Raw genomic sequence first — 114,693 nt, 5'->3', positions numbered from 1 at the left:
GACAGCACGGTCACCGTCGGCTGGGCCGGTCCGGTGACATCCCTGAACGCCCGGGTCGATCCGACGCCGGGCAACCACGACATCGCGGCGGTGACCCGATCGTCCTTCGGTCGCGTCGTGGACGGTGAGGTCGTCCCGGACGAGTCGTTCGGCACGGTCCGCATCCTCCAAGAAGACCCGTTCACGGTCCGCTACGACCTGGCGGAGCCGTCGTGGTCTGACGGCATCCCGCTCGACGCCGCCGACCTCGTCCTCGGATGGGCGGCATTCGTGGGTCTGCTGTCCGAGGACGGCCCGTCGGATGCCGCGCTGGAGGCGCCCCGTCCGAGGATCGACGAGTTCGCGCGGTCGATCGTCGTCATGTTCGCAGCCCCGACCATCGCGTGGCAGACCGCGGTGTCGGCGGACGCCCCGGCGCACACGGTCGGCATGCGTGCCTTCGACCTCGACGACCCGATGGAGGCGAAGCAGGCGGTCATCCGGGCCGTCCTCGAGCGGGATGCCGGTGCCCTCGCCGCGATCGCGGAGGTCTGGAACACCGACTTCACCGTCTCGGGCGACACCGTCGACGCCGATCTCGCGCTCTCGAGCGGCCCCTACGTCGTCGCCGACATCGCGGACGAGGGTGCGAGCGTCACGCTGGCGCCCAACCCGGCCTACACCGGTGCGGCCGCGCCCAAGTTCGCCGACATCGAGCTCGTCCCGCGCGGCGACGATCCCGTCGCGGCGGTGGGGGAGTCGCTCGACATCGTCTCCCTGAGCCCGACCCCCGACGACCGGGAAGCCGTCCGTCAACGCGAGCGACGGGACTTCGTCGTGCAGACGACGCACGACGGCACCATCTGGACGCTGCTCCTCAGCCCCGACGGGATCTTCACGGAGCGCGCCGCGCGCGCGGCCTTCCTGCGTGTCGTCCCCGCCGACGAGATGGTCGCCGCCGGTGCGGGCGAGTGGGCGCAGGTGTACCCGAAGACCACGTCGATGGTCACGGCGCCGGGGTCCCGCGCCTTCGACGTCGTCACGGAGGATTCCGGATTCGCCGAGGCGCTCGGCACGCCGGCCGACGACGCCGCCCTGGACCGGACGGCGGCGGGTGTCCGCGACGACGCGCGCGTGTGCGTCCTCTACGACTCCCGCAACGGCTTCGCCAAGGGGGCGTTCGGCGCTCTGAAGACGGCGGCCGCCGAGGCTGGATGGGACGTCGTCGACTGCGCCACGGACGACCTCGACGCCGCCGTGAAGGCGCCCGGGTGGGATGCCGTCATCCGGCGCGTCCGCGTGCCGCAGACTCCTCGGGCCATCGCCCAGCAGTGGGGCACCGACGGATCGTCGAGCCTCGTCGGCCAGGCCGACCCCGCACGCGACGAGCTGATCTCGACGCTCCAGCAGACCGTCGACGTCTACGCCGCGCGGGATCTGCTCGCCCGGATCGAGTCGACGATCGTGCAGGCCGCCGTCGCACGGCCGCTCGCCGCCGTCCCGCGCGTGACGATCGTCGCCCCCGACGTCACCGGGGTCGCGGTGCGCGACGGTGACGACGCTCCGCTGCTCTCCGACGTCGCAGGGTGGACGCCCGCCGGCTGAACCGCGGCATCCGCTGTCGTGTCCGATTTCCGCGAGTCGGTGTCGGTGGCGCGTGTCAGGCTGGAGCCATGACGATCGCGCCGATGACCTTCGACGAGCGGTACCGCGCGATCGACGCGCGAGACGCGCGGTTCGACGGACAGTTCGTCACCGCCGTCCACTCGACCGGCATCTACTGCCGACCGAGCTGCCCGGCCCGCACGCCGAAAGCGGCGAACGTCACCTTCTACCCGACGAGCGCCGCCGCGCACGAGGCCGGTTTCCGCGCGTGCAAACGCTGCCTCCCCGAGGCGACCCCGGGCTCGCCGCAGTGGAACCTCCGCGGCGACGTCGCCGGTCGCGCGATGCGCCTGATCGCCGACGGTGTCATCGACCGGGAAGGGGTGCCGGGGCTCGCACGGCGTCTCGGCTACTCGGAACGCCACCTCACGCGTCTGCTCGCCGCCGAGCTCGGGGCGGGCCCGCTCGCCCTCGCGCGGGCCCACCGGGCGCACACGGCCCGGACCCTGCTCGTCGACACCGAGCTGCCGATGGCCGACGTCGCGTTCGCGGCGGGCTTCGGCAGCATCCGTCAGTTCAACGACACCATGACCGAGGTCTTCGCGCTGTCGCCGACCGAGCTGCGCGCGAGGCGGCGGGGCGGGACCACGGCCGCCGGCGGCATCGACCTCGTCCTGCCCGTGCGCGAGCCCTTCGACTCCGTCGGCCTGTTCGGGTGGATGCGCGCCCATGCGATTCCGGGTGTCGAGGTGGGTGAGACGGCCTCGTTCGCGCGCACGATCCGGCTGGACGGCGGACCGGCGTGGTTCGAGGTGCGGCAGGATGCCGCGGGACGGATGCGGCTGCGCGCCGACCTCGCCTCGTTGCGCGACCTCGCCCCGCTCCTGTCCCGCGTCCGTCGCCTGTTCGACCTCGACGCCGACCCCGCCGCCGTCGACGCGGCGCTCGCCGCGCACCCCGAGCTGCGGCCCCTCGTCGCGCGGGTGCCCGGCGTGCGTCTGCCCGCAGCGATCGACGCGGACGAGATGCTCATCCGCGCGATGATCGGCCAGCAGATCAGCGTCGCGTCGGCGCGGACGGTGATGGGCCGCCTCGCCGCCGCCCTCGGCGAGCCCGTCGAGACCCCGCACGGACCCGCCGTCCTGTTCCCGACGCCGCAGGCCGTCGCCGAGCACGGTGCCGAGGTGCTGCGGGGACCGGGCGCGCGCATCCGCGCCATCGTCCACGCGGCGACGGCCCTCGCCGACGGCTCGCTCCGGCTCGGACCCGGCGACGACACCCACGAACAGCGCGCCGCCCTGCTCGCCCTCCCGGGGATCGGGCCGTGGACCGCCGACTACGTGCGCATGCGGGTGCTCGGCGACCCCGACGTCCTGCTACCCGGAGACGTGGCGGCCCGGGCGGGAGCGGCGGCCGCCGGCATCCCGTCGGACGCGAAAGGCCTGACCGCCTGGTCGGCGCGGGTCGCGCCCTGGCGCAGCTACCTCATGGCGCACCTCTGGTACGCCGCGCCCGTCACGCAGGCCTGGCGTGCCGTGGACCTCGATCCCTCTTCCCGGAAGGCCGCCTCATGACCGCGATCCTGCAGACCATCGACACCCCCGACGGCCCGTTCACGATCCTCGAGGACGACGGCCGGGTGCTGTCGTCCGGGTGGACGGACGACCCCGAGCGCATCCTCGGGCGCCTCCGCGCAGACCGCGTGCCGCCGCACGTCGCGCCGGGGCGGACGCAGGCGGCGGCGCGGACGCTCGCGTACTACGACGGCGACCTCACTGCGATCGACGACGTGCCCGTGATGCAGTACGGCACCGCCCTGCAGACCGCCGGGTGGGCGGCCCTGCGTCGCATCCCGGCCGGGGGGCCGCTCACGTACCGCGAGTTCGCGGCCCACCTCGGATCGCCGAACGCGGTCCGGGCCGCGGCATCCATCTGCGCGCGCAACGCGCCGGCGCTGTTCGTCCCGTGCCACCGGGTCCTCCGTACCGGGGGAGCGCTCGGCGGGTTCGCGTGGGGGCTGCACGTGAAGCAGAGCCTGCTGCAGCGCGAAGCGGCGAAGTGATCGATCCATCTGAGTAAGCGCTTGCTTACAGCGAATCCTCAGGGATATCCTGGAGGGCTCCCGCACGCCGCGGGGGCCCTGTCCGGCCCCATCGAGGAGGAAGCCATGTCCCCGGAGATCGTCTACACGAAGTCCGCGGCCTTCCTCGTCGCCGGACGCCCCGTCCGTCGGGGATGACGACCGAGGTCTGACCTCGCGCGGAAGCTTCCCGCGCCTTTCATCGTTCTCCCTCGACGGGTCCCCGAGACCCCGATCGTCCGCGCCCCCGTGCGCTCCTCGCCGCTTCGGCATCCGCTCCTCACCTGTGCAGGATCATGACCTCCTCGACGCATCCCCGTCTGTCCACCGCCCGTTCCCTCGCCCGCCTGATCCCCTTCGCGAAGCCCGTGCTCCCGCGCCTGGGGCTCGGCGCCCTCAGCGCGCTCATCGCGAGTCTGCTGGGTCTCACCATCCCCCTCGTGCTCGAGCAGATCGTCGGCACGAACGGCCCCATCGCCTCGGGTGACCCGTGGCTGATCGCCCTCGGCGCCGGCGCCGTGCTGCTGCTCGGCCTCCTCGAGGCGCTCATGGTGTGGGCGCGCCGCTGGTTCGTGCTCGCCCCGGCCACCGCCGTCGAGTACGAGCTGCGCACCGACTTCTACGCGCGCCTGCAGCGGCTGCCGGTCGCTTTCCATGACCGCTGGCAGTCCGGCCAGCTGCTCAGCCGCATGATGCAGGACATCGGCCTCATCCGTCGATGGATGGCCTTCGGTGTCGTGCTGCTGGTCGTGAACATGATCACGATCGTCGTCGGCTCCGCCATCCTGTTCAGCTGGCACTGGCTGCTGGGCACGATCTTCGTCGTCGTCTCCGCACCGCTGTGGATCGCCGGCTACGTCTTCGAGAACCGCTACGGCATGCTCTCGCGGCAGAGCCAGGACCAGGCCGGCGACCTGGCGACCGCCGTCGAGGAGTCGGTCCACGGCATCCGTGTCCTCAAGGCCTTCGGCCGCGGCAGCCACGCCCTGCGCAAGTTCACGCGTCAGGCGGAGACGCTCCGTGAGACCGAGATCAGCAAGGCCAAGGCCGTCGGCTGGATCTGGTTCTGGCTGGTGCTGCTCCCCGACATCGCGTTCGCGCTGTGCCTGGGCGCGGGCATCTACCTCGTGTCGGTGGAGCAGATCGACACCGCGGCGCTCATCGCCTTCTTCGCGATGGCGACCATTCTGCGGTGGCCCGTCGAGTCGATTGGGTTCCTGTTCTCGTTCCTCGTCGATGCGCGCACCGCGACGGACCGCATCTTCGAGGTCTTCGACGAGCAGAACACGATCGTCGACCCCGAACACCCCGTCTCGATCGCCGAACCCCGCGGCGAGCTGGTCTTCGAGGGGGCGCGGTTCCGCTATCAGGATGCCGCGGCCACCGAGCGAGACCTGCTCGACGGCATCGACCTGTCGCTGCGGCCGGGCGAGACCATGGCGCTCGTCGGTCTCACCGGCTCGGGCAAGACGACGCTCACGACGCTGCCCGGACGCCTGTACGACGTCACCGGCGGACGCGTGCTGCTCGACGGCGTCGACGTGCGCGCGCTGCCGCTGACCGAGCTGCGCCGTCACGTCGGCATGGCCTTCGAGGACGCCACGCTGTTCTCGCAGACCGTGCGCGAGAACGTCCTCCTCGGTCGTGAGGACCTCGACCCGCACAGCCCCGAGGGCGAGCGCGTCCTGCGCGAAGCCCTGCAGGTCGCGCAGGCGGCGTTCGTCGACGACCTGCCCGACGGCGTCGACACCGTCATCGGCGAAGAGGGGCTGAGCCTCTCGGGCGGTCAGCGTCAGCGTCTCGCACTGGCCCGCGCCGTCGCCGCCCGCCCGGCCGTCCTCGTCCTCGACGACCCGCTGTCGGCTCTCGACGTCGACACCGAGGCGCTCGTCGAGGACGCCCTCCGCGTGGTGCTCGCCGAGACGACGGCCCTCGTGGTCGCCCACCGGCCGTCCACCGTCACGCTCGCCGACCGCGTCGCCCTCCTCGAAGAGGGGCGTATCACCGCCGTCGGCACGCACTCCGAGCTCCTGCGCACCAGCGAGCACTACCGGCACGTCATCTCGAGCCTCGAGGACGAGCAGGAACGTCAGCAGAAGAGGGAGGTGTCCCTGTGAGCACCGTCACGGGCACCAGCGGCGAAGACCGCTCCGATTACACCCGCGAGGAGAGCCGGCAGATCCGGCGCCGCTCGCTGCGACTGCTCGGGTCGCTCGTCATGCCGCTGAAGATGCAGCTCGTCCTCGCGGGCATCGTGCTGGTCATCTCGACGATCCTCCGCGTCGCCGGCCCCGCCCTCGTCGGCTGGGGCATCGCGAACGCGCTGCCGGCCGTCCAGAAGGAAGCCGACTGGATGCCGACGATCGCCGTCGTCGCGGTGTTCCTGGTCACTGCGATCGGCGGTGCGGCCCTCATCGGCTGGTACGCCGTCGTGGTGGCCCGGCTGACGCAGGCCGTGATGCTGGACCTCCGCAAGCGGATCTTCCTGCACACGCAGAAGCTCAGCCTCGAGTTCCACGAGTCGTACACGTCCGGCCGCATCATCTCGCGTCAGACGAGCGACCTCGACACGATCCGCGAGCTGCTCGACGGCGGACTCAACGAGCTGGTCTCGGGCCTGCTGTACGGCGGGTTCACGCTCGTCGCGCTGATCCTGCTCGACTGGCAGTCCGGTCTCGTGCTCGCCTTCATGGGCATCCCGCTGTTCTTCCTCATGCGCTGGTTCTACCTGCGCTCGCAGGTCGTCTACCGGGAGTCCCGCGTCGTCAGTGCGAAGGTGATCGTCAAGTTCGTCGAGACGATGACCGGCATCCGCGCCGTCAAGGCCTTCCGCAAGGAGCCGGCCAACGACGGCGAGTTCGGTGGGCTCGCGAGCGACTATCGCGACATCAACATGCGCTCGATCCGCCTGTTCGGCACGTTCGAGCCCGCGATGATGGCGCTCGCCTCGTTCGCCCTGGCCGCGGTCGTGCTGTGGGGTGGTCTCCGCGTCGTCAGCGGCGCGCTGGAGCTCGGCTTCCTGCTGTCGGCCGTCCTGTACGTGCGAAACTTCTTCGCGCCCATGCAGGAGGTCGCGTTCTTCCTGAACTCGTACCAGTCCGCCACGGCCGCGCTCGAGAAGGTGTCGGGTGTGCTCGAGGAGGACCCGACGGTCCCCGACCCCACGAAGCCGGTCGACCTGCGCCAGGCGACCGGCCACCTGCGCTTCGACGACGTGACGTTCGGGTACTCCGAGTCGAAGACGATCCTGCCGCACTTCCAGCTCGACATCCCGGCCGGGCAGACGATCGCCCTCGTCGGCACGACGGGCGCCGGCAAGTCGACGCTCGCCAAGCTCGTCGCGCGGTTCTACGACCCGACGAAGGGGGCCGTGACCCTCGACGGCGTCGACCTGCGGGAGCTGCACCCGAAGGACCTGCGCCGCGCGATCGTCATGGTCACGCAGGAGGCGTACCTGTTCAGCGGGACGGTCGCCGACAACATCGCCCTCGGCAAGCCCGACGCGACGATGGACGAGATCCGTGCGGCGGCCCGCGCGGTCGGTGCGGACGCCTTCATCGAGAAGCTGCCCGACGGGTACGACACCGACGTGAACAAGCGCGGTGGCCGCGTCTCGGCCGGTCAGCGTCAGCTGATCTCGTTCGCGCGCGCGTTCCTTGCCGACCCCGCGGTGCTGATCCTCGACGAGGCGACGGCGTCGCTCGACATCCCGAGCGAACGGCAGATCCAGGAGGCCCTCGGCACCCTGCTCGCCGACCGCACGGCGATCATCATCGCGCACCGTCTGTCGACGGTCGCGATCGCCGACCGCGTGCTCGTCATGGAGCACGGCCGGATCATCGAGGACGACACCCCCGACGCCCTCATCGCCGGCACGGGCAAGTTCGCGCAGCTGCACCGCGCCTGGCGCGAATCGCTCGTCTGAGCCGGCGCTGAGCCGCTGACGGATGCCGGGGCCCGAAGTCGGGGCCCCGGCATCCGTCGTTCGTGGTGCGGTGTGTCCCGGATTCGGATCGCGGCCTCGGATTCGGACGCGCAGGCGCAGTCCCGTCCGAATCCGAGGCGGATGTCCGAATCCGAGGCGTGCGGTGTCGGCGACGAGCGGCGCGGGGAGGGGTCTTCAGGTGGAGAGGTGCGCGCCCTGGGCGATGGCGCGAGAGATCGCCCGCTCGACGCTGTCCCAGCGGTGCAGGACTTCTGCGTAGGTGAACCGCAGCACGGTGAAGCCGCGGGCGATGAGTTCGCGATCATGCGCGACGTCGCGGGTGCGGTCGGCGGAGGTCGAGTGGAAAGCGAAGCCGTCGAGTTGAACGACCAGTCGCTCGCCGATGAGCGCGTCCACGGGGTGGCCGGCCACGAACTGCTGGAAACGCACGGCGATTCCAGCGCTCCTCATCCTCACCGCGAAGATCGTCTCCAGGCCTGAATCGTGCAGTCCGGTGATCTGGTCGCAGAGCTCCCGAGCGGATGCCGACCGCCACCGCACCCGCCGTAGATCGGCAGGCGTCAGTCTCTCGACACGGCAGGCCGACTCCCAGAGGACGGTCGCGGTTTCGCGGTCAACGCACGCGGAGATGTGGTCGAGAGCGTCGTGGACGGACTCCACGAGCGATGCGCGTCCCACGGGGACGAGCGGCCGCGTCCAGTGCGCGACACGGTTGCCGCGCGGAGGCTCCGCGTGGGGGAGGACGTGGAGGTGCAGCCTCGCATCGACTTCGGGCGGCATCCACCACCCGCGGTGACGTGCGGCGGAGACGCAGGCGACGCGCGCAGTCGAGAGTGCTGCGGCGCGCAGATCCGCCGGCGCGGAGGGCGTGGCGAGCCAGTATCGGCGCACACGCTCGATCTCGCCACGCGCTGCCGCGCGTTGCAGCGCCCGCGGGGATGCGCAGGCAGCGAGGAGCACCGAGCGGTGCACGATGCCACCGCGACTGTCGACGAACGCGCGAAGTTCCATACGGTGAGCGTGGCGCGCTGGGGACCGTGCTCACCCGCAGGAGCCGGTTCTTGTGCGCGCGTGCAGCGCCGGCCTGTTCGTGGAGGAGACGAGGGCGTGCGTCGGATTCGGATCCCGGCCCTGGATTCGGACGTGTTCGCGCGATCACGTCCGAATCCAGGGCACATCTCCGAATCCGCGACAGGGGGTTGGATGCCGCTGAACCTGCACTCGGCACGCCGGACGCCGGCCGCGGATCAGATCGCGCCGGCGCGGTGGACGGCCGCACCCAGGGGGTGGGCCGTCGTGATCTCGGCCAGGGCGAGGGCGCCGTCGATCCCGACGCCCTGCGGGGCGACGAGCCGCAGCCCCGCGCCCTCGCCGAGCGCGGCCTCGAAGGCGTCGTGCAGCGTCCGCGAGGCGAACACCCCGCCGATCGCGCAGACGTCGAACACCGGCTCGTCGGTGCGCACGCGGCGGACGGCGGTCCGAGCGGACCACGCGAGCTGCTGCGCGGCACGGTGCGAGATCTCCCGCGCGACGGCGTCGCCCGCATCCGCCGCCCGCGCGACGTTCCGCGCGAGCGACGCGACCACCCGCACGCGATCGTGATCGGCCTGCAGGGCCATGTACGCCTGCGAGAGGTCGGGCCACCGGGCGAGGGCGTCGTCGGTCAGCAGCGTCGCCGGTCCGCGGCCGTCGTATGCGCGCATGACGGCGTCGAGCGCCTCTCGACCGATCCAGTAGCCGCTGCCGGCGTCGCCCATGATCCAGCCCCACCCGTCGACACGGGCCGTGTCCGTCGCACCGACGGCCAGGGTGACCACTCCCGTTCCGGCCGCGACGACGGCGCCGTGCCGGTCGCCGAGCGCACCGAGGAACGACGTCGTCGAGTCGTGCGCGAGCATCGTGGCCCGCACGCCGTCGGCGTGGACGAGCGAGAGCAGCGCGTCGGCATCCGCGTCGCGGTCGGTGAGTCCCGAGATCCCCGCCGCGACGACGTCGGGTTCGGTGCCCGTGCGCTGGAGGGTCTCGTGGACGACGCGCGCCAGCTGGGGCAGGAGCGGTCCGCCGGTGTGGATGCCGCGGAACGCGAGGTCCTCCCGACGGGAGCCGTCGTCGACCCGCACCTTGATGTCGCTCTGGCCGGCGTCGATGGCCAGCACGCGGCGCGCGCTCATCGTCCTCCTCCTGTGGCAGCCGTCGTCAGCGCACGATAGCGCGAGCGCAGGAACTCGCCCGCCGGCTTCCCGTATGGACAGTAGTCGTCGTTGTCCTCCGCCGCGTCGGGCGCGTAGAGCTCCGCCGGCCAGTCCCAGAGGAAGAAGCCCGACACCCACTCCCGCTCGCCGCACGCGTCGAACATCGCGCGGTAGTAGTCGAGCTGCGCCTGGCCCGACGGAGCGCCCTCGAGAGCCCAGTCGTTCGGCCTCATCGGGGAGTTCTCCCGCGACGGGCAGCCCGCCTCGAGGAAAACGAAGGGCGTGCCGGATGCCGCGACCACCGCCTCGATCCGGTCGAGGTTCTCCTGCCACGCGTCGATCGGGTAGTAGCCGCTGGACGAGATCACGTCGACCGCGTCCCACCAGCCGATCCGGTCCTCCTGATACTTGTCGCAGTTGTACGTGATCAGTCCGGAGTACACCTCCCGCACCGCCCGGATGAGCTCGCGCCAGTGGGCCTCCTGCCCGTCGGCGCGCACCATCTCGCAGCCGACGCAGAGCATCGCGCAGCCCTCGGCCTGCGCGATGCGGGCGGCGTCGAGGATGAACGCCCGGTAGGACGCGAACCACTCGGTCCAGCTCGGTTCGCCGGGGACGTCCCAGTCGAAGAAGCCGATGAAGGCGCGCCAGGTCCCGTCGGCGACGTTGACGACCGGCTTCAGGCACACCTTCATGCCACGCTCGTGCGCGGCGCGGATCGCGTGCACGATCTCGTCCTCGGTCACCGTCGGCTCGTCGCGGAACGGGATGTCGGTCGAGAACGCGGTCGCCTGCTCGGCGGCGTACGCGAGCGCCGTCCAGGTGACGCCGTGGTCGGCCATCGCGTCGAGGGATGCCGCTGCGGCGGGCGTCGTCCACGTTCCGCGGACGCCCGTCCACCCCCACGTCATGCCGCAGACGGGCCCCTCGAGGGCGGTCATCCGGTCACCAGCTGGTTGGCGGAGCGGAGCACGCGCGGATCGGCGAGGGCGGCGGCATCGAGTGCGATGCCGGCGTCGTGGTGCACGACGATGCGCCCGGTCTCGCCGGGGAGCAGCGTGAGCAGGCCGTCGGCCGGCTGCGCGGAGGTGTGCACCTTGTCGGCGAGCAGCGAGACGTCGCGGGCGAACCGCTCCGCCGTGATGCTCACCTCCGTGCCGCCCTCGACCGGGCGCGTCGCGACGGTCAGGCCCGGGTCGCCGAGCGTCGAGTCGCGCGGCTCGGCGAAGTACCAGACCCCGCGCGCGGAGTCGGCGTCGACGACGAGCGCTTCGGCGGCGGCATCCGTCGGCGTGGTCAGGTCGGTGTCGATCGTCACGGCGAGCGTCCCCCGGGCCTCGACGGTGACGTCCACCGCGCCGTCGGCGAGCACGTCGCCGCCGAACGAGACGCGTCGGGTCCGCAGCGGAACGCTCCACGTCTCATCGGTGTCGTTGCCGAGGACGGCGACGAGCCGGCCGTCCCGCGGCTGCACCGTCACGACGCGCGGGGCGAAGGCGTTCTTCAGCGCGTGGAACAGCGGCTTGACCCGCTCGGCTCCGTCGATCGCCGCCCACGAGGTGACCGGCCAGCAGTCGTTGAACTGCCACACGACGGCACCCATCGTGTGCGGCGCCCACGAGCGGAAGTGGTCGAGCGCGGCGCCGACGGCGAGGGCCTGGTTCAGCTGCATGGCCCAGTGCCACGTCTCCATATCGGCCGGCATCCGGAAGTGGGGGAGCAGCCCGTTCGTGAGCTTCGTGTTCCCCTCCATCGCCTTCTGGTGCACGATCATGCCCGGCGATTCCGGGGTGAGCGGACTGTCGTCGACCGAGTCGACGAGCGTCGTCCACGCCGGCGGTGCCTGCCAGCCGAACTCGGCCACGAAGCGCGGCGTGTGCTCGCGGTAGGTCGACCAGTCGCGGCGGTTCCACTGCTCCCACAGGTGCATGCTGCCGTGCTTCTCGTCGTTGGGGTGCGGTCCGGTCTGACGGCCGGATGCAGCATCCCACCCCGTCTCCGGACTGAACGGGCTGCCGGGGGCGTACGGCACGTGAGGGGCGAGTTCGGCGATGATCGCCGGGAACAGCTCGTAGTAGTACGTCGCGCCCCAGCTCTTGCCGTCGAGGCTCAGCTTCCAGCCCCAGTCCTCGAAGCCCCACAGGTTCTCGTTGTTGCCGACGAGTTGGGCGAGCGAGGCGTGCGACGCCAGACGCACGACGTTCTCGCGCGCCTCGGCCTCGATCTCGGAGCGCAGGGGCTCCTCCTCGGGATAGGCGGCGCAGGCGAACAGGAAGTCCTGCCAGACGAGCAGTCCGAGTTCGTCGGCGAGGTCGTAGAAGTCGTCGGACTCGTAGAGGCCGCCGCCCCACACGCGGATGAGGTTCACGTTCGCGTCGATCGCCTGGCGCAGTCGGCGCTCGTAGCGGTCCCGATCGACGCGCACGGGGAGTGCGTCGTCGGGGATCCAGTTGACGCCTTTCACGAAGATCGGCCGGTCGTTGACGACGAGCGTGTAGGGGGTGCCCGCGGCATCCGGCTCGGTGTCCCAGTGGACCGTACGGAACCCGACCCGTCGGGTGGTCGCGTCCAGTGTCCGCCCCGCCGCGTGGAGGACGACCTCGACCGTGTAGAGCGGCTGCTCGCCGTGACCGACCGGCCACCAGCGTCGGACGGCCGAGAGGTTCACCTCGACGCGGCCCGTCTCGCCGACGACCGCGCTGCTCGCGGTCGCCTCGCCGTCCAGGCCGGGACCGCGGACGATCGCGTGCACCTCCAGGTTCGAGCCGGCGGCATCCGTCCGTTCGACGTCGACGTCGACGGTGACCCGTCCGCCGTCGCCCACCGGTGTCGCGACGACGCGCGTCCGCGACAGGCGCGCGGTGGACCACGACTCGAGGTGCACCGGCTTCCAGATGCCGCTCGTGTAGGTGGCGATGCCCCAGTCCCAGCCGAAGCTGCAGGCGGACTTGCGGATCGCCTCATAGGGCAGCGGGTAGGGGCGCGGGCGGGCACCGAGGTCGAGGCTGGCCTGGTTCGCGTAGGGCACGGGCGCGCGGAAGGCGACCTCGAGTTCGTTGTCGCCGTCCTGCAGGTGCGCGGCGACGTCGTAGCGGTACGACCGGTGCTGGTTGGCGACCTCGCCGACGGCGCGGCCGTTCAGGCGGATCGTCGCGACCGTGTCGAGGCCGTCGAAGACGAGGTCGTGGCGTTCGCTGCCGTCGGGGGTCCAGGCGAACGTGGTGCGGTAAGTCCAGTCCACGAGACCGATCCAGGCCAGCAGCGACTCGTTGTCCCCGTGGAACGGGTCGGGGATGCGCCCCTCGGCGAGCAGGTCGACGTGGATGCTGCCGGGCACGACCGCGTCGACGTCGACACCTGCGAGGGCGTCGGGGACGGGCCCTGCGGCGGCGCGGACGGTCCACCCGGCGTGGAGGGGGCGGCAGGAGAGGTGGGTCACTTGACGGCTCCTGAGGTGAGGCCCTGGTAGATCCAACGCTGCAGGAGCAGGAAGGCGATGAGCGTCGGGATGATCACGACGAGCGTCCCGGCGGCGATCACCTCCCACTGCGCGCCGAAGGGCCCTTTGAATCGGAAGAGGGACGTGGAGATCATGCCCTCGGAGGGCAGGTAGAGGAAGGGGGCGTAGAACTCGTTGTACACGGCGATGCCCTTGATGATGACGACCGTCGCGATCGCGGGACGCAGCAACGGCAGCACCACACGCCAGTAGATGGTCCATCGGTTCGCCCCGTCGATCATGGCGGCTTCGTCGAGCGAGATCGGGATGGACTGCATGAACTGGATGAACAGGTAGATCGCGATGATGTCCGTGCCCATGAACAGCAGGATGAGCGCGGCCTTCGTGTCGTAGAGCCCGAGTCCGTTGACGAGCTGGAAGGTCGCGACCTGGCTCGTGACCCCCGGGATGAGGGTCGCGAGCAGGAAGAGTCCCATGACGACCTTCTTGCCGCGGAACTGGAAGCGGTCGAGGGCGTAGGCGGCCATTGTGCCGAGCGCGATCGTGCCGACGAGCGACACGGCGAGCACGATCGTCGTGTTGACGAAGCCCTCGAGCATCTTGCCGCTCGTGAACGCGGTCACGAAGTTGTCGACGTTGAACCAGTTCGAGGGCGGGTCGAAGGGGCCCGTGCTCGCATACTCGCTCGAGCTCTTCATCGCCGCGAACAGCAGCACCGACAGCGGCAGCAGCGTCACGATCGCCGCGATCACGAGGCTCGTGTACTTCGCCGCCGTCGCGCTCAGGCTGCCGAGGCGCTGCAGCGGCGTCCGCGCGGACCGGCGCCGGGGGAGCGCCGTCGGCTTCGTCGGCGGCATCAGGGTGGCGGTCACGTCAGGTCCACCTTCTCGTCGGGGAACACGCGTCGTTGGATCACCGTGACGACCAGGACGATCACCAGCAGGACGACGGCCATCGCCGAGGCGAGGCCCACCTGCCGGAACGAGAACGCGGTCTGCAGGGTCTGGATGACGAACGTCGCGGATCCGTTGGCGCCGCCGGTCATGATGAAGGGCACCTCGAACACCGACAGGCTGCCGGCGATGGCGAGGATGAACGACAGGCCGATGATGCGACGGATACCGGGGGCGATGATCGACCAGAACTGCTGCCACTTGTTGGCACCGTCGAGCTCCGCGGCTTCGTACAGTTCGCGCGGGATCGACTGGATCGCGCCGAGGAACAGGACGAAGTTGAGGCCGGTGTAGCGCCAGACCGAGGTGCCCGCCAGCGACCAGTTGACGACGTCCGGGTCGCCGAGCCACTGCGGCGGGTCGGCGAGGCCGAACCAGCCGAGGACGGTGTCGAGGGTGCCGCCGGGCTGGAAGAGGTAGAGGAAGACGAACCCGATGGCGACGCCGTTGATCAGGTACGGGAAGAACAGGATGCCGCGGAAGAGGTTCGAGAACCGCGTCGAGAAGCTGAGGATCGTCGCGAAGTAGAGGGCGATCCCCATCTGCAGGAACGACGCCGCGAAGTAGTACAGACTCACCCAGAAGACGCTGAAGATGCGAGGGTCGGTGAACACCTGGATGTAGTTGTCGAGCCCGACGAGGTTCTTCTCGAGGTCGATGCCGTCCCAGTCGGTGACGGAGTAGTAGAAGAGGTTCAGCGCGGGCCAGTACGTGAACAGGAGGAGGAGGCCGACGGCCCCCGAGAGGAAGAGCCAGGGCGTCAGTCGCTGGACGATCCCGCGTCCCGCCCCGCGCGACCCGGCGCCGGGTGCGCCGGTCCCGCGGCGCGAGCCGCGAAGCCGGCGCACCCGGGCGGGTGCGGACAGGACCGCAGGGGCGTCCGCGGGAGCGGAGCCGGGAGTTGCGATCGCCATCGTGGATGCCTCTCTCAGCCGAGCTTCTCGACCGATGCGCCCCAGCGCTCGTTGAGTTCGGCGAAGTAGCTCTCCTTGTCGCCGTCGGCGGCGCCGCGCGCGATGTCGACCAGCTTCTGGCGGTAGAGCGGGCCGTAGAGGTCGATCTGCGAGTCATCGGCGATCGAGTTGATGAGACCCTCCTTGCCGGCGGGGGCGGGGTTGATCTCCATGAGCTCCACGCCGGAGTCCTCGAACCCGGCGAGGTTCTCGGGGAGCGGCTTGTCGAGCACGGGCGAGATCATGCCCTGCGCCTCGGTGTAGCCCGAGTCGGCCGCGACCCACTGGATCCACGCCCACGCGGCGGCCTTCGCCTTGGAGTGCTTGCTCACGGCGAGGTTGTAGTCGCCGCCGATGACGGCGTACTGGGTGCCGTCCACGTTGGCGGGGAAGGCCATGTAGCCGATGTCGTCGGCGGAGCCGCCGTTCGCCTCGGCGGCTGCCTGCATCTGCGAGATGGCCCACGAGCCGAGCGGCATCGTCGCGATCTTGCCCGTGCCGAGGTCGACCTTCGACTGCTCCCAGTTGGTGGTGAGCGGGTCCTCCTCGGTGAGCCCCGCCTCGACGGTGTCGTAGAGGAAGGAGTCGACCGCGTAGGCGTCGGTGCCCTCGGTCCAGGGCGCCGGGTCCTCGGCCATCGTGATGGGCGCGTCCGGGTCGTGCGTGATCGCGCCGAGGTTGCCGAACGCCTGCGTCAGCGGCCAGCCGTCCTTGTAGTTGGTGTACATCGGGATCGCATCGGTCCCGTCCTTCACCTTCTGCAGGGTCTCGAGCCAGCTCGCCTGGTCGGTGGGCAGCTCGGTGATGCCCGCCTCTTCGAAGACCTTCTTGTTGTAGACGATGCCGTTGGCGTTGCCGCCGAAGGCGATGCCGTACTGCGTGCCGTCGTAGCTGGCGGCCGGAAGGAAGCGGTAGGTGTCTTCGAACGACGACGTGTCGCCGAGCGGTTCGAGGAACTGCTCGTACTGGTCGGGTTTGATCGCCGGGATGCCGATGACGTCGCCGTAGTTGGTGGTCGACATGCGGGTGAGCATCTCGCCGGCGTAGTCCGTGATCCCTTCGAAGGTCACATTCACGTCGGGGTAGGTCTTCTGGAACTCCTTCGCGTATTTGTCGAAGGTGCCGTCCTCGACCAGGTCGGTGCGCCAGGTGACGACCTTGATGTCGCCGGCCACCTCGCCGTCGATCGTGTTGTCGCCAGCGGATTGCGCTCCGCCGCCGGCGCAGCCGGCGAGGGCGATGCCGGCGACGGTGAACGTCGCGATCGCGACGCCGATCCGTGTACGTGCCATGTGTGCGTCTCCTGTCAGGTTCGTCTTCGAAACCACTCGGGTGCGGGTCGGCAACGGCGCCGACGCGGCTCACGTTAGCTCTCGGAGCTACGGCTCACAAGACATGAATGTCAGCGCTGTCTGAAGCTGTCCTGCTACCGGAATGCAATGTCGATTTGGCTCTGATCCGGTATTTATCAACCCGCATGACGACCCATTCGCGGGTTGATGTCGCAGAAATGTCTATCGTCGTCATTTCGGTCGGACTGGTAGTCTGGCGCGGAGGAGGCACGATGACGGTGCAGCAACGGGCCACGCTGGACGATGTCGCACGTCTGGCCGGCGTCAGTTCGAAGACGGTCTCGCGCGTGTTCGCCCAACGCGAGCTCGTCGCCCCCCAGACGGTCGAACGCGTGCTCGCCTCGGCGAAACGGCTGCGGTTCCGGCCCAACAGCCTCGCGCAGGGGCTCCGTCGAGGCGGGAGCCGTACGGTCGGCTTCATCATCGGCGAGCTGAGCAACCCGTTCTACTACAAGGTCGCCGCGGGCATCGAGAAGGAGCTCTCCGCCCACGGGTTCAGCCTCGTCGTCGCCACCACGGACGACACCGAGGAAGGGGAGGGCCGCGTGGCCGACGCGTTGCTGGCGCAGCGGGTCGGAGCGCTCCTGCTCATCCCGGTCGGCGAGGACCAGTCCTACCTCGAGGGCGAACGCCAACTGGGAACCCCGGTGATCGCGATCGACCGCCCGGCGCGCAACCTCGCGGCCGACTCGATCGTCCTCGACAACCGCGTCGCCGTCCTCGAGGCGACCCGGCGGCTGACGGCGCGCGGTCACCGTCGCATCGCCTACGTCTGCAACCCGGCGTCCGTCTGGACGCAGTCCGAGCGGCTCGCGGGCTACCGGCAGGCGATGTCGGAGATCGGCGTCGACTCGGCCCGATGGGAGATGCTGGGCGACGACCTCACGATCCCGCCGCTCGATCTCGTCCAGCGTCTCTGGCGGGAGGATGCGGCCCCCACCGCGATCATCGCCGGGAACAACCGGGTGACGGTCGGCGCACTCCGCGCCCTGCGAGCGCGCGGCGACGAGCAGACGGCACTGATCGGCTTCGACGACTTCGACACGGCCGACGTCCTCGGTGTCTCGGTGATCTCCTACGACCCGCTCGAACTCGGCAGACGCGCGGCGACGCTCGCGATGGAGCGGATCGGGGACCCCTCTGGCTTCGTGCGCCAGATCACGCTGCCCACGTGGATCATCGAGCGAGGAACGGGCGAGCGCCCGCCCGCGGACGACTGATCAGATCCGCGCCGCGAGGAACTCGGCCTGCCGCAGCCACTGGTGCGCCTGACCGCCCTCGTGCTCGTTGAAGGGGAACACCTCGATCTCCTTGTCCGCCCCCGCCCATGCGTTGAACGCGGCGAACACCGTCGACGGCGGGCAGATCGGATCGAGGAGCGCGACGGAGAAGAGGGATGCCGCATCCGCCCGGGCGGCGAAGCTCACCCCGTCGAAGTACGCCAGGGTCTCGAAGACGCGTTCCTCGGCGCCGCGGTGCACGGCGAGGTACCGCGCGACCTCCTCGTACGGGTCGCGCCCGGTCATGCCCACGGCGCGCTCGAAGTGGCAGAGGAACGGCACGTCGGGCATGGCGGCGACGAGCCCGTCGCTCAGCGCGGCCGCGGCGATCGCGATGCCGCCGCCCTGGCTGCCCCCGGTCACGGCGACGCGGGCGGCATCCACCTCGGGAAGGGTGCGCACCGCGTCGATCGCCCGCACGGCGTCGGTGAACACGCGCCGGTAGTAGTAGGTCTCGGGGTCGTCGATGCCCCGCGTCATGAAGCCGGGGAAGGCGGGGCCCGAGCCGTGCGGATCGGGCGTCGCGCCGCCCGCCCCCCACGCGCTGCCCTGGCCGCGCGTGTCCATGAAGAAGTGCGCGTACCCGGATGCCGCCCACCCGAGCCGCTCGACGGGGAGCCCGCGTCCGCCGCCGTAGCCGTTGAACTCGACGACGGCGGGCAGCGCCCCGTCACGGTGCGCGGGCAGGAGCAGCCAGCCCTTGACCGGGTCGCCCGCGAACCCGGGGAACGTGACGTCGAACGCCTCGATGCCGCGCAGCGGCGTCGTCACGGGAGTGACGACGGGCGCCCCGCCCGCCTCGCGAGCACCCGCGATCGTGGTCGACCAGAAGGCGTCGAAATCCGCGGGGACGCGGACGTCGGGACGGTAGTCGCGGAGGTCGGACAGAGGCAGATCGAAGCGCGGCACGCGCTCACCCTAGCGGTCATCCGGCCGCGCACGCAGGTGTCTTCCGCGCCCGCCGAGATATCTCGACATCGAGAGAAACGGGGGCGGTGCGATACGCTGAGACCGATCCGCGACGCCCTTTTCTTGGAGACGACACGTGCCCGATTCCACCATCATCTACACCTACACCGACGAGGCTCCCGCGCTGGCGACGGCGTCCTTCCTGCCGATCGTCGAAGCGTTCGCCGGAAAGGCGGGCGTCGGCATCGAGACGCGCGACATCTCGCTCGCGGGCCGCATCCTCGCCGCCTTCCCCCAGAAGCTCACCCCCGAGCAGCAGGTCGGCGACGCGCTCGCCGAGCTCGGCGGTCTCGCGACGCTCCCCGAGGCCAACATCATCAAGCTGCCGAACATCTCGGCATCCATCCCGCAGTTGAAGGCGGCCATCGCCGAGCTCCAGTCCCAGGGCTACGACATCCCGGACTACCCGGACGAGCCCAAGGACGTCGCCGAGAAGGACGTCCGCGCCCGCTACGACCGCATCAAGGGCTCCGCGGTGAACCCGGTCCTGCGCGAGGGCAACAGCGACCGCCGCGCGCCGCTGTCGGTCAAGAACTACGCGCGCAAGCACCCGCACCGCAACAAGGCGTTCGCGGAGGGGTCGAAGACGCGCGTCGCGACGCTCGGCCACGACGACTTCAAGTCCAACGAGACCTCGACGGTCATCGAGAACGACGACGTCCTCACGATCCGTTTCACGGGGGAGGACGGCTCCGTCACCGAGCTGAAGTCGGGTCTGAAGGTCCTGCCCGGTGAGGTCGTCGACGCGACGTTCCTCTCGGCGAAGGCCCTCGACGCCTTCCTCGCCGACACGATCGCCCAGGCGGCGGCCGACGACGTGCTGTACTCCGTGCACCTGAAGGCCACGATGATGAAGGTCAGCGACCCGATCATCTTCGGCCACGTCGTGCGCGCGTTCTTCGCCGACGTCTTCTCGCGCTTCGGTGACACGCTCGCGGCTGCCGGACTCACCCCGAACGACGGCCTCGGCGCGATCCTCGCCGGTCTCGGTGGCGTCGAGGGCGGCGACGAGATCCGCGCGGCATTCGAGGCGGCCATCGCCGACGGCCCGCGCCTGTCGTACGTCAACTCCGACAAGGGCATCACGAACCTGCACGTCCCCTCCGACGTGATCGTGGATGCCTCGATGCCGGCGCTCATCCGCAACGGCGGCAAGCTGTGGGGCGCCGACGGCGGCGAGGATGACACCATCGCCGTCATCCCCGACTCCTCGTACGCCGGCGTCTACCAGGCGACGATCGACGACGTCATCGCCAACGGTCCGCTCGACCCGGCCACGATCGGCTCCGTGCCGAACGTCGGCCTCATGGCGCAGGCCGCCGAAGAGTACGGCTCGCACGACAAGACGTTCGAGATCGCCGCGGCCGGCACCGTCGAGGTCGTCAACGCAGCGGGCGAGGTCCTCCTCTCCCACGCCGTCCAGCCCGGTGACATCTGGCGCGCGACGCAGACCAAGGACGTCGCCATCCGCGACTGGGTGAAGCTCGCCGTCACCCGTGCGCGTGCGACGGGTGCGCCCGCCGTCTTCTGGCTCGACGAGAACCGCGCCCACGACGCGAACCTCATCGCGAAGGTGAAGACCTACCTCGCCGAGCACGACACCGACGGTCTCACGATCGAGATCCTCGCTCCGGCCGACGCGACCCGCTACTCGCTCGAGCGTATCCGCCGCGGCGAGGACACCATCTCGGTCACCGGCAACGTCCTGCGCGACTACCTCACCGACCTCTTCCCGATCCTCGAGGTCGGCACGAGCGCCAAGATGCTCTCGATCGTCCCGCTGCTGGCCGGCGGCGGACTGTTCGAGACCGGCGCGGGCGGCTCCGCCCCCAAGCACGTGCAGCAGCTCGTCGCGGAGAACTACCTGCGGTGGGACTCGCTCGGCGAGTTCTTCGCGCTGGCGGCATCCTTCGAGCACCTCGCCGACTACACCGGCAATCCGCACGCGAAGGTCCTCGCCGACACGCTCGACGCCGCGACCGGGACCTTCCTCGAAGAGGACAAGTCGCCGGGCCGTGCCCTCGGCACGATCGACAACCGCGGCAGCCACTACTACCTCGCGACCTACTGGGCGCAGGAGCTGGCGCGTCAGACCGTCGACGCCGAGCTCGCGGCGGCGTTCGCCCCGGTCGCCGAGGCGCTGACCGCCGGCGAGGAGACCATCGTCGCCGAGCTGGTCGCCGTGCAGGGCTCGCCCGCCGAGATCGGCGGCTACTACCGTCCCGACCCGGCGCTGGTGGAGAAGGTCATGCGGCCCTCCGCGACGCTGAACGGCATCATCGACGGACTCTGATCCGCACAAACGGATGCCCCGGCCGCGAGTGCGGGCCGGGGCATCCGTGCGTTCGGGGGAGCGTCAGAGCCGGATCTGCGCGACGACCTCGCCGTACTCGGTCTCGTCGACGGGGGTGAAGCCGACGCGGCGGAAGAACGCGTCGGGCCCGCCCTCTCCGGCCTCGTAGATGACGTTCACGTGATCGAACCCGCGCGCGCGGGCCTCGTTCATGAGCTGCTCGACGGCGTAGCGCCCGACGCCGCGACCCTGGTCGTCGGCATCCACGTTGATCCGCCACAGCACCGAGCGGAAGTGCTCGTGCGGGGCGTCGGCGTCGAAGCCGGCGCTCACGAAGCCGACCACCTCGTCACCGTCGAGGATCACACGCTGCCACGAAGTGGCGGGGTCGACCACCGTTGCGGCGATCGCGTAGCTCTCGGGCGCGATGAAGCGTTCCTGGCCCGGCTTGAGCGAGAGGGTGTTCACGGCGACGATCGTCGACGCCGACAGTTCTTCCACGCGGAGGTCAGCCATGAGCACAGGCTAACCGTGATCGCAGCCCGTCGCACGGGGACGACGGATGCGGGTCGTCAGATGACGCTCAGGAGTGGATCCAGACGTCGCCGCCGTCGGGCATCCAGTCGTAGAGCTTCTTCGCGAGGGCGGGCGGCATGTTCACGCAGCCGGCGCTCATCTGGTTGCCGAAGTTGTTGTGCCAGTCCGCACCGTGGAAGGCCTGATTGCCGTTGAAGTACATCACCCATGGGACACCTTCTCGGGTGTACGGCTCACCGGTGTCGCGAGCCGTTCCAGACATGTCCTGGCTCTTTAGCCGCCAGCCGATCGAGTATCGACCGGTGTGAGTCTCTGCCCCCACGCGACCGCTCGAGATGAGCCAGGTGTCGACGACCTTGCCGTTCTCCTTCAGGTACAGGCGCTGCTCGCCCAGGTCGACCTCGGCCAGACGCACCGTGCTCACGGTCTCCCGCGGCGTGACGTCGACCGGCAGCGCGTACGACGCATCACCCGTCGCGAGCTGGTCGGCGAAATCACGCGCGACGCCGGACGTGTCGCCCAGCACGCGCCCGTCCTGGCCTTCGACGATCGCGGTCAGGACCTCACCGGCCTCGTTCGCGAGCACCTGAGCCGTGATCGGGTCCTGGTTGACGACCTCGGGGAGCTTGTCGACGGCGAGCTGGATCGCGGCGGCGTCGGCGGTGATCGTGAAGGGCGGATCACCGATCATCCGCTGCACAGATCGTGATACTCGGCGAGGCCGGTGCGGATGCGATCGGTGGCGTCGGCGAGACCCGTCGCGCCGGCGATGTCGCCCTTCGAGGCCGCGGCAGTCGCCTCGGCGAGGACGTCGAACCCCGCCCGCAGATCGGCCGCGACGGCCTCGACGCGTGCGTTGCCGATCGACGTCACCGCGGCGGCGAGGTCGTCGCGCACCTCGGCGGTCGCCTGCGCCGCGGCGGCCGGGTCGGCGGCATCCGCCTCGGTGAACGCCCTCATCGCCTGCTCGACCGAGTCGGCGAGGGCCGCGCACGCGGCGGCGACGCTCTGGCCGTCCGCCTCGGGATGCGACGACGACGTGCACGCGGCGCCGCCCAGCGCGACGAGGCCGGCCACGACCAGCGCACCGGTCGTGCGGACGGAGCGGGATGCGGGCACAGCGGACCTCCTCGAGGACGGGACCGTTCGAGACTGCCACGATCGCCCTGAGGGAACGGTGGACCGGGGGCGGGCGGACCCGTCGGGGTGCTGCCCGCGACCATCCCGGGTGTCGTCGGCATCGTCTCCATGGTGCTGGCGGTGACGACGAGTCCCGCCGCGCCGCGCGAGACGACCGCGGCGGTCGGCGCGACCGCGCGTCACGGCTGAGCGGCGAACACCTTGCCCGGATTGAGGATGCCGGCCGGATCGAACACGGCCTTGATGCCGCGCTGCAACGCCCACTGATCGTCGCCGATCTCGTCGGCGAGCCACCGGCTCTTGAGGACGCCGATCCCGTGCTCCCCGGTGAGGGTGCCCCCGAGGGTGAGCGCGGCGCGGAAGAGCGCGTCGGCGGCTTGCCAGACGCGCTCGGGGACCTCGTCGCCGTCGAAGATGAAGTTGGGGTGCAGATTGCCGTCGCCGGCGTGGCAGACGGTCGGGATCGTGAGGCCGAACTCCGCCTCGATGCGCACGATCTCGTCGAACATCGCCGGAAGGGCGCTGCGCGGCACCGACACGTCTTCGATGAGCGCCGTCCCGAGGCTCTCCATCGCGGGGTGCATCGCCCGGCGCACGGCCCACAGCTGCGCCGCTTCGGCGTCGTCGGTGGCCAGGCGCACCGCGCCGCCCGCGGCGGTGAGGATCTCGGCGATCTCCGCCTGTTCCGCGGCGGCGGCGGCGCCGTCGGTCTGGACCGTGAGCTGCGTCGCACCCGGTGTGGGGCTCGGCAGCGCGAGCAGCGCGTGCGCGGCCGCCAGGCTCACGGCATCCATCAGCTCCATGATCGCGGGCTGCACCCCGGCGGCGGTCACGGCGGCAGCACCCGCGGCGGCGGCGCGCACATCGGCGAACTGGGCGGTCAGGGTGCGGGACTGCCCCGGCACGAGCCGTCGGAGCTTGAGCGTCGCACCCACGACGACCCCGAGCGTGCCCTCCGAGCCGATCATCAGCGCGGTCAGGTCGTAGCCGGTCACGCCCTTCACGCTGCGATGGCCGGTCGAGATGAGGCGCCCGTCGGCGAGGACCACGTCGAGGGCGAGCACCGCGTCGCGGACGACGCCGTATTTCGCGCAGAGCAGTCCGCCCGCCCCCGTGGCGATGTTCCCGCCGACCGTGGAGATCTCGCGGCTGGCGGGGTCGGGCGCCCACCACAGGCCGTGGGGAGCGAGGGCGCGGCCGAGATCCGCATTGAGGATGCCGGGTTCGACGACGGCGAGGAGGTCGTCGGGCCGCACCTCGAGGATGCGGTCCATGCCGCGCAGCGACAGGGCGATCTCGCCCGAGCCGGTGTTCGCGCCGCCGGCGAGGCCCGTGCCGGCGCCGCGGGTCACGACCGGCGTGCCCGTGGCGGATGCGATCCGCATCGTGGTCTGCACGTCCGCGACGGATGCCGCCCGCACGAGCGCGAGCGGTCGTCCCGACGCGCGGTGTCCCGACTTGTCGGCGCGGGCGTCTTCGAGGGCGGCCTCGCTCGTGTCGACGCGCTCGCCGAGCGCGTCGCGGAGGCGGTCGACGACGTCGGTCACGACAGCCGTCGACGACCCGCCAGGACGCCGACGACGACGGCGACGAGCGCGAAGCCCAGGCCGATCCAGGCCTGACCGGCGCTCCACCACGCGATCGTCGCCGACAGGTAGATGAGCAGTTCCACGAGGCCGCGCACGAACGGGTGGACCCGGACCACGGCGCGCGGTGAGGCGAACAGGCCCCAGACGATGAGGGTGGCGAGCGGGGTCGCGATGCCGAGGACGACGTTCCACGGAGCATCCCACGCCGTGAAACCCCAGACGGCGAGCGACACGACGGCGAACATCGCGCACAGGAAGCTGAGGAGGTCGAGTCCGGAGAGACGTGCCGGGGCGGTGGCTGCGGGGGCGGGCTCCGCGGGTCGTTCGGGCCGGACGTGGGGGAGCTCGGACATGGTTCGATCCTACGCGGGCGGGGAAGTGTAACGAGTTTGTTAAGACTGCTCGCAAACGGGGTCGGGCATCTTGTGGCGACCCTATTCGTAAGGTCTACTAACAAACATGTCGACCCCGACGCGACCCGCCCCCGCGACCCGCAGCCGCCGCACCGCCGGCAAGATCCTGCCCGAGCACGCCCGCGCCCACAACCGCGCGCTCGTGCTCCAGGCGCTCTTCACGCAGGGCGCCATGAGCCGCGCCGACCTCGCCCGCGAGACGGGCCTCACCCGCGTCACCATCTCGGACCTCGTCGCCGGCCTCATCGACGACGGCTACGTGATCGAGCAGGGGGTGCGCGAGGCATCCGGTCCCGGAAAACCGGCGATCCTCGTCGACATCGACCGCGACGGCCACCGCATCGCCGGGCTCGACCTGTCGGGCAGCGAGCAGTTCGCCGGCGCCGTGCTCACCCTCGACGGCGAGATCGTCGCCCGGCACGCCGTCGACGTACCCGCCGATCGCAGCGACGTCTTCGCCGCGATCGTCCGCCTCGCGCGCGACGTCATCGCCGACGCGCACGCGCCGGTGCTCGGCCTCGGCGTCGGCACGCCCGGTGTCGTCGACGACCGCGGCGTCGTGCTCGCGGCGCCCGGATTCGGGTGGACGGACGTCGATCTCGCCGGGCAGCTGGAGGCCGAGCTCGGTCTCCCCGTCCTCGTCGCCAACGACGCGAACGCGGCCGTCCTCGCCGAGCACACGTTCGGGGGAGCGGGCGACGACGTCATCCTCGTCCGGGTCGGCCGCGGTGTCGGTGCGGGGCTCCTCACCGGCGGCGAGCCGCTCGCCGGCGCCCGCTTCGCCGCGGGCGAGATCGGCCACGTGACGGTCGGCACCGACGGCGGCCCCGCGTGCGCCTGCGGCAAGATCGGATGCCTCGAGGCCTGGCTCGCGGTCCCCGCCCTCACCGAGCGGCTCGCCGCCGCGGACGACCCGCAGGGGGTGCTCCGCGACGCCGGCGAGCGCCTCGGCATCGCCCTCGCGCCGATCGTCGGCGCCCTCGATCTGTCGGAGATCGCCCTCTCCGGCCCCGCCGACCTGCTCGGCGGCACCCTCGCCGAGGCTGCCGCCGAGACGGTACGCACCCGGACCCTCGCCACGTTCCACGACGGGCTCCAGGTGCGCATGTCGACCCACAGCGAGGACATCGTCCTGCGCGGTGCAGCCGTCATGGTCCTGTCCGGCCGTCTCGGCGTGTCCTGACCCCCGCACCACCCGCATCTCCCGCGACGATCCGCCCGGGTCGCCGCATCCCACACAGTGAAGGAACCGCTATGAAGAAGACCCTCGGAGCACTGTCGCTCCTCGGCGCGTCGGCCCTCGTCCTGTCCGGCTGCGCCGGCGCCTCGACCCCTGCGGGGGGAAGCGCCGAGACCGGCGACCTGACCGTCTGGCTCGTCGGCACCGACACCCCCCAGGACGCGCGCGACTACCTCGAGAAGACCTTCGAGGAGCAGAACGACGGGTGGACCCTCACGATCGAGGAGAAGACCTGGGCCGACACCGCCGAAGGGTACGTCGCCGCGCTGTCGTCCAACGATGCGCCCGACATCGTCGAGGTCGGCAACACCCAGGCACCCGGCTTCATCTCGCAGGGCCTGTTCGCCGACCTCTCCGGCATCCAGGACGACCTCGGCGGCGATGACATGCTGCAGAGCTTCGTCGACCTCGGATCGGAGGACGGCACGCTCTACGCGGCGCCCTACTACGCCGGGTCGCGCGTCGTGTTCTACTCGCCGTCGACCTTCTCGGGCGAGATCCCCGCCACCCTCGAGGACTACGTGAAGGACGGGATCGCGGCCACCACCGCCACGAAGTCCGGCATCTACGCTCCGGGCAAGGACTGGTACAACGCCCTGCCCTACGTCTGGGCGAACGGCGGCGAGATCGCCACTCTCGAGGGCGACACCTGGGTCGGCGGGTTCTCGAGCGAGGGCGGCGTCGCCGGCCTGACGATGCTGCAGGACGTCTACGAGAACGCGACCATCGCTCCCGCCGACGCCGACGAGGCCGACCCGCAGGTGCCCTTCTGCGCCGACGAGATCGGGTTCCTGTCGGCGCCCGCGTGGGTGAAGTGGTCGATCCTCGCGCCGGCGGACGCCGAAGCGCCGGGCTGCCCCGACGGCGCCGGCAAGGACCTCGCCGCCTTCGCCCTGCCGGGCATGAGCGCGGGCGAGGTCGCCCCCGTCTTCGCCGGCGGCTCGAACGTCGCCATCGCGGCGAAGTCCGACGCGCAGGAGAAGGCCCAGGCGGCGCTCGAGATCATCCTCTCCGAGGGCTACCAGAAGATCCTCGCCGAGAACGGCCTCATCCCCGCGCGCACCTCGTTCGCGCAGTACCTGCCCGACGACGCCATCACCGCCGAGGCCGCGAAGGCCGCGGCATCCTCCAAGGCCGTCCCGGCCAGCCCGAAGTGGGCCGAGGTCGAGTCCGCGGGCGTCATCAAGGACGCGCTCGTGAAAATCGCCCAGGGCGGCGACGTCACGCAGATCGCGACCGAGCTCGACGGCCAGATCGAGTCGATCCTCAACTCGTGACCCCGGTGCAGGGGGCGGCGACGCCCCCTGCACCCTTTTCCGGAGGATGCCGATGACCGTCACCCTGACCCGGCCCGCTCCCGCGCCGGCACCCCGCGACCGCTTCGCCGGCGCCGCGCGCGAACGTGCCCGTCGTCGCAAGGACGGGGCAGCGGCACTGACCCTGCTCGGTCCCTCCCTCGTGATCCTCGCGGTGATGGTGGGCTACCCGGCCGTCCTCATGGTGGTCCAGTCGTTCACGGACTACTCGATCCGCAACAAGGTGCAGGAAACCCTGCCCGACGTCGTCGGGTTCGCCAACTACCTCGAGGTGTTCACCGCGTCGGACTTCCCGGCGGTGCTCGTGCGCAGCCTCGGGCTCATGCTCGTCATGACCGTGTTCATCGTCGGGCTCGGTGCCCTCGTCGCGGTGCTCATGACGCGCCTCACGCGCGGCTGGCGGCTGCTCGTGTCGGTCGGGCTGCTCCTGGCGTGGGCGATGCCGCCGCTGGCGGCCACGACGGTGTGGGGGTGGATCTTCGACGCAGAGTACGGGCTCGTGAACTGGTTGTTCAACACCGTCACCGGGACCAGCGACTTCACGAACCACTCCTGGCTGCTCGACCCGTGGTCGTTCTTCGTCGTGCTGACGATCATCGTCGTCTGGCAGGGCGTCCCGTTCGCGGCCTTCACGCTCTACGCGGCGCTCGGTCAGGTGCCGGGCGAGGTACTCGAAGCGGCGTCGCTCGACGGCGCGACCGGGCTGCAGCGCTTCCGCCTGGTCGTCTACCCCTACCTCCGCAACGTCGTCACCGTCGTCGTGGTGCTCCAGGTCATCTGGAACCTCCGCATCTTCACGCAGGTCTACACACTCCAGCAGCGCGGCGGTCTCGTCTCGGAGACGAACGTGCTCGGCACCTACATCTTCCGGCAAGGCGTGGGGGAGTTCGGGGTGACGAGCGCGATCGGCGTGCTCACTGTCATCCTTCTGCTCGCCCTCTCGTGGGGCTACGTCCGCACGACTCTCAAGGAGGAGGAGCTGTGAGCACCCAGATCACCCCCGCCGCCCAGCTCTCGACCGTCGGCGTCGACGAGGTCGCCGGACCCGTCGGCCACGCGAAGACGCCCGTCACCGGGTCGCTCGCGGCGCGGCGGCCGCGGCGCTCGCCGCTCGGCCGCATCCTGCTCAACGTCGCCGCCCTCGTCGTGTTCGCCTGCTCGGTCTTCCCCGTGTACTGGATGCTGAACATGTCGTTCACGAGCGGCGAGTCGATCATCAGCCGCACCCCGAGCTTCCTGCCGCTGGACTTCACGCTCCGCAACTACGAGACCGCGTGGACGCGGCCCGCGGCGCCCGGGCAGACCGATTTCGTGCACGGACTCCTCAGCTCGGGGCTCGTGACCGTCGGTGTGCTCGTCGTCACGTTGCTGGTCGCCTTCCTCGCCTCGATCGCCGTCGCCCGCATCCGCTTCCGCGGGCGCCGGTCCTTCATCGTCGCGGTGCTGATCGTCCAGATGATCCCGGGCGAGGCGATGATGTTCACGATCTACGGGATGATCGACGACTGGCGTCTCATGAACACGCTCGTCGGGCTCGGCATCGTCTACGTCGCCGCCGTCGTCCCCTTCACGATCTGGACCCTCCGCGGCTTCGTCGCGGGCGTCCCGGTGGACCTCGAGGAGGCCGCGATGATCGACGGCTGCACCCGCTCGCAGGCGTTCTGGAAGGTGACCTTCCCGCTGCTCGCCCCGGGCCTCGTCGCGACGGGGGTGTTCGCCTTCATCCAGTCGTGGAACGAGTTCACGATGGCGCTCCTGCTGCTGCGCGGTCAGAACCTGACCCTGCCGCCGTGGTTGCTGTCGTTCCAGTCCGCGACCGAGGCCACCAACTGGGGGGCGGTGATGGCGGCATCCACCCTCATCTCGATCCCCGTCGTCGTCTTCTTCCTGATCGTGCAGGGACGGATGTCGGGTGGACTCGTGTCCGGCGCCGTGAAGGGCTGACGTGCGCATCGGAGTGGATGTCGGAGGCACGAAGACCCTCGCCGTCGCGCTCGACGACGCCGGACGCGTCATCGCCGAGGAGCGGCGGGCGACCGGCTGGGGCCCGGAGGCCGTGGTCGACGGGATCGTCGCCGTCGTCACGGTCGTGACCGGGGGCGCGCGCCCGGACGCGCTGGGGATCGGGGTACCGGGTCAGGTGTCGCCGGACGGTGTCGTGCGCCACGCGCTCAACCTCGGCATCGACGTGCTCGACCTCGCCGAGGTGGTGGGCGCCCGGACCGGGCTCCGCCCCGTCGTCGAGAACGACGTCCGCGCGGCCGCCGTCGGTGCGGCGTCCCTCCTCCCCGGTGCCGGGTCGATCGCCTACCTGAATCTCGGAACCGGCATCGCCGCGGGCATCGTCCGGGACGGGATGCCGTGGCGCGGCGCGCGCGGCGCTGCGGGCGAGATCGGCCACGTCAGCGTCGACCCCGCCGGGCCCGCCTGCTCGTGCGGGCAGCGCGGGTGCATCGAGGCGCTCGCCGGCGGTGCGGCCGTGGCCGCCCGCTGGGCGCAGCCTGCCGCCCTGCCGGTGGCCGACGTGTTCGACGCGGCGGAGGTGGGCGACCCGCTCGCCGCGGGCCTGCGCGCGGACGTCGTGCGCGGGGTCGCCTCGGCCGTGCAGCTGCTCGTCCTGACCGCCGACGTGGATGTCGTGGTGCTGGGCGGCGGGGTGTCGCACCTCGGCGAGCGGTTGCGTGATCCGGTGCGCACGGCCCTGGCCGCTGCGGCATCCGGGTCTGCCTTCCTGGGTTCGCTGGAGCTGGCCGATCGCGTGGTGTCGACGCCCCGGAACGCGCCTATCGGTGCGCGGGGCGCGGCGCTCCTGGCGGGCGCGACCGCGGTGACCGGGGTCTGAGGCGGGCCGCGGTACGGGATTCCGTCCCGGCGAGTTGCTCACGGTCCAAACGGCCCACGGGTGCCTGATCCGGGACGACGACGCGAACCCCGCGCCGAGCGGATGCCGCGTCAGACCGTGCCGGTGAACACCCGCCGCACCTGCAGACCGGCGTCGAGCAGCACCGCGTCGGCGACGGCGCCGACGGCGAGCGAGCCGAGCTCCGGCCGGCCGATCGTGCGCGCGGGCGTCGAGGTCAGGGCCGTGACCGCGTCCGGCAGCGCGACCCCCGCCGCGACGGCGGTGCGCAGAGCGGCGTCCTGCGTGAGCGTCGACCCCGCGATCGTGCCGTCCGCGAGCCGCGCGACGCCCGCCTGCACCGTGACGGACAGCGATCCCAGGCGATAGGTCCCGTCGGCCGCCCCGGCGGCGGCCATCGCGTCGGTCACGAGCGCGATGCGGGCGGGGGCGGCGGCGAAGAGGATGCGGATGACGTCGGGGTGCACGTGCACGCCGTCGGCGATGACCTCGATCGTCACACGCGGGTCGCCGGTCGCCGCGGCCACCGGGCCCGGGGCGCGGTGGTGCAGGCCGGGCATCGCGTTGAACGCGTGCGTGAGCAGCGTGGCGCCCGCCTCGAACGCGTCGCGGGCGAGGTCGGCGTCGGCGGAGGTGTGTCCCACCGCGACGACGACCCCGGCGCGGGTGAGGCGTGCGATCGCGTCGCGTCCGCCGGGCAGCTCGGGGGCGAGGGTCACCTGCACGAGCGAGCCGCGCGCGGCGGCGATCAGCGCCTCGATCGCGCCGGGTGTCGGGTGAACGAGAAGTGCGGGGTCGTGCGCGCCGTGGTGACCCGGGTCGAGGAACGGTCCCTCGAGGTGCGCGCCGAGGACCGAGGCATCCGTCTCCGCCAGATCCGCGATGACACCGAGGCGGGTCTGCAGATCCGCCGGCGAGCCGGCGACGAGGGAGACGACGGCGCGGGTCGTGCCGTGGGCGAGATGCAGCGCGCGGGCCGCGAGGATCGCGCCGCGCCCCTCCTCGTGCGCCCGGCCACCGCCGCCGTGGCCGTGCAGGTCGACGAAGCCGGGTGTGAGCAGCGCCGCGTCGCCGGCGACCTCCCGCGCGTCGACGACCTCGTCCGCGTCGAGCCCGCGCCAGGCGTCACCGGTGCCGGATGCCGCGACCCGGCCGGCCACGACGTGGATCCACGCGTCCGGGGTCTCGGTGCCGCCGTCGACGAGTCGGACCGAGTGGACGATGCGGCTCAGGTCGTCCACGGCACCTCCTCGAGGGCGGGGAAGCGGATGCCGAGGGTCGTCCACAGCGGTCCGAGACCGCCGACGCGGCTGCGGAAGGACGCCCACGAGCGCTCCGCGCCCGACGCGGGCGACCAGCCGATCTCCGCCGCGGCCGCGATGCGGGGGAACGCGAGGGCGTCGATGTCCTCGAGGGTCGCGACGGTCTCAGTCCACAGGGGCGCCTCGACGCCCAGGATCGTCGCCTCGTCGACACCGTCCACGACACGGGTCGGCTCCCAGTCGTACGCGCGGGCGAGGCTCGTCGGACCGTTCGCCCAGGTCAGCCCCAGCGGGGAGTCTGCGGTGGGCTTCATGTCGAGGTAGACCGCGTCGGCGGGCGACAGGATGAGCCGGCCGCCTCGCTCGGCGAACGCGCGCGCGTGGCGGGCCGCGGCATCCGTCAGCGAGACGAAGCCCCAGAACTGACCGACCGTGCCGGGCGCAAGACCCGCCGCGGCGCCGGCCTCGTGCCAGGCGACCGGGGTCTTGCCGAGCGCCGCGATCGCGGCGCTCGCGGACGCGACGAAACGCGCGAAGTCCTCGGGCGTGGTGCCGAGCGACTCGTCGCCGCCGAAGTGCAGCCACGGGCCGGGGGTGAGCTCGGCGAGCTCGGCGAACACGTCGCGCACGAAGGCATCCGTCGCTTCGTCGCCGATGCGCAGCGACGAGAACCCGACGCCGATCCCGGTGTAGGGCTCGCCGGCGACCGGCGTCGACCCCTCGGTGATGACCTCGACGGCGGGGGCCTCTGCGAGTTCGGGGTACGCGAGGCCGACGGCGTGCGTGTGGCCGGGCATGTCGAACTCGGGCACGACCGTCATGTGCCGGGATGCTGCGTACGCGACGACCGCGCGGTAGTCGTCCTGCGTGTAGTACCCGCCGGGGGCGCCGCCGACGGCGGTGGCCGATGCCTTCGCGGTGAGCTCGGGGCGCGAGCGCAGCTCGAGCCGCCAGCCCTGATCGTCCGACAGGTGCAGGTGCAGGACGTTGAGCTTGAGGGATGCCGCCCGGTCGATGTACGCCCGCACCGTGTCGACGTCGTGAAAGTGCCGCGCGACGTCGAGCATGACGCCGCGGTACGCGAACCGCGGGCTGTCGATGATCCGGACGGCGGGGACGACCCACGCGCCGCCGTCGCGTCCGACCAGCTGGACGAGGGTCTGCACGCCGTAGAAGAGGCCCGCGGCATCCGCTCCCGTGATCCGGATGCCCGTGGTCGACGCCTCGAGTCGGTACGACTCCGCCGGGCCCGACCCGTCGACCGCCAATGCGATGCCGTCGCCCGTGCCGAGGTCGAGTCCCGTGCGGGTCCGGACGAGCGCGCGCAGGTGCGCGGCGGCATCCGGATCGCCCGTCACCGCCGCCCCCGTCAGCGCGAATGGGGCGCCGTCCGCGACGGCGACGTCTGCGGGAAGGGGCACGAGGGGGAGGGGGAGCACCGCCACCACCGTTCTGTAAGGTGTCCTAACAAAACCGATCGGGCCAGCCTAGCAGCGGCGGCATCCGTTATGCTCGCAGTGTCGCGACTGGCGTTGAGGTGGGCTACCACCGGGGAGCGATTGACACGGCATTCGACCGCGCGCCTGGGCCGATGCGAGATTCCTCATCCCGAAAGCCGTCGTCAGGAGATCGTCATGACCGATTCGCTGTTCAACGCCCCCCTCTCCCAGGTCGATCCTGAGATCGCCGATGTGCTCGAGCGCGAGCTCGACCGCCAGCGCGGGTTCCTCGAGATGATCGCCTCCGAGAACTTCGTTCCCGTCTCGGTGCTGCAGTCGCAGGGCTCCGTTCTCACGAACAAGTACGCCGAGGGCTACCCCGGTCGCCGCTACTACGGCGGCTGCGAGGTCGTCGACGTCGCCGAGGAGCTCGCCATCGAGCGTGCCAAGGCGCTGTTCGGCGCCGAGTTCGCCAACGTCCAGCCGCACTCGGGCGCCTCGGCCAACGCCGCCGTCCTGCACGCGATCGCCCGCCCCGGCGACACGCTGCTCGGCCTCTCGCTCGACCACGGCGGCCACCTGACCCACGGCATGAAGATCAACTTCTCGGGCCGTCTCTACAACATCGTCGCGTACGGCGTCGACGCCGAGACCTCGCTCGTCGACATGGACGAGGTGCGGCGTCTTGCCCTCGAGCATAAGCCGAAGGTCATCATCGCCGGCTGGTCCGCCTACCCGCGTCAGCTCGACTTCGCCGCGTTCCGCGCGATCGCCGACGAGGTCGGGGCCCTCCTCTGGGTCGACATGGCGCACTTCGCCGGTCTCGTCGCGGCCGGCCTGCACCCCTCGCCCGTGCCGCACGCGCACGTCGTCTCGTCGACCGTGCACAAGACGATCGGCGGCCCCCGGTCGGGCTTCATCCTCACGAACGACGCCGACATCGCGAAGAAGATCAACTCGGCCGTCTTCCCGGGTCAGCAGGGCGGCCCGCTCATGCACGTCATCGCCGCCAAGGCGACCGCGTTCAAGCTCGCGGCATCCGACGCCTTCAAGGAACGCCAGCAGCGCACCGTCTCGGGCGCGGCGATCCTCGCCGACCGGCTCTCGCAGCAGGACGTGAAGGATGCCGGCATCTCGGTCCGCTCCGGCGGCACCGACGTGCACCTCGTCCTCGTGGACCTCCGCGACGCGGCGATCGACGGCAAGCAGGCCGAGGACCTGCTCCACGAGATCCGGATCACCGTCAACCGCAACGCGGTCCCGAACGACCCGCGCCCGCCGATGGTCACGTCGGGGCTCCGCATCGGCACCCCGGCGCTCGCGACCCGCGGCTTCGGCGACGCCGAGTTCACCGAGGTCGCCGACGTCATCGCGCTCGCGCTGCAGCCGGGTGCCGACCTCGAGGCGCTGCGCGCGCGCGTCGCGACGCTCGCCGACGCCTTCCCGCTGTACCCCGGCCTCCAGCAGTGACCCCCGGCATCCGGCCCCTCCTCCGCCCGCGAGACTGCACGCACGCCTCGAGACAGCGGTCGCGGACCGCGGTCTCGAGCTCCCGGTGCAGTCTCGCGGTCGAGGGGCGACGACAGGAGACACGATGACCGCGCAGATCCTCGACGGCAAGGCGGCCTCGGCCGCGATCAAGACCGAGCTGGCGGAGCGAGTGGCCGTGCTCAAGGAGCACGGTGTGACGCCCGGGATCGCCACCGTGCTCGTGGGGGCGGATCCGGCATCCCAGCTCTACGTGGGGATGAAGCACCGGCAGTCCGAAGCGATCGGGATGAACTCGATCCAGCGGGAGCTTCCCGCCGACGCGACGCAGGAGCAGGTCGAGGCGCTGATCGACGAGCTCAACGCCGACCCGGCGTGCCACGGCTACATCGTGCAGCTGCCCCTGCCGAAGCACCTCGACACCGACCGGATCCTCGAGCGCATCGACCCGGAGAAGGATGCCGACGGCCTCCACCCGACGAACCTCGGTCGCCTGGTGCTCAACGTCAACACCCCGATCACCTCGCCGCTGCCGTGCACGCCGCGGGGCGTCATCGAGCTGCTGGTGCGCAACGGTTACGACCTGGCGGGCAAGCACGTCGTCGTCGTCGGCCGCGGTGTCACGATCGGCCGGTCGATCGGTCTGCTGCTCACGCGCCGCGAGTACAACGCGACCGTGACGCTCACCCACACCGGCACGACCGACCTCGGCGCGCACCTGAGCGAGGCCGACGTCATCGTGGCCGCAGCAGGTGTGAAGCACATCGTCACCGCCGAGCACGTGAAGCCCGGCGCGGCGGTGCTTGACGTCGGCGTCACCCGCGAGGACGACCCCGAGACCGGCAAGAGCCGCGTCTACGGCGACGTGCACCCGGACGTCGCGGAGGTCGCCGGCTGGCTCTCGCCGAACCCCGGCGGCGTCGGCCCCATGACCGTCGCGCTCCTCATGACGAACGTCGTCGAGGTCGCCGAGCGCGCGGCGGGCCTGCGCGCCTGACGCGACGGCTGTGAACGAGGGATGCCGGGTGTCGCCCGGCATCCCTCGTTCACGTCTCGGAAGCCGCTCCCCTGTCGCAATCTGCGGAGGCGCGCGGCGTGTTGTGACAGGGGAGCCCTGGGGGTGGTGCCCGACGCCGCTCGCCTGTCGCAAACTGCGGGGGTGCGCGGCGTGTCGTGACAGGGGAGTGACCCGCGCGGGGCCTCAGGCGGTGAAGCGGGCGAGGAAGGCGCGGGTGCGCTCCTCGCGGGGATGCCGCAGCACCTCCGACGGCGGGCCCTGCTCCACGATCGTGCCGGCGTCGAGGAAGACGACGTGGTCGGCGACGTCACGTGCGAACGCCATCTCGTGCGTCGCCATGAGGATCGTCGCGCCCTCGGACGCCAGATCGCGGACGAGCTCCAGGACCTCTCCGACGAGCTCGGGGTCGAGCGCGGACGTGATCTCGTCGAGCAGCAGCACCTCGGGGTCGGTCGCGATCGCGCGGGCGATCGCCACGCGCTGCTGCTGACCCCCCGACAGCCGGTCGGGGTGGTCCTTCGCCTTGTCGGCGAGGCCGACGCGGGCGAGCAGCTCGCGGGCGCGGCTCTCGGCCTCGCGCCGCGGCACCCGGTGCACGACGCGCGAGGCGAGCGTCACGTTGTCGAGCACGGACAGGTGCGGGAAGAGGTTGAAGCTCTGGAACACCGCCCCGAGCCGTGCACGGACGCGGTTGCCGTCGACGCGGGGATCGGAGATGTCCTCGTCGCCGAGGAAGATCTGTCCGTCGTCGATCGGCTCGAGCAGTCCCAGGCAGCGCAGCAGCGTCGACTTGCCCGAGCCGCTCGCGCCGATGAGGGCGACGACCTCGTGCGCGGCGAGTGACACGTCGACGCCCTTCAGCACCTCGCGGTCGCCGAAGGACTTGTGGATGCCGGTGGCTCGCAGGACCGCGCTCACAGCACCGATCCCGTCTGCTCGCGCTCCCGGAGTCTGGCCGTGTACCAGTCCGTGAGGCGGATGGTGGGGATCGCGAGCAGGATGAACAGCATGCCGGCCACGACGTACGGCGTGAAGTTGTAGGTCGTGGCGACCACGCCCTTGGCTCGTGCGAGCGCGTCGAGGCCCGCGATGACCGAGATGAGCCCGACATCCTTCTGCATGGAGACGAAGTCGTTCATGAGCGCCGGCGTCATCTTTCGCAGGGCCTGCGGGAGGACGACGCGGCGGAGGGACTGGACGTGGCTGAGACCCAGCGCGCGGGCCGCCAGACGCTGGGACGGGTGGACGGACTCGATGCCCGCGCGGATGACCTCCGCGACATAGGACGAGTAGGTCAGCGTCACCGCGAGCACGCCGAGGAACAGCTCGTCGATGCGTTCCCCGACGACCGTCGGCAGGCCGAACCCTACGAGGTAGAGAACGATGATGAACGGCAGCCCGCGGAAGAGGTCCGTGTAGCCCGCGGCCAGCATCCGCGCGGGGAAGAAGACCGGACCGCGGAGCGTCCGGAGCAGGGCGATGAGCAGCGCGACGCCGCCGACCGTGAAGATCGAGATGCCGAGCACGGTGAGGTTGAGGAGGAAGCCCTCCCACACGACCGGGAGCGCCTGCACGGCGACCGCCGGGTCGAAGAAGCTCTGCTGGACCTTCGACCAGCCCTCGGTGTTGATCACCGTCGCCCAGACGACGACGGCGAAGACGAGGGTCGACGCGATGGCGATCAGCACGGATCGCCGTTCGCGGCCGCGCCGGTAGGCGCGACGGTCGAGCTCGAGCTCGCTCGGGATGCGGGTGGTCACGGATCGACGCTAGCGCGCCCTCACTGGAGCTCGGTGACGCCCTCGGTCAGACCCGAGAGCCATTTCTCCTCGAGGTCGGCGAGGGTGCCGTCCTCGCGGAGCTCGTCGACGGCGGCGCTGACGGCGGGGGTCAGCGGCGAGTCCTTCGCGAGGAGGAGGCCCCACTGGTCCTCGATGCCCGACTTCGGCAGCTCGCCGACGAAGAACGAGTTCTCGATGTAGAAATTCACGGCGACGTAAGCGGTCGGGGTGTCGAGGACGACGGCGTCGACCTGGCCGGCGCTCAGGGCGGCGGTGGCGTCCTCGTTCGAGTTGTAGAGCTTCGGCTTCAGTCCGAGGTCGAGCGCGTCGAGGGTGAGGGCGCTCGTGGAGTTCGCCATCGCGCCGATCGTGATGTCCTTGAGCCCCGCGAGGTCGGTGACGCCATCGGCCTTACCGCCCTTGAGGGCGATCAGCGACTGGCTGGCGGAGTAGTAGGGCGACGAGAAGTCCACACCCTGCTTGCGCTCGTCGGTGATCGTGTACTGCTGAACATTGAAGTCGAAGCTCTTCGGTCCCGGAGCGATCGCCGCGTCGAAGCTCGTCCGCACCCACTCGACGTCGTCCTTCGCGAAGCCGAGCTTGTCGGCGACGGCGTAGGCGACGGCGGCTTCGAAGCCTTCGCCGGACTCCGGGTCGTCGTCGATGACGTACGGCTCGTACGCGGTCTCGCCGGTCGCGATCGTCAGCTTGCCGGGGGTGACGTAGTCGTCGGGGGAGGGGCCCGCATCCGATGAGGACGAGGCGCTCGGCGCGGCGCTCGACGCGCAACCTCCGAGGAGCAGGGCGAGGGCGGCAGCGGATGCCGCGAGTGCGGTGCGCAGGGCGGGACGACGGGACATGAGGGCCTCCGGAGGCGCCGAGCAGGCTCGGTCGAGGGGGTTCGGGTGGCGACGCCGCGCGATCGGGCGGGTGCCGACCCTCATTCTCGCGCGGGGAGGGATGCCGCGGGCCCCGGAGCGTCGCTTTGTTACACGCCCGTCATCGCCGCGGGCCGGTAAGCGCTTGAGAGGATGACGGGGTGACTCCTTCTCGCACTCTCATCGTCGGGTCCGGTCGGATCGGCTCGCGTGTCGCGGCCGCGCTGCGCGACGCGGGCCGCGAGGTCTGGACACTGCGGCGGTCGGCGGCATCCGAGCCCGACCATCACCACATCGCGGCCGACCTCTCGCGTCCGCTGGAACGCCCGCTGCCGGCCGTCGACGCCGTCGTCGTGACACTGCCGCCCGGGGACGACGACTTCCTCGCTATGGCGGCGAGCCATCTCGCGGCGGCGCTCCCCGCGGCGCCGGGGCGGACGGTGTGGGTCTCGTCGACGCGCGTCTTCGAGGGGTACGGCGACGACCGCCCCCTGACCGAGGCCGACGAGCCGCGCCCGGCGGGTCCGCGCGCGCAGCAGCTCGTCGACGGAGAGGTGCGCGCCGTCGACCTGCTGGACGCGGTCATCCTGCGGCCGGCGGGGATCTACGGTCCCGGGCGCGACCGCCTCATCCGGCAGGTCCAGGCCGGTGCGCCGGTCGACCACGAGCGCCGGACCAACCGCATCCACGAGACCGACGTCGTGCGGACGATCCTCGCCCTGCTCGCCGCGGACGTCCCGCCGCGGGTGGTGCACGGCACGGACGAGCGCCCCGCCACGCTCGGCGAGGTCGTGACCTTCCTCGCCGGACGCCTCGGTGTGCCGGTGCCGCCGCGCGACGCGCCGGGTGAGCGGCGCGGCACCGTGCTCGACGGCGCGCTGCTGCGCTCGGTCGTCGGCCCGCTGGCCTACCCGACGTTCGAGGACGGCTACGGCGAGATGCTCGCCGAGCGCTGACCGCCGCGGGAGCCTGGGCGTCGACCCCTGGCGGGTGTCGGAGGCGCGCGGGAGGATGAGCGCATGAGCGTCGACCCCCGGATCCTCGACTGGCTGCGCGACTCCGACCCGTCGCTGCGATGGCAGGTCGAGCGCGACCTCGCGGGGGAGCCCGCCGAGGGGTGGCAGGCGACGCGCGCCCGTGTCGCGACGGAAGGGTACGGCGCGGCCCTGCTCGCGCAGCAAAGTGAGGACGGACAGTGGGAGGGCGGCGCGTACTTCCCGGCCGGGTTCTTCGGCAGCCCCGAATCGGAGATGCCGGGGCAGCCGTGGACGGCGACGACCTGGACGCTGAAGGATCTGCGCGAGTGGGGAGTCCCGGCATCCGCCCTCGGGGACACCGCCGACAAGCTCGACCGCCACAGCCGGTGGGAGTACGACGACCTGCCCTACTGGGGCGGCGAGGTCGACGTCTGCATCAACGCCTTCACGCTCGGGACCGGGGCCTGGCTCGGCGCCGACGTCTCGCGGCTCGTGCAGTGGTTCCCCGAGCATCAGCTCGCCGACGGCGGGTGGAACTGCGAGGCCGAGGAGGGTGATTCCGTCCGCAGCTCGTTCCACTCGACCCTCAACGCCCTGCGGGGCATGCTCGCTCACGAGGAGTTCACGGGCGACGCCGCCCTGCGCGACAGTCGCCGACGCGGTCAGGAGTATCTGCTCGAGCGCCGCTTGCTGTACCGGCTGTCGACCGGCGACCTCGTCGGACCCTTCGTGACGCAGTTCGTCTACCCGAACCGGCACCGTTACAGCGCACTCGCCGCCCTCGACCACTTCCGCGAGGCATCCCTGCACGACGGCGTCGCCCCCGACGAGCGACTCTCGGACGCCGTCGACCTGGTGCGGGCCGCGCAGCAGCCCGACGGGACGTGGCACCAGGGTCGCGTCCTCGAAGGGCGCCGCTGGTTCGATGTCGACGCTCCCGAGGGGCAGCCCTCGCGCTGGCTCACCTTCCTCGCGCTCCGCGCGCTGCAGTGGTGGGATGCCGCGCGGTGACCGCATCGCGTAGGTTCGGAGGTGTGACCGTCAATCCGCTCTTCCCGGCCGGCTACGACGTCGTCTGGTCCGTCGTTGCGGTCGTCATCATCGGGCTCGCGATCGTCGCGATCGTCTCGCTCTCGCGAGTGGCGCGCCGTCTGACCGCCGTGCAGGCGTTGATTTGGGTCCTCGTGGTGCTGTTCGTCCCGGTCCTCGGCCCCGTCGCCTGGCTCGCGGTCGGTCGGCGGGCCGGCCTCGAGGGCCGCCCCGACTCCCGCACCTGACGGTTCGCGCCTCAGCGCCGCAGGTTCATCTGCAGGATCTCCTCCTGGTACGGCGCGCGGACGGCGCCGGACACGCGCAGGTCCAGCAGCAGGAACGGGCGCTCGTCCGCCGGCAGCTCCCGCCAGCGTGCGAGCGCGTCGAGGTCGTCGAGGGTCCGCACGACGACGCCCTCGGCACCGACGGCGCGGGCGAGGCCGGCGAAGTCGACCTCGGGGATCTCCATCGGCCCGCGCGCGAGTCCCATCACCCCGTACAAGTGCACCTCGGCGCCGTACGCGCCGTCGTTCCACACGACCGCGAGGCCGCGGCCGCGCGCGACCCGGACGGCGGATTCGAGGTCGGCGATCGCCATGAGTCCGCCGCCGTCGCCGGTTGTGAGAACGATCGTCGACTCGGGACGCGCCGTCGCCGCACCGGGGACCGACGGGAAGCCGAGCCCGATCGACTGATATGCGGTGCCGACCATCATCATCCGGTCGGGTGAGGCGACCGGCCAGAACATGTTGGCCCAGCCGATGAAGTGGCCCCCGTCCGAGACGACGACGCGGTCCTCGGGCAGCAGCTCCGCGATGGCCGCCGCCGCGCTGCGGGGATCGAGCCGGCCGTCGGGGGCGATGCCGTCGCCGTGCTCCCGCGCGCGCAGTGCGGCGACGTCGACGCCTTCCCGCCAGCGCGACGCGTCGCCGCCGAGACGCTCGAGCTCGTCGGCGATCGCCCGCGCGGCGAGGGCGGCATCCGCCCGCAGGTACCGGCCGACCTGCGGATGCGTCGCCGCGGGTGCGACGTCGACCTGAACGATCGTCGCGTCGGGGGCGAACAGTTCGCCGAAGCGCATCGTGAACTGGTTGAGCGAGGCGCCGAAGACGACGACGACGTCGGCCTCGCGGACCGTCGCCATGGCCCGCTCGGCCCCGAAGCCGCCCGTGACCCCCAGGTCGAACTCCGCGCGCGGGAAGATTCCCCGGCCGAGGGCGGTGGATGCCGTCAGCGCCCCGGCCGCGTCGGCGAGACGTCCGAGCTCGTCGCCGGCCCCCGCGGTCCACGCGCCCCGACCGGCGAGCAGCAGGGGGCGCTCCGCCGTGGCGAGCAGACGCGCGATCGCCGCGACGGTCGCCTCGGCGTGGGGTCCGCTGGGTGCGAGCGGGGCGGGCAGCACCGGATCGGGTGTCGCGGGGATCTCGCCCGCCTCGCGGCCGCCGACGTCGTAGGGGATCGCGAGGACGACGGGGATGCGGAACGACAGGGCGTGCTCGATGGCGATGACCGTCGTGGCCGCGGCGTCCGTCCGTCCGACGGTGTAGGTGCGTACGCCGACCGCCGACGCGAGCGAGAGCTGGTCGACGTCCCACGGCCGCGGACCCGAGGTCGGTTCGTCGCCGACCACGAGCACGAGCGGCACACGCGCCTGCGCCGCCTCGGCGAGCGGGGTGAGCGTGTTCGTGAACCCGGCGCCGTAGGTGGCGGTCGCGGCGGCGAGCCCGCCCCCGGCCCGATGGTGCGCGTCGGCGGCGACGACCCCGCCCGCCTCGTGGCGGACGGCGGTGAAGGTGACGTCGTCGCGACGCTCGAGGGCGTCGAGGACGAGGGCGTTGCCGTTGCCCATCACGCCGAAGACATGGTCGATGTGGGCGGCGAGGGCGGAGGCGACGTGGGCGGCGACGGTGGGCATGGATGCTCCTGGAGACGATGACGACGGATGCCGTATGTGTCTCGCTCCCCGCGGCGTCGCGGGTGGCTGCGTGCCCCTTTTCCGAGCACCAGGGTCGGTCGCGCCCCTGGACGGCATTCAGTGTAGCCATGACGCGTGCGGGAATCACGCCCGCGTGCCACACTGCGGTCATGCTGCAGACGATGGAGATCAGCCTCACCCCGTTCGACGCGGCACGCATCGTCCTTGACCACGTGCAGTCGTCGGGCATGACGGTCGAGTGCGTGGGGCAGCACGCCACGGCGACGGAGTCCGGTCACCAGATGGCGCTGCTGATCTTCGAGAAGTACTACATGCGCACGAGCAGTCGCGCGTCCCTCACGGTCGTGATCGAGAACCTCGCCGGCCCGACGAAGGCCGTCTTCCGCGGATCCGGCGGGGCGAGGGGGCGCTGTTCCGCTTCGACTGGGGCGCGAGCGCCGACTTCGCCTCGAGCGTGATCGACGCGCTCGAGCCGTACGCGACGTCGGCCTGAGCGGCCGGATGCCGAGATGACGGATGCCGCGACGGTCCGCGCGCACCGGCTCCGCTCGCACCTGCTCGCCTCGCCCGCGGCGAGCGTCGTGGAGGTCGCCGAGCATCTGGGCGCCCTGCAGGCGCAGGACTTCGGCGCCGGGCGGTGGGCCCCCGGCATCCGGACTGCGGGGGAGACCTCCGTCGCGGACGTCGACCGGGCGTTCGACGACGGACACCTCGTCCGGGTGTGGACGCAGCGCGGCACGCTCCACACGGTCACGCCGTCGTCCGTCGCCGCGATCCTCGCGGTCACTGGCGCGCGGCAGCTGCGCGCGATCAGCGTCGATCCAAACGTGCTCGACCGGGCCGAGCGCGTCTTCCGGGCTGCGGTGGCCGTCGAGGGCCGTCTGACGCGAGCCGGCCTCGCGACGGCGCTCGAACGGGACGGTGTCGTCACCTCCGCGCGCCAGGCCGGCGGCATCCTGCTCGCCCTCTCCTTCCGGGGCGTCCTGGGTCTCGGGCCCGTCGTCCCGCGCGACGACGGTGTCACCCGCGAGCAGTTCCTCGTCCGGCTGCCCGACGGGGGCGCCGTCGGCGACGACCCCGCGGTGGACCTCCTCGTCGCCTACCTCCGCGGGCATGCGCCGGCGTCGACGGCGGACTTCGCGTGGTGGGCGGGGATCCCCGCGGGCCTGGCGCGCGCCGCGGGGGAACGCGCGGAGGACCGGGTCGTCGCCTTCGGTGACGGGCTCCTCGCCCTTCCGGGCGCATCCCCGGTGCCGCGCCCCGCAGCGGATGCCGCGACCCTCGCGCTGCCCGCCTTCGACGAGTACACGCTGTCGTACGCCGACCGGACGATCGGGCTCGGCGCGGGCGACCGGGTGACGGTCGGCCCCACGGCGAACGGGATGATGCGGCCGGTCATCCTGCGCCGCGGCGTGGCCGTCGGCACGTGGCGGCTCTCGCTCGCGAAGGGGGCGACGGGGGCCGCAGAGGCCACGCTGTTCGACGGCGAGACGGATGACGGGGTCGGCGCCGCGCTCGAACGCGCGCGACGCTTCTTCGGTTTCGCCTAGCCGTTCGCATGCGGGTACTAAAGAAGTTTCTGCGACCCGACGCCACGGTTAGCGTCGGCACCAGCCGGCCCACCCGAGGAGGCCGCACGGGAGGGAGCGCGTCATGGTCTCTCCGCTGCACGATGTGCCCGACCGCAGCTACGCCGAGATCCTCACTCGCGCGAGCGTACACCCGTCCCGCGGCGGCGATCAACACGACGCTCACGCGTGTCGGTCGAGGAACGCGTACACCTCGCCGTCGTCGACTCCCGGGAACATCCCGCGCGGCAGCGGCGAGAACATCTGCATGTGCACGCGGGCGCTCGGCCACGCCTTGCCCTGCCAGCGTTCGGTGAGGTCGGCGTCCGGCCGCCGGCAGCAGGCCTCGTCGGGGCAGGTCGACGTGGCGCGCTTCTGCGTCTCGCGCCCCCGGAACCAGCGGGCGTCGTCGAAGGGAACGCCGACGGTGATCGAGAACTCGCCCTCGGCGGTCGTGCCGGTCTGACTCGAGCACCAGAAGGTGCCGCCGGGGGTGTCGGTGTACTGGTAGTGCTCGGTCGTGCGGTTCTGCTCGGCGAACGCCGACCGCGCCGCGAACTTGCGACAGACGACCTGACCCTCGACCGAGCCGGTGACGTCCATGGGCAGCGGGAGACCGTCGTTCTCGTAGACGCGGTTGATGGCACCCGCCCCGTCGACGCGCAGGAAGTGCAGCGCGATGTCGAGGTGCTGCGTCAGGAGGTTGGTCAGCCGCATCCCGGCCGCCTCGTGCGTGACGCCGAACGCGTCGCGGAAATCCTCGACGGCCAGGTTCCGGTCCTTCTTCGCCTGCGACAGGAACGCGACGGATGCCGTCTCGGGCATGAGGCAGCACGCGGCGTAGTAGTTGATCTCGAGGCGCTGCTGCAGGAAGTCGGCGTAGTCCGTGGGTGGGGTGTGCCCGAGCAGGCGGTGCGCCATCGCCTGCAGGGCCATCGAGCGCAGGCCGTGTCCGCCGGGGATGGATGCCGGGGGCAGATAGATCCGGCCGTTCTCCAGGTCGGTGACCGAGCGAGCGGAGTGAGGGAGGTCGTTCGCGTAGATCAGCTCGAAGCCCAGCTGTTCCGCCATGATGCTGACGGTGCGGTGGGTGAGCGCACCGGTCGTGTGGCCGGCTGCCTTCAGCTTCTTCTCCGCGAGCTTCTCGATGTCGGGTAAATAGTTGTTCTGCTCTCGCATCCGCAGTCGCAGTTCCGTGTTGGCGCGACGTGCCTCCTCCGGGGTCGCGATCGACTCGCGCTCCCGGCGCTCGAGTTCGCGGTGGAGCGCGAGGATCCCCTCGATCGTCTCGTCCGTCATCGTCTTGGTGACCTTGACCGGAGCCACGCCCAGGCGGCGGAAGACCGGACTCTGCTGCGCGCGCTCGAGCTCGAGCTCGAGCGCGGCGCGCCGGTTCGGCGGCTCGTTCGAGAGCAGGTCGGTGACATCGGTCCCGGTCGCCGTCGCGATCGCCTGCAGGACCGACAGTTTCGGCTCGCGCCTGCCGTTCTCGATCAGGCTGAGCTGGCTGCCGGCGATGCCGACGATCGCCCCGAGCTCGTCGAGCGTGTACCCGTGGGCCTGGCGCTGATGACGGATGCGGTGGCCGAGGGTCGAGAGCTGGAGGGGCGTCGCCATGATCTTGAGCTTAGCGAAAGATTTCGGATTCTTTACGTCGAGAATCCCGGAAAGTGCCCTGATCCACCCGGCACAGTGGAACCACGACCACCCCGACCGAGGAGCGCCGAATGGCCATCGCAGACCTGTTCACCCGCCCCACCCGCACCGCGTCCACGCCCGCTGCGCACGCAGCCGCGGCGGCGCCCACCGGCATCCGCCCCACCGTCACGGGTGAGGGCATGGCGGCCCTGCACGCCTGGGTCGACGAGATCGCCGCCCTCACGCAGCCCGCCCGCATCCACTGGATCGACGGCTCCGCCGCCGAGAACGAGGCGCTCCTGCGCCAGCAGGTCGACGAGGGCAAGCTCATCAAGCTCAACCCCGAGTGGCGGCCCGGTTCGTACCTCGCCCGCTCGCACCCGAGCGACGTCGCCCGCACCGAGGCGCGCACCTTCATCGCGTCGGAGCGTGAAGAGGATGCCGGGCCCACGAACAACTGGATCGCGCCCGACGAGATCCGCGCCACCATCACGCCCCTGTTCGAGGGCAGCATGCGCGGGCGCACGATGTACGTCGTCCCGTTCTCGATGGGAGCCGTCGGCGGGCCGCTCTCGCACATCGGCGTGCAGCTCACCGACAGCGCCTACGCGGTCACCTCGATCGGGATCATGACGCGGGTCGGCGCGTCGGTGCTGGAGCAGATCGCCGACGGCAAGCCCTGGGTGAAGACGGTGCACTCCGTCGGCGCTCCGCTCGCGCCCGGCGAGCAGGACGCCGCCTGGCCCTGCAGCGACGAGAAGTACATCGTGCACTTCCCCGAGACGCTCGAGGTGTGGTCCTTCGGCTCGGGCTACGGCGGCAACGCGATCCTCGCGAAGAAGTGCTTCGCGCTGCGCATCGCCTCGGTCATCGGACGGGACGAGGGCTGGCTCGCCGAGCACATGCTACTCATCCGCGTCATCGACCCGGCCGGCAAGGCCTACCACGTCGCCGCCGCGTTCCCCTCGGCCTGCGGGAAGACGAACCTCGCCATGCTCCGCCCGACGATCCCGGGCTGGCGCGTCGAGACCCTCGGCGACGACATCGCGTGGCTGCGCCCGGGCGACGACGGACGCCTCTGGGCGATCAACCCCGAGGCCGGCTTCTTCGGCGTCGCGCCCGGCACCGGTGAGTCCACCAATGTGACGGCGGTCGACACGCTCTGGGGCAACACGATCTTCACGAACGTCGCGCTGCGCCCCGACGGCGACGTCTGGTGGGAGGGTCTCACCGACGAGGCGCCGGCCGAGCTCACCGACTGGGAGGGCAAGCCCTGGACCCCGGCATCCGGTCGTCCTGCGGCCCACCCGAATTCGCGCTTCACGGTCAGCGCGGACCAGTGCCCCCAGATCGCCGAGGACTGGGATGCCCCCGAGGGGGTGCCGCTCGACGCGATCCTCTTCGGCGGACGCCGCGCGACCAACGTGCCGCTCGTGGTCGAGGCGACCGACTGGACCCACGGCGTGTTCATGGGCTCGAACATCTCGTCGGAGCGCACCGCGGCCGCCGAGGGACTCGTCGGCGAGCTGCGCCGCGACCCGTTCGCCATGCTGCCGTTCTGCGGCTACAACATGGCCGACTACTTCGCCCACTGGCTGAAGGTCGGGCAGCAGCTGCGCTTCGACCGCGCTCCGCGCATCTTCCAGGTCAATTGGTTCCGCAAGGGATCCGACGGACGCTTCCTGTGGCCGGGCTTCGGCGACAACGCGCGCGTCATCGACTGGATCATCCGCCGGATCGACGGGTCCGTCGGCGCCGTCGACAGCCCCGTCGGACGCCTGCCGCGCACCGAGGACCTCAACCTCGCGGGTATCGAGGTGCCGCAGGCGGATCTCGACGAGCTGTTCGCGGTGGACCCGGCATCCTGGCTCGCCGAAGCCGACCTCACCGAGGAGTTCTACCGCACCTTCGGCGGCAAGGTCCCCGCGGCCCTGTACGCCGAGCTCGCCGCCCTCCGCTACCGACTGCAGCGCGCCCAGCCGCGCGCCTGACGCGCCCGCGGTCGCCGAGACGTCGCAGATGGTCGCTCTCCCGCTCGAGAGGCGACCATCTGCGACGTTTCAGCCGTCGACCCGACGCGAACGGCTGTTCCCGGATGCCGGGAGCCGCCGTTCGCGTCGGCTCGCGGTGCGTTCGTGTCAGACGAGCAGCTGGCGGGCGGCGAGGTCGCGGTAGAGCGGCACGTCGCGGATGAGCTCGTCGTGCGTGCCCTGGCCGATCACGCGGCCGTGGTCGAGGACCACGATGAGGTCGCTGTCGACGACGGTCGAGAGCCGGTGGGCGATCACGACGAGCGTGCGGCCGGCCGCGACGGCGTCGATCGCCTCCCGCATCCGTTGCTCATTGAGCCCGTCGAGCGACGACGTCGACTCGTCGAGCAGCAGGATGGGAGGAGCGGCCAGCAGCGCCCGCGCGATCGCGAGGCGCTGGCGCTCGCCGCCCGACAGCATGACGCCCGCCTCGCCGACGGGTGCCTGCAATCGCAGCGGTGAGCGCTCGAGCACGTCCGTCAGGTTGACGGCGGCGAGGACCCGTTCGCAGTCCGCATCGGACGCGTCGGGTGACGCGAGCCGCAGGTTGTCGGCGATGGTGCCGGCGAGAGTCGGGGCGTCCTGCTCGACGTAGCCGAGGCGGGCGCGCAGCGAGAGGCGGTCGAGCGCGCGGGCGTCGACCCCGTCGATGAGCACGGCGCCGGCGGTCGGGTCGTAGAACCGCTCGATGAGGGCGAGGGTCGTCGACTTCCCGGCGCCGGACGGGCCGACGAGGGCGACGCGGGATCCGCGCGGCACCCGGAACGAGACGCCCCGCAGCACCGTGGCCTCGGGCTCCGGCTCGGCGTCCTCGGGCAGGGGTGCGCGCGCGTCCGCGAGGGTCTTCAGTGCCTCGTCCTGCGCGCTCCGGCGGGCGCGGACGACCGCCTCGGGGTAGGAGAAGTGCACGTCGCGGAACTCGATGGCGGCCGCGCTGTCGGGGGAGGGGGCGACGGCGGATGCGGCGATCGCGGCATCCTCCGCCGTCTCGTCCGGCAGGTCGAGGACCTCCTGGATGCGGCCGAGCGCGCCGAGGGCCTGGTTCACCGACGTGATGGCCCCGAAGAACGAGGCGAGCGGCTGGACGAGGAAGAAGAGGAACATGACGAACACGACCAGCTGGGCGATCTCGATCGCGCCCGACGCGACGCGGAAGCCACCCACGCCGAGGACCACAAGGAGCGACACCTGCAGCGCGATGCCCGCCACGGGGACGACGACCGCCGACGCCTTCGCGACCGACACGCCGGCGTCGTACGCCTCGCTCGCGGTGGCCGAGATGGCCGCCTGCTCACGGGATTCGGCGCCGGATGCCCGGATCGTGCGGATCGAGCCGATCGCGCGTTCCACACCCGAGGCGAGGGCGCCGACCTTCTCCTGCTGCACGGACGTCGCCCGCCGGATGCGTCCGCTCAGGACGCCGACGACGGCGGCCGAGGCGCCGATCACGACCACGATGAGCAGCAGCAGCACCGGGTCGATCACGAGCATCGCGACGATCGCGCCGACGAAGATGAGCGCGTTGCCGATCGAGTCCGCGAAGCCCTGCGTGAGGACGGCATAGAGCAGCGTCGTGTCGGTGCCCACGCGCGAGACGAGGTCGCCGGTGCGCCGCGCGTCGTACTCCTGCACCGGAAGGTGTAGGAGCTTCGCGATCAGACGCCGCCGGCTCGAGTAGACGACCGCGGTGCCGGTGCGCTGCAGGAGGTAGTGCTGGAACCCGCCGATGAGGGACGAGACGACCACGAGGCCCACGAGGACCCAGACGAGGATGCCGAGGGCCTGGCCGGCCTGCACGCGCCCGATGACGTCGCCGACGAGGAGCGGCTGCACGAGGGTGGCGACCGCCTCGAGGACGCTCAGGACGGCGACGACGACGAGGACGCCCTTGTGCTCGAGCAGGAAGGGGAGGAGCTGGCGGAGGCTGGCGCGGGGGCCGTCGTCCTTCGAGGGGCGACGCAGACCGCGGCGGGGCGTGGACATCCCTCTATCTTCCCCCTCGCGGCTGAGGGGATGTCCGATGCCGTCGGTAGGGTGGTGCGGTGCCAGAAGCCGTGATCCGCGCCGAGAGCCTCGTGAAGGCCTATAAGACCAAGGGCAAGCCCGACTTCGTCGCCGTCGACGGCCTGTCGTTCGAGGTCGCGCCGGGCGAGTCGTTCGGACTCCTCGGTCCGAATGGCGCGGGCAAGTCGACGACGATGAAGATGATCGGCGCCGTCTCGACCCGCACGAGCGGCGATCTCTCGATCCTCGGGCTCGATCCCGACCGGTACGGACCCGAGATCCGGTCCCGGTTCGGCGTGGTCCCGCAGCAGGACAACCTCGACGGTGAGCTCAACGCCCGCGAGAACCTGTACATCTACGGCCGGTACTTCGGGCTGCCCGGCAAGGTGTGTGCCGAGAAGGCCGACGAGCTGCTCGCCTTCGCGCAGCTCGAGGACAAAGCCAAGAGCAAGGTCGACCAGCTCTCCGGCGGCATGAAGCGTCGCCTCACGATCGCCCGCGGACTCATCAACGACCCCCGCATCCTGCTCCTCGACGAGCCGACGACGGGGCTCGACCCGCAGGCGCGGCACGTCCTGTGGGACCGCCTGTTCCGCCTCAAGGAGCGCGGGACGACCCTCGTCCTCACGACGCACTACATGGACGAGGCCGAGCAGCTCTGCGACCGGCTCATCGTCGTCGACAAGGGGCGCATCATGGCCGAGGGGAGCCCGGCCTCCCTCATCCGCGAGCACTCCAGCCGCGAGGTGCTCGAGGTGCGCTTCGGGTCCGACCGCAACGAGCAGGTCGCGGCGCAGCTGCAGGGGGTCGGCGATCGCATCGAGGTGCTGCCCGATCGCATCCTCGTGTACGCGCACGACGGCGAGGCGGCGCTCGAGCGCGTCACCGCGGCGGGCCTGCAGCCCCTCACGAGTCTCGTGCGCCGCTCGAGTCTCGAGGACGTCTTCCTCCGTCTCACCGGACGGTCGCTGATCGAATGAGCGGGACGACCCCGTCGGTGCAGCCGACGCTCGACGAGTTGCGCGCCGAGGCCCTGGAGTGGGGCCGCAAGCCGCGCCGGTACGGCAGCTGGTACGTGACCGAGCACATGGTCCGCGCGATGCGCGCGTACGGCTGGACGATCGTCATCGGCGCCCTCGGGCAGCCGGTGCTGTATCTGCTGGGTCTCGCCGCGGGTCTCGCCGCCCTCATCCAGGCGCCCATCGACGACCGCGGCGTGCAGGTGGACTACCTCGTGTTCGTCGCCCCTGCTCTCCTCGTCACGGCGGCGATCTCGGTCGCCTCCGAGGAGATGACCTACCCCGTCATGGCCGGGTTCAAGTGGCGGCGCTACTTCTTCGGGTTCAACGCGTCCGCCCTGTCGAGCCCGCAGATCGCGAACGGCGTCGTCATCGGCGCCGCCGCCCGCATGGCGTTCGCGGTCGCGGCGTACTACCTCTTCATCTGGCTCCTGGGTGCCCTCGGCATCGGATGGACGACCGTGCCGCATCCCGAGACGGGCTGGCTCGCGATCCCGGCGGGTCTGCTCGCGGGCCTCGCCTTCGGCATCCCGCTCATGGCGTACGCGGGGTCGATCGAAGACGACAAGGGGCAGTTCGCGCTCGTGCAACGGTTCGTCTTCATGCCGATGTTCCTGTTCTCGGGCACCTTCTATCCGCTCGAAACCCTGCCGGCCTGGCTGCAGTGGATCGGATGGGTATCGCCGCTCTGGCACGGCGCCGAGCTCGGCCGACTGGCGACGTACGGTGCCGCCGTGCCGCCGGCGATGATCGCCGTCCACCTCGCGTACCTCGTCGTGCTCGCGGGCGTCGGCTACCTGTGGGGCCGCAAGGTCTTCGTCGAGAGGCTCGCGAAGTGAGCGCCGCGACCGTCGAGGCCACCGCGCGTCGCGGGGGAGTGCGGGCGCTGTGGGCGGGCAACCCCGGCGCGGTCGTGCAGCGCGGCTTCCTCGCCGCCCGGTCGTCGAGTTGGGCCGTCGTCCTCTCCGGGTTCTTCGAGCCGGTCTTCTACCTCGCGTCGATGGGGCTGGGGCTCGGGGCGCTCATCGGCGACGTCGAGACGTCGCAGGGCATCCCGGTGAGCTACGCCGCGTTCATCGCTCCCGCCCTCCTCGCTGTCTCGGCGATGAACGGTGCGATCTACGACTCCACCTGGAACGTCTTCTTCAAGCTCAACTACGGCAAGCTCTACGAGGGCATGCTGGCGACCTCGCTCGGTCCGCTCGACGTGGCCCTCGGCGAGATCCTCTACGCGCTCCTGCGCGGTCTGCTCTACGCGACCGGGTTCATGATCGTCATGCAGATCCTCGGGCTGAACCTGGCGTGGACGGCGATCCTCGCGATCCCGGCGGTGCTGCTCATCGCGTTCGGCTTCGCCAGTCTCGGCATGGCCGTCACGAGCTACATGAAGACGTTCCAGCACATGGACTGGATCAACTTCGTCCTGCTGCCGATGTTCCTGTTCTCGGCGACGTTCTACCCGATCACCGTCTACCCCGAATGGGTGCAGTCGATCGTCATGGCGCTGCCGCTCTGGCACGGCGTCGAACTGATCCGCGGGCTGACCACCGGCATCCTGTCGGCGGGCATGCTGTGGCACGTCCTGTACTACGTCGTGATGATCGCGGTCGGACTCGTCTTCACGACGAAGCGCCTGCGCGCGCTGTTCCTCGACTGAGGGTCAGCGTCCCGATTCCATGACCTCGCGCGCCTTGCGGATGCGGCGGGGGTTGACCGGATGCGTCGCGAGCACGACCTTGCCGCGCGAGTGCAGCTTCTGCAGGTCGTCGTATGCTTCGGCGACGTCGGCGAGCGGGTAGAAGCCCGACACGAGGACGTTGACCGCCCGCTTCTCGGCGAGCTCGACGACCTTGCGGAGCTGGTCGGTGCCATGGGCGACGGCCGCGGGGTCGTCCGACAGCAGGGCGACCTCGCGATCGCGACGGTCGGCGCTCGAGCGGAACTTGCTCGCGGGGACGCCGAGGGCTTCGGCGATCTCGTGTCCGTCCTGCCCGAAGTTGTCGATGTACGCGCTGACCCCGTCGGGGGCGAGGGCGCGGATCCGGTCGACGATCCCCTCGCCGTAGCGCACCGGCTTCACACCGAGCTGCCGCAAGTAGTCGAAGTTGCGGTCGCCGCACGTCCCGATCACGCGAGCACCGCGGTGCATGGCGATCTGCGCCTCGACGCTGCCGACACCGCCCGCCGCGGCTGAGACGACCACCGTGTCGCCGGCGCCCACCTTGAGTTCGTCGAGGATGTCGAGGGCCGTCGTGCCGGCGAGGTAGAGACCGCCCGCGGTCTCGAACATGACGTTCTTGGGCTTGCGCACGAGCCGGTCGGTCGACACCGTGAGGTGGCTGGCCTGCGCTCCCGAGCGGACGTGACCGACGACGTCGCTGCCGACGGGGAAGCCCGCCGTGTCGGGGCCGACGGCGATCACGGTACCGGCGAAGCAGCTGCCTGATCGGCGGGGGAACGGGTCGTCCCATTCCTTCTCGGCGCCCGAGCGGACGAAGCCGTCGATGTGGTTGAGGCCCATCGTCATGACCTCGACGGTCACCTCGCCCGGGCCGGGCTCCGGAAGCGGGCGGGTGACGAGGTGGAGCACCTCGGGTCCGCCGGTCTCCTCGTACTCGACGACCGATGCCTGTGTGACCTTCTTGATGGCCATCGTCCACTCCTCACGTGCCTGTGGGGCCGACGATAGTCCTGCGCCCGGACGGAGGGGAGCTCTTGACAGACGGATGCCGCGACCCTTCCGGTGGGGTGGGGCGCGGCATCCGCTCGTCAGGGTCGTGTCAGCGTGCGCCGAGGTCGACGTGTCCGATGTTCGTCTCGTACTCGACGTCCTTCGTCTCCTTCGACAGCCACAGGGCGATGAAGGTGAGGACGGCCGAGCCCGACAGGTAGACGCCGACGAGCCACGGCGATCCGCCGGCGGCGGCCCAGAGGGCGGTCGCGACGATGGGGGCGAGCGCGGCGCCGAGGATCGACGACACGTTGTACGAGATCGCCGACCCGGTGTAGCGGACGTTCGTCGGGAACAGCTCGGGGAGCAGGGCACCCATCGGACCGAACGTCGCACCCATGAGCATGAACCCGAAGATCAGGAAGGCCTGCACGAGGGCGCCGCTGAACTTGGGGTCGAGCTGGGGCAGGAGGAAGACGTTGAAGAGCAGACCGAAGACGGCGATCGCCCCTGTGATCCACAGCAGCAGGCGGCGACGGCCGATCGTGTCGGCGACGGGGCCCGAGAGCAGCGTGAAGACGCCGAAGAAGACGACACCGACGATCTGCATGATGACGAAGTCGGTGTACCCGAACCCGAGGCCCGGCACGTAGGTGGCCGCGTCGAACGCCGCGCCCGCAGCCTCCGCTGCGGCGGCGGCTCCCTCGGTCGTAGCCTTCGTGCCGTAGGCGAGGGTGAAGCTCGTCATCAGGTAGAAGAGCACGTACGTGGCGAGCATGATGAACGTGCCGAGGATGAGCTGCTTCCAGTGGCGACGGACGACCTCGCCGAGGGGGAACTTGCGGATCGCGCCCGTCTTCTCGGCCTTGGCGAACGTCTCGGACTCGACGAGCTTGAGACGCACGTACAGGCCGACGATCACCATGACCGCCGAGAACAGGAACGGCACGCGCCAGCCCCAGGCGAGGAACTCCTCGCTGCGCTGCGCGGGGCCGTCGGGGTGCGGCAGCAGGAAGTAGATCACCAGGAACACCGTGTTGGCGATGATGAAGCCGATCGGCGCGCCGAGCTGCGGGAACGTGCCGTACCAGGCGCGCTTGCCCTTCGGGGCGTTCTCGGTCGCGACGAGTGCGGCACCCGACCACTCGCCGCCGAGGGCGAAGCCCTGCGCGAGGCGGAGGACGAGCAGCAGGATCGGGGCGAGCACGTCGACCTGGTCGAACGTCGGCAGGAGGCCGATGAGGAAGGTGGCGACACCCATCGTGAGCAGCGACCCGACGAGGGTCGCCTTGCGTCCGAACTTGTCGCCGAAGTGGCCGAAGACGACGGCGCCGACGGGGCGGGCGACCATGGCGGCGCCGAAGATGCTGAACGAGAGCAGCAGGTTCGTGGTGTCGTTGCCGGCGGGGAAGAACAGGATGGGGAAGACGAGGACGGCGGCGGTCGCGTAGACGTAGAAGTCGTAGAACTCGATCGTGGTGCCGATGAGGCTCGCCGTGATGACGCGGGAGCGGGGATTGGCGGGTGCGGTGGATGCCGCGGGTGCTGCGGATGACATGCGGGGGACCTTCGGAACGAAGCGGTGGGTCCTCATGGGACGCGTCGGCGGCGGACGTCCTCGCAGGGGTGATGCGAGGGCGTCACAGCTCTGGGATCACCGAGGCGCCGACGGAGTCGCCGGCGCCAAACCTCAAGCCTACTCCCGCATGTCCCCGCGAGCGGGGGTCGTCACCAGATGACCGCGAGCCCGGCGTTGAGGAGGGTGAGGATGCCGATGGGCCAGAAGATCCCGGCGGGCACCGACCCCGACTTCCGCAGGCGTCCTGCGCCGGCACCGAGGAGGCCGCCGATGAGGACGAGGACGACGAGCTTGATGCCGATCTTGGCGTAGTTCATGTCGTGGTCGAGACCCCACGGCGCCGAGAGCGCGAGGCCCGCGACGAGTGCGATGCCGAGGCCCCAGTGCATGATGCGCGTCACTCGGCGCTGTCCGACGAGTTCGACCACCCACGCCCCGAAGAGCGTCGCGAAACCGACGAGGTGGACGAGGACGACGATGCTGCGCAGGATCTCCATGCCCTCAGGCTACCTGAAGGTCGAAACCCCCGCAGCATCGAGAAGGCGTGACGCGTCGCGCGTCAGCCGCGGAGGTCCCGCAGGACGAGCGCGGTGCGGATGGCGGCATCCGCTGCTTCTGCGCCCTTGTCCTCCTTCGAGCCTGCGAGGCCTGCGCGGTCGAGGCCCTGCTGCTCATCGTCCAGCGTCAGCACGCCGAAGCCGACGGGCTTGCCGGTGTCGAGAGCGACGCGGGTGAGTCCGTCCGTCGCGGCCGACGAGACGAAGTCGAAGTGCGGGGTCCCGCCGCGGATGATGACGCCCAGCGCGACGGCCGCGTCGGCGCCGGCGTCGAGCGCGGCCTTGGCGGCGACGGGCAGCTCGAACGAGCCCGGTACGCGCACGAGGCGCCACGTGGCGCCCGAGGCGTCGAGGATGCGCTTCGCGCCCGCGATCAGGCCGTCGGTGATCGTGTCGTGCCACTGCCCGGCGATCACGACGACGGACAGGCCGCTCGCGTCGACCGCTTCGGCCCGGGGTGCTCCGTGTCCGCTCATGCGGTGTGCTCCTCACTGTGCGCGAGGGCCTCGCGCAGTTCGTCGGCGTCGATGATGTGGCCCATGCGGTCGGCCTTCGTCGCCAGGTACTGGTGGTTGTTCGCGCCGACCCCGACCAGCAGGGGCACCTGGTCGACGATGGTGAGACCGAGGGCACGCAGCTGCGCGACCTTGTCGGTGTTGTTGGTCAGCAGACGGATCTGCTTCACGCCGAGGTCGGACAGGATGCCGGCGGCCGCCGCGTAGTCGCGGGCGTCGGCCGGCAGGCCGAGCGCGAGGTTCGCATCGACGGTGTCGAGGCCCCGCTCCTGCAGGCTGTACGCGCGCAGCTTGTTGATGAGGCCGATGCCGCGGCCCTCGTGGCCGCGCATGTAGATGACGACGCCGCCGTCCTGCTCGATCGCGTCGAGCGCCGCCTCGAGCTGCGGTCCGCACTCGCACTTGAGCGAGCCGAACGCCTCACCCGTGAGGCACTCGGAGTGCACGCGCACGAGCGGTGCCTCCTCGGTGAGGTCGCCCGAGACGACGGCGATGTGGTCGGTGCCGGTGATCCGGTCCTTGTAGGCGAGGAAGCGGAACTGGCCGTGCGAGGTGGGGACCGTCGCCTCGGCGCGCAGGCTCACGCGGCGCTTGGCGGTGTGGTCGGTGTGGGCGGCGGTGCCGTCGCCGTCGGCTGCGCTGACGTGCGCGATGAGCTGCTCGATCGTGATGACGGGGATGCCTTCGCGCTCGCCCATCTCGAGGAGTCCCGGCATCCGCATCATGCTGCCGTCGTCGGCGACGACCTCGCCGATCACGGCGACCGGCTGCAGGCCCGCGAGCTGCATGAGCTCGACGGCGGCCTCGGTGTGGCCGGCGCGCTCGCGCACGCCGCCGTCGACGGCGCGCAAGGGGAGTACGTGCCCCGGGCGGATGAGCGAGGACGGCACCGAGTCCGGGTCGGCCAGCACGTTGGCCGTGCGGGCGCGGTCCGAGGCGCTGATGCCGGTCGTGACGCCCTCCGCGGCGTCGACGCTCACCGTGTACGCCGTGCTCCGGGCATCCTGGTTCTGCTCGACCATGGGAGGCAGGTCGAGGCGGTCGGCCCAGTCGGCCGGCATCGGGGCGCACAGGAACCCGCTGGACCAGCGGATGGTCCACGCGAGCCACTCCGGCGAGGCGAGCTCGGCGGACAGGATGATGTCGCCCTCGTTCTCGCGGCTTTCGTCGTCGGCGACCAGGATCGGTCGGCCTTCCTTGAGGGCTGCCAGGGCGTCGGGGATGGACGAAAGGCTCATCGGGAGCCTCCTTCTTCTGCGGACGGGATGCCGTCGGTTGAGGCGAATCGGAGCAGGCGCTGCACGTGCCGCGCCAGGATGTCGGTTTCGAGGTTGACGCGGTCGCCGGGGGCGAGCGTGCCGAGGGTGGTCACCTCGAGCGTCTCGGGGATGAGGGAGATCTCGAACCAGTGCGACGCGGCGTCGGGCTCGGACACGTCCGAGACGGTGAGCGAGACGCCCTGGACCGTGATGGACCCCTTGTCGACGACGAGCGGGGCGAGGTCGGCCGGCAGCGAGACGCGGATGACGCGCCACTGCTCGCCGGGGCGGACCTCGAGGACCCCGCCCGTGCCGTCGACGTGTCCCTGCACGATGTGTCCGCCGAGGCGCGTGTGCGCGGCGAGGGCACGCTCGACGTTCACTCGGGAGTCGACCCCGAGGGTGGCGAGCGTCGACATGTCGAGCGTCTGCTTCATGACGTCGGCCGTGAACCCCTCGGAGGTCTGGTCGGTGACCGTCAGGCAGACGCCGCTGATCGAGATCGAGTCGCCGCGCTGCGCGTCCGAGACGGCGAGGGGCGCGCGCACGGTGAGTCGCACGCCGTCGCCGGAGGGCTCGATCGCCGTGATGACGCCCTGTTCTTCGATGATGCCGGTGAACATCAGGCCTCCTGGGGGGTGAGGGTGACGAGGATGTCGTCGCCGAGTCGGTCGACGCCCGTGATGTCGAGGCGTCGCTGCTGGGAGATGGTCGCCACGCCGATGTCGCCGACCGCGAGGCGGTCGCCGCCGATCAGCGTCGGTGCGACGTAGACGAGGAGCTCGTCGACGAGCCCCTGGCGCAGGAAGGATGCCGCCAGTGTCGGGCCGCCCTCGATGAACACACGCTGGGCGCCGAGCTCGCGGAGGCGGTCCAGCAGGTCCCGCAGGTCCTCGCCCTCGTCCTGCATGAACGGCCGCGGGTGCTTGCGCAGTCGCGCCTCCTGCGGCACGGCGCGGACGCCGACCACGACGGGTCGGGGCTGGTCCTCGTAGAGTCCGCCGTCCTCGCGCCGTGCCGTCAGTGCGGGATCGTCCGCGAGGACGGTTCCCGTCCCCACCACGATCGCGTCCGCCAGCGAGCGTCGGCGGTGCACGTCGGCGCGGGCCTCGGGTCCCGTGATCCACTGGCTGGTGCCGTCGGATGCCGCGGCCCGCCCGTCGAGCGACTGCGCCCACTTCAGGGTCACGTGGGGCCTTCCGAGGCGCTGCACGGTCAGCCACGACGCGATGAGCGTCTCGCCCTCGTCGCGCAGCACGCCGCCCTCGACCTCGACGCCGGCGTCGCGGAGCCGCGCGGCGCCCCCGGAGGACACCTCGCCCGGGTCGTCGACGGCGTACACGACGCGGGCGACGCCGGCCTCGATGAGCGCGACCGCGCAGGGGCCGGTGCGCCCGGTGTGGTTGCACGGCTCGAGGGTCACGACGGCCGTCGCGCCGCGCGCGGCATCCGGTCCGAGCGTCGAGAGGGCGTCGATCTCGGCGTGCGGCGTCCCCGCGCCGTGATGCCAGCCCTCGGCGAGCACCTCGCCCGCGGGGGAGAGGATGACCGCGCCGACCTGCGGGTTGACCCCCCGCGGTCCACGCTGAGCGAGCGCGAAGGCGTGGCGGAGCGCGGCGCGCTCTGCGTCGGTGGCACTCATCCGGATCCTCACGATGGGGTGTTCCGGGGTGCGGGCGCGTCAGGCGGTCCCGCAGGGTCACTGCGGGCGCCCGTGCTGCCTCCCATCCGGACTAGCGACTCGCGTCGCATCACCGTCGGTTCCGGATTTCCACCGGATCAGCAGGACCTCGGGTCCCGCTCGCGGACTGTCACCGCCGGTTCGGATTCCCACCGACCCCGGAGCACGTTTCTTGCTCTCGAAGTCTAGTCAACCGGGATGACGCGGATTCATTCCCCGTCATCTCTTGACGTGGACGATCATCCGGTCAACGCGCGGGCGGTGGCCTCGTCGACGACGAGCTCGGTGACCAGCCGCGCCGCGAGCGCACCGCGGAGGCCGTCGCGTTTGTCGACGCCCGACACGATGCACACCCGGCTCGGCACGCGACGCAGCACCTCGAAGCGGGGACCGGTCGCCCGGTCGTTCAACTCGATCCCGCGGGTCGACCCGTCGAGGCGGTAGAAGACCGTGGCGACGTCGCCCACCACGCCCTCGCGGTCGAGCGCCGCGAGCTCCTCGGGTTCGAGGTAGCCGCCGGAGTACACGTGGCTGGGGACGCGCGAATCCGCCGCCCCGACGCTGAAGACGACGAGGTCCATCGCCGCCTGCATGGCCAGGATGCGGGTGGTGCTCCGCTCGCGCCACATGGCCTGCTTCGTGAGCGGATCGTCGAAGAACGCGGGCACGGGGAACTGCTGCACGCTGCCGCCGTAGGCGACGGCAAAGCGGCTCAGGATGTCGCTCGCGTACAGCAGGCCCGTGGTGCGGGTGTTCCCGGAGCCGTTCAGCTGCACGAAGGTCGTGCCGTGCACGGCCTTGGGGACGAGGCGGCGGCTGACCGCGGCGGTGGTGGATCCCCACGCGACGCCGACCGTCGCATCCGCTTCGATGAGATCGCCGAGCAGGTGTGCCGCGGCGGTCGCGACCCGCTCCAGTCGTTCCACCTCGCTCGCGTCGTCGGGGACCGGGACGACGTGAGCGGTGATGCCGTAACGATCGGCGAGCTCCTGCTCCAGCAACTGCGGGGCGGCGAAGGGGGAGCGGATGCGGATGTCGACGATGCCCGTCGCGCGGGCGCGCGACAGCAGGCGCGAGACGGTCGAGCGCGAGGTGCCGAGTTCCCGGGCGATGGCCTCCATCGTGCGGTCCTGGACGTAGTACAGGTGCGCCGCGGTGAGCGCGCGTCGGATGTCATCCGGGTCCAGGGTCTCGTCCACGGATGACAGTGTGCACGTATGTGCAACCGGACTGCAATCCCGTCCACCACTGTCATCATGGTTCCATCGGCTTCTCCGGAAGCGGTCTGAGGCGAGCGGGGCGAGAGCCCGGCAGAAGTGGGAGTGTGACGTGGACACCGAGACCCGACAGGCGACGACGGCGCTGCGCGAGCGGCCGCAGGCGGACGTGCTCATCATCGGCGGCGGCATCAACGGCGTCGCGACCTTCCGCGACCTGGCGCTGCAGGGCGTCGACGTGGCGCTCGTCGAGCGCAGCGACTTCCTCTCCGGTGCGTCGGCGGCCTCGAGCCACATGATCCACGGCGGCATCCGTTACCTCGAGAACGGCGAGCTCCGCCTCGTCCACGAAGCGGTCACCGAGCGCAACGACCTCCTGACGACGGCGGCCCACTACGTGCGTCCGCTGCGGACCACCGTGCCGATCTTCTCGACGTTCTCGGGTCTGCTCTCCGCGCCGCTGCGCATGGTGCTCCACCGCAAGACCGCCTCCACCGAGCGCGGCGCCCTCCTGATCAAGGTCGGCCTCATCATCTACGACTCCTTCTCACGCGGCGGCGGCCGCGTGCCGCGGCACACCTTCCGCGGTCGGCGCCGCTCGCTGCGGGAGCTCCCCGACCTGAACGCCGACGTGAAGTACACGGCGACCTACTGGGATGCCTCCCTCCGCGAGCCCGAGCGCCTCGGCCTCGACCTCGTCCGTGACGGCGTCGCCCTCGGCGGCAGCCGCGCCCGCGCCGCCAACTACACCTCCGCGGTCGGAGTGCACGGCGGCAAGGTCGTCCTCCGCGACGAGGTCACCGGCGAGGAGTTCCCGTTCGCGGCATCCGTCGTCCTCAACGCGGCCGGCCCGTGGACCGACCTCGCCAACGAGGCGCTCGGTGACGCGACCCGGTACATGGGCGGCACCAAGGGCTCGCACATCGTCCTCGACCACCCCGAGCTGATGCAGGCGACCGGTGGTCGGGAGATCTTCTTCGAGCACTCCGACGGTCGCATCGTGCTCATCTACCCGCTCAACGGTCGGGTCCTCGTCGGCACGACCGACCTCGAGCACGACATGTCCGAGCCCGCCGTCTGCACGGAGGAGGAGGTCGACTACTTCCTCGACCTCATCGGCCACGTCTTCCCGTCGATCCCCGTCGACCGGTCCCAGATCGTGTTCCGCTACTCGGGCGTCCGCCCGCTCCCCGGTCACGGCGACATGGCCGCCGGTTTCGTGTCGCGCGACTACCGCATCGAGGAGGCGACGCTGCCGGGTTCCGACGGCGTGCCGGTGCTCAGCCTCGTCGGCGGCAAGTGGACGACGTTCCGCGCCGTCGCCGCACGCCTGGCCGACGAGCTGATGTCCCGGATCGGACGCACGCGGGTCCGCTCGACCAAGGGGCTCCCCATCGGCGGCGCCGTCGGCTTCCCCCGCACCGACGCCGAGCGCGACGCCTGGGTGCACCACCACTTGTCGGACTTCGGTGCCGAGCGCGGCACCCGCCTGCTGCACCGCTACGGCACGCACGCCCTCGCCGTGGCCGCCTCGCTCCGGCAGGACGCCCAGGACGCACCCCTCAGCTCGCTGCCCCGCTTCAGCTCGGGCGAGTTCCGCCACATCGCGCGCACCGAATCGATCGTGCACCTCGAGGACATCCTGCTGCGCCGCACCAACATCGCGTTCCGCGGCGAGGCGACCCCCGAGGTCGTCGAAGAGGTGGCCGACGCCGTCGCGGATGTGATGGGCTGGGATGCCGCGACGCGCCGCACCGAGATCGATCGGGCGCTCGCCGCGGTGCACGCCGCCGATCCCGTCGTCGTCTGACGCCGGCATCCCCGTCGCCTCACCGGCGATGAGCACTCGAAGAGGAGACGAGACGTGACCGATCACGTGATCGCCATCGACCAGGGAACGACCTCGACACGAGCGATCGTGTTCGACGGGGAGGGCACCCTCGTCGCGACCGCGCAGCGGGAGCACGAGCAGATCTTCCCCCGCGCCGGCAGGGTCGAGCACGACCCGGTCGAGATCTGGACGAACACCGAATGGGTGCTCGCCAACGCGCTCGGGCAGGTGGGCCTGTCGGCCGCCGACGTGGCCGCGATCGGTGTCACCAATCAGCGCGAGACGGCGATCGTCTGGGATCGTCGCACCGGCCGGCCGATCCATAACGCCCTCGTCTGGCAGGACACCCGCACCCAGCCCGCGATCGACCGTCTCATCGAGGCGCGCGGGGTCGACGCCTTCGCTGAGGTGACCGGGCTCCCGCTCGCGTCCTACTTCTCGGCGTCGAAGATCGCGTGGATCCTCGACCACGTCGACGGGGCGCGCGACGCCGCACGCCGGGGCGACCTGCTCTTCGGGACCCCCGACACCTGGGTCGTCTGGAACCTCACGGGCGGCAGCGACGGCGGCATCCACATCACCGACGTCACCAATGCGAGCCGCACCCTGCTCATGGACCTGGCCACGCTCGACTGGTCGGACGAGATGCTGCAGGTGTGGGACATCCCTCGCGAGATGCTGCCCGAGATCCGCTCGTCGTCCGAGGTCTACGGCGAGGTCGTGCAGCCGCGCGTCGCGCGCGGCATCCGCATCGCCGGCATCCTCGGCGACCAGCAGGCGGCGACCTTCGGTCAGGCCGCCTTCGACGCCGGGCAGTCCAAGAACACTTACGGCACCGGCAACTTCCTGCTCGTGGGCACCGGTACCGAGCTGGTGCGCTCGGATGCCGGCCTCATCACCACGGTCGCCTACCGCCTCGGGGACGAGCCGCCGCACTACGCACTCGAGGGCTCGATCGCCGTCACCGGTTCGCTCGTGCAGTGGCTGCGCGACAACCTCGGGATCATCTCCGAGTCCACCGAGGTCGAGCGGCTCGCCCGCACCGTCGAGGACAACGGCGGCGCCTACTTCGTGCCCGCCTTCTCGGGCCTGTTCGCGCCGTACTGGCGCCCCGACGCCCGTGGCGCGCTCGTCGGCCTCACCCGCTACGTCACGAAGGCCCACATCGCGCGGGCCGCTCTCGAGGCCACCGCGTTCCAGACGCGCGACGTCATCGCGGCCGTCGTCTCCGACACCGGTCGCGAGCTCGAGGAGCTGCGCGTCGACGGCGGGATGACGCGCAACGACCTGCTCATGCAGTTCCAGGCCGACATCCTGGGCATCCCTGTCGTCCGCCCGAAGGTCGTCGAGACCACGGCCCTCGGCGCCGCGTACGCCGCGGGACTGGCCGTCGGCGTCTGGTCGGGGAAGGACGCTCTGCGCGGCTACTGGCAGGAGGACCGCCGGTTCGAGCCGCAGATGGATCCCGACGAGCGGGACCGCCGCTGCCGCCTGTGGGCGAAGGCCGTCGAGAAGTCCATGGGATGGGTCGACGACGACGCGCGCGTGCTCGCCGGGACCGTCTGAGCTATTTCAGCAGCCGCGACAGCCGGCGGTCGGCGAGGATCTTGCCGCCCGTCTGGCACGTCGGGCAGTACTCGAGGCTGTTGTCGGCGAAGAAGACCGACCGCACCTCGTCGCCGCACACCGGGCACGCCTCGCCGCGGCGGCCGTGGACGGCCATCCCGCGCCGTTTGGCGTCCTTGAGGTCGGCGGGCGGTTTGCCGGATGCCGCGGCCACCGCCTCGGCGAGCGTCTGCTGCATCGCCGCGTAGAGCCGATCGATCTCGGCATCCGTCAGCGTTGCCGCCAGGGCATAGGGAGACATCTTCGCGGCGTGGAGGATCTCGTCGGAGTAGGCGTTGCCGATGCCGGCGATGATCGACTGGTCGCGCAGGACGCCCTTGATCTGCGTCCGGCGTCCGGCGAGGAGCTCCGCGAGCGTGTCGCGGGTGAATCCGTCGTCGAGCGGATCGGGACCGAGGCGTGCGATCCCCGGGACGTCGGCGGGGGAACGCGCGGCGTAGTACGCGAGCGACTTCTTGGTGCCGGCCTCCGTCAGGTCGAACCCGGAGCCGTCGTCGAAACCCACCCGCAGCGCGATCGGGGTCTTACCCGGCCGGATGACCGTCGCCGGCAGTTGGTCGTACCACCGCAACCAGCCCGCCTTGGCGAGATGGAAGATGAGGTGGGCACCGGCATCCGTCTCGAGGTCGACGAACTTGCCGTGCCGCTGCGCACCCGTCACCGTCGCGCCCGTCATCGCGTCGATCGGGGGGTCGTACGTCTTCAGCGCGGCGATGTTCGCGACCGACACCTTCGTGACGGTCAGTCCCGTCGCGCGCTCGCGGAGGAAGTCGACCAGTCCCTGCACCTCGGGCATCTCAGGCATGCGGTCATCCTGCCACCCCGGTCCGACGGCGGTGAGGGGGTTGTCAGATCACCGGCCAGGGCACCGGGGTGCGGTCGTCGGTCGGCAGGAGACCTGCGATCCAGCCGTCGTGGCGTCCGCGGGGGTCGTTCAGACCCTGCCGGAGGAGGCCCTCGTACCGGAAGCCGAGCTTCTGAGCGACGCGCGCCGACGGGACGTTGCCGACGATCGCGCGCCACTGGATGCGCGCGAGCCGGAGCGGTTCGGCGAAGCCCGCGTCGATCACGGCGGTCGCCGCCTCGGTGAGGTAGCCGTGGCCGCGGGCCGCGGCATCCATCCAGAACCCGATCTCGGCGGACCCCTGCTTCTCGAACCGGTGCAGCCCGATCATGCCGATCCAGCGGCCCTCGGTGCGGATGGCCCAGGTGAGCTCGCTCTCCTCGTCCCACCAGGCGGCCGCCTTGGCGATGAACTCCTCGGCGTCGCGACGCTCGTACGGCGCAGGGAGCGTCGTCCACCGCGGCACCTCCGGGTCCTGCGCCGCGGCGGTGATCGCATCGACGTCGTCCGCCGTCGGCACCGACAGCTCGAGCCGTGCGGTCCGCAGGGTCACCGGTTCCATCCTCCGACCCTATCCACGCACGTGCCGTCTTCCGTTCCGGATGCAGGTGCAGATGCGCCGTGGACGGCGCTCGTCGACGCATTCGCCTTCTCCTCCTGCATTCGGCACGGAGACTCCTCCCCGAGGTCGTCTTCGGAACGACCGACCACATTCCCCGCCGAAGCAGGCTGCGCACTGGGCGGTGTCGGGGAGCGTCGTCGCATGACCTCGTCGCACGATCGGCGTGCCTTCGCCGCCGAAGCAGAAACCCTCCTCGCCGTGCGGTCACAGACCGCGCACGAACTCCGTTCGGCAGGGATGTCGAAACGGTCGATCGCGCGGGCTGCGGCGGATGGCATGATCCTGGCGGTCCGTCGCGGCCGGTACGTCGCCTCGGACGCGCCGGTCGATGTCATCCGCGCCGCGCGCGTCGGCGGTCGACTGACCTGCGTGAGCGCGCTCCGGCTCTTGGGGATCTTCACCCTCGCGTCGGAGGATCTGCATGTGCACGTCCCGCCGCACGCGGCTCGCCTCCGGATACCGCAGGAGGGAGCCTTCCGGCACTGGTCGCCACCGATCGGGCAGCGACCTTCCGGCGCCGGCATTTCTCACCCATGGGACCTCCTCGCTCACGCGATCGTCTGCCAGCCACCCGCGGCGGCTGTGGCGACCCTCGACAGTGCCCTGCACCGGGGCCTGGTCGCTCCGTCTGAGCTCGATCTCGTCTTCGCCGCCGTGCCTCGCAAGTACCGCGTCATCCGGAATCTGCTCGACGGCCGAGCCGAGTCCGGGCCGGAGTCGTTGATGCGCCTCATCTTGCGTCGCCTCGGCGTGAGGGTGGAGTTGCAGGTGAGGATCGACGGCGTGGGGAGGGTCGATCTACTTGTCGACGGATGGCTTGTCGTCGAGTGCGACAGTGATGCGCACCATTCCGGTCCGCTCGCCCACCGGGTCGACCGAGGCCGCGACCTGGCGCTCGCTGCACTCGGCTACACGACGCTCCGGCCGATGGCGGCCGACATCATGTGGAATCCCGACCGGGTGGTTGCAGCGGTGAGGGGATTGCTGCGCGCGCGGCGACGCTGACGCTGTGCCGAACGCAGGTTCAGCGTCGGTGATGCGGTCGGAAACGTCCTGAATGCGCGTCTGAACCTGCATCCGGTACGCGAACCGTCGTGCACTCCGCGCTCGTGCGGCGTCAGCCCTCGGGGTGCTGCTGGATCCAGACCGCCATCGCGGCCAGGTTCGCCAGCGGGGCCATGGCGCCGATCGCGGGGGCGTCGAACACCATCGAGGCGACGCCGGCCTCGGCGTAGCAGGCGACCCATCCGGCGGCATCCGGCAACGGCACGGCCAGCAGCCTGCCGGTCTCCTCGGGCGGGATGCCGAAGCCCGCCGCAGCGGCCTGTGCACGCTCCGGCGTCGAGAAGGCGAAGATCGCCGGACCCTGCTCGGTCGAGGCGGCGAACGGTGTGGGCTCCTGGTCGGTGCCGCGCGCGATGAAGATCCACTTCTCGAGCGTGAACACCGCCCGCCACAGGCGTTCCTGCGCGGCGCGGTCGTCGGGCGCGGCCATGGACGGGCCGGCCGCCGCGTCGATCGCGGCGACGAGCTCCGGCGCGGGGCTGAGCCTCGGTTCCTCAGACACGTCGCAGCAGTCCGAGCTTGTCGTACACGTCGTTGAGGGTGCGGTCGGCGACCTCGTCGGCGCGCGCCGCGTTGGCGGCGAGCACCCGGTCGAGCTCCGCCGGGTCGTCGAGCAGTTCGAGCGCCCGCTCGCGCACGGGACCGAACTCCGACACCACGACCTCGGCGAGCCCCTTCTTGAAGTCGCCGTAGCCGCGGCCGGCGTACTCGTCCTCGATCGAGGGGATCTGCCGCCCCGTCAGAGCGGCGTAGATCACGAGCAGGTTCGACACCCCGGGCTTGGCCTCGCGGTCGTACCGGACGACACCCTCCGAGTCCGTGACGGCGCGCATGACCTTCTTCGCCGACTTCGACGGGTCGTCCAGGAGCCAGAGCACACCGGCATCCGATTCGGCGGACTTCGACATCTTGGACGTCGGGTTCTGCAGGTCGTAGATGCGGGCGGTGTCCTTCTGGATCACCGGCATCGGCACGCGGAACGCCTCGCCGTAGCGGCCGTTGAAGCGCTCCGCCAGCGTGCGGGTCAGTTCGACGTGCTGCTTCTGGTCGTCGCCGACGGGCACGATGTCGGTCTGGTACAGCAGGATGTCGGCGGCCATGAGGATCGGATAGGTGAACAGGCCGACGTTCGTGGCATCGGTGCCGTAGCGGGCCGACTTGTCCTTGAACTGGGTCATCCGGTTCGCCTCGCCGAAGCCGGTCACGGTCGACAGCACCCAGGCGAGCTCGGCGTGCGCACGGACGTGCGACTGCACGTACAGCGTCGACTTCGACGGCTCGATGCCCGCGGCGATGTACTGCGCCGCGGTGCGCCGGGTCTTCTCCCGCAGCTCGGCGGGGTCGTTCGGCTGGGTGAGGGCGTGCAGGTCGACGACGGAGAAGAACGCGTCGTAGGACTCCTGCAGGTCCCGCCACTGCATGAGCGCCCCGATGTAGTTGCCGATCTGGAGGGAGTCGGCGGAGGGCTGCATTCCGGAGTACAGGCGGGGTTTGCTCACCCTACGATCCTAGGCGCGAACGGATGCCGCGCCCCTCGCCGCCGGCTTCAGCCGCCGAGCGTGTAGTCGGCCACGACGGGCGCGTGGTCGCTCCAGCGCGTGTCCCAGGAGGGCGCCCGGACGACGTGGTAATCGGTCGCGCGGGTCGCGAGTTCGGCGGTCGCGAGGTGGTAGTCGATGCGCCAGCCGGTGTCGTTGTCGAACGCCTTGCCGCGGTTGGACCACCACGTGTACGGCCCGTCGATCTCTCCGGCGAACGAGCGCCCGACGTCGACCCAGCCGAGGCCGCGACCGCTCTCGCCGTCCACGGTGGTGACGGTCTCGCCCGCGGGTGCGGTGAACCGGTCGAAGTACGCCCGCTCGCGGGGCAGGAATCCGGCCTTCTTGACGTTGCCCTTCCAGTTGCGGATGTCGAGCTCACGGTGGCCGACGTTGAGGTCGCCGGTGATGAGGGCGAGGTCGCCGAGGTGCGGCATCCGCTCTTCCGTCGCGTCGAGGAACGCGTACTTGGCGTCCTGCTTCTCGGTACCCGCCTCGCCCGTGAAGACGTAAGCGCTGATGACGGTGAGGGTCTCGCCCTCGACCTCGACGTCCGCCTCGACCCAGCGCCCCTTCGAGTCGAGCGTGTCGTCGCCCAGCTCGATGCGCCAGACGTCCAGCGGCTCGCGGGCGGCGATGGCGACGCCGGCACGCCCCTTCGCGAGGGCTTCGTCGTTCACGACGTGCCAGCCGGGCAGGGCGGCGGTGAGATCGGATGCCTCGGCCCGCACCTCCTGCAGCGTGAGGATGTCGACCCCCGCCGTTTCGAGCCAGCCGTGCATGCCCTTCCGGGCGGCGGCGCGGATGCCGTTGACGTTGACGGAGGCGATGCGGACGGTTCGAGGCACGCCTTTCAGCCTAAGCGGGGCCGCCGACACCGGTCGTGCCGCGGGTCTGCGCGAGCAGGTCCTCGGCGCGGCGCAGGTCCCGGCGCGCGCCGGGGCGTTCCCACCAGCGCGCGCGGGCGAGCGCCGACCGGGCCTCGCGCACGCCCGCCTCGGCGACCACCCGTAGCGCCTCGCGCTCGGCGGCGCGCTGCTGCTCGGCGGTCGGGGGCGCGAGGGGGATGTCGGCATCCCGAGCCGCGACCCCGATCCAGGATGCCGCGACGAGCATCACGATCCCGGCCAGACGCAGCCACAGCAGCAGACCGACGACGACGGAGAAGGTGGCGAGCAGGGGGTTGGTGGGGGAGTAGGCGGCGAGGAAGCCGAAGCCCAGCTGCAGGAGCGCGAGCGCCGCGCCGCCGGCGGTCGCCCCGGGGATGATGGAGCGCCACGGCAGCGAGGTCCCGGTGAGGAAGCGGATCAGCAGCGTCAGAGCGGCGGAGTTGAGCGCGACGCTGACGACGACCGACCCGATCCGGCTGGCGAGTTCGGCGGCCGATGAGGGCACGTCGACCTCCAGCCACCGCAACGCCTGCGTCAGGACACCGCCGGCGACCAGCCCCAGGCCGGCGCCGAGGACGAGCGCGGCGCCGAACAGGATCGCCGCGACGAGGTCGCCGAGTTTCAGCAGCACGAAGCTGCGGGTGTCGAACGGCAGCCCGAAGATGTTGCGGACGGCCCGTCGGGTGAAGGTGACGAACCCGATGGCGGTCCACACGGCGACACCGAGGGCGATCGTTCCGGTGACGGCGAGCAGGCTGCCGCTGTCGCGGGCGATCGACGCCACGTCGTCGGGATCCACGGGCCCCGCCTCACCGATGAAGCCCGGGATGTAGGAGTTGACGACCCGGATGAGGCCGTCGATCGCCGCCTGCGACCCGCCGAGCCACAGGCCGACCACGGCGAACGCCGAGTACAGCGTCGCGAACAGCGCGAACAGGGACTGGTAGCTGATGGATGCCGCCAGCAGGAACCCGTTCCGACGCAGGAAGTGCCGCCACACCCGCACCGGGAACGACGCGACCGTCGCCCGGGTGAGCTGGGTGGCCCGCTCGATCGGCTGTTCGAGGCGCTCACGAAGACGAGACGCCTCCCACCGCTCGCGCAGGGGAGGCGTCGTGTCGTCCGAGGTCACGCCTCGAGGCTATCGGCCGGTTCAGCCGCGCAGGACCGCCTGCTTGACCTCGGCGATGGCCTTCGTGATCTCGATGCCACGTGGGCAGGCCTCGGTGCAGTTGAAGGTCGTGCGGCAGCGCCACACGCCCTCCTTGTCGTTGAGGATGTCGAGGCGCACGTCGCCGGCGTCGTCGCGCGAGTCGAAGATGAAGCGGTGCGCGTTGACGATCGCGGCGGGGCCGAAGTACTGACCGTCGGTCCAGAACACGGGGCACGACGAGGTGCACGCGGCGCAGAGGATGCACTTGGTGGTGTCGTCGTAAACGGCGCGGTCCTTGATGGACTGGATGCGCTCCTTGCCCGGCTCGGGCGCGGTGTTCGCTTGCAGGAAGGGCTGCACGTCGCGGAAGGACTCGAAGAACGGGTCCATGTCGACGATGAGGTCCTTCTCGAGCGGCAGGCCCTTGATCGCCTCGACGTAGATCGGCTTCGAGATGTCGAGGTCCTTGATCAGCGTCTTGCAGGCGAGGCGGTTGCGGCCGTTGATGCGCATGGCGTCCGAGCCGCAGATGCCGTGCGCGCACGAGCGACGGAAGCTCAGCGTGCCGTCGACGTCCCACTTGATGCGGTGCAGCGCGTCGAGCACGCGGTCGGTCGGGTACATCTCGACGTCGTAGTCGACCCAGCGGGGCTCCGCATCCACTTCGGGGTCGAAGCGCCGGATGATGAAGGTGACCAGGTACGACTGGATGCCGGAGTCGGTGGACTCCTTCGTGCCGGTCGGAGCGTCGGAATCGACGATGGTCATCAGTACTTCCTCTCCATCGGCGGGTAGTTGTACTCGCCCTGCTCGTTCTTGGTGAACACGACCGGCTTCCAGTCCAGGCGGATGTGGTCCTCGGGGTTCGCGGAGTGCGGGTCGCCCGTGAGGTAGGCCATCGTGTGCTGCATGTACTTCTCGTCGTCGCGGTCGGGGTAGTCCTCGCGCATGTGACCGCCACGGCTCTCACGCCGGTTGCGGGCGGCGTAGGCGACGATCTCGGCGATGTCGAGCAGGAAGCCCAGCTCGACGGCCTCGAGCAGGTCGGTGTTGTACCGCTTGCCCTTGTCGTCGACGTGGACGTTCTTGTACCGCTCGCGCAGGTCGTTGATCGTGCCCATGACGTTGGTGAGCGTCTCCTCGGTGCGGAACACCTGGGCGTTGGCGTCCATCTCCTCCTGCAGCTTCTTGCGGAGGGTGGAGATGCGCTCGGTGCCGGTGTTGTTCCGCAGGCCCTCGATCATCTCGCGGACCTCCTTCGCGGGGTCCTCGGGGAGGGGCATGAACTCGGCCGTCTTCACGTACTCGACCGCGTTCTGACCCGAGCGCTTGCCGAAGACGTTGATGTCGAGCAGCGAGTTCGTGCCGAGGCGGTTCGCGCCGTGCACCGACACGCACGCGCACTCGCCGGCGGCGTAGAGGCCGGGGACGACGGTGTCGTTGTCGGCGAGGACCTCACCCTTGGTGTTGGTCGGGATGCCGCCCATCGCGTAGTGCGCGGTCGGCATGACCGGCACCGGCTCGACGACCGGGTCGACACCCAGGTAGGTTCGGGCGAACTCGGTGATGTCGGGGAGCTTGGTCTCGAGGACCTCTGCGCCGAGGTGGGTGCAGTCCAGGTAGACGTAGTCCTTGTTCGGGCCGGCGCCGCGGCCCTCGAGGACCTCCTTGACCATGCACCGGGCGACGATGTCGCGGGGGGCGAGGTCCTTGATGGTGGGGGCGTAGCGCTCCATGAAGCGCTCACCCGAGGCGTTGCGGAGGATCGCGCCCTCGCCGCGGGCACCCTCGGTGAGGAGGATGCCGAGGCCCGCCAGGCCTGTCGGGTGGAACTGGAAGAACTCGATGTCCTCGAGCGGCAGGCCCTTGCGCCACACGATCCCGACGCCGTCACCGGTCAGGGTGTGCGCGTTCGAGGTGGTCTTGAAGATCTTGCCGAAGCCGCCGGTGGCGAAGATGACGGCCTTCGCGTGGAAGACGTGCAGGTCGCCGGTGGCGAGCTCGTAGGCGACGACACCCGCGATGCCGGTGCGACCCACGGCATCCTTCACCGTGATCAGGTCGAGCGCGTAGAACTCGTTGAAGAAGTTGATGCCGAGCTTGACGCAATTCTGGAACAGCGTCTGCAGGATCATGTGGCCGGTGCGGTCGGCGGCGTAGCAGGCGCGGCGGACCGGGTTCTTGCCGTGCTCGGCGGTATGGCCGCCGAACCGGCGCTGGTCGATCTTGCCGTCGGGCGTGCGGTTGAAGGGCAGGCCCATGTTCTCGAGGTCGATGACCGCGTCGATGGCCTCCTTCGCGAGGATCTCGGCCGCGTCCTGGTCGACGAGGTAGTCGCCGCCCTTGACGGTGTCGAAGGTGTGCCACTCCCACGAGTCCTCTTCGACGTTCGCCAGTGCCGCAGCCATGCCGCCCTGCGCCGCGCCGGTGTGGCTGCGCGTGGGGTAGAGCTTCGTGATGACGGCGGTCTTCGCCCCGGGCCCGGCCTCGATGGCCGCGCGCATTCCGGCGCCACCGGCGCCGACGATGACGACATCGAACTGGTGGTAGTGGACGCCGTCCTTGACGACGGAGTCCGCGGTCTGAGTGCTCACGTGACGATTGCCTCTGTTCTATGCGTTTGCGTGCCGACGGGGGCCGGCTCAGCCCTGTGCCTTGCAGACCTCGGCCAGAACGCTGCCGTCGAGGTTGGGGATGCAGGGATCGAAGGTGAAGACCACGAGGGTGCCCAGCAGGATCATGAATCCGGCGACGACCCACAGGCTGGTGACGAGCACCTTCCGCACCTTCGCGTTGGTGACGTAGTCGTTGACGATCGTGCGCATGCCGTTGGTGCCGTGGATGAAGGCGAGCCACAGCATCAGCACGTCCCACCACTGCCAGAACGGGTTCGCGAACTTGCCCGCGACGAAGGCGAAGTCGAGCGCCGAGATGCCGTCGTCGACCATCAGGTTGACGAAGAGGTGACCGAAGATGAGCACGATCAGCAGCACGCCCGAGACGCGCATGAAGACCCAGCCCCACTTCTCGAGGTTCGGGCCCTTCTTGCGGACGGCGGCCTTGCCCTGCGGGGTGCGGGGCGCGACGAGGGTGTCGGCGGTCATCAGCGCTCGCCTCCCATGTGCGAGAAGACGTTCGGAAGGTGGCGGGCGGAGAACCCGACGAGCGTGACGGCCCAGACGGCGAGCACACCCCACCACAGCTGACGCTGGTGGCGCGTGGCCCACGGCCACAGGTCGACCGCGATGATGCGGAGCCCGTTGAACGCGTGGTAGACGATGGCGGCGACCAGCGCGACCTCGCCGAGACCCATGATCGGGTTCTTGTACGTGCCGATGACTGCGTTGTATGCGTCGGGGGAGACCCGGATGAGGGCCGTGTCGAGCACATGCACGAGCAGGAAGAAGAAGATGGCGATGCCGGTGATGCGGTGCAGCACCCACGACCACATGCCCTCGTTGCCGCGGTACAGCGTGCCGCGCGGGGTCTTGGACGTGGTCTCAGCTACCGACGGCGTGACGCGTGCTGGTGCAGACACGGTCGTCCTCCCTTGGGTGAGATGGGTCGCGCTGCGCGGCGAGGTCACGGCATCCCGAGGGAATGTCGCCCATCGTCGCAAGCGGGCGCAGCGTCCATCCTAAGCGGCCCTGAAGGTGCCGGGCGAGGAAGGGGAGCCTTAGAACATATTGGTCACGGGCGCGGCCTCGGCCGACCGTCGTCGTCATGCGTCCGGAACGGGTGCGTCACGGGCGGCCGGTAGGGTTCGGAGCATGGCCGAACACATCGAGGACTTCTACGCCGTGATCCCCGCCGGAGGCGTCGGTTCGCGGCTGTGGCCGCTCTCGCGGGCGGATGCGCCGAAGTTCCTCCACGACCTCACCGGCTCGGGGCATTCGTTGCTGCGCGACACCTGGAACCGGCTCGAGCCCCTCGCCGGTCCCGACCGGATCGCCGTCGTCACCGGGCGCGCCCACCGTGCCGCGGTCGAGGCGCAACTGCCGGGCATCCCCGACAAGAACGTCGTCCTCGAGTCCGAGCCGCGGGACTCGGCCGCGGCGATCGGTCTCGCAGCGGCGATCCTGCACCGCCGGCATCCCGACGTCGTCATCGGCTCCTTCGCGGCCGACCACGTCATCCGCGGATCGCGCGTCTTCGAGTTCGCGGTGCGCGACGCAGTCGAGGTCGCCCGCGAGGGGTACATCTGCACGATCGGCATCCAGCCCTCCGAGCCCGCCGTGGGCTTCGGCTACATCAAGAGGGGCGGCGAGTTGATCGTCGACGGCGCCCGGGATGCCTCGCTGGTCGAGCGTTTCGTCGAGAAGCCCGACCTCGAGACCGCCAAGACCTACGTCGCCGACCGCTCCTACCTCTGGAACGCGGGCATGTTCATCTCGCGGGCCGACGTGCTGCTCGCCGAGATCGAGGCCAACAACCCCGCCCTGCACGCCGGGCTCATCGAGCTGGCGGAGGCCTGGGACGACCGCGACCGACGCGGGCCCGCCGTCGACCGGATCTGGCCCACGCTCGAGAAGATCGCCATCGACTACGTCGTCGCCGAGCCCGCCGCCGAGAAGGGCCGGCTCGCCGTCGTGCCGGGCCACTTCGACTGGGACGACGTCGGCGACTTCGCGAGTCTCGCGAAGCTCAACTCCGGCGGCCGCACCGACCTGGCGATCCTCGGTCAGAACGCACGCGTGCTGTCGGACCGGGCCAGCGGCATCGTGGTGTCGCAGACGAGCCGCGTCATCAGCATCATCGGCGTGAAGGACATCGTCGTCGTCGACACCGACGACGCGCTGCTCGTCACCACCGCCGAGCACGCCCAGCGCGTCAAGAGCGTCGTCGACGCCCTGAAGGTCACCGGTCGCGGCGACGTCCTCTGACCGGCGTCATCCGGCGTTCGCAATTGTGCAGGATGCCGCTCCCGTGACGGGATGATTGCGGCTTTGTAACCATTCCGGCGTACGGCCTGATCACGCTGCGTCCTCGGCGTCACAGTAGGTAACTTCAGTTGCGCACACCCGCGAAGTCCGCGGGTTCTCTTCCGTGGAGGCACTCTTGACCATCTCGAACCCGAAGAAGCTCGCCGGCATCGCCGGTGCCGCGCTTCTCATCGCCGCGCTGGCTGGCTGCGGTACCGCACCCGAGGCCAACCCGACGTCGTCCGGCGGCGCCGGTGGCGGCGACGTCGTCGACGGCTTCAAGCCCTGCCTGATCTCCGACGCTGGTGGCTGGAACGACAAGTCCTTCAACGAGTCGGCCAAGAACGGCATGGATAAGGCCGCCGATGAGCTGGGCATCGAGCCCCTCGAGTTCGAGTCGACCAACGACAACGACTACGAGCCCAACATGACCACGGCGATCTCCGAGGGCTGCACCCTCATCGTCTCGGTCGGCTTCAAGCTCGCCGCCGCGACCGTCGAGGCGGCTAAGGCCAACCCGAACCTGCAGTTCGCGATCATCGACGACTACGCGGATACCGACCAGGACGGCAAGACCGACGCCCCCAACATCAAGCCGCTCGTGTTCAACACGGCTGAGGCTGCCTACCTGGGCGGCTACGCCGCCGCTGCGTGGTCCGCGGAGGCCGGCGTCAACAAAGTCGGTACCTTCGGTGGCCTCCAGATTCCCTCGGTCGCGGTCTTCATGGACGGCTACGCCCTCGGCGTCGAGAAGTACAACGAGGACAAGGGCGCCGACGTCAAGCTGTTCGGCTGGGATGTTGCGGGCCAGAAGGGCGCCTTCACCGGCGGCTTCGACGCGAACGACACCGCCAAGCAGACCGCACAGTCGGTCCTTGACCAGGGCGTCGACGTCATCCTCCCCGTCGGCGGTCCGATCTACACGAGCGCGGCAGCGGCGATCAAGGACAGCGGTGACGACACTCTCATCCTCGGTGTCGACAGCGACCTCGCCGTCGCCGACGAGACGGTCTCCGACATCACACTGGTCTCGATCATGAAGGCGATCGACGTGGCCGTCTACGACACCACGGTCGCTGCGTCGTCCGGAGAGTTCGATGCTGCGCCGTACGTCGGCACCCTGGAGAACGAGGGTGTCAAGCTCTCGAGCTTCCACGACTTCGAGTCGAAGCTCCCCTCCGGTCTGACCGACGAGCTCGCCGCGCTCCAGAAGTCGATCATCTCCGGCGACATCACGGTGGAGTCCAAGAACTCGCCGTGATCTGAACGACATCCATTCGGGGCGGGCAGCGCAGAGCTGTCCGCCCCGAGTGACGTTCGCTCAACGTCTTATGGCGGGTACTTCCACACACCCGCCGGTTAGGGTTCTCGTATGAAGCTCGAGCTCCGCGGAATCACGAAAAGATTCGGCAGCCTCGTCGCCAACGATCACATCGACCTCGTGGTCGAGCCGGGGGAGATCCACGCTCTTCTCGGTGAGAACGGCGCCGGCAAATCCACTCTCATGAACGTCCTCTACGGCCTCTATCGCGCCGATGAGGGACAGATCCTCCTGGACGACGCCGTCCAGAATTTCCGGGGTCCCGGCGACGCGATGGCGGCCGGCATCGGCATGGTGCACCAGCACTTCATGCTCATCCCCGTGTTCACCGTCGCTGAGAACGTCATGCTCGGTCACGAGAAGACGACAGGCCTCGGCAAGCTCGACCTCGCGCAGGCGCGCGCGCACGTGCGCGCTGTCGCCGACCGATTCGGCTTCCAGATCGACCCCGACGCCCTCGTGGGCGATCTCCCCGTCGGCGTCCAGCAGCGGGTCGAGATCATCAAGGCGCTCTCCCGCGACGCGAAGGTCCTCGTCTTTGACGAGCCGACCGCGGTCCTGACCCCGCAGGAGACGGATGAACTCATGGGGATCATGCGTCAGCTGCGCGACGAGGGAACCTCGATCGTCTTCATCACCCACAAGCTTCGTGAGGTCCGCGAGGTCGCCGACCGCATCACCGTGGTACGCCTCGGCAAGATCGTCGGCACCGCGTCGCCGACGGCGACCAACGCGGAGCTCGCCTCCCTCATGGTGGGTCGTGCCGTCGAGTTGACCGTCCAGAAGGAGCCGGCGAAGCCGAGCTCCGGTGGCCTCGAGGTGCGTGACCTGCGCGTCCTCACCCCCGGCGGTGCCATCGTCGTCGACGAGGTGTCGTTCGATGTGCGCCCCGGCGAGATCCTCGCCGTCGCTGGTGTGCAGGGCAACGGCCAGACCGAGCTCGTCGAGGCGATCGTCGGCCTCGCCGCCCGCACCGAGGGCTCCATCAGCCTCGACGGCACCGAGCTCGTGGGCAAGAGCGTCCGAAGCATCCTGGATGCCGGTGTCGGCTTCGTCCCCGAGGATCGCAAGGAGGACGGGCTCGTCGGCGGCTTCTCGGTCGCCGAGAACCTCATCCTCGACCGCACCGCCGATCCTGCGTTCTCGCGCGGGGGCACTATCCGCCGCGCCGAACTCGACGCGTTCGCGCGTGCACGGATCGAGGAGTACGACATCCGCACGAGGGGTCCCGAAACCCCCGCCGGCACGCTGTCCGGCGGAAACCAGCAGAAGGTCGTCATCGCCCGCGAGATGAGCCGCGACCTGAAACTCTTCGTCGCCGCTCAGCCGACCCGCGGCGTCGACGTCGGATCCATCGAGTTCATCCACAAGCGCATCGTTGAGACGCGCGACGCAGGCATCCCCGTCATCGTCGTGTCGACGGAGCTCGACGAGGTCACCGCTCTCGCCGACCGCATCGCTGTCATGTACCGCGGGCGCGTCGTGGGCATCGTGCCCGGTGACACCCCCCGCGAAACCCTCGGCCTCATGATGGCCGGCGCAACCGACCCGGAGGTGGCTGCATGAGCGGCACGACGCCCGGCGCCGCCGACGCGGCGCATCCCGCTGCGCAGCTTCCCAGCGCGAGCGGTCCGCTGACGGGGGAGAAGGAGCCGAAGCAGCCCACTCGCACCGACGTGTTCTTCCGCGAACTGATGCGCGGCAGCGCCGTCACGACGATTCTCGCCTTCGTTTTGGCCATGGTCGTTGGCGGCGTACTCATCGCGGCGACGAACGAGGACGTGCAGCGCACGAGCGGCTACTTCTTCGCGCGTCCCACCGACACGCTCGTCGCCGCGTGGAACGCCATCTACACCGGTTACGAAGCGCTCTTCCGCGGCGCCGTGTTCAACCCGCGCGTCGCCGACTTCTCCGCGCAGATCCGCCCGCTGACCAACACGCTCGGATTCGCCGCGCCGCTGATCGCCGCCGGTCTCGGCGTCGCGCTGGCGTTCCGAGTCGGCCTGTTCAACATCGGTGCGCGAGGTCAGATGCTGGTCGGCGCCCTGTTCGCAGGCTTCTTCGCGTTCAACCTCGACCTGCCGCTGCTCGTGCACCTGCCCCTCACGCTGCTCGCCGGCATCCTGGGCGGAGCGATCTGGGGCGGTCTCGTCGGCCTGCTGAAGGCGCGCACCGGTGCGCACGAGGTGATCCTCACGATCATGCTCAACTACGTCGCGTACTACTTGCTGCTGTGGATGCTGCGCACCCCGGGTCTCCTGCAGGCCGAGGGCAGCAACCAGCCGCAGTCACAGCCGACGCCCGCGACCGCGCAGTTCCCGGACCTTCTCGGCCCGACGTTCCCGCAGCTGGATTGGGGCTTCGTCGTCGTGGTGCTGGCCACCGTCTTCGTCTGGTGGCTCATCGAGCGCTCCAGCCTCGGTCTCCGGATGCGCGCCGTCGGTGAGAACCCGCACGCCGCGCGCGCGGGCGGCATCAACGTCGAACGCATCTACATCTACGCGATGGTCTTCGCCGGTGGTCTCGCCGGACTCGCCGCCATGAACCAGATCCAGGGCAACGTCACGACCGGCTTCGCTGCGACCATCGATGCCGGCATCGGCTTCGATGCGATCACGGTGGCCCTCCTCGGGCGCAGCCGCGCGTGGGGGACCTTCGCCGCGGGCATCTTGTTCGGCGCGCTCAAGGCAGGGTCGTTCTCGATGCAGGCGCAGGGAATCCCGGTCGACATCGTGCTCGTGGTCCAGTCGCTCGTCGTGCTGTTCATCGCGGCGCCGCCTCTGCTCCGCGCTGTGTTCTTCCTTCCCCAGACCGAGAACGAGAAGGCGGAGAAGGCGCGAGCCAAGGCCGCGAAGAAGGCGGTGGCGGCATGAGCGCTCCGGCTCCCGCAGTCGAATCCGACGGCGCCATTCAGCTGACCGTCGTTAAGGCGCGTCACATCAAGGTGCCGATCGTCTTCGCCGTCGTCGTCGTCCTAATGGCGCTGCTGTTCGTCCTCGTCCCTCGAGGCGTCGTCACGACCTTCCGCCTCGGCGACGCGACCTCGTCGATCGCCGTCCCGAACGTCGAGGTGCCGACCGGCCCGACGAGCTGGGCGATGGTCGTCGTCCTCGTCATCCTGACGGCGCTCGCCGCATGGAACGCGTGGAACTACCGTCGGACGCCCCTATGGCTGACCACGGTCTTCGCCGTCGTGGCCGTCGTCGCCTTCATCGTGTGGGCCGCCGCCGGGGGGACCTTCCCCGTGACGAGCCTGCTCTTCGGAGCGGTGTCGCTGTCCGTCCCGCTGGTGTTCGGGGCGCTCGGCGGTGTGATCGGTGAACGTGTCGGCGTCGTCAACGTCGCCATCGAGGGCCAGCTGCTGCTCGGTGCATTCTCGGCGGCGCTCCTGTCGAGCATCACGGGCAGCCCGTTAGTCGGCCTGATCGGGGCGATGATCGGCGGTGTCCTGGTGTCATTCGTCCTCGCGGCGTTCGCGATCAAGTACCCCGTCGACCAGGTGATCGTCGGCGTCGTCCTGAACGTCCTCGTGACCGGTCTGACCGGCTTCCTCTACGGAGCATTGCTGGTTCCCAACGAGGACACCTTGAACCGTCCCGAGCGATTCGGCCGCATCGAGATCCCGCTCCTGAGCGAGATCCCGATCATCGGTCCGGTGCTGTTCAACCAGACCTTCATCGTGTACCTCATGTACGTCACGGTCGCCGTCGTCTCGTGGAGCCTCTACCGCACGCGGTGGGGCTTGCGTCTGCGCGCTGTCGGTGAGCACCCTCAGGCCGCGGACACCGTGGGCATCAAGGTCAACACGACGCGATTCTGGAACGTCTCGCTCGCCGGTGCGATCGCCGGCATCGGCGGCGCGTACTTCACGCTCGTCTCGGTCCCGCAGTTCGGCAAGGAGATGACCGCCGGGCTCGGCTTCATCGCTCTCGCGGCCGTCATCTTCGGCCGGTGGGACCCGATCCGTGCGACGCTCGCCGCGCTCCTGTTCGGCTTCGCGACGAACCTGCAGAACCAGCTCACCGTGCTGGACACCCCCATCCCCAGCGAGTTCATGCTGATGCTGCCGTACGTCGTGACGATCCTCGCGGTCGCCGGTTTCGCCGGTCAGATCCGCGGACCCGCGGCCGCAGGTAAGCCCTACATCAAGGGCTGACCGGGATGCCGCGACCCGCGGCATCCGCTCAACTACAGAGGAAGAAGTCGTGACCGACATCGATTGGGACGAGCTGCGTTCGGCAGCCGTCGAGGCCATGGAGAAGGCGTACGCGCCGTACTCCCGTTACCGCGTGGGCGCTGCGGCGCTCGTGAGCGACGGACGGATCGTGACCGGCTGCAACGTCGAGAACGCGTCGTACGGCGTCGGCCTGTGCGCCGAGTGCGGCCTGGTCGGGAACCTGCACATGACCGGCGGCGGCGAGCTCGTGGCGTTCGTCTGCGTCAACAACGACGGCGAGACGATCATGCCGTGCGGACGGTGCCGGCAGCTGCTCAACGAGTTCGCGATCCCCGGGATGCTGCTCGAGACCGTGTCGGGGATCCGCACGATCGACGAGGTCCTGCCCGACGCCTTCGGTCCGCGCGATCTGGAGGCCGCGCGATGAGCGGGGTCGAGGCGTTCGACGCCGTCGACGTCATCCGCATCAAGCGCGACGGGGGAGCGGTCCCCGAGGACGCCCTGCGCTGGATGATCGACGCGTACACGCGCGAATACGTCGCGGACTCGCAGATGGCGGCCTTCGCCATGGCGGTGCTGCTGAACGGCATGAGCCGCGACGAGATCCGCGTGATGACTGACGCGATGATCGCCTCCGGTGAGCGGATGAGCTTCGCCGGTCTCGGCAAGCCGACCGTCGACAAGCACTCCACGGGCGGTGTCGGCGACAAGATCACCCTGCCGCTCGCGCCCCTCGTTGCCGCGTTCGGTGTCGCGGTGCCGCAGCTCTCGGGCCGCGGCCTGGGCCACACCGGGGGCACGCTCGACAAGCTCGAGGCCATCCCCGGGTGGCGCGCAGCCCTCAGCAACGACGAGATGGTGGCGCAGATGCGCGACGTCGGCGCCGTCATCTGCGCTGCGGGGTCGGGCCTCGCCCCGGCCGACAAGCGGCTCTACGCGCTCCGCGACGTCACGGGCACGGTCGAGGCGATCCCGCTCATCGCCTCGAGCATCATGTCGAAGAAGATCGCCGAGGGCACCGACTCGCTCGTCCTGGACGTGAAGTTCGGCTCCGGCGCGTTCATGCAGGACGTCGACAAGGCGCGCGAGCTCGCCCGCACGATGGTCGCGCTCGGCACCGACTCGGGTGTCGCCACGACGGCTCTCCTGACCGACATGAACACGCCGCTCGGCCTCGCCATCGGCAACGCGAACGAGGTCCGCGAATCGGTCGAGGTGCTCGCCGGCGGAGGCCCCGCCGACATCGTCGAACTCACCGTGGCCCTCGCCCGCGAGATGCTCGCCCTCGCCGGTCAGCCCGATGCCGACGTCGAGGCTGCCCTGAAGGACGGCCGCGCCATGGATTCCTGGCGCCGCATGATCCAGGCGCAGGACGGTGACCCGGATGCCGCGCTCCCGACTGCGCGCGAGACGCACACCGTCACCGCGACCGAGTCCGGCGTGATCACGCGCCTCGAGGCCCTGCCGTTCGGGATCGCCGCGTGGCGCCTGGGCGCGGGCCGGGCACGTGCGCAGGACCCCGTCATCCACGCCGCCGGCATCGACCTGCACGTGAAGCCGGGCGACACCGTGACGGCCGGACAGCCGCTGTTCACCCTGCTGGCCGACGATGAGAACCGCTTCGCGCGGGCCACCGAGGCGCTCGAGGGCGCCTGGGAGATCGGTGCCGAGGCACCGGCATCCACTCCGCTCGTCCTCGAGCGCATCACCGCCTGACCCCCTCACGACAGGACTGCACCCATGGCCATCGACCAGCACGGCGACGCGAAGCTCGAGGGCGTCTCGATCCGCTCGCTCCCCAAGGTCTCGCTGCACGACCACCTCGACGGTGCGCTGCGCCCGCAGACGATCATCGAGATCGCCGACGAGGTCGGCGTCGAGGTCCCCGAGGCGGCCGCCGATGACCTCGCCGACTGGTTCGAAGACCAGTCCGACAGCGGCTCGCTCGTCGAGTACCTGAAGACCTTCGACCTCACGATCGCCGTGATGCAGACCCGCGACGGCCTGCGCCGCGTCGCGAAGGAGTTCGTCGAGGATCTCGCCGCCGACGGCGTGATCTACGGCGAGGTCCGCTGGGCGCCCGAGCAGCACCTGCAGGGCGGTCTGAGCCTCGACGAGGTCGTGGAGGCCGTGCAGGAGGGCATCGAGGAGGGTGAGGACGCCGTCGAGGCGTCGGGCCGCGACATCCGTGTCGGCCAGCTCATCAGCGCGATGCGCCACACCGACCGGTCGCTCGAGATCGCCGAGCTCGCCGTCCGCCACCGCGGGCGTGGCGCGGTCGGGTTCGACATCGCCGGTCCCGAGGCCGGGTTCCCGCCGTCGAACCTGCGCCCGGCGTTCGACTACCTGGCATCCGCCTTCTTCCCGGCCACGGTCCACGCGGGTGAGGCAGCAGGCCTGGACTCGATCCGCTCGGCCCTCATCGACGGCCGCGCCCTGCGCCTCGGGCACGGCGTGCGCATCGCCGAGGACCTCGACGTCGTCGAGCAGAAGGGCGAGGAGGTGCAGGTGCGCTTCGGCGACCTCGCCCGCTGGGTGCGCGACCGCGAGATCCCGCTGGAGCTCTCGCCGTCGTCGAACCTGCAGACCGGTGCGATCGCCGCGTGGGGGACGCAGCTCGAGGACCACCCCTTCGACCTGCTCTACCAGCTCGGCTTCGCTGTCACGGTGAACGTCGACAACCGCACGATGAGCCGCACGTCGCTCACGCGCGAACTCTCGCTGCTCGCCGACGCGTTCGAGTACACGCTCGAGGACCTTGAGGCGTTCCAGCTGAACGCGGCCGCGGCCGCCTTCCTCACGATCGAGGAGCGCGAGGAGCTCATCGAGCTCATCGGCGAGGGCTTCTCGGCCTGACGGCTCTCGAAGTCCCGCGGCGCGCGCGGCTCACCGGCACTATCCGCGGAGATCTCCGGGTCCTGGCCCGCAATTCGGTCCGGAGCGGGGACACACCCTCCGATTCTCCGCGGTCAGTGCCGGGCGAGGGCACAACTGATCGACGTTCGGACGCGATCACGGTGGTACTGGATGTCCTCCGCGAGGGGGCGCACCGTGGCGTAGCCGAGCGCGGCGGCCGCGAGGTCCCGTCTGCGGTCGCGCTTCTGCGCCTCCCACCCCTCGTGGTGGGCGCGGCTGTCGCATTCGATGATCAGCCATCCCTCCACGACGAAGTCGACCCGCCCGACGGTCGGGACCCTGACCTGCGTCTCGAATCGGCAACCCAGCGAGCGGAGGATCAGTCGCATCAGGGTCTCCGGTCCGGACTCTGCCGATGGGTCCATGAGGGATCTGAGGCTGCGATGCCTCTGGGGTAGCCAGCGGAAGGCCTCCGCGATGGCGGTCTCGTCGATGAGACCCAGGTGCCAGGCGCTGTCGAGGGTCGCGACGGCGGCTCGAGGTTCCTGGCACCGGACGGCAGCCACGACCGCGCTGACGATGTCGACGGCCGTCGCGCTTGTCGGCAGCGATGCGGGCCGCCAGTGTCGGACGACGTCGGGCTCAGCCGGCGCGAGGCTGCTGCGGTGCGGCGTCACCTGGACGTGCAATCGCGTATCCGAGAGGACGTACACGCCGAGCGTCCGCAGCAGCGATACGCAGTCCAAGCGGTCACCCGATCGAGCAGCGCGAATCAGGTCGGGATGCGCGTCCCCCGGGAGGTAACGGTCCCGACGCACGCGCACGAGTCGCCCGGCGGCCACCGCGTCGTCGATATCGCGTCGTCGCATCCCGGCGTCGCGGAGCTCCCGCCGAGAAAGGGCGTGGGCGGGGAGTGTGTGAGCAGACATGCGCCCCAGGGTGGCGGTTCCGGCGGAGACGCTTACCGCGGCGGGTCCGACCTGGGGAGCAACGCCTCGATCCCGCGTCCGGGGAGGAGCCGGCGTCGACCCTGTGCGCGGAGTTCTGGGCTCGTACCGGGGTACCTGCGCCCCGCGCGGTATCGGCCGTGTTGCGCTATCCGAGGAGTCTTGTCGCCGGGCGGCCGCTCAGGTCCGCGATCGGCGGGGCCGAAGGAGATTTCTCCGCGGTTGGAGCGCGCGGAACGCCGGAGTGAGGCGGCAGTCGGAAGTGAAGACGAAAGCTTTTTCCGCGGCTGTGGCCGGAGGTCCGGTGAGGGCCGGTTCCGCGGCTGTCGCCGGGCGTGCGGCTACCCGGCCGGAGTGGGACCTCGGCGGCGCTCAGAGGCGGGGGAGGAGCTCCGCGACGGATGCCGTGATCTCGGCCGTCATGTCGGCGTCGTCGATCGCGGGGGTGCCGTCACCGGCCTGGGGGCCGTAGTCCCCGAAGGAGGCGTGCGCGGCTCCCGCGATCTCCACGAACGCGGCGTCGGCGGGCAGCATCCCGCGGGCGTCCTGGATCTTCTCGGGCGTCGACAGGCCGTCCTCCGCGCCCGAGATGCTCAGCACCGGCAGACCGGAATCCGACAGGTCGTTCGCGCAGTAGGAGCCGAAGAGGACGAGCCCGCCGGCATCCGGTGCGAGCTGGCACGCGCGCACGCCGCCCAGGGAGTGGCCACCCACGAGCCAGGCCTCGACACCCGGTGCGGCGGACGTGAAGTCCGACAGCGGCCGCGGGTCGAAGAACGCGAGGTTCAGCCAGGGACGGGTGATGACGACCGTCATCCCGTCTTCGGCGACGAGACCCGACAGCTTCGCCTCGTAGGCCTCGGCCTGGACCTTGGCTCCCGGGATGAAGACGAGGCCGACCGTGCTCTCGCCGGACGCGGGCGACATCACGACGTTCCCGCCGGTGTCGGCGACGACGATCCGGTCGTCCTCGCGGACCGAGGCGAGCGGGCCGGCCTCGGCATCCATCACCCCGACCTGGCTCCAGACCACGATGCCCACGACGCCGGCGACGAGCAGCCCCGCCAGCGACAGCGCGACGATCGTGATGACGCGCCGTGCGCGCGACCGGGGCCGCTTCGCCGCGCTCACGCGCGGTAGACGCCGAGCTCGGTCTGCCGCTGCGCGACCTGCTCGTGCACGCGCGCGAAGAGCGGATGCTCCGCGTCGAGGCCCGTGACGGAGGTGGTGAAGGCCGCGGCATCCTCGGTCCGGATGCGCTCCTGCAACTCGACCGCTTGCGGATCCGCGGCGTCCTCGAAGCGCAGAGCGGCGGCGATCGCGGCGACGAGACCGTCCACCGGGAGTCCGCGCTCGGCGGCAGCAGCTGCCGGTCCGATGAAACGTTCGTGGCGCGAGAGCTTGCGCAGCGGCTGCCGGCCGACGCGCTGGACGGTGTCGGGGAGCGCCTCGTTCGAGAACCGATCGAGAATGGTCGCCCGGTAGTCGGCCAGTTCGCCGGCATCGAGGCCGTGGGCGGCCGACAGGAAGGCGGACGTCTCCTCGAGGGCCCGCTCGACCTTTGTGCGGATGCCGGGGTCGGCGAGGGCGTCCGAGATGCGCGTGATCCCGGCGACGTACCCGAAGTAGGCGGTCGCAGCGTGGCCGGTGTTGACCGTGAAGAGCTTGCGCTCGATGTAGGGAGCGAGGTCGTCGACGAAGTGCGCGCCGGGGATGTTCGGCAGGTCGTCGCCGAAGGGACCGCGCTCGATCGCCCACTCGAAGAACGGCTCGACGGTGACGTCGACGCCGGCGCCCTCGGGCTGGCCCGGGACGATGCGGTCGACCGCGGTGTTCGCGAAGACCGCGTGGGCCTGGAGGTCGCCCCAGGCATCGCCGGCGAGCTTCTCGATCTCGGCGCGGAGGGTGTCGGTCGCGCCGATCGCGTTCTCGCACGCCATGACCTGGAGGGGCTTCGCGTCCGCCGCGCGACGGGCGAGCCCCTCAAGGATGTGCGGCGCGACGAAGGGCAGGATGTTGGGCCCGACCGCCGTCGTCACGACGTCCGCCGTCGCGATCTCGTCGGCGACCGCGTCGGGGTCGGCCCGGCTGTCGAGGGCGCGGAAACCGGTGACCGTCTTCTCGCCGCCGCCCGGTCCGACCTCGTGGACGGTGTAGGCGGATGCCGCGTTGATCGTCTCGACGAGGGTGGGCGCGACGTCGGAGAAGACGAGGTCGTACCCGCCCTCGTGAAGCAGCAGGCCGACGAAGCCGCGACCGATGTTGCCGGCGCCGAAGTGGACGGCTTTCATGCGTTGTTCACCGTCGCGAGCAGCTGGTACAGCTCCTCGGGGGTCTGCGCGGCCTTCAGCTTCGCGACCTCGTCGTCCTCGGAGAACAGCAGCGCGATCTGCGACAGGATCTCGAGGTGCTCGTCGCCCTTGCCGGCGATGCCGACGACGAACGTGACGTGCTCGCCGCCCCAGTCGACGCCGCCGTCGTAGCGGACGAAGGACAGCGCGGAGTCGAGGATCGCGTCCTTCGTCTCGTTCGTTCCGTGGGGGATGGCGAGTTCGTTGCCCATGTAGGTCGAGACCGCGACCTCGCGCTGCTGCATGGCGTCGAAGTAGGCGCCGGTGACGGCGCCGGCGGCCTCGAGGATGTCGGCCGCCTCCTTCATCGCCTGCTCCTGGCTGACGGAGCCGGAGTGGATGCGGATCTGACCGAGGGTGAGGACGTCGCGAGCCATGACTTTCTCCTTCTGGGGACTGTGTGTGGGAAAAAAGCGCTGCGGGGCCGGGACCATTGTCTCCGACCCCGCAGCGGACCGCATCAGGCGTCGCCGCGCTGGCGGCGCACCATCTCCACGACCTCGTCGTACTTCGGCGAGTTCATGAAGTTGTCGACCGAGACGTGCACGGAGCCGGGGGTGACCCCGCGGGCACGATCGGTCAACTGCGCCTGGGTGATGACCAAGTCGGCGGACGGGTCGAGGTTGGCGATCGCCTTGTTGGTGACCGTGACGCCCTCGACGCCCGCCTTCTTGAACTTGTTGCGCAGGACGCTCGCACCCATCGCGGACGACCCCATGCCGGCGTCGCACGCGAACACGATGTTCGAGATCTCGCGGTCGGCGACGGCCGTGCCGGCCGGAGCGGATGCCGCAGCCGCCGCCGTGCCGGAGCCGCGGAGCGCGTCCATCGCGGACGACGACTTCCCCTTGTTCGCCTCGGTCTGCGCGATCGCGGCGCCGAACGTGTCGCCCTCGGCGGCGAGGTCCCGCTTGCGGGAGGCCCGCAGGATGACCGCGGTGATGAGGAACGTCACGACGGCCGCGACGATCACCGAGAGGTACACGACGAGCAGGTTCGGCACACCCGCGCCGACTGCGGCCGCGGTGACCGCGATGATGCTGCCGGGAGCGGCCGGGAACTGGAGTCCGCCGTTGAAGAGCATGTTGACGGTCACGCCGCTCGCACCACCCGCGATGAGGGCGAGGATCGTCGCCGGCTTGCTCAGGGCGTACGGGAAGTAGATCTCGTGGATGCCACCGAGGAACTGGATGATCGCCGCACCGGGGGCGGACGCCTTGGCCTGACCGACACCGAAGAAGGTGAAGGCCATCAGCAGGCCCAGGCCGGGGCCGGGGTTCGCCTCGATGAGGAACAGGATCGACTTGCCGGTGTCCTCTACCTGCTGCAGGGCCAGCGGGGTGAACACGCCGTGGTTGATGGCGTTGTTGAGGAAGAGCACCTTCGCGGGTTCGACGAAGATCGACAGCAGCGGGAGCAGGCTGAGCGAGACGAGCCAGTCGACGATGCCGCCGAGGAACGCGCTGACGCCGAGCATGATCGGGCCGAACGCGAAGAACCCGATGATCGCGAGGATCATGCCGAGGATGCCGGCGGAGAAGTTGTTGACGAGCATCTCGAAGCCGGGCTTGATCTTGCCGTCCCACAGCTTGTCCATCTGCTTGGTGATCCAGGCCGCCAGCGGACCCATGATCATCGCGCCGAGGAACATCGGGATGTCGGTGCCGACGATGACTCCCATGACGGCGATCGTCGCCACGACGCCACCGCGGGCGTCGTAGACCATGCGACCCGCCGTGTTCGCGATGAGCAGCGGCAGGAGGTACGTCACCATCGCGCCGACCAGGCCGATGTACCCGGTGTAGGTCCCGGCGTCGCCTTCGGTGAGCGCGGTGCGGGCACCCTGCCACCCGATCTGGGCCACATCTCCGCCGCCGCCGAGGATCTCGGCGACGGGGAACCAGTGCCAGCCGAACGGGCTGCGGGCGCCGAAGAAGCCGTCGGGGATGAAGAGCATGGTGATGAAACCCCATGCGATGAACGCTGCGATGTTCGGCATGATCATGCCGGACAGGAACGTCCCGAATCGCTGCACGCCGACGCGTGCGCGGCTCGGTGCGCGGGTGGCTGTTGTCGCCGTTGACATGTGCTGGTTCTCCTTTGGTGTGCCGCGGGTCATGCGGCGGTGTGCTGTGCTGCGGCTTCCTGGGCCGCGGCTCGGGCGGATGCCGCATCGGATGCGGCGAGGGCTGCTTCGGCGATGCGCTTCGCGTCGTCGAGGCTGTGGTGCAAGAGGGTGGCGCGCACGTCTGCGAGCGCCGTCGGTGCCATGGAGAGCGTCGTCGCGCCGAGGCCGACGAGGACGACCGCGAGCAGCGGGTCGGCGGCGGCCTCGCCGCAGATGCCGACCGGCTTGCCGTGGGCACGGCCGCCGTCGCCGGTGAGCTTCACCAGCTGCAGGACGGCGGGATGCCACGGGTCTTGGAACGAGGCGACCGAACCGAGCAGGCGGTCGGCCGCGAGCGTGTACTGGGTGAGGTCGTTGGTGCCGATCGAGGCGAAGTCGGCGTGGGCGAGCACCCGGTCGGCGAGGAGGGCCGACGACGGGACCTCGACCATGACACCGGCCGTCTTGATTCCGTACTCCTTCGCGAGAGTGACGAAGTACTCCGTCTCCTCGACGGTCGACACCATGGGGGCCATGACCCACAGGTCGGCGTCGGTGGCGGCATCCGCGTTCGCAAGGGCGGTCAGCTGCTCGCGCAGGATGTCCTCGCTGGCGCGGAGTGCGCGGAGGCCGCGGAGACCGAGGGCCGGGTTCTCCTCGTGCGCGTCGTTGAGGAAGGCGAGCGGCTTGTCGGCGCCGGCATCCAGGGCGCGGACGACGACCTTCTTGCCGGGGAACGCCTGCAGCAGCTCGGTGTACGCCGTCGTCTGCTCCTCGACGGTGGGAGCCTGCGACGAGCTGAGGAAGAGGAACTCGGTGCGGAAGAGCCCGACACCCTCTGCGCCCAGCTCGACGGCCTTGGCGGCGTCGGCGGGCTTGCCGAGGTTCGCGAGCAGCGGCACCGTCGTGCCGTCCGCCAGTGCGCCGGGCGTGATCGGCGCGTCCGCGGCGGCGGCGCGGTCGGCCTCGCGGCGCTCGGCCTGCGCGATCTCGTCGTCCGTGGGCTGGGTCGTGACGATGCCGGCGGCGGCGTCCACGATGACCGTCTCGCCCTCGGTCAGACCCGAGGCGCTGTGCACGCCGACGACGGCGACGATCGACTTCTCGCGCGCGAGGATCGCCGTGTGCGAGGTCGGGCCGCCTTCGGTCGTGACGAGGGCGAGCACCTTGTCGAGGTCCAGCAGGGCGGTGTCGGCCGGGGCGAGGTCCTTCGCGACGAGGACGAACGGATGCCCGGGGTCGGGCACGCCCGGTGCCGGCACCCCGCGCAGGTGGGCGATGACCCGCTGCGCGACGTCGTCGAGGTCCGCGGCGCGCTCGCCGAGGTATCCGCCCATGGCGGCGAGGGAGTCACGGAACGAGGCGAAGGCGTCAAAGACGGCGAACTCGCCGGTCGCACCGGCGGCGAGACGGGTGGCGACCTCGTCCTCGAGGGCGGGGTCCTCGGCCATCATGGCCTGCGCCTCGAGCACCTCCTGCGCGGCTCCGCCGGCGGTGGCGCCGCGCTGCTCGAGCTCGCGGGCGACCGCCTCGATCGCCGCGGCGACGCGGGCCTTCTCCTCCTCGGCGCTGAGCGTGCTCTTCTCATCCTTCGGCGCGGGCAGCGGCTCGGCCATCCGTGCGACGGGGCCGTGGCTCACGCCCAGGCCGATTCCTACTCCTCGAAGCTCAGTCATGTGTCCCTCAGGCGTCGTGGTCGGTGGTCAGAAGTTCGGTCAGGGTGTCGAGGACGTCCTCCGCGCCCGGCCCGTCCGCGGTGAGCGTGACGTAATCGCCGCTCTCCGCGCCGAGCGAGATGACGCTCAGGATGCTCGCCGCGTTGACCGCGCCGCCGGCCCCCTTCGAGATGGTGACCGGGATGCCGGCATCCTTCGCCGCCTGCGCGAAGAGCTTCGCGGGGCGGGCGTGCAGGCCGTGGGAGGAACCGATCCTCACCGTCCGGCTGGCCGGTGCGCTCATCGCGGGGTCCTTTCGATGCGGTCGGCGGCGGTCGCGGTGGTGACGAGGGTGAGCGTGCGGGTTCCGTCACGATCGTCGAAGACGTCCTCCGGGAGCAGAACGACACGCGCCTGTCGGGTGGCGGCATCCCGCTCGATGTCGGGGAGGGCGGAGGCAAGATGCGGACCCACGAGCACCACGTCGCCGGCATCCGTCCCCGTGGCGACCATGCCGGGGACACCCGCGTGGACGAGCAGTTCCCTGCCTTCGCGCTGTGCGGCCTGCCGCAGACGCTGGGCGACGAACGTGCTCGACGCGCCGGCGCCGCAGACGACGAGGATCTTCATCGATCCGCCTCCTTGTCTCCCCGCAATTCTCATCCGACTCCCAGGAAGCGACAACCAGGCCTTCTTCCGCGGGGGAGGAAACCCCGGTGGTCCGGCGGATGGTTGACTGGACCCGTGAGTCGGACGAGGCAGGATCGCGTCATGGCGCTCCTGGCGAGGGATGCCGGGTGGCGTACGGCCGGCGAGCTCGCCGACCTCGTCGGGGTGACGCCCCGCAGCATCCGTTCGTACGTGGCCGCCCTCAACGCGCGGGTGCCCGGCGGCGACGCCGTCGAGTCAGGTCCGTCCGGCTACCGCGCGGGTGCCGGAGCGGCGGGGGCGCTGCAGCCGGCATCCGAGGAGACTCCTCGCGACCGGTTGCACCGGCTCGTCCGCGACATCCTCGATGCGCCGGACGGCATCGACGTGTACGCCGCGGCGCAGCGCTTCCATGTGAGCGACGCCACCCTCGAAGCCGATCTCGGACGCGTGCGCGCGCTGCTGAGCGGCACGCAGCTGACCCTCGAGCGCTCCGCTGAGCGCGTGCGGTTGGTGGGGACGGAGATGGCCCAGCGGCGCCTGCTCAGCCGACTGGCGCACGACGAGATGGAGCAGGGCGCCTTCGACCTGCGCGCCCTGCGGCGCGCCCTCGGCGAGAGCACCGCCGAGACGTCGGCGCTCGGGGCGTTCAAGGACGACCTGGTCGCGGGCCTCGGCGACCTGGGATACCTCGTCAACGAGTTCGGCATCGGCGACGTCATGATGCACATCGCGATCGCCGCCGACCGGGTGGGGCGCGGACGCGGACTCGACGGCCCTCCGGTCGACGACGCGCCCGCGCGTGCGCGGATCGCCGACCTGCTCGATCGCCTCGCCGTCGCGCACCTCGGCGTCCGCCTGGGCGACGGTGACCGCGACCACCTCGCCGCGCTCGTGCAGACCCGCGTCGTGGCGCCGGGCGCGGCCGAACCCGACACCGTCATCCGGGGCCGGCTCGATGCGGACGTCGAGACCGCCGTGCGCGGGATCGTCGCGCAGGCGGCATCCGAGTTCCTCGTCGACATCGATCACGACGACTTCATCCTGCGCCTCGCCCTCCACGTCCAGAACCTGCGTCAGCGCGCGCAGGACCAGGCCTGGTCGCGCAACGCGCTCACCCGTTCGCTCAAGTCCAGCTACCCGATGATCTTCGAGGTCGCCGTCTTCATCGCCGAGCAGCTGCGCGACGTCGTCGGCGCACCTCTGTACGAGGACGAGATCGCCTACATCGCGATGCACGTCGGCGGCCGGCTCGAGCGGTCCCGCCAGTCGGCTCGTCTGCTGACGGCGACGCTCGTGTGCCCGGGGTACTACGAGATGCACGAGCTGCTGCGAGCGAGCATCGACCGCGCGCTCGGTCGCGAGATCGAGGTCGTCGCCGTCGAGACGCGCGTCGACCCCGACTGGGCGGGGCTCGACACGGATCTCGTCCTCACGACGATCGATCCGCCCGCGCCGTCCGACCGCATCGTCCGGGTGCAGCCCTTCCTCACCGAACCCGACGTCGAGCGCGTCCAGGGCGCGGCGGCCCGCGCCCGCCGCGCGCGACGCTTGGCGGGCCTGCGCGCGGAGCTCGAGCGGTACTTCTCCGCCGAGGCCTTCGTGCCCCGCCTGCCCGCCGATGCGGACGAGGAGACCGTGATCCGCGGGCTCGGCGGACTGCTGGCGGCCCAGGGCGTCATCACCGAGGACTACGTCACCCGCACGCTCGAGCGGGAGCGCATCTCCTCGACGGCTTTCACCGATGCGCTCGCCGTCCCGCACGCCATCGGGATGACCGCGACCCGCACCGCGATCGCCGTGGGCCTGGCCGACCCGTCGATCCGTTGGGGCGACGGACGGGTGCAGGTCGTGACGATGGTCGCGTTCTCGGAGTCCGACCGCGAGGCCTTCCAGACGGTGTTCGAGCAGCTCGTCGAGGTGTTCAGCGAACGCGACAGCGTGCAGCGGATCCTGCGCCGCGGCACGACGTTCGCCGCGTTCCTCGACGAGCTCGTCGCCGTCGTCGACGGCTGATCAGCGCGCCAGGCGCGCCTCGAGCCCCATCTTCACCCCGGGCCACTCGTGGGGGAGGATCGAGTACACGACGGTATCGCGCAGCGTGCCGTCGGGGCTGATGCGGTGGTTGCGCAGGACGCCGTCTCGGCGCGCGCCGAGCCGTTCGATCGCGGCCTGCGACTGCCGGTTGTGCCACGACGTGCGGAACTCCACCGCGATCGCCTCGCACGCCTCGAACGCGTGCCCGAGCAGCAGCAGCTTCGCGGTCGTGTTGACGTCTGTCCGCTGCACGCTCGGCGACAACCACGTGTAGCCGATCTCGACCCGCCGGTTGACCTGGTCTATGCCGCAGAAGGTCGTCATCCCGCTCGGGGTGCCGTCGACGAGGACCGCGAACGGGTTCATCCGCCCGGCCGCGTGCTCGGCACGACGCCAGCTGATCTCATCGGGGACGGATGCCGGGATGGCGGTGTACCAGGCGTACTCGAGGCCCTCGCGGGCCGCCGCGAGGTCGTCGGCGTGCGCGGCATCGAGCGGGACCAGTTGCACGCGACCGCGGCTCAGGACGACCGGCTCCGTGAGCGGAGTCGCCGTCACGTCTGCGCCGCCATCACGCCTGCGCCGCGGCGAGGATATCCCGGACGCCGGCGTCCACCGCCGCCAGCCGGGCCGCCGCATCCTCCGCCGAGTCGCCGCGGACGTCGAGGTAGGCCTTGAGCTTCGGTTCGGTCCCGCTCGGGCGCACGATGACCCGCGATCCGTCGGTCAGCCACACCCGCAGCACGTCGCCGCGCGGCGAGCTCTCGGGAGCGGTGAGCAGGTCCTCGATGCGCTCGACGGCGACCGTACCGACGGATGCCGGGGGCGCCGCGCGCAGCGCGCTCATGATGCGCCCGATCACCGACACATCGTCGACGCGGAGGGACACCTGCCCGCTCGCGAAGTGCCCGAAGGTCGCGGCCGACTCGTCGAGCAGGTCGCCGAGCGTCCGGCCCTCCTCGCGCGCCTCGGCGACGAGGCCCAGCACGGCGACGGCGGCCGAGATGCCGTCCTTGTCGCGCACGGTGTCGGGGTTCACGAGGTAGCCGAGCGCCTCCTCGAACCCGTAGACGAGGCCGGGGGCGCGCGAGATCCACTTGAAGCCGGTCAGCGTGGCGGCGAAGTCGAGTCCGTAGTGCTCGGCGATCGCCTGAAGGCCGGGCGACGAGACGATCGAGCACGCGAGGGTGCCCGCCGTCGCGGTGCGTGCGGCGCGCCAGCCGAGGAGCAGCCCGACCTCGTTGCCGGTGAGCCGGCGCCAGCCGCCGGGGGCTGCGGCATCCGGGATCGCGACGGCGAGCCGGTCGGCGTCGGGATCATTGGCGAGGATCAGCTCCGCGCCGGCGGCGCGGGCGGCCTCGAACGAGAGGTCCATCGCGCCGGGCTCTTCCGGGTTGGGGAAGGCGACCGTCGGGAACCGACCGTCGGGCTCGATCTGGGCGTCGACCACCGTCGGCGCCGGGTACCCCGCGGTCTCGAGGATGCGCGAGAGGGTCTCATGGCCCACGCCGTGCATCGCGGTGTAGACCCAGTTCAAGCCGGCCGCACCGGCCGGGGCGGGGGCGACGAGCGCCGTGGCGCGCACGTAGGCGTCCACGACGTCCTCGCCGGCGGTCTCGTAGTCCGCCGAGCGGGGGATCGCGTCGAGGTCCGCCCGGGCGGCGACCTCGTCGATATGCGCCGCGATCTCGGCATCCGCCGGTGAGACGATCTGTGCGCCGTCATCGGCACCGCCGAGGTACACCTTGTAGCCGTTGTCGTCCGGCGGGTTGTGGGATGCCGTCACCATGACCCCGGCGGAGGCGCCCAGGTGCCGGACGGCGAACGCGAGCACCGGGGTCGGCAGCAGGCGGGGGAGGAGGATGGCGCGCAGGCCCGCGCCGGCGAAGATCTCCGCGCTGTCACGGGCGAACACGTCGGAGTTGCGACGACCGTCGTAGCCGACGACGACCGACGGTATCTCGTCGGTCGCGCGCTCGTGCAGGTACGCGGCGAACCCGGCGGCCGCCTGTCTGACCAAGACGCGGTTCATGCGGTTCGACCCGGCGCCCAGGGCCCCGCGCAGCCCCGCAGTCCCGAAGGCCAGCCGCGTGTCGAACCGGTCGTGCAGGTCGTCGAGCGCCGCCGCGTCACCGGCCTCGGCCCGCTCGATCAGCGCCCGCAGCTCATCGCTCGTCTGCGGGTCGGGGTCCTGCGCGAGCCACCCGCGGGCGACGTCGAGGACGCCCTCGCTCACAGGACGCCGATCACGCGGGCGAGCAGGTCGGAGATGACCGGCTCGGCCTCGCGGCCCGCCTCGATGACCTCCTGGTGGCTCAGCGGGGTGGTCTGGATGCCGGCGGCGAGGTTCGTGATGAGCGAGAAGCCCAGGATCTCCATGCCCGCCTGGCGCGCGGCGATCGCCTCGAGGGCCGTCGACATGCCGACGATGTGCCCGCCGATCGCCTTCGCCATCTGCACCTCGGCGGGCGTCTCGTAGTGCGGTCCGCGGAACTGGCAGTACACGCCTTCGTCGAGCGACGGGTCGACGGTGCGGGCGAGGTCGCGCAAGCGCCGCGAGTAGAGGTCGGTGAGGTCGATGAAGGTCGCGCCCTCGAGGGGGGAGTCGGCCGTCAGGTTGATGTGGTCGCTGATGAGCACGGGCTGCCCCGGCGTCCACGACGTCTTGATGCCGCCCGCGCCGTTGGTGAGGACCATCGTCTTCGCGCCGGTCGCGGCGGCCGTGCGCACACTGTGCACGACACGACGCACGCCGTGCCCCTCGTAGTAGTGCGTGCGCGCGCCGATCACGAGCACGCGCTTGCCGTCCGGGGTGAGGATGCTGCGGATCGATCCGACGTGCCCTTCGAGGGCGGGCTTGCTGAACCCGGTGACATCGGTCGCGGCCAGGGTCGCCGTGGTCTCACCGATCAGCTCGGCGGCCTTGCCCCAGCCGCTCCCGAGCGTCAGGGCGACGTCGTGGTGGTCGACGCCGGTGAGGCGGGCGATGTCGTCGGCGGCGGTCCGTGCGACCTCGAACGGGTCGGCGGTGGGGTCGTCGAGCGGGTGGGTCTCCTCGTGCATGCTCCCACTCTAGGAACCCGGGGACGGCTCGGCCACACGCCGCGCATCGCGTCGCGGCGCACGGGGACCCCGCGGGCTGGAAGAATGGTGGGCATGTCTGTGAGCTTCGAGACCACCCAGAGCGTCGCGATCATCGGCGGCGGCCCCGGCGGATACGAGGCGGCTCTCGCAGCGGCCCAGCTGGGCGCCGAGGTGACGCTCGTCGAGCGCGCGGGCATCGGGGGATCCGCGGTCATCACGGATGTCGTCCCCTCCAAGACCCTCATCGCCACCGCCGACGCCGCCGTCGCCATCCGCGGCGCCTCCGATCTCGGGGTGCAGCTGTTCGCCCGGGGCGACAGCGGCAAGCCGCTCAAGCCCGAGATCGCCATCAACCTCGGGGCGGTCAACAAGCGGCTCCTGTCCCTGGCGCGCCAGCAGTCCGACGATCAGCGCGCGCAGCTGGTGGATGCCGGGGTCCGCATCATCTCCGGCCACGGCCGCCTCGACGGGACGCACGCCGTCGTCGTCTCGACCGGCCCCGGCGGCACCGACTTCGACCGGATCGAAGCCGACACGCTCGTGGTCTCGGTGGGCGCCTCGCCGCGCGAGCTCGACAGCGCGAAGCCCGACGGGGAGCGCATCCTGACCTGGACGCAGCTCTACAACATGTCGTCGCTGCCCGAGCACCTGATCGTCGTGGGATCCGGCGTCACCGGCGCGGAGTTCGCCGGCGCCTACATGAACCTCGGATCGAAGGTGACGCTGATCTCGAGCCGCGACCAGGTCCTCCCCGGTGAGGACTCCGATGCGGCGGCCGTCATCGAGAAGGTCTTCACCCGCGGCGGCATGGAGGTGCTGTCGAAGTCCCGCGCCGAGAAGGTGGAGCGCACGAAGGACGGCGTGGTCGCAACGCTGTCCGACGGTCGCACCGTCGAGGGCAGCCACTGCCTCATGGCCGTCGGATCCATCCCGAACACCGCCGGTATCGGACTGGAGGATGCCGGGGTCCAGCTCACCGGCTCGGGTCACATCCAGGTCAACCGCGTCGCGCGTACGTCGGTGCCGAACATCTACGCCGCCGGCGACTGCACGACGTTCCTCCCGCTCGCCTCGGTCGCCGCCATGCAGGGGCGCATGGCGGTCTTCCACGCGCTCGGCGACACCGTCATCCCGCTCGAGAAGCACCGCGTCACGGCGAACATCTTCACGGCGCCCGAGATCGCGACCGTCGGACGCCAGGAGCGCGACATCGAGTCCGGCGCGATCAACGGCACGGTCCACAAGCTCCCGCTGGCCGCCAACGCGCGCGCGAAGATGATGGGCGTCAAGGACGGGTTCGTGAAGATCATCGCCCGAGAGGGGTCGGGCACCGTCATCGGCGGCGTCATCGTCGCCCCGCGCGCCTCCGAGCTGATCTACCCGATCGCCATCGCCGTCGAGCGGCGCCTCACGGTCGATCAGCTCTCCCGCGTGTTCGCCGTGTTCCCGTCGCTCGCGGGCAGCATCACCGACGCGACCCGCGCGATGCACCAGGTCGCCCGGGACGAGGACACCTACAGCTGATCCGCGCGCCTCAGCCGACGGCGATCGCGGTCACATACAGGTAGGTCGGCACCGGCGCGGTCCCCGACGCCGAGACGGCCCACGCCGACGCGCCATCGAACGGGATGCGGTGCGGCTCGGTGTCGCAGACGATCTGATTCGTGATCGTCGACTGCCCGCCGTCCGCGGTCATCACGTTCACCGTGACGTCGGCGGTCACGTCGTCGCCGCCGCACGCAGAGTCCTCATGCCCACACCCTAGGGGGCGCTCCGTTTCGCCCGACAGGATCAGGAGATCGTGAGCAGCTGATGCCCTGCCGACACGGTCGTGCCGGCCTGCGCGTTGATCGCGCCGACCACGCCGTCCTTGTGCGCCTGAATGGGCTGCTCCATCTTCATCGCCTCGAGGACGACGACGAGGTCGCCCTTGACGACCTGCTGCCCCTCCTCGACGGCGATCTTGACGACGGTGGCCTGCATGGGCGACGCGACGGCGTCGCCGCTCGCGCCCGAGACGGTACCCGCGGCGTGCGAACGACGCGACGGGGGCACGGCGACGGGGCGTCCGACGGCGGCGGGTGCGTGGGTCAGGCGGTCCGGCAGGCTCACCTCGAGGCGCTTGCCCGACACCTCCACGACGACGGTGTGGCGGCCCTCGGGTTCGGCGGCGGGACCCGCCTCGCCGTCCCATGCGGGGATGTCATTGTGGAACTCGGTCTCGATCCAGCGGGTGAAGACGCCGAACGTGCCGTCCTCGGCCGTGAAGGCGGGGTCGCGGACGACCTTCCGGTGGAAGGGCAGCACCGTCGGCATCCCGGCCACCTCGAACTCGTCGAGGGCGCGGCGCGACCGCTCGAGGGCCTCTTCGCGCGTGCGTCCCGTGACGATGAGCTTGCCCAGGAGCGAGTCGAAGGCGCCCGAGACGCTGTCGCCGGCGGTGACACCGGAGTCCAGGCGCACGCCCGGTCCGCCGAAGGTCTTGAACACGTGGATGTCGCCGGGGGCGGGCAGGAAGCCGCGCCCCGGGTCCTCGCCGTTGATGCGGAACTCGAACGAGTGGCCGACCGGCTCGGGGTCGGCGTAGTCGAGCGTGCCGCCCTCGGCGATGCGGAACTGCTCGCGGACGAGGTCGATGCCGGTGACCTCCTCCGAGACCGGGTGCTCGACCTGCAGACGGGTGTTCACCTCGAGGAACGAGATCGTCCCGTCGGCGCCGATGAGGAACTCGCACGTGCCGGCCCCGACGTAGCCGACCTCCGTGAGGATGGCCTTCGACGCGGCGTACAGGATCTCGTTCTGCCCGGCGGTGAGGAACGGCGCGGGAGCCTCTTCGACGAGCTTCTGGTGCCGGCGCTGCAGCGAGCAGTCGCGGGTCGAGACCACGACGACGTTGCCCGCGGCATCCGCGAGGCACTGCGTCTCGACGTGGCGCGGCTTGTCGAGGTACTTCTCGACGAAGCACTCGCCGCGACCGAACGCCGCGATGGCCTCGCGGGTCGCCGATTCGAAGAGCTCCTCGACCTCGTCGAACTCGCGCGCGACCTTGAGGCCGCGTCCGCCGCCGCCGTACGCGGCCTTGATCGCGATGGGCAGGCCGAACTCGCGCGCGAAGGCGACAACCTCGTCGGCGCCCTCGACCGGCCCCGGCGTGCCCGGGGCGAGCGGTGCGCCGACCTTCTCGGCGACGTGACGGGCGGTGACCTTGTCTCCGAGCGCCTCGATGGCCTCGGGGGAGGGGCCGATCCAGACGAGCCCCGCGCCGATCACGGCGCGGGCGAAGTCGGCGTTCTCGGCGAGGAAGCCGTAGCCCGGGTGGACGGCGTCGGCGCCCGAGCGGCGCGCGACCGAGAGTATCTTCTCGATGGAGAGGTAGGTGTCGGCGCTCGTCGAGCCGCCGAGGCCGTACGCCTCATCAGCGAGCCGCGCGTGCATCGCATCGCGGTCCTGGTCGGCGTAGACCGCCACCGACGACTTCCCCGAGTCGCGTGCGGCGCGGATGATGCGCACCGCGATCTCGCCTCGGTTGGCGATCAGCACTTTCGAGATTCCGGTGGTCACGCTCTCAGGCATGGCTTCGAGCCTACCCACGAGTGTGGCCGCTCCTTTGGATCACTCGCACAAGATCATCGGGGTTTCGTGTCGCGGATCCCACTAAGCGGATGCCGCGCCGCCGCCGCCCGCGGAGTTCCACAGCGTCGTCCACTCGACCCCGAGCTCGCGGACGAGTCGGCGCAGGGTCGACAACGACATCCCGACCACCGTCGACGGATCGCCGTCGACCCGCTCGATGAACGCGCCGCCGAGGCTGTCGACGGTGAAGGCGCCCGCCACCAGGAGGGGCTCACCGGTCGCCACGTACGCGTCGATCTCGGCATCCGTCACATCCGCCGCGAAGGTCACGGATGCGGCGGCCACCGCATGGGCCTCGACGGGGTCTGCGCCGGGGCGGACCAGGAACACGCTGTGCCCCGAGTGGAGGACGCCGGTGCGGCCCCGCATGGACTGCCACCGGGCGCGCGCCGCCTCGGGCGTGTAGGGCTTGCCGAGGATCTCGCCGTCGAGCTCGAACATCGAGTCACCGCCGACGACGAGGCCCTCGAAACCTTCCGCGGCGACGGTCGCCGCGACGTCGGCCGCCTTGCGTCGAGCGAGGAGGAGCACGTGTTCCTCCGGCGGCAGGGTGCGGGCCTGCGCCGCCTCGACCGCCGCGATCACGGCCTCCTCGTCGACCCGCGGTGAGCGGGTGGTCGGCTCGATGCCGACCTGGCGCAGCAGCATCAGACGGGCGGGGGACGTGGAGGCGAGGCACACGCGCATACCGACCACGGTAGCCGCGCGGGCGGGAGTCGATGACGGTCCGCGGCGACCCGGTGTGACAGCATCGGAGCATGCAACCGGGAGACCTCCTCGACCTCGAGATCACCGCCGTCGCGCACGGCGGTGTGTTCGTCGCCCGGCACGAGAACCGTGTCGTGTTCGTCTCGGACGCGATCCCCGGCGAGCGGGTGCGCGTCGCCCTCACCGACACGCGCAAGGCGTCGTTCTGGCGGGGCGACACGGTGGAGGTGTTGGATGCCTCGCCCCACCGCCGTCCGCATGTGTGGGCGCCCGCCGATGTCAGCATGCCTCCCGACGCCCGGCCCGGCGGTGCGGACTTCGGTCACATCGCCCTCGCCCATCAGCGCGAACTGAAGGCGGATGTGCTTCGCGACGCGCTGTCCCGCTTCGCCGGGTCCACCGCTCCCGTCACGATCGAGCCGCCCCTCCCGCAGATGCGCGGCGACCGTCTCGTCGAGGAATCCGCCGACGGCACGGGATGGCGCACCCGGGTCAGCCTGCACGTCGACGACGAGGGACGCATCGGCCCGTTCGCGGCCCGCAGCCACCGCGTCATCCCCGTCGACGACCTGCCCCTCGCGACCGCGGGCATCGCACGCGCGGCGAGCCGTCGGCGCGGCGGCTCCGCCGGCCGCCTCGACCTCGTGCAGCCCGGCGACGGACGCGTGCGCGTCATCCCGCGTGCCGAGCCCGGCCGTTCCCGGCGCCCGGCGCCGGTCGACCCCGCGGCCCGGGAGGTCGTGGTCGAGACCGTCGGCGACCGGGAGTTCCGCGTCGATGCGGGCGGCTTCTGGCAGGTCCACCGCCTCGCCGCCGGCACCCTGCACGACGCGGTCGCCGACGCCGTCGCGGCTGCCGTCGACCCCGACGGATGGCACCTCGATCTCTACGGCGGGGTCGGGCTGCTCGCCGCATCCGTCGCCGGTGTCGGCGGTCCCGCCACCCGGATCACCTCGGTGGAGTCCGACGCCCGCGCGACCGAGCACGCGGGGGAGAACCTCGCCGCGTGGATCGGAGCCCGCGCGGAGACCGGCCGGGTCGACCGGTGGCTCGGAAACCTCGTCCAGACGGCCACCCCCGCGCAGCGCGCCCGGCTCGCGCGCGGCACCGTGGTCCTCGACCCGCCCCGCGCCGGCGCCGGACGCGACGTCGTCGAGCAGCTCGTCGACCTCTCACCGGCGCGCATCGTCTACGTCGCGTGCGACCCCGTCGCCCTCGCCCGCGACCTCGGCACCTTCGCCGCGCACGGATACACGACGCCCGCGGTGCGGGCCTTCGACCTCTTCCCGCACTCGCACCACGTCGAGGCGATCACCGTGTTGACGCGGTGACGGCTAGGGTGAGCGCATGATCCGCGTCGCCTTGATCGACGACCACGAATCCGTGCGTCTCGGCCTCGAGGCCGCGTGCAGCCGCACGGACCACCTGCGCGTCGTCTTCTCGGGGGAGAGCGTGGCCGCCTACCTCGATCGGCGGACGCTCACGCAGGAGAACCCCGCGGACGTCGTCGTCCTCGACCTCATGCTCGGGGACGGGGCCACCGTGACCGAGAACGTGACCCGCCTCGTCCACGACGGCTCGCCGGTCATCATCCACAGCGTGGCCGATCGCCCGGCCGCCGTCCGCGAGGCGCTGGTCGCGGGGGCTGCGGGCGTGGTGAGCAAGGCGTCGCGCATCGACGACGTCATCGCGGCGATCGACACGGTCGCCCGCGGTCATGCGCTCGACAACGTCGAGTGGGCGTCCGCCGTCGACGGCGACCGGGCCTTCGCCGACGCGCAGCTCTCCTCGCGCGAGCGCGACGTGCTGCGTCTGTACGCCGCCGGCCTGCCCCTCAAAACGGTCGCCGAGCGACTCGGGGTGGCCTACTCGACGGCGAAGGAGAACATCACCCGCGTCCGCGTGAAGTACGTGGAGGTCGGTCGGCCCGCCCCCACGAAGGTGGACCTGCTGCGGCGCGCGATGGAGGACGGCCTGGTCGCGGAGGAACCCGGTGGCAGCTGAGGTCGCACCGGCGGGAACGCTGACGATCCCGCCCGACTCGACCTTCTTCTCCCGCGAGAGGGTCGAGCGCATCCTCGCGCTCGTCGTCTCGGTGGGATGCGCCATCCTGGGCTTCCAGTCCCTGTTCCACGCGATCGGTTCCACGCAGGAGACGCCGACGTGGAACCTCGTGCTCAGCGTCGTCACCTTCGGCCCGCTGGCGCTCATGATCGCCGCCGGCGTCGCCGGACGCTTCTACCGGGCGCCCGCCGCCGTCTTCGCGATCGTGTTCCCGCTCGTCCTGGTCGTCTGGCCGCTCGCGACCGCGGGGCGAGAGGGCGGCGCGGCGGCGGAGCCCTGGATCTGGTACCTCCTCAACGTCGCGACGGTGGCGACCGCCCTCGTCTTCCCGCTGCGGTTGCAGTACGTGTGGTGCGGCCTCGTCCCGGTCCTCTACGGGGTCGTCCGACTGATCCAGATCGGTGTGGACGGCGCGAGCGTCATCCTCGTCTCGCGTCAGGTGGTCTACGCGATCATCCTCGCCGTCGTCATGATCATGATCGGGTGGATGCTGCGCCTGCTCGCCGAGCGCCTCGATCGCACCCGCGAGGAGGCGGTCCGTTCGTACGCGGCGGCGGCCGCCGCCGACGCGGTGGAGCAGGAGCGGATCTCCGTCGCCGCCCTCATGCACGACAGCGTGCTCGCCGCGCTCATCGCCGCCGAGCGCGCCTCGACGCCGCGCGAGCGCGATCTCGCCGTGGGCATGGCACGTGACGCGCTCACCCGCCTCGCCAACGCCGACCGGGAAGCCGAGGAGGGCCCGGACGAGCCGGTCGACCCGGCGTTCATCGTCGACGGGTTGCGCCGGGCGGCCGCGGAACACGATCTCGACCTCGACCTGCGCGTCACCGTCGATCCGCGGGCTCCGCGGCTTCCGGGACGGGTCGCACGCGCCCTCGTCCTCGCTGCCGATCAGGCGATCGTCAACGCCGTCGAACACGCCGACGCGGTCGGACTGCACGTCGACGTGAGCGCCGACGACCGTCGGGTCATCGTCCGGGTCGTCGACGCGGGCACGGGCTTCGACGTCCAAGCCGTCCCCGAGGACCGCCTGGGCATCAGCGGCTCGATCGTCGCCCGCACCGCGGCGGTGGGCGGGCAGGCGCTCGTGCGCAGCTCGCGCCGGGGCACCGTGGCAGAACTGCGCTGGGAGTACCCGCGATGAACGTGCGCGTCCAGACGGGACTCTCGATCGTCGCGGTCGTCTTCACCGCCTACCTCGCCGTCGGCGGACTCGTGTGGACCGCGCCGGTGGCGCAGCCGGCGCTGTTCATCGCCGCCCTGTCGCTGTACCTCGTCACCACCTGGCTCTGCGTGTTCTGGGGCTTCACGCCGCGGTCGGCTCCGACGGCGACGGTTCCGGACGCGGCGGACACGGACGGACTGCCGCGCGGTGCCTCGCTGCCGCTGTGGCTGTGCCTGCTGGTCCTCGGCACGGCGGTCGTCGTGCCGTTCGCGACCTGGGCGGCGGTCGGCGAGGATCTCCGTCGCGCGACCTTCGCCACGTGGAGCCTCGGCGGCATCGGGGCGCTCCTGACGATCGTCGTCGTCCGTCGCCGACCGCTCGTGGCGTGGATCGGTGTGGTCCTGCTCGGGGTGTCGTCGTCGTTCTGGATCGGCATCCTCGATTCCCTCGCCCTCGGACTCGTCGGCGCCGCCGTCTGGGTCGTCGCCGCGCAGCTCCTGACGCGTCTGGTCGACCGGGCGGCCGTCGACACGGCGGAACTCACCGGCATCCAGCGCCGCTCCTTCGAGTGGCTCGCGAGCCAGGAGGGCCGTCGCCGGGAGCGTCGCGTCCGCGTGCAGCAGGCACTCGCGGTCGCCGGCCCCATCCTCATCCGCACGATCGAGTCCGACGGCGACCTCGAGCCCGACGAGCGCGAGCGGGCGCGGCTGGCGGAGGGATCCCTGCGCGACGAGCTGCGCGGGCCGCGCCTGCTCGACGAGGCCGTGCGTGCGCGGCTGCAGGAGGCGCGGCTGCGCGGCAGCACCGTCACCGTCCTCGATGAGGGGGGATTGGATGCCGCCGGCCCGGCCGCGCTCGACCGCATCCGGGCCGAGCTCGCCGACGCCCTCCGCGGCGCCTCGTCGGAGCGGATCTACATCCGCACGTCGCCGCACCCTCGCGTCGCGGTCACGGTCGTGGGCCGGTCCCGCCGACGCGACGACCCGGACGGCGACGAGGTCGTCGACCTCTGGCACGAGATCGCCCATCCGCGCCCGGTGGTAGATCGCCCGGCGTCCTGACGGCACCGCGCCGAGAGGACGCGCCGAAAAGAAGAGGCGAGGGGCGGCGAAGCCGCCCGCCCCTCGCCATGCGAGTGGTTACCCGAAAACCGACCCGCACATGTCGATCCGCGCTCTGAGGGATACGAATCGACAGAACGCAGAAGCGTTCCAGCGCTATTAGTCTCTCTGATCGCGAAAAGCGTGTCTGTAGGTACTTTGGGGGACAAATCGGGCGTCAGCCCGCCCACCGGCCCCACGGCACGTCGCGACGCAGATCGTTCCCGACGCCGCGGGCCGAGATCCGCCACGCCGACACGGTCGGCTCGTCCGCGACCGCGGTGCTCGCCTCCTGGGCCAGCGACTCGCTGACGACGGCGATCACCGCGGCGATCTCCTCGGGAGTCGCCGAACCGCGCCGCACCTGGAGGTGCGTCGCATCCGGGCGTGCGTCGTCCGACTCGCTCACAGCGGAATGTTCCCGTGCTTCTTGGCCGGCTGGCTCGCCCGCTTGCCGCGGAGGGCGCGCAGCGCCTTCGCGACGGCGACGCGGGTCTGCGCCGGCTCGATGATCCCGTCGAGCTCACCGCGTTCGGCGGCGAGGAAGGGGGAGGCGACGTTGTACGTGTACTCGTTGGCGAGGCGGGTGCGCACGGCGGCGACGTCCTCGCCGGCTTCCTCGGCGCGCTTGATCTCGCCGCGGTACAGGATGTTGACCGCACCCTGACCGCCCATGACGGCGATCTCGGCGGTCGGCCACGCGAGGTTGATGTCGGCGCCGAGCTGCTTGGAGCCCATCACGATGTACGCGCCGCCGTAGGCCTTGCGGAGGATCACGGTGACGAGCGGGACGGTCGCCTCCGCATAGGCGTAGAGCAGCTTCGCGCCGCGACGGATGACGCCGGTCCACTCCTGGTCGGTGCCGGGGAGGTAGCCGGGGACGTCGACGAGGGTGAGGATCGGGATCGAGAACGCGTCGCAGAACCGGACGAACCTGCTCGCCTTCTCGCCCGCGTCGATGTTGAGCGTTCCCGCCATCTGCGACGGCTGGTTCGCGATGATGCCGACCGTCCGCCCCTCGATGCGACCGAAGCCGATGACGATGTTCGGTGCGAACAGCGGCTGGACCTCGAGGAAGTCGCCCGCGTCGACGATGTGCGAGATGACCTCGTGGATGTCGTAGGGCTGGTTGGGGGAGTCCGGGATGACCGTGTTGAGGACGCGATCGGAGTCGGTCGTCTCGAACTCGAAGCCGGACTCGTACCCCGGGGCATCCGACATGTTGTTGTCGGGCAGGAAGCTGATGAGGGTGCGCGCGTAGTCGATCGCGTCGTCCTCGTCCTCGGCGAGGTAGTGCGCGACACCCGAGCGGGTGTTGTGGGTGTGCGCGCCGCCGAGTTCCTCCATGCCGACGTCCTCGCCGGTGACGGTCTTGATGACATCGGGGCCGGTGACGAACATCTGGCTCGTCTTGTCGACCATGATCACGAAGTCGGTGAGGGCGGGGGAGTAGACCGCGCCGCCGGCGGCGGGTCCCATGATCAGCGAGATCTGCGGGATGACGCCCGATGCCGCGGTGTTCAGGCGGAAGATCTCGCCGTACTTGCCGAGCGCGACCACACCCTCCTGGATGCGCGCGCCGCCGGAGTCGAGGATGCCGATGATCGGGATGCCGCTGCGCAGCGCCAACTCCATGACCTTGATGATCTTCTCGCCGGCCACCTCGCCGAGCGATCCGCCGAAGGTCGTGAAGTCCTGCGAGTACACCGCGACCGTGCGGCCGTGGATCGTGCCGGTCCCCGTGACGACCGAATCGCCGTACGGGCGGGAGCGGTCCATGCCGAAGGCGGTCGTCCGGTGCCGGACGTACTCGTCGAGTTCGACGAAGGAGCCCGGGTCGACGAGCAGTTCGATCCGCTGGCGGGCGGTGAGCTTCCCCTTCGCGCCCTGCTTGGCGCGGGCGGTCTCCTCGGCGGAGACGACGGCTTCTTCGTAGCGGGCACGGAGGTCGGCGATCTTGCCGGCGGTCGTGAAGAGGTCGGGCTGATCGGTCACGCGTTCCACCCTAGCGAGCGCGGTCCCGGCGGCGTTGGATACCGGCGACAATCGCCGCGCGGATCCGCTGTGGCATCCCTCAGGATGTCGGCTGTCAAGCCGCCCGGCGCTCGACGCGGCCGCGTCTAGGGTGGGCGGCATGTCGATCCCCGAGAACGGTTATCCCCGCGCCGCCGCGGTCAGCCCCCGCCTCCACGTCGCCCCGAGCGTCGACTCGACCAACAAGAAGCTCCTGAAGGACGCCTTCGACGACCCCGACGGTCATCCGCACCTCTCTGCCGTGGTGACCCGCGACCAGACGGCCGGCCGCGGTCGCCTCGACCGCACGTGGGTCACGCCGCCGGATTCCGCGCTCGCGGTGTCGGTCCTGCTGCGGGTCGAGGCGGTCCCCGTCGCGCAGCGGGGGTGGATCCCCCTCATCGCGGGCGCGGCGATGACCGCGGCCGTCCGGGCGCAGCTGGAGGACCGCGAGGTCGGACTCAAGTGGCCGAACGACGTCCTCGTCGGGGGCCTCAAGATCTGCGGCATCCTCGCCGAGGTCATGCCCGGCGATCCGCACGCCGTCGTGGTGGGAGCGGGCGTCAACACCCGGATGACCGCCGCGGAACTGCCGGTGCCGACCGCCACCTCGTTCGCGGCGCTCGGCCGCACCGCCGACGAGGATCAGCTGCTCGCGGACTACCTCACGAGACTCCGCGACGGGATCGCCGATCTGGCTGTGGGCGGCACCGCCGCGGGCCTTGCGACGACCGCGGTCCGCGACGCGTGCACGACTGTCGGCAGCGACGTCTCCGTCTCCCTTCCCGACGGTTCCTCCCTCATCGGTAGGGCGACCGGAATCGACGATGAGGGGCGGCTGGTGGTCGACGCCGCGGGCGTCGCGCACGTCGTGTCCGCCGGCGACGTCGTGCACGTCCGGTGACGGTGGGCGCGTCGGCGCACCCGGCATCCGTCGTCGCGCCATGATGGTCCCGTGAGCCAGCCGACCGCGTATCCGGGTCGTCCGCGGACGCCCGCTCCGGGTGCCGCCGCACCCGAGCTCGTGATCGCGCGCTTCCGCCGGCACGGACGCCGACTGCTGTGGCCTGCGATCGTGCTCATCGCCGTGGCGGGGACGACGGGCTACGTCAGCGGCAACCTCCCGTCGCCGTGGGAGGACTGGATGCTGTGGGCCGCCGCCGGGCTCGTGGTGCTGCTGCTCGCAGCCGTGCCCTATCTGCGGTGGTTGTCGCACACCTACACCGTGACCACGCGGCGCGTCATCGAGCGGACGGGTCTCGTCCAGCGTCGCCGCGTCGACATCCCGCACGCCCGCGGCTACACCATTTCCGAACGGCGGGGTCCGGTGCAGCGGCTGTGGGGGAGCGGCACCCTGATCCTCGCCAACGGGGTCGACGAACCGGTACGGCTCGTCGATGTCCCCTCGGTCCGTCTCGTGCACGAGACGCTGTCGGACCAGGTCGAAGTCAGCCAGATCCTCGCCCACCGCGACTCGCACAGCGTCCCGGTCATCGCGACGGACGACTGAGCGTCTGCGGGCGCCCGCCCGGATGCGCGAGAATGTCGGGGTCGGGAGGAGACGCATGGCACTGCAGGTCGGAATCGTCGGAGGCGGTCAGCTCGCGCGGATGATGATCGCGCCCGCTGTGGAACTGGGACTCGGCGTCCGGGTCCTCGCGGAGGAGCCCGGGATGTCCGCCGGTCTCGCGGCGACCGCGGTCGGCGACTACCGCGACCTCGACACCGTCCTCGCGTTCGCGAAGGACGTCGATGTCATCACCTTCGACCACGAGCACGTCCCGCAGGACGTGCTGCGCGGCCTCGTGGACGCCGGTGTCGCCGTACACCCCGGTCCCGACGCGCTCGCCTACGCGCAGGACAAGATCGACATGCGCACGAAGCTCGCCGAGCTCGGTCTGCCGCAGCCCGACTGGGCTGCCGTGACGGATGCCGCGGCCCTCGACGCCTTCATCGCCGACCACGGCGGCCGCGCCGTTGTGAAGACGCCGCGCGGCGGATACGACGGCAAGGGTGTGCGCGTCGTCTCCTCCTCCGCCGAGGCCGCCGACTGGCTCGACCGCCTGGCGGACGGAGCGGCGCTGCTCGCCGAGGAACTCGTCCCCTTCACCCGTGAGCTCGCCCAGCAGGTCGCCCGCCGTCCCTCGGGCGAACTCCTCGTCTACCCGGTCGTCGAGACGGTGCAGCAGGGCGGCGTGTGCGCCGAGGCGATCGCGCCGGCACCGCACTCCGCCGGCCGCCTCGCGGACGTCGCCGCCGAGATCGGCGAGGCGATCGCGACGGGCCTGGGGGTGACGGGCATGCTCGCCGTCGAACTGTTCCAGACCGGCGACGAGCGGCTGCTCGTGAACGAGCTCGCCATGCGTCCGCACAACAGCGGGCACTGGACCCAGGACGGCTCCATCACGAGCCAGTTCGAGCAGCACCTGCGCGCCGTCCTCGACCTGCCGCTGGGCGACACCGCGATGCGCGCACCGCACGCCGTCATGGTCAACATCCTCGGCGGCCCGGCCGAGGGGACCCTCGGTGAGCGGCTCCCCGACGCGCTCGCCGCGCACCCCTCGGCGAAGGTCCACACGTACGGGAAGGACCCCCGCCCCGGGCGCAAAGTCGGGCACGTCAACGTGGCCGGGGACGACCTCGACACGGTCGTCTACGAAGCGCGCGCGGCGGCGGCGTTCTTCCTCGATTGACCCGTGCCGTTCCGGAGTTCTCCAGGCTCGCGCGCCTAGCCTTGATCGGGTGAACAGCCCCCTGCACTCATCGACCGCTCCGCTCATCGGCGTCGTGATGGGATCCGATTCGGACTGGCGTGTGATGTCCGACGCGTCGCAGGCGCTGACCGACTTCGGCATCCCTCACGAGGTCGAGGTGGTGTCCGCCCACCGCACGCCCGACAAGCTGCTGCGCTACGGCCGTGAGGCGCGTGGGCGGGGCCTGCGCGCGATCATCGCCGGTGCCGGCGGCGCGGCGCACCTGCCGGGCATGCTCGCCTCGGTCACGACGCTCCCGGTCATCGGCGTTCCGGTGCAGCTCTCCACCCTCGACGGCCTCGACTCCCTGCTGAGCATCGTGCAGATGCCCGCCGGCATCCCCGTCGCGACGGTCTCGATCAACGGGGCGAAGAACGCGGGCCTGCTCGCCGTGCGCCTGCTCGGCTCGGCCGATCCCGAGGTCGCCGACCGCGTCGCCGCCTACGCCGCCGACCTCGAAGTGCAGGTCGAGGAGAAGAACCGCCGCCTGAAGGACTCCCTGTGAGCCTCCGCCCGGTGGGGGAGCTCCGGTGAGCGTCCTGAGCCCGCCGCGGGCGACCTCGTCGCCCGGCCGTGCTCTCGTCGAGGAGCGCCCGCTCCGCAACCCCGATGCCTCGGCCCCCGGCATGATGTCGCGGCGCGCGTGGTGGCTCGTGACATCCAACTTCCTCCTTCCCGGGTCCGCGCAGATCCTCGCGGGTGGTCGACGTCTGGGCCGCGTCGGCCTCATCTCGACGATCGTGATGTGGGTGTTCCTCTTCACGACGGTGTTCCTGGCGCTGATGTGGCGCTCGATGCTGACGACCCTCGTCGCATCGTGGTGGACGCTGACCCTCGCGCAGGTGCTGCTCTGGGCGTACGCCGCGCTGTGGGTGGTGCTGACGATCGACACGCTCCGGCTCGCTCGGCTGCGGCGCGTGCCCGGACGCACCCGCGCCGCCGTGTCGATCGTCGCGCTGGTCCTCGCGCTCGTCCCCGCCTCGGCGGCCGCGTACACGGCCCAGTCGGTCGTCGCGCCGCTGCGCTCCGGGCTGTCGATCTTCGCCTCCGGCCCGAGCGTGCCCCCGTCGGACGGCTACTACAACTTCCTCCTGCTCGGCGCCGACAGCGGGCAGGGACGCGACTCCATGCGCTTCGACAGCATCTCGGTGGTGTCGGTGAACGCGGACTCCGGCGCGGTGACGATCTTCGGCATCCCGCGCGACCTCCGTCACGTCCCCTTCTCGGACGGGCCGATGCGCGACCTGTACCCCGACGGGTTCGAGGGCCACACCTCGTCGACGTGCGGGTGGTCGTCGGGCATCAACCAACTGATGAACGCCGTCGAGGTGTGCCGCGAGGATCGCGGGGCGAGCCTCTACCCCGACGCCGCCGCGCAGAATTCGACACCGGCCGTCGAAGCGACGAAGGACGCCGCGGAGGGGATCCTCGGCATCGAGATCCCGTACCACGTCTTCATCGACATGCACGGGTTCGCCGACCTCGTCGACGCGCTCGGCGGCGTGAAGATCACGGTCAAGGAACGCCTCCCCGAAGGCCCCGGCCCGCGCTTCGAGGGTCAGCCCGCCGAGGAATGGGCGACCGGATGGATCGAGAAGGGCACCCAGGTCATGGACGGCGAGACCGCGCAGTGGTACGCGCGATCGCGGTACACGACCAGCGACTGGGACCGGATGCGGCGCCAGCGGGAGCTCCAGACCGCGATCCTCGCCCAGGCGACCCCGTCGACGGTCGCGACCCGCTTCAGCGAGGTCGTGGCGGCGGGCAAGAACCTCGTGCAGACCGACATCCCGGACTCCCTGCTCCCCTTCCTCGTCGATCTCGGCGTGAAGGCGAAGGACCAGGAGGTCCAGGACCTCGAGCTGACGCCGAAGGGGGTCGGCATCGATCCGGAGGACCCCACCGCCGAGGACTGGGCGAAGATCCGCGGCGAGGTCCAGGCGCTCCTGCATCCGCCGACGCCGACACCGACGACCGCGCCGTGAGCGAACAGGGGGAGTGCCGATGACGACCACACTGCGGGTCGTGTTCGACCCGTCCGCTCCCGGGACCGGGCCCGACCTCGCGACTGCCGCCCGGGAGCTGGCCGCCGCGCTGGTCACGACGGCGCCCACCGGATGCGAGGTGCGCGCAATCGTCCCCAGCGACGCGGGGGACGACACCCTGGCCGCGCAGGGCGTGGCGGCCGCCGATCGCCTGCCCGTCGGCTCCGCGGCCGCCGCGGCCCTGTGGCGGCGCGGACTCCGCGCGGGCGCCGGCGACGGCCTCATCCACTCGGCGACGCTCGCGGCGCCGCTCGTGCGGCACGACCGCGTCCATGACCACGACCAGACGGTCGTGACCCTGTGGGACGTCCGTCCGTGGGATCACCCCGACGAGGTGTCGCGGACGGATGCCGCCTGGGCCCGCGCCATGCTGCGCCGGGCCGTCCGTCACGCCGACGCCGTCGTGGTGCCGACGCACGAGCTCGCCCACCGGGTCGCCGAGCTGGCGCCCCTCGGGGACCGGATCCGGGTGATCGCCGGGGCTCCCGAGAGCGCCCTCCGCGTCCCCAGCGACGAGATCGGGCGTCGGCGCGACCTCGGCCTGCCCGAGGGATACGTCCTGCTGTCGGGGTCGTCGGCGGCATCCGACCGCCTGCGCACCGGTTTCGAGGCCGTCGCGACCTCCGGACGGGACACGGCCGTCGTCGTAATCGACGCGCCCGACGGTCAGGAACCCGCGATAGCCGAGCTCGCCGCCGCGGCGGGCCTGCCCGAGCGACGGGTGCACGTGCGCGGTCACCTCGAGGCGCCCGATCGCGCCGCGGTCCTCGCCGGCGCCGTGGCCCTCCTCGCGCCGTCGGACAGCACCGCCTTCCCCTGGCGGACGCTGGATGCGCTCCGGCTGGGGGTGCCCATCGTGGCCGCCGACAGCGCGACCCACCGCGAACTCCTGCTGGACGGAGCGACCTTCGCGCCGGGCGACGCCGAATCGCTGGGGGACGAGCTCGCCGCGACGCTGGCGTCGACCTCCGCGGTGGAACGACTCGCCGTCCTGTCCGCCGATCGTGGGCGGGCGTTCAGTTGGGCGGGCGCGGCGGAGCGCGTCTGGCAGCTCCACGCCGAGCTCTGAGGTCGTCCGAACGCCGGGCGTCGGCGTGTCGCACAACAGATATCCAGCCCCGACTGGTAACAGGACGTGACTTCAGTAACACTGTTCACATGCGCCTCTCAGTTTCCGTGCCCCGTCGACCCCTGCGGAGCCTCGCGATCCTGTTGGCGACCGTGCTGTCGTTGAGTGTCCTGATGGCCGTCGCGCCCGCGTCGACGGCGACCGCGGCGGACCCCCGCCTCCCGTCCACCATCGAGGACGGCGGGTTCATCATCAGCGACGCCGAGTACTTCAACGGCGGCTCGATGACTGCGGCTCAGGCGCAGACCTTCCTCGAAGCGCGGGTGCCGTCCTGCAAGGCCACGAGCGGACCGACCTGCCTGCGGAACTTCACCGCCGACATCCCCGCGAAGGCGAAGGATGCCTATTGCGCGGCCATCCCCAAGAAGACCAAGGTGCGCGCCGCCGAGATCATCGTGACCGTCGGGAAGGCCTGCGGCCTCAGCCCCAAGGTCATCCTCGTCATGCTCCAGAAGGAGCAGGGCCTGGTCACCTCCACGAAGCCGAGCGAGTGGAGCTATCGGGCGGCGATGGGCATGAACTGCCCCGACACGGCGCCGTGCAGCGCGGCATCCGCGGGGTTCTTCAACCAGGTCTATCTCGGCGCGCGGCAGCAGCAGGTGTACGCGAACAACCCCACGAAGTACGGGTACCGCAAGGGCCAGGTGGCCACGGTCAAGTGGCACCCCAACAGCGCCTGCGGGACGTCGAAGGTCCTCATCAAGAACCAGGCGACCGCCAACCTGTACATCTACACGCCGTACCGTCCGAATATGGCGGCCCTCGCAGCCGGCTACGCGACGGGCGACTCGTGCTCGAGCTACGGCAACCGGAACTTCTACAACTACTACGTCCAGTGGTTCGCCCCCGAGGTGAACCGCTGGGGATCCGGGGCGGCCGCCCGGGTGGACGCGTGCACGGCGCCGAAGACCGCTGACATCGTCCCGGCGTCTTCCGTGGCGACCGTCACGGCCGCCACGACGGCGCGCAAGGCTCCCAGCACGCTGTGTGCGGCGGGCTCGAGCAGCGTGGCGAAGTCCGCGAAGGTGACGGTAACCGGCACGTACGGGTCGTGGGCGCGGGCGACGGTCGGCTCGACGTCGATGTGGATCGCGAAGTCGGCGCTCTCGATCGCGAGCGGCACGCCGGCCGGCAACCCGTGCGCCGTGCCCGCGGAGTCGAGCGTCACGAAGGCCGGTGGGACGATCACCGTCGTCTCGGAGAACCTGCGAGCCCGCAAGGCTCCCTCGCTCGACTGCGCGACCGGCTTCCGCTGGATCACGGCCGGGCAGAAGTACGAGCGCACCGGGATCTACGGCGCGTGGTGGCGCATCCAAGTGGCGGGTTCGACGTACTGGTCGCACAGCGACTACATGACGGTCGAGGAGAAGCCGCCGGCCAAGACGATGTACCTCGCGACGACGACGAACATGACGCCGTCGGTCTCGTCGTCGACGATCCAGGCGACGCTGCGCAAGGGCACGACGGTGAAGGCGCTCTCGGTGTCCGGTGACCGGACCCAGATCACCGTGGGCGGCATGACGGGGTGGGTGTTCTCGTCGAAGCTGTCGGCGAAGAACCCCGGTGCCGTCGGCGGCCAGGACCGACAGGTCATCGCCTCGACGCCGCTGCGGGCGACGGCATCCGCCTCGGGAAAGGTGCTCTCGACGCTGAAGGCGGGCACGAAGGTCACGGTGCACGACACCTTCGGCGCTTGGCGCGCGGTGACGGCGGGTTCGACGAAGGGCTGGATGCGCGACGCCGAGCTGCAGGTGATCGCGAAGACGATGTATCTGTCGGCGCCCGACAACGTCGCGTCGTCGGCCACCTCGACCACGATCATGGCGACGCTGCGCAAGGGGACGGCCGTCACCGCGTCGACTGTGTCCGGGAATCGCACGCAGATCACGGTCGACGGGATCACCGGGTGGGTCACCACATCGAAGCTCGTCGCGAAGAACCCCGGCACCGTCGCGGGCCAGGATCGCCAGAGCATCGCATCGACTCCGCTGCGGGCGACGGCGTCGGCGTCGGGCAAGGTGCTCACGACGCTGAAGGCCGGCACGAAGGTCACGATCTACGACGGTTACGGGATCTGGCGCGCGGTCACCGCGGGGTCGACGAAGGGCTGGATGCGGGACTCCGAGCTGAAGGCGGTCTCGGCGCCTCCGGCGGCGAAGACGATGTATCTGGCGACGACGACGAACATGACGCCGTCGGTGTCGTCGGCGACGATTCAGGCGACGCTCCGCAAGGGCACGACGGTGAAGGCGCTCTCGGTCTCGGGGGACCGGACGCAGATCACGGTCGACGGGATGACCGGATGGGTGTTCACGTCGAAGCTGTCGACGAAGAACCCCGGTGCCATCGGCGGTCAGAACCGGCAGGTCATCGCGTCCACGCCGCTGCGCGCGACGGCATCCGCTTCGGGCAAGGTCCTCTCGACCCTGAAGGCCGGCACGAAGGTCACCGTGCACGACACGTTCGGGATCTGGCGCGCCGTCACCGCGGGGTCGACGAAGGGCTGGATGCGGGACTCCGAGCTGAAGGCGGTCTTGGCGCCTCCGGCGGCGAAGACGATGTATCTGGCGACGACGACGAACATGACACCGTCGGTGTCGTCGAAGGCGATTCAGGCGACGCTCCGCAAGGGCACGACGGTGAAGGCGCTCTCGGTCTCGGGGGACCGGACGCAGATCACGGTCGACGGGATGACCGGATGGG

103 protein-coding genes and 2 riboswitches (1 of these 105 only partly in view) are annotated in these 114,693 nt (G+C 70.9%); of the genes, 48 read left to right on the top strand and 55 right to left on the bottom strand.

Annotated features, from left to right (window positions below; genetic code table 11):
• From ACPEH0_RS10155 to ACPEH0_RS10135, 5 genes are all read left to right on the top strand, one after another.
• Positions 1–1,584 carry the 3' portion of an ABC transporter substrate-binding protein gene (locus ACPEH0_RS10155; protein ID WP_366214005.1) on the top strand. Its footprint begins 96 nt before the window's first position, so the window shows 1,584 of its 1,680 coding nt (coding positions 97–1,680); its start codon lies beyond the left edge, outside the window; it ends in the stop codon at positions 1,582–1,584.
• Between the two features lie 68 nt (positions 1,585–1,652).
• Positions 1,653–3,158, top strand: coding sequence for an AlkA N-terminal domain-containing protein (locus ACPEH0_RS10150; RefSeq protein WP_366214006.1), 1,506 nt, complete (start codon positions 1,653–1,655; stop codon positions 3,156–3,158).
• Entirely contained in the window at positions 3,155–3,646 is a 492-nt protein-coding gene (locus tag ACPEH0_RS10145; protein WP_366214007.1) for a methylated-DNA--[protein]-cysteine S-methyltransferase, read from the top strand. The genes ACPEH0_RS10150 and ACPEH0_RS10145 overlap by 4 nt, the downstream gene beginning before the upstream one ends.
• A gap of 314 nt (positions 3,647–3,960) precedes the next feature.
• Entirely contained in the window at positions 3,961–5,781 is a 1,821-nt protein-coding gene (locus tag ACPEH0_RS10140; protein WP_366214008.1) for an ABC transporter ATP-binding protein, read from the top strand.
• Positions 5,778–7,589, top strand: a complete 1,812-nt coding sequence (locus tag ACPEH0_RS10135; protein ID WP_366214009.1) for an ABC transporter ATP-binding protein — start codon at positions 5,778–5,780, stop codon at positions 7,587–7,589. Before ACPEH0_RS10140 ends, ACPEH0_RS10135 begins: the two co-directional genes overlap by 4 nt.
• A 195-nt stretch (positions 7,590–7,784) precedes the next feature.
• Here the strand turns inward: ACPEH0_RS10135 and ACPEH0_RS10130 are convergent, their stop codons facing one another.
• The 7 genes from ACPEH0_RS10130 to ACPEH0_RS10100 form a co-directional block, all read right to left on the bottom strand.
• Positions 7,785–8,621, bottom strand: coding sequence for an endonuclease domain-containing protein (locus ACPEH0_RS10130; RefSeq protein WP_217531602.1), 837 nt, complete (start codon positions 8,619–8,621; stop codon positions 7,785–7,787).
• A 236-nt stretch (positions 8,622–8,857) separates the two neighbouring features.
• The gene (locus tag ACPEH0_RS10125) at positions 8,858–9,781 is read right to left on the bottom strand and encodes an N-acetylglucosamine kinase (RefSeq protein ID WP_366214010.1); all 924 of its coding nucleotides are present in this window, start codon (positions 9,779–9,781) and stop codon (positions 8,858–8,860) included.
• Complete coding sequence (locus ACPEH0_RS10120) at positions 9,778–10,743, bottom strand: glycoside hydrolase family 113 (RefSeq protein WP_423719454.1); 966 nt, start codon at positions 10,741–10,743, stop codon at positions 9,778–9,780. The genes ACPEH0_RS10125 and ACPEH0_RS10120 overlap by 4 nt, the downstream gene beginning before the upstream one ends.
• Entirely contained in the window at positions 10,740–13,241 is a 2,502-nt protein-coding gene (locus ACPEH0_RS10115; RefSeq protein ID WP_366214011.1) for a glycoside hydrolase family 2 protein, read from the bottom strand. Before ACPEH0_RS10115 ends, ACPEH0_RS10120 begins: the two co-directional genes overlap by 4 nt.
• The gene (locus tag ACPEH0_RS10110; RefSeq protein ID WP_217531605.1) at positions 13,238–14,134 is read right to left on the bottom strand and encodes a carbohydrate ABC transporter permease; all 897 of its coding nucleotides are present in this window, start codon (positions 14,132–14,134) and stop codon (positions 13,238–13,240) included. Before ACPEH0_RS10110 ends, ACPEH0_RS10115 begins: the two co-directional genes overlap by 4 nt.
• The gene (locus ACPEH0_RS10105; RefSeq protein WP_217531606.1) at positions 14,131–15,129 is read right to left on the bottom strand and encodes a carbohydrate ABC transporter permease; all 999 of its coding nucleotides are present in this window, start codon (positions 15,127–15,129) and stop codon (positions 14,131–14,133) included. Before ACPEH0_RS10105 ends, ACPEH0_RS10110 begins: the two co-directional genes overlap by 4 nt.
• Positions 15,130–15,143: 14 nt before the next feature.
• Positions 15,144–16,460: an ABC transporter substrate-binding protein gene (locus tag ACPEH0_RS10100; protein ID WP_217531607.1), complete on the bottom strand. Its 1,317-nt coding sequence runs from the start codon at positions 16,458–16,460 to the stop codon at positions 15,144–15,146.
• Positions 16,461–16,732: 272 nt separating this feature from the next.
• Here ACPEH0_RS10100 and ACPEH0_RS10095 point away from each other — a divergent pair, with 272 nt between their 5' ends.
• Entirely contained in the window at positions 16,733–17,740 is a 1,008-nt protein-coding gene (locus ACPEH0_RS10095) for a LacI family DNA-binding transcriptional regulator (protein WP_217531608.1), read from the top strand.
• Here the strand turns inward: ACPEH0_RS10095 and ACPEH0_RS10090 are convergent, their stop codons facing one another.
• The gene (locus ACPEH0_RS10090) at positions 17,741–18,709 is read right to left on the bottom strand and encodes an acetylxylan esterase (RefSeq protein ID WP_366214012.1); all 969 of its coding nucleotides are present in this window, start codon (positions 18,707–18,709) and stop codon (positions 17,741–17,743) included.
• Between the two features lie 136 nt (positions 18,710–18,845).
• Between ACPEH0_RS10090 and ACPEH0_RS10085 the strand changes: the two genes are divergently transcribed.
• Positions 18,846–21,062: an NADP-dependent isocitrate dehydrogenase gene (locus ACPEH0_RS10085; protein ID WP_366214013.1), complete on the top strand. Its 2,217-nt coding sequence runs from the start codon at positions 18,846–18,848 to the stop codon at positions 21,060–21,062.
• A 63-nt stretch (positions 21,063–21,125) separates the two neighbouring features.
• On the opposite strand, the gene ACPEH0_RS10080 is transcribed toward ACPEH0_RS10085, so the two are convergent.
• The 3 genes from ACPEH0_RS10080 to ACPEH0_RS10070 form a co-directional block, all read right to left on the bottom strand.
• Positions 21,126–21,578, bottom strand: coding sequence for a GNAT family N-acetyltransferase (locus ACPEH0_RS10080; protein WP_217531611.1), 453 nt, complete (start codon positions 21,576–21,578; stop codon positions 21,126–21,128).
• Between the two features lie 67 nt (positions 21,579–21,645).
• Positions 21,646–22,290 (bottom strand): L,D-transpeptidase, encoded by a 645-nt coding sequence (locus tag ACPEH0_RS10075; RefSeq protein WP_366214014.1) that lies wholly within the window; start codon positions 22,288–22,290, stop codon positions 21,646–21,648.
• Positions 22,287–22,718: a hypothetical protein gene (locus tag ACPEH0_RS10070; protein WP_366214015.1), complete on the bottom strand. Its 432-nt coding sequence runs from the start codon at positions 22,716–22,718 to the stop codon at positions 22,287–22,289. The genes ACPEH0_RS10075 and ACPEH0_RS10070 overlap by 4 nt, the downstream gene beginning before the upstream one ends.
• A gap of 87 nt (positions 22,719–22,805) precedes the next feature.
• On the opposite strand from ACPEH0_RS10070, the gene ACPEH0_RS10065 reads away from it, so the two are divergent.
• Positions 22,806–22,928: a hypothetical protein gene (locus ACPEH0_RS10065; RefSeq protein ID WP_366214016.1), complete on the top strand. Its 123-nt coding sequence runs from the start codon at positions 22,806–22,808 to the stop codon at positions 22,926–22,928.
• Here ACPEH0_RS10065 and ACPEH0_RS10060 read toward each other — a convergent pair.
• Both ACPEH0_RS10060 and ACPEH0_RS10055 read right to left on the bottom strand, forming a co-directional pair.
• Positions 22,919–24,286, bottom strand: a complete 1,368-nt coding sequence (locus ACPEH0_RS10060) for an FAD-binding oxidoreductase (RefSeq protein WP_366214017.1) — start codon at positions 24,284–24,286, stop codon at positions 22,919–22,921. The genes ACPEH0_RS10065 and ACPEH0_RS10060 overlap by 10 nt on opposite strands.
• Positions 24,283–24,681, bottom strand: a complete 399-nt coding sequence (locus ACPEH0_RS10055) for a YrdB family protein (protein WP_217531615.1) — start codon at positions 24,679–24,681, stop codon at positions 24,283–24,285. Before ACPEH0_RS10055 ends, ACPEH0_RS10060 begins: the two co-directional genes overlap by 4 nt.
• 106 nt (positions 24,682–24,787) lie before the next feature.
• On the opposite strand from ACPEH0_RS10055, the gene ACPEH0_RS10050 reads away from it, so the two are divergent.
• From ACPEH0_RS10050 to ACPEH0_RS10030, 5 genes are all read left to right on the top strand, one after another.
• The gene (locus ACPEH0_RS10050) at positions 24,788–25,924 is read left to right on the top strand and encodes an ROK family transcriptional regulator (RefSeq protein ID WP_064001299.1); all 1,137 of its coding nucleotides are present in this window, start codon (positions 24,788–24,790) and stop codon (positions 25,922–25,924) included.
• A gap of 71 nt (positions 25,925–25,995) precedes the next feature.
• Complete coding sequence (locus ACPEH0_RS10045; RefSeq protein WP_366214018.1) at positions 25,996–27,258, top strand: sugar ABC transporter substrate-binding protein; 1,263 nt, start codon at positions 25,996–25,998, stop codon at positions 27,256–27,258.
• 52 nt (positions 27,259–27,310) lie between these two features.
• Positions 27,311–28,282 carry a carbohydrate ABC transporter permease gene (locus ACPEH0_RS10040; protein ID WP_366214019.1) on the top strand — a complete coding sequence of 324 codons (972 nt, stop codon included), beginning with the start codon at positions 27,311–27,313 and terminating at the stop codon, positions 28,280–28,282.
• Positions 28,279–29,241, top strand: coding sequence for a carbohydrate ABC transporter permease (locus ACPEH0_RS10035; RefSeq protein WP_217531618.1), 963 nt, complete (start codon positions 28,279–28,281; stop codon positions 29,239–29,241). Before ACPEH0_RS10040 ends, ACPEH0_RS10035 begins: the two co-directional genes overlap by 4 nt.
• Before the next feature lies 1 nt (position 29,242).
• Complete coding sequence (locus tag ACPEH0_RS10030) at positions 29,243–30,139, top strand: ROK family protein (protein WP_366214020.1); 897 nt, start codon at positions 29,243–29,245, stop codon at positions 30,137–30,139.
• Between the two features lie 110 nt (positions 30,140–30,249).
• Here the strand turns inward: ACPEH0_RS10030 and ACPEH0_RS10025 are convergent, their stop codons facing one another.
• Entirely contained in the window at positions 30,250–31,398 is a 1,149-nt protein-coding gene (locus ACPEH0_RS10025) for an N-acetylglucosamine-6-phosphate deacetylase (RefSeq protein WP_366214021.1), read from the bottom strand.
• Positions 31,386–32,864 (bottom strand): family 20 glycosylhydrolase, encoded by a 1,479-nt coding sequence (locus tag ACPEH0_RS10020; protein WP_366214022.1) that lies wholly within the window; start codon positions 32,862–32,864, stop codon positions 31,386–31,388. The genes ACPEH0_RS10025 and ACPEH0_RS10020 overlap by 13 nt, the downstream gene beginning before the upstream one ends.
• A gap of 67 nt (positions 32,865–32,931) precedes the next feature.
• Positions 32,932–33,015: riboswitch (ZMP/ZTP riboswitch) on the top strand.
• 38 nt (positions 33,016–33,053) lie between these two features.
• Between ACPEH0_RS10020 and glyA the strand changes: the two genes are divergently transcribed.
• Complete coding sequence (gene glyA, locus ACPEH0_RS10015; protein WP_366214023.1) at positions 33,054–34,328, top strand: serine hydroxymethyltransferase; 1,275 nt, start codon at positions 33,054–33,056, stop codon at positions 34,326–34,328.
• A gap of 124 nt (positions 34,329–34,452) precedes the next feature.
• Positions 34,453–35,343, top strand: a complete 891-nt coding sequence (locus ACPEH0_RS10010) for a bifunctional methylenetetrahydrofolate dehydrogenase/methenyltetrahydrofolate cyclohydrolase (RefSeq protein ID WP_366214024.1) — start codon at positions 34,453–34,455, stop codon at positions 35,341–35,343.
• A gap of 204 nt (positions 35,344–35,547) precedes the next feature.
• On the opposite strand, the gene ACPEH0_RS10005 is transcribed toward ACPEH0_RS10010, so the two are convergent.
• The 3 genes from ACPEH0_RS10005 to ACPEH0_RS09995 are packed head-to-tail and all read right to left on the bottom strand — an operon-like array spanning position 35,548 to position 38,005.
• The gene (locus tag ACPEH0_RS10005; protein WP_217531624.1) at positions 35,548–36,282 is read right to left on the bottom strand and encodes an amino acid ABC transporter ATP-binding protein; all 735 of its coding nucleotides are present in this window, start codon (positions 36,280–36,282) and stop codon (positions 35,548–35,550) included.
• Positions 36,279–37,124, bottom strand: coding sequence for an amino acid ABC transporter permease (locus ACPEH0_RS10000; RefSeq protein WP_366214025.1), 846 nt, complete (start codon positions 37,122–37,124; stop codon positions 36,279–36,281). The genes ACPEH0_RS10005 and ACPEH0_RS10000 overlap by 4 nt, the downstream gene beginning before the upstream one ends.
• A gap of 20 nt (positions 37,125–37,144) precedes the next feature.
• Positions 37,145–38,005 (bottom strand): ABC transporter substrate-binding protein, encoded by an 861-nt coding sequence (locus ACPEH0_RS09995; protein ID WP_366214026.1) that lies wholly within the window; start codon positions 38,003–38,005, stop codon positions 37,145–37,147.
• Positions 38,006–38,184: 179 nt separating this feature from the next.
• Between ACPEH0_RS09995 and ACPEH0_RS09990 the strand changes: the two genes are divergently transcribed.
• The 3 genes from ACPEH0_RS09990 to ACPEH0_RS09980 all read left to right on the top strand — a co-directional run bounded on the left by ACPEH0_RS09990 (position 38,185) and on the right by ACPEH0_RS09980 (position 40,277).
• Positions 38,185–38,979, top strand: coding sequence for an NAD(P)H-binding protein (locus ACPEH0_RS09990; RefSeq protein ID WP_366214027.1), 795 nt, complete (start codon positions 38,185–38,187; stop codon positions 38,977–38,979).
• A gap of 63 nt (positions 38,980–39,042) precedes the next feature.
• Positions 39,043–40,011 (top strand): squalene cyclase, encoded by a 969-nt coding sequence (locus ACPEH0_RS09985; protein WP_366214028.1) that lies wholly within the window; start codon positions 39,043–39,045, stop codon positions 40,009–40,011.
• 23 nt (positions 40,012–40,034) lie between these two features.
• A complete protein-coding gene (locus tag ACPEH0_RS09980) occupies positions 40,035–40,277 on the top strand; it encodes a PLDc N-terminal domain-containing protein (protein WP_217531628.1) in 243 nt (80 codons plus the stop codon).
• A gap of 11 nt (positions 40,278–40,288) precedes the next feature.
• Here ACPEH0_RS09980 and ACPEH0_RS09975 read toward each other — a convergent pair whose 3' ends face one another.
• The gene (locus ACPEH0_RS09975; protein ID WP_366214029.1) at positions 40,289–41,947 is read right to left on the bottom strand and encodes a thiamine pyrophosphate-binding protein; all 1,659 of its coding nucleotides are present in this window, start codon (positions 41,945–41,947) and stop codon (positions 40,289–40,291) included.
• A 128-nt stretch (positions 41,948–42,075) separates the two neighbouring features.
• Here ACPEH0_RS09975 and ACPEH0_RS09970 point away from each other — a divergent pair, with 128 nt between their 5' ends.
• Positions 42,076–42,426: a DUF6054 family protein gene (locus tag ACPEH0_RS09970; protein ID WP_366214030.1), complete on the top strand. Its 351-nt coding sequence runs from the start codon at positions 42,076–42,078 to the stop codon at positions 42,424–42,426.
• Between the two features lie 51 nt (positions 42,427–42,477).
• Entirely contained in the window at positions 42,478–43,518 is a 1,041-nt protein-coding gene (locus ACPEH0_RS09965; RefSeq protein ID WP_366214031.1) for a winged helix DNA-binding domain-containing protein, read from the top strand.
• A 201-nt stretch (positions 43,519–43,719) separates the two neighbouring features.
• On the opposite strand, the gene ACPEH0_RS09960 is transcribed toward ACPEH0_RS09965, so the two are convergent.
• Entirely contained in the window at positions 43,720–45,153 is a 1,434-nt protein-coding gene (locus ACPEH0_RS09960) for a helix-turn-helix domain-containing protein (RefSeq protein WP_366214032.1), read from the bottom strand.
• Between the two features lie 110 nt (positions 45,154–45,263).
• Here ACPEH0_RS09960 and ACPEH0_RS09955 point away from each other — a divergent pair, with 110 nt between their 5' ends.
• Positions 45,264–47,165 (top strand): phosphoenolpyruvate carboxykinase (GTP), encoded by a 1,902-nt coding sequence (locus tag ACPEH0_RS09955; protein ID WP_366214033.1) that lies wholly within the window; start codon positions 45,264–45,266, stop codon positions 47,163–47,165.
• 147 nt (positions 47,166–47,312) lie between these two features.
• On the opposite strand, the gene ACPEH0_RS09950 is transcribed toward ACPEH0_RS09955, so the two are convergent.
• Complete coding sequence (locus tag ACPEH0_RS09950) at positions 47,313–49,187, bottom strand: ABC transporter ATP-binding protein (protein ID WP_366214034.1); 1,875 nt, start codon at positions 49,185–49,187, stop codon at positions 47,313–47,315.
• Between the two features lie 59 nt (positions 49,188–49,246).
• Here ACPEH0_RS09950 and ACPEH0_RS09945 point away from each other — a divergent pair, with 59 nt between their 5' ends.
• The 3 genes from ACPEH0_RS09945 to ACPEH0_RS09935 are packed head-to-tail and all read left to right on the top strand — an operon-like array spanning position 49,247 to position 51,884.
• Positions 49,247–50,188 (top strand): ABC transporter ATP-binding protein, encoded by a 942-nt coding sequence (locus tag ACPEH0_RS09945; RefSeq protein WP_366214035.1) that lies wholly within the window; start codon positions 49,247–49,249, stop codon positions 50,186–50,188.
• Positions 50,185–51,066: an ABC transporter permease gene (locus tag ACPEH0_RS09940; RefSeq protein WP_366214036.1), complete on the top strand. Its 882-nt coding sequence runs from the start codon at positions 50,185–50,187 to the stop codon at positions 51,064–51,066. Before ACPEH0_RS09945 ends, ACPEH0_RS09940 begins: the two co-directional genes overlap by 4 nt.
• A complete protein-coding gene (locus ACPEH0_RS09935; protein WP_366214037.1) occupies positions 51,063–51,884 on the top strand; it encodes an ABC transporter permease in 822 nt (273 codons plus the stop codon). The genes ACPEH0_RS09940 and ACPEH0_RS09935 overlap by 4 nt, the downstream gene beginning before the upstream one ends.
• A 3-nt stretch (positions 51,885–51,887) precedes the next feature.
• On the opposite strand, the gene ACPEH0_RS09930 is transcribed toward ACPEH0_RS09935, so the two are convergent.
• The 8 genes from ACPEH0_RS09930 to ACPEH0_RS09895 form a co-directional block, all read right to left on the bottom strand.
• Positions 51,888–52,880, bottom strand: coding sequence for an NADP-dependent oxidoreductase (locus tag ACPEH0_RS09930; RefSeq protein ID WP_366214038.1), 993 nt, complete (start codon positions 52,878–52,880; stop codon positions 51,888–51,890).
• Between the two features lie 127 nt (positions 52,881–53,007).
• Positions 53,008–54,456 carry an MFS transporter gene (locus tag ACPEH0_RS09925; RefSeq protein ID WP_423719453.1) on the bottom strand — a complete coding sequence of 483 codons (1,449 nt, stop codon included), beginning with the start codon at positions 54,454–54,456 and terminating at the stop codon, positions 53,008–53,010.
• A gap of 170 nt (positions 54,457–54,626) precedes the next feature.
• Positions 54,627–54,974 carry a Fe-S protein gene (locus ACPEH0_RS09920; RefSeq protein ID WP_359918154.1) on the bottom strand — a complete coding sequence of 116 codons (348 nt, stop codon included), beginning with the start codon at positions 54,972–54,974 and terminating at the stop codon, positions 54,627–54,629.
• Between the two features lie 62 nt (positions 54,975–55,036).
• The gene (ribH, locus tag ACPEH0_RS09915) at positions 55,037–55,510 is read right to left on the bottom strand and encodes a 6,7-dimethyl-8-ribityllumazine synthase (protein ID WP_253034793.1); all 474 of its coding nucleotides are present in this window, start codon (positions 55,508–55,510) and stop codon (positions 55,037–55,039) included.
• The gene (gene ribA / locus ACPEH0_RS09910; protein ID WP_217531041.1) at positions 55,507–56,787 is read right to left on the bottom strand and encodes a GTP cyclohydrolase II; all 1,281 of its coding nucleotides are present in this window, start codon (positions 56,785–56,787) and stop codon (positions 55,507–55,509) included. Before ribA ends, ribH begins: the two co-directional genes overlap by 4 nt.
• Positions 56,784–57,431 (bottom strand): riboflavin synthase, encoded by a 648-nt coding sequence (locus ACPEH0_RS09905; RefSeq protein WP_366214040.1) that lies wholly within the window; start codon positions 57,429–57,431, stop codon positions 56,784–56,786. The genes ribA and ACPEH0_RS09905 overlap by 4 nt, the downstream gene beginning before the upstream one ends.
• Positions 57,431–58,450 carry a bifunctional diaminohydroxyphosphoribosylaminopyrimidine deaminase/5-amino-6-(5-phosphoribosylamino)uracil reductase RibD gene (ribD, locus tag ACPEH0_RS09900; RefSeq protein ID WP_366214041.1) on the bottom strand — a complete coding sequence of 340 codons (1,020 nt, stop codon included), beginning with the start codon at positions 58,448–58,450 and terminating at the stop codon, positions 57,431–57,433. Before ribD ends, ACPEH0_RS09905 begins: the two co-directional genes overlap by 1 nt.
• Positions 58,451–58,519: 69 nt before the next feature.
• Positions 58,520–58,659: riboswitch (FMN riboswitch) on the bottom strand.
• 69 nt (positions 58,660–58,728) lie between these two features.
• Complete coding sequence (locus ACPEH0_RS09895; protein WP_366214042.1) at positions 58,729–59,688, bottom strand: sugar-binding transcriptional regulator; 960 nt, start codon at positions 59,686–59,688, stop codon at positions 58,729–58,731.
• A 130-nt stretch (positions 59,689–59,818) separates the two neighbouring features.
• Here ACPEH0_RS09895 and ACPEH0_RS09890 point away from each other — a divergent pair, with 130 nt between their 5' ends.
• Together ACPEH0_RS09890 and glpK are read left to right on the top strand one after the other, a co-directional pair.
• Positions 59,819–61,516: a glycerol-3-phosphate dehydrogenase/oxidase gene (locus tag ACPEH0_RS09890; RefSeq protein WP_366214043.1), complete on the top strand. Its 1,698-nt coding sequence runs from the start codon at positions 59,819–59,821 to the stop codon at positions 61,514–61,516.
• Positions 61,517–61,570: 54 nt separating this feature from the next.
• A complete protein-coding gene (gene glpK, locus ACPEH0_RS09885; RefSeq protein WP_366214044.1) occupies positions 61,571–63,103 on the top strand; it encodes a glycerol kinase GlpK in 1,533 nt (510 codons plus the stop codon).
• A gap of 1 nt (position 63,104) precedes the next feature.
• Here the strand turns inward: glpK and ACPEH0_RS09880 are convergent, their stop codons facing one another.
• Both ACPEH0_RS09880 and ACPEH0_RS09875 read right to left on the bottom strand, forming a co-directional pair.
• Positions 63,105–63,968, bottom strand: coding sequence for an Fpg/Nei family DNA glycosylase (locus tag ACPEH0_RS09880; protein WP_217531047.1), 864 nt, complete (start codon positions 63,966–63,968; stop codon positions 63,105–63,107).
• Between the two features lie 43 nt (positions 63,969–64,011).
• Complete coding sequence (locus ACPEH0_RS09875; RefSeq protein WP_366214045.1) at positions 64,012–64,569, bottom strand: GNAT family N-acetyltransferase; 558 nt, start codon at positions 64,567–64,569, stop codon at positions 64,012–64,014.
• 201 nt (positions 64,570–64,770) lie between these two features.
• On the opposite strand from ACPEH0_RS09875, the gene ACPEH0_RS09870 reads away from it, so the two are divergent.
• Positions 64,771–65,634 carry a DUF559 domain-containing protein gene (locus ACPEH0_RS09870; protein WP_311862990.1) on the top strand — a complete coding sequence of 288 codons (864 nt, stop codon included), beginning with the start codon at positions 64,771–64,773 and terminating at the stop codon, positions 65,632–65,634.
• Positions 65,635–65,746: 112 nt separating this feature from the next.
• Here ACPEH0_RS09870 and ACPEH0_RS09865 read toward each other — a convergent pair whose 3' ends face one another.
• The 8 genes from ACPEH0_RS09865 to sdhC are packed head-to-tail and all read right to left on the bottom strand — an operon-like array spanning position 65,747 to position 72,813.
• Positions 65,747–66,196: a hypothetical protein gene (locus ACPEH0_RS09865; RefSeq protein ID WP_366214046.1), complete on the bottom strand. Its 450-nt coding sequence runs from the start codon at positions 66,194–66,196 to the stop codon at positions 65,747–65,749.
• Positions 66,189–67,193 (bottom strand): tryptophan--tRNA ligase, encoded by a 1,005-nt coding sequence (trpS, locus tag ACPEH0_RS09860; protein ID WP_082886045.1) that lies wholly within the window; start codon positions 67,191–67,193, stop codon positions 66,189–66,191. The genes ACPEH0_RS09865 and trpS overlap by 8 nt, the downstream gene beginning before the upstream one ends.
• 47 nt (positions 67,194–67,240) lie before the next feature.
• Entirely contained in the window at positions 67,241–68,080 is an 840-nt protein-coding gene (locus ACPEH0_RS09855) for an exodeoxyribonuclease III (protein WP_366214047.1), read from the bottom strand.
• Positions 68,081–68,090: 10 nt separating this feature from the next.
• Entirely contained in the window at positions 68,091–69,254 is a 1,164-nt protein-coding gene (locus ACPEH0_RS09850) for a YihY/virulence factor BrkB family protein (protein ID WP_366214048.1), read from the bottom strand.
• A gap of 21 nt (positions 69,255–69,275) precedes the next feature.
• A complete protein-coding gene (locus tag ACPEH0_RS09845; RefSeq protein ID WP_253035475.1) occupies positions 69,276–70,043 on the bottom strand; it encodes a succinate dehydrogenase iron-sulfur subunit in 768 nt (255 codons plus the stop codon).
• Complete coding sequence (gene sdhA, locus ACPEH0_RS09840) at positions 70,043–71,869, bottom strand: succinate dehydrogenase flavoprotein subunit (protein WP_064001350.1); 1,827 nt, start codon at positions 71,867–71,869, stop codon at positions 70,043–70,045. Before sdhA ends, ACPEH0_RS09845 begins: the two co-directional genes overlap by 1 nt.
• Positions 71,870–71,917: 48 nt before the next feature.
• On the bottom strand, positions 71,918–72,379 hold the full coding sequence (locus ACPEH0_RS09835; RefSeq protein ID WP_217531053.1) for a succinate dehydrogenase hydrophobic membrane anchor subunit: 462 nt from the start codon (positions 72,377–72,379) through the stop codon (positions 71,918–71,920).
• Positions 72,379–72,813: a succinate dehydrogenase, cytochrome b556 subunit gene (sdhC, locus tag ACPEH0_RS09830; protein ID WP_217531054.1), complete on the bottom strand. Its 435-nt coding sequence runs from the start codon at positions 72,811–72,813 to the stop codon at positions 72,379–72,381. The genes ACPEH0_RS09835 and sdhC overlap by 1 nt, the downstream gene beginning before the upstream one ends.
• A gap of 232 nt (positions 72,814–73,045) precedes the next feature.
• Here sdhC and ACPEH0_RS09825 point away from each other — a divergent pair, with 232 nt between their 5' ends.
• From ACPEH0_RS09825 to ACPEH0_RS09790, 8 genes are all read left to right on the top strand, one after another.
• Entirely contained in the window at positions 73,046–74,158 is a 1,113-nt protein-coding gene (locus ACPEH0_RS09825) for a mannose-1-phosphate guanylyltransferase (protein WP_253035477.1), read from the top strand.
• A gap of 175 nt (positions 74,159–74,333) precedes the next feature.
• A complete protein-coding gene (locus tag ACPEH0_RS09820; RefSeq protein WP_217531220.1) occupies positions 74,334–75,458 on the top strand; it encodes a BMP family lipoprotein in 1,125 nt (374 codons plus the stop codon).
• Between the two features lie 111 nt (positions 75,459–75,569).
• A complete protein-coding gene (locus ACPEH0_RS09815) occupies positions 75,570–77,084 on the top strand; it encodes an ABC transporter ATP-binding protein (RefSeq protein WP_366214049.1) in 1,515 nt (504 codons plus the stop codon).
• Positions 77,081–78,391 carry an ABC transporter permease gene (locus ACPEH0_RS09810; RefSeq protein ID WP_217531057.1) on the top strand — a complete coding sequence of 437 codons (1,311 nt, stop codon included), beginning with the start codon at positions 77,081–77,083 and terminating at the stop codon, positions 78,389–78,391. The genes ACPEH0_RS09815 and ACPEH0_RS09810 overlap by 4 nt, the downstream gene beginning before the upstream one ends.
• The gene (locus ACPEH0_RS09805; RefSeq protein ID WP_366214050.1) at positions 78,388–79,674 is read left to right on the top strand and encodes an ABC transporter permease; all 1,287 of its coding nucleotides are present in this window, start codon (positions 78,388–78,390) and stop codon (positions 79,672–79,674) included. The genes ACPEH0_RS09810 and ACPEH0_RS09805 overlap by 4 nt, the downstream gene beginning before the upstream one ends.
• A gap of 22 nt (positions 79,675–79,696) precedes the next feature.
• Positions 79,697–80,122: a cytidine deaminase gene (locus tag ACPEH0_RS09800; protein WP_308210407.1), complete on the top strand. Its 426-nt coding sequence runs from the start codon at positions 79,697–79,699 to the stop codon at positions 80,120–80,122.
• Positions 80,119–81,411: a thymidine phosphorylase gene (locus ACPEH0_RS09795; protein ID WP_366214051.1), complete on the top strand. Its 1,293-nt coding sequence runs from the start codon at positions 80,119–80,121 to the stop codon at positions 81,409–81,411. The genes ACPEH0_RS09800 and ACPEH0_RS09795 overlap by 4 nt, the downstream gene beginning before the upstream one ends.
• 24 nt (positions 81,412–81,435) lie before the next feature.
• Entirely contained in the window at positions 81,436–82,551 is a 1,116-nt protein-coding gene (locus ACPEH0_RS09790) for an adenosine deaminase (protein WP_064001357.1), read from the top strand.
• Positions 82,552–82,664: 113 nt separating this feature from the next.
• On the opposite strand, the gene ACPEH0_RS09785 is transcribed toward ACPEH0_RS09790, so the two are convergent.
• From ACPEH0_RS09785 to ACPEH0_RS09750, 8 genes are all read right to left on the bottom strand, one after another.
• Complete coding sequence (locus ACPEH0_RS09785) at positions 82,665–83,480, bottom strand: endonuclease domain-containing protein (protein ID WP_366214052.1); 816 nt, start codon at positions 83,478–83,480, stop codon at positions 82,665–82,667.
• Positions 83,481–83,870: 390 nt separating this feature from the next.
• Positions 83,871–84,629 (bottom strand): alpha/beta hydrolase, encoded by a 759-nt coding sequence (locus ACPEH0_RS09780; RefSeq protein ID WP_366214053.1) that lies wholly within the window; start codon positions 84,627–84,629, stop codon positions 83,871–83,873.
• Positions 84,626–85,789 (bottom strand): mannitol-1-phosphate 5-dehydrogenase, encoded by a 1,164-nt coding sequence (locus tag ACPEH0_RS09775; RefSeq protein ID WP_366214054.1) that lies wholly within the window; start codon positions 85,787–85,789, stop codon positions 84,626–84,628. The genes ACPEH0_RS09780 and ACPEH0_RS09775 overlap by 4 nt, the downstream gene beginning before the upstream one ends.
• Complete coding sequence (locus tag ACPEH0_RS09770) at positions 85,786–86,226, bottom strand: PTS sugar transporter subunit IIA (protein ID WP_311284330.1); 441 nt, start codon at positions 86,224–86,226, stop codon at positions 85,786–85,788. Before ACPEH0_RS09770 ends, ACPEH0_RS09775 begins: the two co-directional genes overlap by 4 nt.
• Before the next feature lie 83 nt (positions 86,227–86,309).
• Entirely contained in the window at positions 86,310–87,935 is a 1,626-nt protein-coding gene (locus ACPEH0_RS09765; protein ID WP_253035481.1) for a PTS mannitol transporter subunit IICB, read from the bottom strand.
• Positions 87,936–87,964: 29 nt separating this feature from the next.
• Positions 87,965–89,632 (bottom strand): phosphoenolpyruvate--protein phosphotransferase, encoded by a 1,668-nt coding sequence (gene ptsP / locus ACPEH0_RS09760; RefSeq protein WP_359918139.1) that lies wholly within the window; start codon positions 89,630–89,632, stop codon positions 87,965–87,967.
• Between the two features lie 7 nt (positions 89,633–89,639).
• Positions 89,640–89,915 carry an HPr family phosphocarrier protein gene (locus ACPEH0_RS09755; RefSeq protein ID WP_064001364.1) on the bottom strand — a complete coding sequence of 92 codons (276 nt, stop codon included), beginning with the start codon at positions 89,913–89,915 and terminating at the stop codon, positions 89,640–89,642.
• Complete coding sequence (locus ACPEH0_RS09750) at positions 89,912–90,241, bottom strand: PTS sugar transporter subunit IIB (protein WP_366214055.1); 330 nt, start codon at positions 90,239–90,241, stop codon at positions 89,912–89,914. The genes ACPEH0_RS09755 and ACPEH0_RS09750 overlap by 4 nt, the downstream gene beginning before the upstream one ends.
• Before the next feature lie 141 nt (positions 90,242–90,382).
• On the opposite strand from ACPEH0_RS09750, the gene ACPEH0_RS09745 reads away from it, so the two are divergent.
• The gene (locus ACPEH0_RS09745) at positions 90,383–92,275 is read left to right on the top strand and encodes a BglG family transcription antiterminator (protein WP_217531221.1); all 1,893 of its coding nucleotides are present in this window, start codon (positions 90,383–90,385) and stop codon (positions 92,273–92,275) included.
• Here ACPEH0_RS09745 and ACPEH0_RS09740 read toward each other — a convergent pair whose 3' ends face one another.
• The 3 genes from ACPEH0_RS09740 to ACPEH0_RS09730 are packed head-to-tail and all read right to left on the bottom strand — an operon-like array spanning position 92,276 to position 95,359.
• Positions 92,276–92,854 (bottom strand): GNAT family N-acetyltransferase, encoded by a 579-nt coding sequence (locus ACPEH0_RS09740; RefSeq protein WP_366214056.1) that lies wholly within the window; start codon positions 92,852–92,854, stop codon positions 92,276–92,278.
• Between the two features lie 13 nt (positions 92,855–92,867).
• Entirely contained in the window at positions 92,868–94,532 is a 1,665-nt protein-coding gene (locus tag ACPEH0_RS09735) for a phospho-sugar mutase (protein WP_423719452.1), read from the bottom strand.
• Entirely contained in the window at positions 94,529–95,359 is an 831-nt protein-coding gene (locus ACPEH0_RS09730; RefSeq protein ID WP_217531069.1) for a purine-nucleoside phosphorylase, read from the bottom strand. The genes ACPEH0_RS09735 and ACPEH0_RS09730 overlap by 4 nt, the downstream gene beginning before the upstream one ends.
• Positions 95,360–95,443: 84 nt before the next feature.
• On the opposite strand from ACPEH0_RS09730, the gene ACPEH0_RS09725 reads away from it, so the two are divergent.
• A complete protein-coding gene (locus ACPEH0_RS09725) occupies positions 95,444–96,904 on the top strand; it encodes an NAD(P)H-quinone dehydrogenase (protein WP_423719451.1) in 1,461 nt (486 codons plus the stop codon).
• Positions 96,905–96,914: 10 nt separating this feature from the next.
• Here ACPEH0_RS09725 and ACPEH0_RS09720 read toward each other — a convergent pair whose 3' ends face one another.
• The 3 genes from ACPEH0_RS09720 to ACPEH0_RS09710 all read right to left on the bottom strand — a co-directional run bounded on the left by ACPEH0_RS09720 (position 96,915) and on the right by ACPEH0_RS09710 (position 99,700).
• Positions 96,915–97,103, bottom strand: a complete 189-nt coding sequence (locus tag ACPEH0_RS09720; protein ID WP_366214057.1) for a hypothetical protein — start codon at positions 97,101–97,103, stop codon at positions 96,915–96,917.
• 68 nt (positions 97,104–97,171) lie between these two features.
• On the bottom strand, positions 97,172–98,953 hold the full coding sequence (locus ACPEH0_RS09715) for an acetyl/propionyl/methylcrotonyl-CoA carboxylase subunit alpha (RefSeq protein ID WP_366214058.1): 1,782 nt from the start codon (positions 98,951–98,953) through the stop codon (positions 97,172–97,174).
• An 81-nt stretch (positions 98,954–99,034) separates the two neighbouring features.
• Positions 99,035–99,700 (bottom strand): Maf family protein, encoded by a 666-nt coding sequence (locus ACPEH0_RS09710; RefSeq protein ID WP_217531074.1) that lies wholly within the window; start codon positions 99,698–99,700, stop codon positions 99,035–99,037.
• Between the two features lie 71 nt (positions 99,701–99,771).
• On the opposite strand from ACPEH0_RS09710, the gene ACPEH0_RS09705 reads away from it, so the two are divergent.
• From ACPEH0_RS09705 to ACPEH0_RS09690, 4 genes are read left to right on the top strand one after another with little or no spacing between them, the layout of a single operon-like run.
• Positions 99,772–101,052, top strand: coding sequence for a class I SAM-dependent RNA methyltransferase (locus ACPEH0_RS09705; protein ID WP_366214059.1), 1,281 nt, complete (start codon positions 99,772–99,774; stop codon positions 101,050–101,052).
• A 16-nt stretch (positions 101,053–101,068) separates the two neighbouring features.
• Positions 101,069–101,725: a response regulator transcription factor gene (locus tag ACPEH0_RS09700; RefSeq protein WP_366214060.1), complete on the top strand. Its 657-nt coding sequence runs from the start codon at positions 101,069–101,071 to the stop codon at positions 101,723–101,725.
• Positions 101,715–102,929 carry a sensor histidine kinase gene (locus ACPEH0_RS09695; RefSeq protein WP_366214061.1) on the top strand — a complete coding sequence of 405 codons (1,215 nt, stop codon included), beginning with the start codon at positions 101,715–101,717 and terminating at the stop codon, positions 102,927–102,929. Before ACPEH0_RS09700 ends, ACPEH0_RS09695 begins: the two co-directional genes overlap by 11 nt.
• Positions 102,926–104,011 (top strand): hypothetical protein, encoded by a 1,086-nt coding sequence (locus ACPEH0_RS09690; protein WP_366214062.1) that lies wholly within the window; start codon positions 102,926–102,928, stop codon positions 104,009–104,011. The genes ACPEH0_RS09695 and ACPEH0_RS09690 overlap by 4 nt, the downstream gene beginning before the upstream one ends.
• 217 nt (positions 104,012–104,228) lie before the next feature.
• Here the strand turns inward: ACPEH0_RS09690 and ACPEH0_RS09685 are convergent, their stop codons facing one another.
• Together ACPEH0_RS09685 and ACPEH0_RS09680 are read right to left on the bottom strand one after the other, a co-directional pair.
• A complete protein-coding gene (locus ACPEH0_RS09685) occupies positions 104,229–104,459 on the bottom strand; it encodes an acyl-CoA carboxylase subunit epsilon (RefSeq protein WP_253036102.1) in 231 nt (76 codons plus the stop codon).
• Entirely contained in the window at positions 104,456–106,045 is a 1,590-nt protein-coding gene (locus ACPEH0_RS09680) for an acyl-CoA carboxylase subunit beta (RefSeq protein ID WP_374209393.1), read from the bottom strand. Before ACPEH0_RS09680 ends, ACPEH0_RS09685 begins: the two co-directional genes overlap by 4 nt.
• A gap of 139 nt (positions 106,046–106,184) precedes the next feature.
• Here ACPEH0_RS09680 and ACPEH0_RS09675 point away from each other — a divergent pair, with 139 nt between their 5' ends.
• The 7 genes from ACPEH0_RS09675 to ACPEH0_RS09645 all read left to right on the top strand — a co-directional run.
• Positions 106,185–106,967 carry a biotin--[acetyl-CoA-carboxylase] ligase gene (locus ACPEH0_RS09675; RefSeq protein ID WP_217531080.1) on the top strand — a complete coding sequence of 261 codons (783 nt, stop codon included), beginning with the start codon at positions 106,185–106,187 and terminating at the stop codon, positions 106,965–106,967.
• 51 nt (positions 106,968–107,018) lie between these two features.
• Positions 107,019–107,573: a PH domain-containing protein gene (locus tag ACPEH0_RS09670; RefSeq protein WP_253036104.1), complete on the top strand. Its 555-nt coding sequence runs from the start codon at positions 107,019–107,021 to the stop codon at positions 107,571–107,573.
• Positions 107,574–107,628: 55 nt separating this feature from the next.
• Complete coding sequence (locus ACPEH0_RS09665; RefSeq protein WP_366214063.1) at positions 107,629–108,756, top strand: 5-(carboxyamino)imidazole ribonucleotide synthase; 1,128 nt, start codon at positions 107,629–107,631, stop codon at positions 108,754–108,756.
• Positions 108,757–108,853: 97 nt separating this feature from the next.
• Positions 108,854–109,321 (top strand): 5-(carboxyamino)imidazole ribonucleotide mutase, encoded by a 468-nt coding sequence (purE, locus tag ACPEH0_RS09660; RefSeq protein WP_253036107.1) that lies wholly within the window; start codon positions 108,854–108,856, stop codon positions 109,319–109,321.
• A gap of 25 nt (positions 109,322–109,346) precedes the next feature.
• Positions 109,347–110,801 (top strand): LCP family protein, encoded by a 1,455-nt coding sequence (locus ACPEH0_RS09655; RefSeq protein ID WP_366214064.1) that lies wholly within the window; start codon positions 109,347–109,349, stop codon positions 110,799–110,801.
• Positions 110,802–110,820: 19 nt separating this feature from the next.
• On the top strand, positions 110,821–111,930 hold the full coding sequence (locus tag ACPEH0_RS09650) for a glycosyltransferase (RefSeq protein ID WP_366214065.1): 1,110 nt from the start codon (positions 110,821–110,823) through the stop codon (positions 111,928–111,930).
• 173 nt (positions 111,931–112,103) lie between these two features.
• The coding region (locus tag ACPEH0_RS09645) for an SH3 domain-containing protein (RefSeq protein ID WP_423719450.1) at positions 112,104–114,693 on the top strand (2,590 nt) is incomplete at its 3' end.

Source organism: Microbacterium sp. NPDC079356 (genome assembly GCF_049545465.1).
GTDB classification, from domain to species: Bacteria; Actinomycetota; Actinomycetes; order Actinomycetales; family Microbacteriaceae; genus Microbacterium; species Microbacterium gawkjiense.
Note: the sequence above shows the minus strand (reverse complement) of the source record. Positions and strands in the feature narration are given on the sequence as shown.

Coding starts and splice junctions, on each gene's coding strand:
- ACPEH0_RS09940 (WP_366214036.1), top strand. CDS start 50,185: ATGAGCGGGACGACCCCGTCGGTGCAGCCGACGCTCGACGAGTTGCGC.
- ACPEH0_RS10010 (WP_366214024.1), top strand. CDS start 34,453: ATGACCGCGCAGATCCTCGACGGCAAGGCGGCCTCGGCCGCGATCAAG.
- ACPEH0_RS09785 (WP_366214052.1), bottom strand. CDS start 83,480: ATGTCTGCTCACACACTCCCCGCCCACGCCCTTTCTCGGCGGGAGCTC.
- ACPEH0_RS09845 (WP_253035475.1), bottom strand. CDS start 70,043: ATGACCATCGTCGATTCCGACGCTCCGACCGGCACGAAGGAGTCCACC.
- ACPEH0_RS09665 (WP_366214063.1), top strand. CDS start 107,629: ATGGCACTGCAGGTCGGAATCGTCGGAGGCGGTCAGCTCGCGCGGATG.
- ACPEH0_RS09880 (WP_217531047.1), bottom strand. CDS start 63,968: ATGCCTGAGATGCCCGAGGTGCAGGGACTGGTCGACTTCCTCCGCGAG.
- ACPEH0_RS09745 (WP_217531221.1), top strand. CDS start 90,383: ATGGCGCTCCTGGCGAGGGATGCCGGGTGGCGTACGGCCGGCGAGCTC.
- ACPEH0_RS10050 (WP_064001299.1), top strand. CDS start 24,788: ATGTCGACCCCGACGCGACCCGCCCCCGCGACCCGCAGCCGCCGCACC.
- ACPEH0_RS10130 (WP_217531602.1), bottom strand. CDS start 8,621: ATGGAACTTCGCGCGTTCGTCGACAGTCGCGGTGGCATCGTGCACCGC.
- ACPEH0_RS10040 (WP_366214019.1), top strand. CDS start 27,311: ATGACCGTCACCCTGACCCGGCCCGCTCCCGCGCCGGCACCCCGCGAC.
- ACPEH0_RS09875 (WP_366214045.1), bottom strand. CDS start 64,569: ATGGAACCGGTGACCCTGCGGACCGCACGGCTCGAGCTGTCGGTGCCG.
- ACPEH0_RS09725 (WP_423719451.1), top strand. CDS start 95,444: ATGGTGGGCATGTCTGTGAGCTTCGAGACCACCCAGAGCGTCGCGATC.
- ACPEH0_RS09950 (WP_366214034.1), bottom strand. CDS start 49,187: ATGTCCACGCCCCGCCGCGGTCTGCGTCGCCCCTCGAAGGACGACGGC.
- ACPEH0_RS09675 (WP_217531080.1), top strand. CDS start 106,185: ATGTCGATCCCCGAGAACGGTTATCCCCGCGCCGCCGCGGTCAGCCCC.
- ACPEH0_RS09750 (WP_366214055.1), bottom strand. CDS start 90,241: ATGAAGATCCTCGTCGTCTGCGGCGCCGGCGCGTCGAGCACGTTCGTC.
- ACPEH0_RS09995 (WP_366214026.1), bottom strand. CDS start 38,005: ATGTCCCGTCGTCCCGCCCTGCGCACCGCACTCGCGGCATCCGCTGCC.
- ptsP (WP_359918139.1), bottom strand. CDS start 89,632: ATGACTGAGCTTCGAGGAGTAGGAATCGGCCTGGGCGTGAGCCACGGC.
- ACPEH0_RS10145 (WP_366214007.1), top strand. CDS start 3,155: ATGACCGCGATCCTGCAGACCATCGACACCCCCGACGGCCCGTTCACG.
- ACPEH0_RS09775 (WP_366214054.1), bottom strand. CDS start 85,789: ATGAAAGCCGTCCACTTCGGCGCCGGCAACATCGGTCGCGGCTTCGTC.
- ACPEH0_RS09955 (WP_366214033.1), top strand. CDS start 45,264: ATGGCCATCGCAGACCTGTTCACCCGCCCCACCCGCACCGCGTCCACG.
- ACPEH0_RS09710 (WP_217531074.1), bottom strand. CDS start 99,700: ATGCGCGTGTGCCTCGCCTCCACGTCCCCCGCCCGTCTGATGCTGCTG.
- glyA (WP_366214023.1), top strand. CDS start 33,054: ATGACCGATTCGCTGTTCAACGCCCCCCTCTCCCAGGTCGATCCTGAG.
- ACPEH0_RS09925 (WP_423719453.1), bottom strand. CDS start 54,456: ATGTCATCCGCAGCACCCGCGGCATCCACCGCACCCGCCAATCCCCGC.
- ACPEH0_RS09765 (WP_253035481.1), bottom strand. CDS start 87,935: ATGTCAACGGCGACAACAGCCACCCGCGCACCGAGCCGCGCACGCGTC.
- ACPEH0_RS10075 (WP_366214014.1), bottom strand. CDS start 22,290: ATGATCGGTGATCCGCCCTTCACGATCACCGCCGACGCCGCCGCGATC.
- ACPEH0_RS09815 (WP_366214049.1), top strand. CDS start 75,570: ATGAAGCTCGAGCTCCGCGGAATCACGAAAAGATTCGGCAGCCTCGTC.
- ACPEH0_RS09870 (WP_311862990.1), top strand. CDS start 64,771: ATGACCTCGTCGCACGATCGGCGTGCCTTCGCCGCCGAAGCAGAAACC.
- ACPEH0_RS09795 (WP_366214051.1), top strand. CDS start 80,119: ATGAGCGGGGTCGAGGCGTTCGACGCCGTCGACGTCATCCGCATCAAG.
- ACPEH0_RS09905 (WP_366214040.1), bottom strand. CDS start 57,431: ATGTTCACCGGCATCATCGAAGAACAGGGCGTCATCACGGCGATCGAG.
- purE (WP_253036107.1), top strand. CDS start 108,854: ATGGGATCCGATTCGGACTGGCGTGTGATGTCCGACGCGTCGCAGGCG.
- ACPEH0_RS09835 (WP_217531053.1), bottom strand. CDS start 72,379: ATGACCGCCGACACCCTCGTCGCGCCCCGCACCCCGCAGGGCAAGGCC.
- ACPEH0_RS09825 (WP_253035477.1), top strand. CDS start 73,046: ATGGCCGAACACATCGAGGACTTCTACGCCGTGATCCCCGCCGGAGGC.
- ACPEH0_RS09790 (WP_064001357.1), top strand. CDS start 81,436: ATGGCCATCGACCAGCACGGCGACGCGAAGCTCGAGGGCGTCTCGATC.
- ACPEH0_RS09920 (WP_359918154.1), bottom strand. CDS start 54,974: ATGGAGATCCTGCGCAGCATCGTCGTCCTCGTCCACCTCGTCGGTTTC.
- ACPEH0_RS09690 (WP_366214062.1), top strand. CDS start 102,926: ATGAACGTGCGCGTCCAGACGGGACTCTCGATCGTCGCGGTCGTCTTC.
- ACPEH0_RS09930 (WP_366214038.1), bottom strand. CDS start 52,880: ATGGCCATCAAGAAGGTCACACAGGCATCGGTCGTCGAGTACGAGGAG.
- ACPEH0_RS10080 (WP_217531611.1), bottom strand. CDS start 21,578: ATGGCTGACCTCCGCGTGGAAGAACTGTCGGCGTCGACGATCGTCGCC.
- ACPEH0_RS09810 (WP_217531057.1), top strand. CDS start 77,081: ATGAGCGGCACGACGCCCGGCGCCGCCGACGCGGCGCATCCCGCTGCG.
- ACPEH0_RS09730 (WP_217531069.1), bottom strand. CDS start 95,359: ATGCACGAGGAGACCCACCCGCTCGACGACCCCACCGCCGACCCGTTC.
- ribD (WP_366214041.1), bottom strand. CDS start 58,450: ATGAGTGCCACCGACGCAGAGCGCGCCGCGCTCCGCCACGCCTTCGCG.
- ACPEH0_RS09975 (WP_366214029.1), bottom strand. CDS start 41,947: ATGCCCACCGTCGCCGCCCACGTCGCCTCCGCCCTCGCCGCCCACATC.
- ACPEH0_RS10045 (WP_366214018.1), top strand. CDS start 25,996: ATGAAGAAGACCCTCGGAGCACTGTCGCTCCTCGGCGCGTCGGCCCTC.
- ACPEH0_RS10105 (WP_217531606.1), bottom strand. CDS start 15,129: ATGGCGATCGCAACTCCCGGCTCCGCTCCCGCGGACGCCCCTGCGGTC.
- ACPEH0_RS09715 (WP_366214058.1), bottom strand. CDS start 98,953: ATGCCTGAGAGCGTGACCACCGGAATCTCGAAAGTGCTGATCGCCAAC.
- ACPEH0_RS09705 (WP_366214059.1), top strand. CDS start 99,772: ATGCAACCGGGAGACCTCCTCGACCTCGAGATCACCGCCGTCGCGCAC.
- ACPEH0_RS09805 (WP_366214050.1), top strand. CDS start 78,388: ATGAGCGCTCCGGCTCCCGCAGTCGAATCCGACGGCGCCATTCAGCTG.
- ACPEH0_RS09960 (WP_366214032.1), bottom strand. CDS start 45,153: ATGGCGACGCCCCTCCAGCTCTCGACCCTCGGCCACCGCATCCGTCAT.
- ribA (WP_217531041.1), bottom strand. CDS start 56,787: ATGAGCCTTTCGTCCATCCCCGACGCCCTGGCAGCCCTCAAGGAAGGC.
- ACPEH0_RS09965 (WP_366214031.1), top strand. CDS start 42,478: ATGACGGATGCCGCGACGGTCCGCGCGCACCGGCTCCGCTCGCACCTG.
- ACPEH0_RS09755 (WP_064001364.1), bottom strand. CDS start 89,915: ATGAGCGCACCGGCCAGCCGGACGGTGAGGATCGGTTCCTCCCACGGC.
- ACPEH0_RS09970 (WP_366214030.1), top strand. CDS start 42,076: ATGACGCGTGCGGGAATCACGCCCGCGTGCCACACTGCGGTCATGCTG.
- ACPEH0_RS09770 (WP_311284330.1), bottom strand. CDS start 86,226: ATGGCTCGCGACGTCCTCACCCTCGGTCAGATCCGCATCCACTCCGGC.
- ACPEH0_RS09985 (WP_366214028.1), top strand. CDS start 39,043: ATGAGCGTCGACCCCCGGATCCTCGACTGGCTGCGCGACTCCGACCCG.
- ACPEH0_RS10055 (WP_217531615.1), bottom strand. CDS start 24,681: ATGTCCGAGCTCCCCCACGTCCGGCCCGAACGACCCGCGGAGCCCGCC.
- ACPEH0_RS10095 (WP_217531608.1), top strand. CDS start 16,733: ATGACGGTGCAGCAACGGGCCACGCTGGACGATGTCGCACGTCTGGCC.
- ACPEH0_RS09700 (WP_366214060.1), top strand. CDS start 101,069: ATGATCCGCGTCGCCTTGATCGACGACCACGAATCCGTGCGTCTCGGC.
- ACPEH0_RS10125 (WP_366214010.1), bottom strand. CDS start 9,781: ATGAGCGCGCGCCGCGTGCTGGCCATCGACGCCGGCCAGAGCGACATC.
- ACPEH0_RS10150 (WP_366214006.1), top strand. CDS start 1,653: ATGACGATCGCGCCGATGACCTTCGACGAGCGGTACCGCGCGATCGAC.
- ACPEH0_RS10100 (WP_217531607.1), bottom strand. CDS start 16,460: ATGGCACGTACACGGATCGGCGTCGCGATCGCGACGTTCACCGTCGCC.
- ribH (WP_253034793.1), bottom strand. CDS start 55,510: ATGAGCGGACACGGAGCACCCCGGGCCGAAGCGGTCGACGCGAGCGGC.
- ACPEH0_RS09650 (WP_366214065.1), top strand. CDS start 110,821: ATGACGACCACACTGCGGGTCGTGTTCGACCCGTCCGCTCCCGGGACC.
- ACPEH0_RS10140 (WP_366214008.1), top strand. CDS start 3,961: ATGACCTCCTCGACGCATCCCCGTCTGTCCACCGCCCGTTCCCTCGCC.
- ACPEH0_RS10120 (WP_423719454.1), bottom strand. CDS start 10,743: ATGACCGCCCTCGAGGGGCCCGTCTGCGGCATGACGTGGGGGTGGACG.